The following is a 115343-nucleotide window of genomic DNA, read 5'->3' as shown; positions in this document are numbered from 1 at the left end:
AAACCTAATCTACAGCTTTTTGGTTTGAATCAAATGGATAATATATTATTGATCGAGGCATGGTCTAAAGGTAAGGAGCGGGAAACAAATGCTCGTGATGCAGGAGAAAAGATAGCCGCTAAGGTTAGATTGGCAGAACGAGAGTTGAAAAATGATTTTGCGCTCTAATGATTGCAGAAATTATTACAATTGGAGATGAGATTCTCATTGGTCAGATTGTAGATACAAATTCTGCACATATTGCCCAAGAACTTAATAAAATTGGTGTATCTGTTCATCAAATTACATCTGTGGAAGATGAACACGAACATATACTTACTACGCTTAAAGAGGCTTCTAAACGCGCAGATATCATATTGATCACTGGCGGATTGGGTCCTACTAAAGATGATATCACCAAAAAGGTATTATGTGAGTTTTTTGGAGATTCACTCGTAAGAGATGATGCTGTTTTGAGGCATATAGAATTTCTTTTTGAGAAATATGTTACTACACCTATCTCAGATCTTAATAGAGAACAGGCGCTTATGCCGTCCAAAGCAATTGCTTTACATAACGAGTACGGGACAGCTCCTGGTTTATGGATGAAAAATGCAGAAAAGGTGTTTATTGCCATGCCTGGAGTGCCGTTCGAGATGAAATCTTTGATGGAACGAGAAGTTTTGCCAAGATTAATTAAGGAGTTTAAGAGACCATTTATTTATCATAAGACAATTAGAACTTATGGTTTAGGAGAAAGTGCTATTGCTCAGAGATTAGAGGATTGGGAGAATAATCTACCTGTTCATATTAAGCTGGCTTATTTGCCAAGTTTTGGGACTGTTAGGTTAAGACTTTCTGGAAAGGGATTAAATGAGGAAGATCTTAAATTTTCTATTGAGCAAGAATTTGAAAAGATTTACCCAATCTTAGAAGATATAATTGCAGATGTTAATGGAGAGAATGAAGATATAACCATTACAATAAGGGAATTATTAAATACTAAAAATCATTTTTTATCTGTTGCAGAAAGTTGTACCGGAGGAGAGTTGGCAACTAAATTCACTAAAAATCCAGGAGCTTCTACCTACTTTAAGGGTGGAATTGTTACTTATGCAACAAAAGCTAAAGAGGATATTTTAAGTGTTCCTCATGCTATTATAGAAAAAAATACGGTGGTTAGTGCAGAGGTTGCAGAAGAAATGGCGAGGAATTCGAGGCTTATTTTTAAATCGGATTATGCTATTTCCACGACGGGAAATGCTGGCCCAGATAAAGGAGATAGTGATAAAGATGTAGGAACGGTGTTTATTGGTATTGCCACTCCAGAGAAAGTTTTTTCTGAAGAATTTAAATTTGGAAGAAATAGAGAGCAAGTAGTTAAAAAAGCGGCGAATAAAGCCTTGGAAATGTTGCTAAAAGAGCTAATTTCTAAATAAAATTTTCTTCAGAAGTATTTGACACCAAAACAACTAGAACGCATCTCAATGATAAACAGGAAATAAGCTATAAAATATTTTTATTTTTATGTTGGCAGTTACTTAAAAAAATCGTTAATTTGCAGCCTGTTTTGAAATAACAAGATAAAGATTAGAGCAATGTCAAGAGTTTGTGAACTTACTGGTAAAAAAGCAATGGTTGGGAACAATGTTTCTCACGCCATGAATAAAACTAAACGTAAATTTAATATCAATTTATTAAAAAAACGTTTTTATATTCCTGAAGAAGATAAGTGGGTAACCCTAAAAATATCTGCTTCTGCATTAAAGAACATCAATAAAAAAGGGATCTCTGCTGTCATGAAAGAAGCTAGAGAAAAAGGATTTTTAAACAAATAATCCTCAACCATAAAGACACGGAAAAATGGCAAAGAAAGGCAATAGAATACAAGTTATCTTAGAGTGTACAGAACACAAAGAATCCGGAAAAGCGGGTACTTCTAGATATATATCAACAAAAAATAAAAAGAACACGCCAGATAGATTGGAGTTAAAGAAATTTAACCCAATTCTTAAGAAAATGACGGTTCATAAAGAAATTAAATAAGTATAAGTCATGGCAAAAAAATCAGTAGCATCGTTACAAACTGGATCTAAGAGATTATCTAAAGCCGTTAAAATGGTGAAATCTCCAAAAACTGGTTCTTATACTTTTGTTGAAAGTATAATGGCACCAGAAATGGTAAATGACTTTTTAGCTAAGAAATAAGTCATCCTAAAATATTTTAAAAGCCGTCCTGAGCCATCTGGACGGCTTTTTCTTTTTATGTATATTTACGCATGAATTTATGCTGATCCTTGGTTTAATTTCAGCAAGAAAACCTTCCAATAGAAATGAGTTTATTTAAAAAAATATTTTCCAAAGAGAAAAAAGAAACCCTAGATAAAGGATTAGAGAAGTCTAAGACCACCTTTCTTTCTAAAATGAGTAAAGCTGTTGCCGGGAAGTCTACGGTAGACGAAGATGTTTTAGATGATCTGGAAGATGTATTGGTAAGTAGTGATGTTGGTGTTGCAACCACTATTAAAATAATAAAGAGAATAGAAGAGCGGGTAGAACGAGATAAATACTTAGGGACAGCCGAACTTAATGAGATTTTAAGAGAAGAAATTGCAGGCTTACTTTCTGAAACAGAAACAGGTTCTGGCAATGGATTTGATTTTAATAATTCCAGCAAGCCCTATGTAATAATGGTGGTAGGTGTAAATGGGGTTGGTAAAACCACAACTATTGGAAAACTGGCGCATCAATTTAAAAAGGACGGTAAGAAAGTGCTTTTAGGGGCAGCAGATACCTTTAGAGCTGCTGCTATAGATCAACTTCAAGTTTGGGCAGATAGAACGGGAGTGCCAATTGTAAAACAACAAATGGGGAGTGATCCCGCATCTGTTGCTTTTGATGCTGTAGAGAGTGCAGTTAAACAAAATGTTGATGTTGTGATCATAGATACCGCTGGTAGATTACACAATAAAGTGAATTTAATGAACGAGCTTACCAAAGTGAAAAGGGTAATGCAAAAAGTGATTCCTAATGCACCTCATGAAGTTTTATTAGTTCTAGATGGTTCTACAGGGCAGAACGCTTTTGAACAGGCAAAACAATTCACGGCAGCTACAGAGGTTACTTCTCTTGCGGTAACTAAATTGGATGGAACAGCAAAAGGTGGTGTGGTGATTGGAATTAGTGATCAGTTTAAGATACCTGTTAAATATATTGGAGTAGGGGAAGGATTGGAAGATCTTCAAGTATTCAATAAATTTGAATTTGTAGATTCATTCTTTAAAAAACAATAATTTCTATATATTTTCTGATTTCTGCTTAAGAATGTTGAATCCTTAATATTTTTATTTAATATGAAACAGCTTTTACTTTCCCTATCAATATTAATAGTTATTTCCTGTAAAGAGGAGACAAAACTAGCTAGCTCTTTTCAGCAACAAGTTCAGGATACTACAAAAGTTACTGACTTTAGAGAATTTAAGGTATTGGATTCAAAGTATATCAAATCAGATTCTCTTTGGGCTCCTTTCAATACTGAATTGGATGCTTTTTCTGAAGATAGATATCAGCAATTATTGCCACTCATCTTAGATCAGGATATTCCAAACTTACAAAAAGCAGTTTATTCTGGGGATTTCAGTTATGAAGAAATGGTACTGTTTTACTTAAAACGCATTCAGAAATACGATAGAAATAATGAATTGAGTTTAAATTCTGTCATTTCTTTAAATCCGAATGTTTTGAAAGAAGCTCGAATTAAAGATCAAGGGCTTAAAAATAGAATGAGAAAGCACCCGATCTTCGGAATTCCTGTTCTCCTAAAAGATAATATAAATACTGTAGACATGCCAACTACGGCGGGTGCTGCTGCTTTAATTAATAATACAACTGATGATGCTTTTATAGTGAAGCGCCTAAAAGACAATGGGGCACTTATCTTGGGGAAAGCTAATTTAAGTGAGTGGGCTTATTTCTTCTGTGGCGACTGTCCAAGTGGATATTCGGCTGTAGGAGGACAAACTTTAAATCCTTACGGAAGAAGAATTTTAGACACAGGTGGTTCTAGTTCTGGGAGTGCAGTTTCTATAGCGGCAAATTTTGCAGCGGTTGCAGTAGGATCTGAAACTGCAGGTTCTATCTTATCTCCAGCTAGTCAGAACTCATTAGTGGGTTTAAAACCAACTATAGGTGTTTTAAGTAGAGGAGGTATCGTTCCAATTTCCAGTTATTTGGATACTCCGGGACCTATCACTAAAAATGTAATAGATAATGCGATCTTATTTTCTGCTATGTCTGGTAGAGATCCTCAAGATCCTGCTTCTGTAGAAAATAAAAACAATACCTCTAGTTATTTCGAAGATTTAGCTGAAGTTTCTTTAAAAGGAAAACGTTTTGGAGCATTAAGATCCTTAATGGAAGACAGCTTATATGTAGCGGCTATCAGTGATCTTAGATCTGCTGGTGCAGAAATAATAGAATTTGAGAGTGAAGACCTGGATCTTCCAAATTTTACTCGTTTTCTAAATTTGGAAATAAAGAGAGATCTTCCAGTGTATTTCAAAAAATATGGGAATAAAGATTTGTCATTTAAGAGCGTTAAGGATGTGGTTTCCTATAATAATTCAGATTCTTTATTACGAGCACCATATGGCCAAAAGTTATTTGACGGAATAGTGGCCGATTCTGCAACTCCAAATGAATTTGCAGCTATTCAGGACACGCTAACTACGAATGGGAAACGTTTTTTTGAGGTTCCTATGAAAGCTCATAATTTAGACGGAATTCTTTCCATAAATAATTACCATGCAGGATTTGCGGCAGTTGCAAAATATCCTGCAATCACAGTTCCTATGGGATATGCAGAAAATAATGCACCCAAGGGCTTAACATTTATTGCTAGACCATATCAAGAAGCTGCTCTATATAGCTGGGCTTTAGCTTACGAAAAAGCCTCAGGGAAAAGAGTTTCTCCTTCAAACTATAAAAACTAGTATGCCTAAAACCAATTTCAAGGTAATTCTTAGTAAGATTATCGTGTTTTACAGCGTGTTTTATGTAATAATGAAACTGATCGCTATACTTTTTGAAGATGCATGGGTACTTCCTAATCTAATTTTAGCATTGCCATTTCTTCTATTTGCGGTTATTGGAGGACTATTGATGAAAAAAGAAAAATTCTATTGGATGTATGTGGTCATTGGCGTTTTGGTAATAAGCGCAATTAGGTATTATGAAGCAAGTTGGGTGGTTACTTTACACGAATATTTTACTTAATTTACAGAAAACCCTTAATCTTCTTTTAATCGATTTTTAGGTTGTATCTTTGCAGCCGTTTTCCGCTAGCACTATTTTTGTAATAGGCGGGAATTCAAAAAGGTATTAGGTTATGAGAACAAAGTCCAGAAGAAAGAACAAAATTAATGTAGTCACACTTGGTTGTAGTAAGAATGTTTACGACAGTGAGGTATTAATGGGACAATTGAAAGCAAACGACAAGGATGTTGTTCATGAAGAAGAAGGGAATATTGTTGTAATCAATACGTGTGGTTTTATAGATAATGCCAAGGAAGAGTCTGTAAATACTATTTTAGAATATGTTGCAAAAAAGCAAGAAGGAGAAGTAGATAAGGTTTTTGTAACAGGATGTTTAAGTGAAAGGTACAAACCAGATCTTCAGAAAGAAATTCCAGATGTAGACCAATATTTTGGAACTACAGAATTACCAGAATTATTAGCGGCTTTGGAGGCAGATTATAAACATGAACTTTTAGGAGAGCGTTTAACTACAACCCCTAAGAATTATGCATATTTAAAAATTGCAGAAGGTTGCGACAGACCTTGTTCTTTTTGTGCTATCCCACTAATGCGCGGAAAACATAGATCTACTCCTATAGAACAATTGGTAAAGGAAGCTAAAAGTTTAGCGGCGAATGGCGTTAAAGAATTGGTATTGATCGCACAGGATCTTACTTATTATGGTTTAGATCTTTACAAGAAAAGAAATCTGGCAGAGTTATTAGAGAATCTTGTACAGGTAGAGGGAATAGAATGGATCAGATTACATTATGCATTTCCAACAGGATTTCCAATGGATGTGTTGGATGTGATGAACAGAGAGCCAAAGATTTGTAATTATTTAGATATACCACTTCAGCATATTTCAGATTCTATTTTGAAATCTATGCGAAGAGGAACTACGGAAGCAAAAACAACTAAACTTTTACAAGAGTTTAGAAAAGCTGTTCCAAATATGACAATTAGAACTACTTTAATTGTTGGATATCCTGGTGAGACCGAAGAAGATTATCAAACTTTGAAGAATTGGGTAATAAAGATGCGTTTTGAACGCTTAGGCTGTTTTACCTATTCTCATGAAGAAAACACTCATGCATTTAATTTGGTAGATGATGTTCCGCAGGAAGTGAAGCAACAGCGAGCTAATGAGATCATGGAAATTCAATCTCAGATCTCATGGGAATTAAATCAGAATAAAATTGGAGAAACCTTTAAAGTGATCATCGATAGAAAAGATGGGAATCATTTTATTGGGAGAACAGAATTTGATTCGCCAGATGTAGATAATGAAGTTCTTATAGATGCAACAGAGATTTACTTAAAAACGGGTGAATTCTATGATGTAAAAATTCACGAGGCAGCAGATTTCGATCTTTATGGTACTCCTGTAAACGCAGATGTTTCTAAACCGGTTAGAAAAGAATTAAAAATTAGAACTTCCTAGAGAATGGCAGTTGGTTACGAAAAGGTAATCATTGCTTAATCTTAAGATCACTTTATATAGCAAAAAAACTATAATATTTGAAAAGCCTTTTAAATAAGGTTGTTTCATATAATCTTTAGTTTTTGTCGACATCGATTTGTGAAGAAGCCGTCCCAAAAGGACGGCTTTTCTTATTAAATTTTGTTTTTTGACTAAATCGTAACTTGCAAGTAACATTAACTTAACATTGGAGTCGCACATTTGCACCGACAAAAACAAACAGGTTATGAAATTAAAGTGGTCTATGTTACTTCTCTTTGGATTGGTAACTTCTTATTTTGCACATGCGCAAGATATCACAAACAACAAATTTGGTAAAGGTTTAGTGAATGTGGTGGCAAAAGATAGCTCGTATAGCTTAAAATTTGCAGCTCGTTTTCAATCTTTATATACAGGATCTTGGGATTTCCCCAATAATGATAATTTAGAAAATGGAGAAGGACAATTATTAATTAGAAGAGCAAGATTGAAATTTGAAGGTTTTGCTTACTCTCCAAAATTAACTTATAAGATAGAATTAGGCTTGTCTAATAGAGATATAAGCGGAGGTTCGGAATTTACGAGCAACTCGCCTAGGTATATCTTAGATGCCGTATTAAAATGGAATTTCTACGAAAATTTCGAATTATGGATTGGACAAACTAAACTTCCTGGTAACAGAGAAAGAGTTATTTCTTCTGCAAATCTACAAACCGTAGATCGTTCCCTAGTAAATAGTGAGTTTAATGTAGACCGTGAAATGGGTTTCCAGTTACACCATCATTTTGGATTGGGTGAAAAGGCGATCATTAAAGAAGCCTTTGCTTTTTCTCAAGGAGAAGGTAGAAATGTAACTACTGGAAATCTTGGAGGATATCAGTATACAGGTAGATTAGAGGTTCTTCCTTTTGGAGACTTCGATGATTATTCTGGCGCAGATTTAAAAAGAGAGCAAACTCCAAAATTAGCTTTGGGAGTGAGTTACGACCATAATAGCAATGCTGTAAAAACTCGTTCAAATAGTGGAAGTTATATGACCACCGATACTGGCTTTTTCGAAACAGATATAAACACGTTCTTTGTAGATGGAATTTTCAAGTATCAAGGTTTTTCGGCAATGGCAGAATATGCTAAAAGAACTGCAGATAATGCAGTTGCTGTAAATTCGGATGGCACTCCAACCGGAAGAGTAGTAGAAGTAGGAGACGGGATAAATATGCAAGCTGGATATTTGTTTAAAAACAATTTTGAAGTTGTTGGTAGATATACCCAGGTTGCTTTAGATGAAACTTTAACGGGTGAGGGTATAGAGAATCAGTATACCTTTGGTGTTTCAAAATATATAGTTGGACATAAATTAAAAGTTCAAACAGATGTAAGTTGGAACGATTACGAGAACAACTTAGACAATAGCTTAGCATATAGATTACAAATAGACATTCATTTTTAAAAATAATTAAACCATGAAAAAAGTATTATTAATTGCAATTTTATCTTTCGCTGTTATTTCTTGCGGAAATAATAAAGGTCAGGATAATGAAAACGGGGAAGCAGGATCTGGAACGATATCTATAGATGGTTCTAGTACAGTTTATCCTATTACTGAAGCTGTTGCTGAAGAATTTAGAGCAGAGCAACCAGATGTAGATGTTACTATTGGAGTATCAGGAACAGGTGGAGGTTTTAAGAAATTTGGAAGAGGAGAAATAAATATTTCAGATGCTTCTAGACCAATTAAAGAATCTGAAGCGGCAATCGCAAAAGAAAACAACATCACTTATGTAGAACTAGAAGTTGCTTATGATGGACTTGCAGTTGTTATTAATCCAGAAAATGATTGGGCTACTACTTTTACAGTAGAAGAATTAAAAAAGATCTGGGAGCCTGCAGCTCAAGGGAAGATCATGAAATGGAATCAGATAAACCCAGCTTGGCCAAATGAAGAAATTCATTTATTCGGACCTGGTGTTGCTTCTGGAACTTTCGATTATTTTACTGAGGCTATCGTTGGTGAAAGCGGTTCTAGTAGAGGAGATTTTACAGCAAGTGAAGATGATAATGTATTAGTACAAGGTGTTTCCGGAGATAAATACGGACTTGGATTCTTTGGATTGGCGTACTTTGAAGCTAATCAAGATAAATTAGCTCTAGCATCTGTAGATGGTGGAAATGGACCTGTAAAACCTTCCACAGAAACTGTAAAAAATGGAACTTACGCTCCATTATCTAGACCTTTATATATTTACGTAAACAGTTCTTCATTAAAAGATAAGCAAGTTATAGATTTCGTGAACTTTTATCTAGATGAAGCTGGAGCATTGGCAAAGGATGTGGGATATATTTCTATGACCAAAGAAGAATATGCCATTCAAAAAGAAAAATTCAATAAGTTTGTTAAAGAAAATCAATAGTCAGATATTGAAATGATTACAATATTGGAAAAAGTATAATTTTACTGAAGACTGAAATACCTGCCTAATTGTGGGCGGGTTTTCAGTTTATTAAACCTTTTACCCTAATTTAATTTTACAAATGCGAAAACTTAAGGAATTAGTAATTGAAAGGAGCCTTTTATTAAGTGCTCTTATTACTATTGCCGTAACAGTTGGAATTGTTTTAGTGCTTTCTATTGAGGCCGTAAATTTTTTCAGTGAAGTTTCGATAATAGACTTTATAACAGATCCAGAATGGACTCCGTTATTTTCTGATAAACATTTTGGGATCCTTCCTTTACTTTCTGGTACCCTTTTAACTTCGTTTATCGCAATTGCATTTGCAGTACCTGTAGGACTATCCATTAGTATTTATCTTAGTGAATATGCGCCAAAAAGTTTTAGAAGAACTATCAAGCCTCTCCTAGAGCTACTTGCTGCAGTACCAACTGTAGTTTATGGATTCTTTGCTTTAATGGTAGTAACTCCGTTCTTACAGTCTTTTATACCTGGAATGTCTAGTTTTAACTCTTTATCTGCCGGTTTGGTTATGGGGATCATGATTATTCCTTATATCTCTTCCTTGAGTGAAGATGCGCTTCATGCGGTTCCAAACTCTTTAAGGGAGGCCGCCTATGGAATGGGATCTACAAGATTGCAAAATTCATTTAGAGTGATGGTTCCAGCAGCCTCTTCTGGTATTATAGTATCTATAATATTAGCGATTTCCAGAGCCATTGGGGAAACGATGATCGTTGCTATTGCGGCAGGACAACAACCAAGATTAACTTTTGATCCAACGGTACCAGTAGAAACAATTACAGCCTATATCGTTCAAGTGAGTTTAGGAGATGTGCAACATGATTCTTTGGAGTACAAAACTATCTTTGCAGCTGGGATTACTTTGTTCGTTTTTACATTTTTGCTGAATACAATTAGTTATAGAATCAGAAAAAAATTCCAGGAGAAATATGAATAATATTAGAAAGAACAGACTGAAGGATCAGGCTTTCAAAATATGGGGAATTTTCTGTACGTTGTTGGGTCTTGTTTTGCTTGCAGTTTTTATTGGAAATATTCTCGTAGATGGAATTATGAGAATAGACTGGGAATTTGTAATGAATCTTCCATCTAGAAAACCTGAGAAAGCAGGAATATATACTGCTCTTATGGGAAGTATTTGGGTGCTATTACTTACTACCTTGATTGCATTACCGGTTGGTATTGCAGCAGCTATTTATTTAGAAGAGTATTCTAAAAAGAATAAACTCTCAACTATTTTAGAAGTAAATATTTCTAATCTTGCTGGAGTGCCCTCTATAATCTATGGATTATTAGGGTTGGAAGTTTTTGTAAGGATCTTAGAAATGGGAGCAAGCGTGTTGGCAGGGAGTTTTACTTTAGCATTGTTAATCTTACCAATAGTTATAGTTTCTACTCGTGAAGCTTTAAAAGCGGTTCCTAAATCTATTAGAGATGCATCATTTGCAATGGGTGCTTCAAAATGGCAAACAGTATATCATCAATTATTACCTGCTTCATTTGGAGGGATCTTAACGGGGATTATTTTAGCCTTATCCAGAGCAGTAGGAGAGACGGCGCCATTAATTGTAATTGGAGCCTTGGCATATGTGCCATTTGCGCCTTCTTCAGCAATGGATGAGTTCTCGGTATTGCCGATTCAGATATTCAACTGGATCACACGTCCGCAGCACGGATTTGTAGAGAATGCGGCCGCAGCTATAATTATTTTATTGTTGATTACCTTTGTAATGAACGGGATTGCGGTTTATTTCAGAAATAAATGGCAGAAAAAATTTAAATAACAGAAGTGTTATACTATGAGTAAAGATAAAAAGGAAAGCGTGATAGAAAGTAGCATCAAACGTAAGTATAAGTTACAAGCGAATGATGTAAAAGTGTGGTACGGGGATTTCATGGCTATTAAGGGTATTAGCATGGATATTAAACCCAATAAGGTTACTGCTTTTATTGGACCTTCAGGTTGTGGGAAATCTACATTTTTAAGATTGTTCAATAGAATGAACGATTATGTAGATGGTTTTAAGATGGAAGGAGAGATCAATATAGATGGTAGCAATATTAATGATAAGGATATAAACGTGGAATTGCTTAGAAAGCAAGTGGGGATGGTATTTCAAAAACCAAATCCATTTCCTAAATCTATTTTCGAAAATGTTGCCTACGGATTAAAGATCCAAGGACTTAAGGATAAAGCATTTTTGGAAGAACGTGTGGAAAGCTCCTTGAAACAAGTTGCACTTTGGAATGAGGTAAAGGACGATCTTAATAAATCGGCATTAGCGCTTTCTGGTGGGCAACAACAACGTTTATGTATAGCTAGAACCTTGGCAGTAGAACCATCTATTATACTAATGGATGAGCCAACATCCGCTTTAGACCCTATTTCTACAGCTAAGATTGAAGAACTTATCTATAAATTAAAAGATAAGTATACCATTGTAATTGTTACGCATAACATGCAACAAGCAAGTAGGATTAGTGATAATACGGCATTTTTCTATCTGGGGGAACTAATAGAATACGATAAGACCAATAAGATCTTCACTAATCCAGAAAAAGAACAAACCGAAAACTACATTACAGGTCGTTTCGGATAAACTTATAAATTATGATGAATTTAGAAGACCATAGGGAAATTTTGAATCAATCTGGAATGGAAATGTTTCAGCTGGTTAGAAAACAATTTATAAAATCTAAAGAGGCATTTCTTACTCATGATAGTGATCTTGCAGAAGAAGTTTTGCATACAGAAAACCGAGTAAATGGAATGGACCTTAAGTTAGACAGGGAATGTGAGCGTTTTATCGCCTTACATAATCCGGTAGCTGGTGATTTAAGATTTGTACTTGCATTAAGAAAGATCAATTTCGATTTAGAGCGTATTGGAGACCATGCTTATGGAATTTCCAGTTATATAGTAGAGGTAGATACTCCCGTAGATCAGGCAATACTAGATAAATTGGATTTTGAGGAAATGTATACGGCAGCATTATCTATGCTAGACGATATTAGAGATGCTTATCAATCTGGGAATGCAAAAAAAGCTAGAAAGGTGTTTAAAAAGGACAAAATCCTTAATAAGATCAATCTAAACTCTTTTGGAGTTATTTCTGAAGAAGTTCAAAAAGATCCGAAATTGATAGATCAGTATTTATTGCTGTTTTCAGTAATAAAGAAAATTGAAAGAGTAGGAGATCTAATCACCAATATTGGGGAAGAGATTATATTTTACCTTGAAGCCGAAGTATTAAAGCACAGAAAGAAGAAAGGCCCGTCTAAACCAAGTAAATAAGAGTTTAGAGGTGAGTAGTTTTATTATCTAAAATAAAATTATACTAGGCTGTCAGATTGAGCGGAGTCGAAACCTAATTTTAATTAAATGTTCTCGACTTCGCTCGAACGGACAAATCGGTCTATTTTAAATGGTTGATAATTAAATCAGAATCTTATATAACTATTTCTGAATTCAGTAAAAAATCACAAATATTGAGAATGCAGCCTTAAGTAATATTTAATGGCTGCATTTTTATTTTTAAGCAATTGCATATCGCATATCAACTGGTTTCTGGAATATTCTTCTGGCTGAAAAAGTGAAGTTTCTGAAGTTTGTAATTTTTCAAACTGATCGAGACATACATAAACACGAGAAAGTCCAAAAAGAACGATCCTTGTAAATTCCTGAAGCTGTTTTTTGGGAGAATTGCATTTTTCTATGAGCGCTACTGTAATATTTAATTCTGAAGTAAAGGAATTGCGTAATAGATGAATTGATTCACTTTTGATTGCAAGTGTTTCTATATTTTGCTGTACATCTTCATAAACATCAAAAATATCATTTCCCAGTTGCATCAAACCGCCCAATTGGTAAATCATCTCTTTCTCCTCTTTTTCTAATTTATGATCCAAACATAATCTATAGAACAAAAAGGAATGTCCTCCTTTGAGAAAAGTGAGTTCTTTGATCTTTTTTTCTGAAAGCTTTTTATTAAGCTGAAGTTCACTTTCTGCTTGTGTATTAAAAACTTCCTTAGCTTGTTGCTTAAGGGCTTCCGGATTTTCTGAAGATCGCAGGCCTCTTAAATAACAATGCTTTAATAGTGCTTCGTAGCTGTTTATTGGCAGTAATTTTTCTGGAGCAATTATAAAATCTTTCAGATGCATCACTTCTTTGTCCTGTTCATCAAAGAGATCATCGAGTAAGCCTGAAATTCCACCTAAGTATGTGATAGTGGTTCGTTCTGCAAAATTCAAAGGAGAGCCTCTTAAAACACCAAATGCATAACCCAAAATGGCTGGTACTCCTAAAGCATAATACTTGGAGAATTTATTAAAATCCTCTTTTTTAAGGCTGCCATCATTATTGGCTTTGAAAGATTGAAGCTCTGGAAGTACATGTTTATTTAGAAACTTTTTTTGCTCTCTAACATTTTGGAACAAAAAAAATGCAACTGAAGGAAGTTTCAAAACCCCGACAGTTGCATTCAAAAATGAATTTATATTATTTTTCATTCAGAAGAATTGGCTTTCCGAATTCTAATTGTTCTAATTTTTCTAATTGTGTTTCAGCATCGCCAACGATAAGATAATACATTTTAAAAGGGTTCACATATTCTCCAGCTAAGGATTTTAAATCTTCCAAGCTCATCCCATTCACAATAACTTCTTGTTGCTTGATAAAATCATCCTTATAATTATAATTTGCAATATCACTTAGCATATTTAATTTGGCTCCTAAAGTTTCAAATTTTCTCGCATTGCTTTTTATCATAAAACTTTGGGTCACATCGAGATCTTCTGGTTCCAAGCTTTCCGAATAGTTAATTAAAATATCCTTAATTAAAGCAATTGCTTCAAAAGTGATATTAGAACGAACCCCAGTAGAGATCTCGAATGGTCCTACTAAATCCCCTCCATTAAACCTAGATCTTATCCCGTAAGTATAGCCTTTTCCTTCTCTGAGTTCTTGAGTAAGCTGAGACGCAAAACTTCCACCGCCAAGTCTATAATTCATAACTTCTGCTTTGTAGAAATCTTCATCTGTAGCTTTTAAAGCTGGAGCTCCAATTTTAATAACCGACTGCTTTGCTCCGGGTACATCATAAAAATAAACCTGAGAATTTTCTGGAGTAATAGGGGTAGGGAAGCTTGGAATTTTAACAGATACAGGTTTCCAATTTGCTGAAATCGCTTTTAAGGATTCATTAGCCATTTTTTGGTCCAGATCTCCCACAGCCAAGAATTTAGCTCTCATTGGAGAAAGATTGTTTTTGTAATAGGTTTTAAGATCATCTAAAGTAATAGCTTCTACAGATTGAGGAGTTCCTAAAATATTTTTGGATAGAATATGATCTTTAGAATAGATCAGTTTTCTAAATTCAATTTCAGCAATACTGTTAGGATTCGCTTGTTGTTGCTGTAACCGACTAAGAACTTGCTGTTTTGCTAATTTAAATTCAGCTTCATCCCATCTTGGTTTTAATAGAATTTCTTCTACAAGCTTCATGGTTTCCTCAAAATTACGTGTCAAGCTACTTCCAGAAAGCACTATTTTTTCATCTTCAGCATTCACATAAATACTAGAACCTAATAACTCTATTGCTTCTTCCAGCTCTTGCGGAGTCTTCTTTGCTGTTCCTTTGGTTAATAAGGTGGCCAATAAATTAGATACTCCGGTTTTATTAGGTTTTTCCAATAATAATCCACCTTCCATCTCTAAGCTGAATTGAATTATTGGCACTTCATTAGATGTAATTCCAGAAACACTTAAGCCAGAAGGTAAATTGAATTTCCATATTTCGGGAACTATAATTTCTGGATTTCCCCAATACGGTGGTTCGCTGCTTCTGTCGAAACTACTTGGGGTTTTTTCATAGGAAACATTGGTATTAGGATCAAATTCTTCTTCGGCTCCTTCAACTATTTTTTCTTCAACAACTGTTGCCAATACTGCATTTTCTAAAGCCAGTTCTTTCTGTACTTTCGGCACAAAACTAGTAGCAACATATGGTTTTCCCTTAATGTATGTATTATACACTCGCATAACATCTTCCGCAGAAACATTTAAAATTTTCTCTACATTCTTATTGATCTCGTTTGGGTCGTTTGCGAAGATCTGATATTGTGCTAATTGAAAACCTTTCCCTAAAACGCTAGAAATGCTATTATAAAAATCGGTTTCCTGTCCAGCTTTTATTCTTTTAAGATCTTTTTCTGAAATTCCCTTTTTCTCAAACTCTTTAAAGGTTTCATTTATGGCTTTCTGAACATCGTCTAGATCTTTACCATCATAAGCTCTTACCTGAAGCATTAATTGCCCAGCTAATTCAGAAGTATAATCGAACATATTTACTCTATCTGTTAGCTCTTTTTCTACCACTAATTTTTTATAGAGCGGTGCATTTTTACCATCTGCAAGATACTTAGCTAAGATCTCTAAAGCATAGGAATCTTCATGATAGGAATATTGAGAAGGCCAGGTAAGTGTTAGTTCAGGAAGGTTTGCGAAATTATCTTCGTAATAAAGACTTTTAGTTTCTTTTAAATTAGCCGGTCTTTTATCTTGTCTTGCGATATCTGCTCCCGCTGGGATCTCATCAAAATATTTATGGACCCATTCTTTTGCTTGTTCTTTATCAAAATTACCAGCAATGGTCAAGGTTACATTATTTGGCACATACCACTTATTATAAAAATCTTTAACATCCTGTAATGTGGCATTTTGAAGGTCTTCTAAAGAACCAATCACTTGCCAGTTGTAAGGATGATCCTTAGGATAGAGATTTTGATCTATTACGGCAAAAGTATGGCCGTAAGGATTATTGTCTACACCTTGTCTTTTTTCATTTTTCACCACTTGCTTTTCCTTAGCTAATACTGGTTCTGTCACAGTATTAATAAAGTAACCTAATTTATCTGCCTCTGCCCAGATCATTTTTTCAAGAGCATCGCTAGGCACTGTTTGGAAATAGTTAGTTCTATCTCTGCTTGTAGATCCATTTGCTCCAGAGCCACCAATGCGCGCACTCATTTTATCTAAACCTCCTTTTCCTAGATTTTCAGATTCCAAAAATAATAGGTGTTCAAAAAGATGCGCAAAGCCCGTTCTTCCTTCAATTTCCCTTGCAGAACCAACATGACTGGTAAGAGCTACCGCCACTACAGGATCCGACTTGTCTTCGTGTAGAATCACCCTTAAACCATTTTGTAAAGTAAAGGTTTCAAAGTCTACATTTATCCCGGTAGCTTTCTCCTGAGCTATTACGGAAAAAGGAAGCGCCAAGAAAAGTATTAATAAGGCTGAAATAGTATTCTTCATGTTTTAAATTTCTAAGTTTTATTATATATATCCGTTTTTCGTTGAACTAGACATCTAACCATCCTAGTGCCCTGTTCCAATAGCTATCGGCATTGTTTCAAGGTCTAGATTTATTGTATTCATTCATAATTGGATGAGATTCTGAAACAAGTTCAGAATGACGTGGTTTTATCATATTATGATACTGCAAGCACAATCATTTAAATCTTCAATCTGTAATTTTCATTATTTACAAAGAACACTGCATTTACAAAAAACAACTTTCCGTTTTCCCAAAAAGCTCTAAATAATGGATTATCCACCATATAGATCACACTTCCACTTCCCATTGTTTCTTCTCCAAAGATCATGGAGTTTTTCATGTTTTTTGTAGCCTCGTTTCCTGCAAAACCAGAAATAATTTCTGGGGAATCCTTTAAATATGCAATATTATAACCTTTAGATAAATAGCTATAACTGTCGCTACTTAATTTTAAGCTGAAATAAGTGTCGCCATATCCAAATGCCATTGGGTGCGTATTGTCTAGAGTAGTTTTTACAATACTACCTGTAATAAGCTTTTTTATTCCTTCTCGTTCCCGGGTAGCATAAGGAATTAGATTGGCGGTGGCACTAGTGTCTTTTTTAACTTCAGGTTTATTCTCTTTTAGATTAAAGCCCTCTTCTCCTGCAAAACTACCAACTGCATTGCCCATGGCTATTACTTTTCCGCCTTCTTGAACCCAAGTTTTAATATTTTTTAATGCCTCCTTATTCAAAATGCTATTATATCGCCCAGAAGGGATCACTAAAACATCTATTAGAGAAAAATCTATATTCTTAAAATAATCGGTATCAATAGGAGTGATCGGGTAGTGAAGATCTTTTTCAAAGAAGTGCCATATCTCACCAAAACTTAAAGAGGAAACTCCTTCTCCTCGAAGCACACCTATTCTGGGTTGATTAATGATCTTTATTTCTGAAGACCCAAAATCTGGTCCGCTTTTAGAAAAACCAGAGTTGGCCGCTGTAAGTTGTCTCCCGTGCTCATTCGCGATCTCAATTATTTTATTGCTGAAATCATTGAAGGTTTTATTATCACTTTTAGTAATAATAAGACTTCCCGGCTTAAATTTTTGATCTCCATTTACAAACTCCAAAGTGCTGTACCTAACCTTAATTCCTTCTTTTAATAAAGCAGCTAAAAATCGAGCATCTTCCATGCTGTCCCACTTAGAAATATAAGCGCTTGCATTAGAAGTGGTATTATTAACAGCGGTTATTGATCTCGTATTGTTAAGGTTTAAAAGTTTATTACTAGCTACTGCTTCAAATCCATACGCATATGGTAAACTCCAAGCAGTAATATCATAAGTTAAAGAGTCGGTTAATTTGGTGTTAGGTTCAAAAAGAACTTTTACCATTTTTCCTTTTGGCTGATCGGTATTAATAACCAATGTAGTTTCATTGGTATTAAAATCTGCCTGCTTATTCTGAGAATAATTAAAACCTTTAATTTTTCCAGAATTTGTGGATCCATACTTTATTTCATGAAGATCTAAAAGTGATTTTAAAGCTGCAATTTTATCTGGACTGCCATTCAACGCATAACTTTTATAGGATAATTGATCGTTTTGATAAAATTTATTGAATTCAGAATTTAATTTTTCAACATTTTTTGAGGCGATCTCTACAGTAGATAATCCTGTTGTTAAATGATGTGCAACACGATCTACTAGGGTTAATTCATAACCTTCAGAAGTTTGAATTCCAAGACCTGCTTCTCCATTTCCTGCTTGCTCATAAGTCATTCCTATAGCTCCCATATAGGTTGGGTAGGTATCTCCATAGCTTGGGTATAAAAGATCAAAACGTTCCTTGGTAAAATATAACCAGCCATTTTCATCAAAATACTTAGCATGATTTTTTCCTATTTCCGTCTGAAAATCGCGTTGAAAAGGAGTGATTATTTCATGAAAAGGCTCTGCAGCTGGAGCAAAATAGTAAGGGTCGTTAATACCTTGTTCATGAAAATCTACATGGATATGTGGCATCCATGAATTATAAATTTTAAGTCGGTTTTTGGTTTCTACTTGCGTAGCCCAAGCCCAATCTCTATTTAGATCGAAAAGATAATGATTTGGTCTTCCTCCAGGCCAAGGTTCATTGTGTTCAGCTGCCAAAGGAGACGCATTATAAGGAGTTGCTTTTACTTGATTATACCAGTTCGCATATCTATCTCTCCCATCAGGGTTTATACAAGGGTCTAAAATAACGACTGTATTTTCAAGCCATTCCTTTTTATTGGTCACTAACTCATAAACGGTTTGCATAGCAGCTTCAGTACTAGAGGCCTCATTCCCGTGAACATTGTAGCTTAACCAAACTATGGCTTTATCTGCCTTGTTTCCAGAATTGTTGGTACTTACTCCTGTATTATTAAGATGATTCTTTCTTATTTCCTCAATATTTTTCAAGTTTTCTTCTGAAGAAATTATAGCATAGGTAAGGGGTCTATTCTCATTGGTTTTGCCGTAAGTAGTATATTCAACTAAATTAGAGTTTTCGGCAACCTGTTTAAAATAGTTCACAACCTCTGCGTGGCGTGTAAATTGAGTTCCAATTTCATAACCTAAAAATTGTTCTGGAGATTGTAGATTTTGAGAGAAGCTTGAAACTGTAAGGAAACCACAGATAATAAGAAGGAAAATCGATTTTTTCATTTATAAGAATTGTAGATATTTTAGCAACAGTAAATATACTATTCTTGGTTAATAATTTATAGCCTTAGATCCTTGGTGATTTAATTGACGATCGTTTTAATTAAATATTTTACCAAACATCGTTTTGCAACCAAGCTGCTGCATTTTTTAAATAAGGAACATAATCACATGGAAAATTATGAGTAAGTCCTGGAGCAACCTCTAATGTTACATCTGATCCTGCATCTTTTGTTGCCGTTACCCATTCCTGAGTTTGTTCCAGAGGGAAAAGCTCGTCGTTTTCTCCATGAATTACATATAAGGGTACATTTATTTTTCTTGGTACCCCATTGGTATTAAAAGTATTGTAAGAACTAGCCATTGGAATTCCAGCCGAAAATAGACTAGGTTGAGTTTCTGCAAAAAACCAAGCTCCATTTCCACCATTACTATAACCATTCACTACAATTTTGGAAGTGTCTACTGGCAAAAATTGAGAGGCAAGATTAATAAGAGTTAGCACCATTTGCTGATTATAAAGCTCTGGCCATTGCAAAGTTCCACCATTTGGACTAATAATTATTGCATCTAAAGCTTCAAATCCTGGTTCTGCGTAACAGGCAGTGGTTTTGTGAGCATTTGGATCTCCGCCTGCTGCCCCGTGTAGGGTAATTATTAAAGGTCTCTTATTATTGGTCATGTCTATATCTGGAAGAATAACTCTAAAGTTATAGGTGCTGTTAACTAAGCTTTCTAACGAAATATCATTATTTCCAGTGGTAAAATTAATAGCACTAAAATCTAACTCTAAATCTTCATAGGTTCTCGAGTTTGTTGGGTCTGGTGAATCATCATTAGAAGAATTACAGCTAATAAAAGTAATTGCGATAATGCTGAAAAAAAGAAAGGCTATTTTACGCATGATATGATTTTTAAATTGATGCTATGTAAGTTACTATAAATTTTGAAGTAATTTATTTACTTAAATACTTAGATTTTCTCAGAGTTTTTAAAAGGCCTTATATTTACAAAAAATAAGATTTTTCCAATGCCTACAGATTGCCTTTCCTATCGTGAAACTAACTATTATTCTGGCCTTATTTCAGATTATCTGGATCAAAAAGAGGATTTAAAACCCTTCTATCATAGATTTCCCAGTATAGAAAATTTTGAAGCTCAAATTAAGGAGAAGAAAGAGTTTTTCACAGCCGATAAGCGGGAATTACTCGTAAGAATTATGAAAAAGCAATATGCACAATTAGAACTAGGAGAGGAGGTTTCAGCTAATATAAATGCGTTGTTAAAGGAAAACACATTTACTGTAACTACTGGGCATCAGTTAAATCTTTTTACCGGCCCTCTTTACTTTTTATACAAAATAGTTTCTACCATAAATTTAGCTTCAGCATTAAAAAAGCGATATCCTGAAAATGATTTTGTGCCAATCTATTGGATGGCTACAGAAGATCATGATTTCGAGGAGATCAATTATTTTAATTTGAATGGTAAAAAATTCAAATGGAATAGTCTACAAAAAGGAGCAGGGGAGAATGCGGTTGGAGAATTACATACGGAAGGTCTGGAGGAGGTTTTTAATCTTTTTTCAGCAGAAATAGGAGGAGGGAAGAATGCTGAAGACTTGAAGCAACTATTTAAATCGGCTTATCTGGAACATTCCAATTTAACCGATGCTACTAGATATTTGGCGCATCAACTTTTTAAGGAATACGGACTCGTAATTTTAGATGCTCATAATAAAGAATTAAAGTCCAAATTTATCCCTTATATAGAAAAGGAGTTATTTGAAAACGTTTCCCATACAACAACTATTTCTACAGCAGAAAAACTGGAGCAGCTGGATTATGGTGTTCAAGTAAATCCTAGGGAGATTAACTTATTTTATTTGAATGAGGGCTTACGGGAGCGAATTATAGAGAAAGAGGGCGCTTTTTATGTAAATGAAACAGAGATCTCATGGAGCAAAGATAAAATGCAAAAGGAAATTCAAGATTTCCCAGAGCGTTTTAGTCCTAATGTGGTGCTTAGACCTTTATATCAAGAAGTGATCTTACCTAATCTTTGTTACATTGGTGGTGGTGGAGAATTGGCATATTGGTTTGAATTGAAAGAAATGTTTGAAGAGTTAAAAGTACCATTTCCTATCTTATTACTGCGGAATTCTGCCTTGATAGAAACAAACAAACAGAATGAAAAGCGTCGGAAATTAGACATTTCTCAATCAGAATTATTTCTGAAGCAGCATGAACTCATAAATAGAAAAGTTAGAAAAATATCCAATATCGATATAGATTTTTCATCTCAAAAAGAGCATCTGGTAAAGCAGTTTCAGGAATTATATGAATTGGCAGAAAAAACAGATCCCACATTTTTAGGTGCGGTAAAAGCCCAAGAAGTGAAACAATTGAAAGGCTTGGAGAATTTAGAAAATAGGTTGCTTCTGGCTCAAAAACGAAAATTAAAAGATGAGGTTGCCAGGATAGCAAGCCTTCAAAATGAACTTTTTCCGAATAAAAGTTTACAAGAGCGCCAAACTAATTTTTCTGAAATGTATGTAGAATTCGGAAAATCTTTGATCCCACAGTTAATTGAGAATTTAGACCCTTTAGAATTAAAATTTAAAATCCTGACTTTTGGAGAAAAATAAAATGCACACGATAGATATGGAATTGGTAGAGATGACATTAGATGTCATGAAATATACCATAGACCGTATTTCTAATATAACTCCAGAACTTGGAGCACCTAAAAAAGAAGAAGAATTGTTTGAGATGGTTGGAGAGACCATTACTCCGAAAGGAATTGGAGGGGAAACCGCATTCAAATTATTTAAGGATGTACTGGTAAAAGCCACAGTTCCTATAGATCACCCAAGGCATTTGGCTTTTGTTCCTGCAGCGCCTACTAGAGCAGCAATAATGTTTGATCTTGTGACTTCGGCATCCAGTATTCATGGTGCTTATTGGATGGAAGGAGCTGGTGGGATCTTTTGTGAAAACCAGGCTATGAAATGGTTGGTTTCCTTAACAGGATTACCAAAAGATTCTTTTGGTGTCTTTACTAGCGGTGGTACTGCAGCAAATTTATCGGCACTAGTTGCAGCGAGAGAAGAATGGCGAAGCAGAGATGAATCTCATAAGGCGGTAAAAGGGCTTTTATTGACCTCTAATGGCGCGCATAGTTCTATACAGGCAATGGCAAAGGTGATGGATGCAGATCTAGAAATGATCGTATGTCAAGGAGAAAATCTTACTGGCTCTGAACTTAGTTCCACTATTGCAAATTTAAATAAAGAAGATAGGGAAAGACTATTTGCAGTTGTTGCTACCGGCGGAACAACCAATGCGGGAATTATAGATGAACTGGATAGCATTGCAGCTATTTGTGGGAAAGAAAAGCTTTGGTTTCATGTAGATTGTGCTTACGGTGGCGGAGCACTTGCAGCACCCTCTGTAAGACATTTATTTAATGGTATTGAAAAAGCAGACAGTATTACTATAGATCCACATAAATGGCTATTCTCACCTTACGATTGTGGGGCGGTAATTTATAAGGATATGGAATTAGCTAAGAATGCTCATTCCCAAAAAGGCTCTTATTTGGAAATCTTTAAGGATGAAGGAGCTCACGGATTTAATCCGGCAGATTACCAAATTCAGCTTACCAGAAGATTACGCGGAATGCCATTATGGTTTTCTTTGGCGATGCATGGAACAGAAAAATACAGAGATTCTATAGAGCGAGGAATCGAGCTTGCTAAAATTGCGGCTAAGAAGATAGAGGAGAGAGATTATCTAGAATTGGTAAGACCGTCAAGCCTTTCTGTAGTTCTTTATAGAAGAAAGGGCTGGACTCCAGATCAATATCGAGATTGGACATATAAGAACCATAGAGAAGGAATTGCCTTGGTAACTCCAACGAAATGGAATACTAATGGAAAGGAAGAAACTATTTCCAGATTTTGTTTCATTAATCCTGATACTACGGAAGAAGATATAGATTTGATTTTAGATACGATGAAGTGATCACCCTTTGTCAGGCTGAGCTCTCAGGTTGACAATAAAACGAGCTGTCAGACTGAGCCTGTCGAAGTCTCTTTATCACTACAAAGTGACATTTAGGATTTCAAAGCACTCTTCGACAGGCTCAGAGTGACATTGTGAAAGTAACGTTGAAACCGTTGTGTCAGCCCTTCGACAAGCTCAGGAGAGCCTGTCGAAGTCTCTTTACCACTATAAAGTGAATAATAGAATTTTATCAGCCCTTCGACAAGCTCAGCAGAGCCTGTCGAATTCTCTTTACCACTATAAAGTGACATTTAGGATTTCAAAGCACTCTTCGACAGGCTCAGAGTGACATCGCATACTAGTTGTCAGACTGACCCTGTCCAAGTCTCTGGTTGACAATAAAACGAGCTGTCAGACTGAGCCTGTCGAAGTCCCATCTGGTTTCCCAAATTCAGTATGATTTTTAGAATGTTGAATTAATTTTTCCCAGTCTGAATTTATCAAGGCAATTTTTTTAGCTCTACTCCAACCTTTAAGTTGTTTTTCAAATTGAATAGCTTCGGTTGGATTGGTAAAGTTTTGAAACTATTTAAGGTGTATAGGTCTTTTTTTAAAAGTATATGCAGAGGTGTTTTTTCCTGTATTATGTTCCGTTATTCTTCTGTCTAAATTGGAAGTTATCCCAATATAAAAAGAGTTGTCACTACATTCTAAAATATAGACGGCATAAAATTTCATATTGAAATTTAAACAATTTAATATACCCTTCGACATGCTCAGGGTGACATCCAGGAAATGAAATTGAAAAACGTCTTTCCGCCCTTAGTCAGCTCAGGAGAGCCTGTCGAATTCTCTTTACGACTTCAAAGCACTCTTCGACATGCTCAGAGTGACATAGCGAGAGTAACATTGAAATCGGATTGTCAGCCCTTCTACAAGCTCAGGAGAGCTTGTCGAAGTCTGGGTTTTAATCACATTATCTTTTAGCAACCCTTCAAGAAGTTTCGGGAGACGTGGAAAATTATATGTCAGGCTGAGCTTGTCGAAGCCAGGTAGGAGTTCATAATCACCCTTCGACAGGCTCAGGATGACATTACAAATTTGACATTACTTAAATAATAGGAAACAAAAAAAAGCCTGAAAGATATCTTTCAGGCTTTTTTATTTGATTTCAGTAAGAATTATTTAGAAGCAGTTTTTGCTCCTTTGTCTACTGCAGGACGTTCTGCTCTATTGGCAATTTCCCATGCTGTTAAGAATACTAAACGAGCACGTTTTTCCAAAAGATCATATCTAATTTTATCTGGAGTATCGGTCATTTTATGGTAATCGGCATGAACACCATTAAAATAGAATATAATTGGAATATCGTTTTTCGCGAAGTTGTAATGATCACTTCTGTAATAAAAACGGTTTGGATCGTTTTCATCATTATAAGTATAATCTAAGTCTAATTTAGTGTACTTAGCATTTACTGCCTCACTTAATTCGTGAAGTTCTGTACTTAGTTTATCGCTTCCAATAAGGTATACATAGTTATCGTTCTTTTTATGAGCTTCATCTGTTCTACCAATCATATCTATATTTAGATTAGCAACAGTTTGAGAAAGAGCGAAAACCGGATTATCTGTATAATATTTAGAACCAATTAGTCCTTTTTCTTCTCCAGTTACGTTCAGGAATAAAATAGAACGCTTTGGAGTGAAACCGTCTTTTCTAGCTTTAGCAAAAGCTTCGGCGATCTCCAAGATAGCAACAGTTCCAGATCCGTCATCATCGGCTCCGTTAAAAATATTTCCTTCATCGTCCATACCCACATGGTCATAATGAGAAGAGATCACCAGAATTTCATTTGGTTTTTCACTTCCAGGAATATAGGCCAAAACATTTTCAGAATCTTTTACATCTCCTCTAAACATAGAAGAAGGAACTTCTTGATAATAATCGTCTCCCCCAATTGGTGATATTATTTCTAAAGATTTGTATTCTTTCTTAAGGTATTCTGCAGCTTTCTTTTGCCCTGGTTCTCCAGTTTCACGACCTTCAAAATCGTCGCCAGCAAAAATATAAAGATGTTCTTTTAAATCGTTCGAGGTGATGCTATTTGCATATTCCATAGGATTTACATCTTCGATCATTGTAGGCTGCTGCGCTCCACAACTTAGTAAGGTAAGGGCGATTGCGCCTAAAAAAACAGTTTTCATAAAGGTTTGTTGATTTAATATGAACTGCAAGATAAGGGAATTGTAAATAATTTGCAGATCCTAATTATAAATATATGCTAATATTTGAAGTATAGAAATAAAGTTAGTGTAGGTACCTTATACTACTGATTATAAGGATGATTCCTTAATCGTTTCCTGTTAGATAAAAAAATGTAGAAAAAAGGAGTAAAAAATTTCCTTATTTTAAAAAAAGCTCATTATATTTGCACCCGCAATCAAGGAATACTTGATGAGACACGCTGGAGAATTGGCAGAGTGGTCGAATGCGGCAGTCTTGAAAACTGTTGAGGGTTACACCTCCGGGGGTTCGAATCCCTCATTCTCCGCTTAAGTTAAATGCTTCACCCTTTGGGTGGAGCATTTTTGTTTTATGCAGGTTTGAGCTTGCTCGATAACCTGTAATAAAGCAAAAATGATCTAAGGCGTACAGCGCCATGAAGCATTAAAGTTAAGTGTTTATTCCCCTTCTGGGATCAACGCAGTTAATCCCTCATTCTCCGCAAAAAGCCCCGTAAACGTACGGTTTACGGGGTTTCGTTTTTTTGGGTGTCGAATTAGGTGTTGTTTGTAATTTTTAATATTTGTAGTTGCCTTTCATGATATCATTCTAATACGATATTCATCCTCCCTCAAGAACACCTTAACTTATAATTTCTGTATTAAGTAAATTGTTATTATTCCATGCCTTTTTTATATATATCTAAGATTCGTGATCCGTATTTTCTAAGGATTAGGGTGTTCCGGATTAATTTGTATAAACAAAAAGGAAAATCTGCGGCCATAAAACAGGATGCTTTTGTGGATAGTTACATATTAATGCAGCGTTTTATTGACAAAAAAATCACTTCTATTCTTTTAAGCGACACATCTTGTCCAATTCAATTTTGATCTTTGATTATCAAAACCAGAAAGATGAGAAAATTGGAGATCAGCCTCACCGAAGAGCAATACCAACACATTATAGAAGAACGGAGTTACGGCAACCGTACCAATCTTGCAGAAGAAACCTTTGGGGGTTATGAAATATGCTTGCATGTGGGCAGTCCTGACGTCTTTCCTGCTACCCTAGAAATGAAAATGATCAATACCATAGATCTGGGAGAAGTGAAATGGGAGTTTAAAAAATCGCGAGGTTAATGGGGTTAAAGGATATAGCCTTTTTTAGAGGTCTTAATAAAACAGGTGCTTTTGCCAGGCTCTCAGGATTTATCGTTAAAGAATCTGTTTTAGCCTGTGTTCTGGAAGAATTTGATCAAAGTTCTTTTATTGTTGAAAACCATCAAGATAAATGTGTGACCTATTCCAATTCAGAATACTTGGTTTTCGTGCTGGTCGAAAAAAATAGGGCTGTGCTTTTAGAAATAAACAAGGCCGTAAAAGAGATTAAACATCTTAATACTATTGTTGTCCTAATAGAGCAGGATGTAAAGGTAACTATGCCTAAAAATTATTATAATCTAAAGATGCCCGATATTATTGCCGGTGCTGTAAAAAGAGACATTCCCGCTAGAAATTTATTTTTATTGTTTTTGAAGGGGCTTTTTGATTACCCGGTTGCTTAAGGATTATGGAAAACCGCAAATACCTGTAAGAAGATTTTATTATTTTGCACTTTAAACTTTCAAACCTTTAAGAAAACATTTAGATTTACTGAATACCCTTCTATTTGCCCCTACTTGATTAGAAACAAATTTTAAAAATCACCTTAAAACCTATACTCCTAAATAAGAAATGTTTATGATTTCTTATTTTTTAAAGAATACACCTACTTATGAAAGAGATAATTTATAATAAAATTATTGAGAAGCTTAATTCTAACGAATTTGAATCAAGGCTAAAAAATATCACTAGAAATTACCCAAACTTAAAGCAGGAAATTCAAATTAGAAATTGTCTTTTAGAAATGATTAATGCGGAGTATTTTACAGGAGAATTTAATTATCGTGCTTTTGCAGAATTGAAGCATATTAATTTTCCCAGGAAAAGAGTGGATCTTACTTTTATAAATCAGGAATCTAATGAGGAGAGGTACACGGTAGAATTGAAATTCCAGTATTCAAATGATTTTTTAAGATTTCACAAATATAAACATATCATTCAAAATGATTTTGAACTTAGAAATAGTGAATTATTTATATTAATTGTCGCTCATTGGAGTAAGGAAGAAAAAAAGAAATTTGATGAAAAATGGTTTGATGAAAAATTTGAATTAGCCCCTAATTTAAATCGATACATTTCCAATGAAAAATGTTGGAAAGAGAATATCCCCAATCTTTTAGGAACTTTTAATGAGTCTAATTGTGAAGATTTTATTTCTTTAGAAATTGAAGTAGAGGATGAATTTAATCCTAAAATGAATTATGATTTTTATTTTCTTAGAAGAAACTTTATGCAAGATATAAAGGAAGTAAAATCAGCTCTTAATTAAGAAACAGTTTAATGACCGAACAAAAAGCAAAACTAGAACAACAACTCTGGAACATCGCCAACACTCTCAGAGGCAAGATGGATGCCGATGATTTTAGAGATTATATATTAGGCTTCATTTTTTACAAATATTTGAGTACCAAAATGGATTTGTATGCCAACCGCATACTAAAACCAGATGGAATCACATTTCAGCAAGTAGAAGGTCATGCACAAGAAGCAGCATTCATGGAAGCCATAATAAATGCCGCACTAGACAAACTTGGCTACTTCCTATTGCCATCAGAATTGTTTAGTGAACTCGCCAAAAGAGGAAACTCTGGCGGGAAACACAAATTTATTTTGGGAGATTTAGCCAAAGTGCTCACGCATATAGAGCAAAGTACAATGGGTACAGAAAGTGAAGACGATTTTGGAAACCTCTTTGCCGATTTAGATTTAACGAGCCATAAACTCGGAAAGTCTGAAAACGATAAAAATGAATTGATAGTAAAGGTACTCTCACATTTAGATGAGATCGATTTCGATTTAGAAAATACTGATAGCGATGTATTGGGTGACGCTTACGAATATTTGATTGGGAAATTTGCCAGTGGTGCAGGGAAAAAGGCAGGAGAGTTTTATACCCCACAGCAAGTATCTAATGTGCTCGCACAATTGGTAACCGTGGGTAAAGACAGACTAAAATCGGTGTACGATCCTACTTGTGGATCTGGTTCTTTGTTATTGCGCGTAGCCAAACAAGTAAAAGAAGTAAGTGCGTTTTACGGGCAAGAAATGAACCCAACCACCTACAACTTGTGCCGAATGAACATGATTATGCACGATGTGCATTACAAACGTTTCGACATTAAAAATGAAGACACCTTAGAGCGACCACAGCACGTAGACCAACGATTTGAAGCCATTGTAGCTAATCCACCATTTTCTGCCAAGTGGAGCGCAAGCCCCTTGTTTATGAGTGACGACCGTTTTTCTAACTACGGAAAACTAGCACCAAGCTCTAAGGCCGATTTTGCCTTCCTGCAACACATGGTGCATCAGTTAGCCGATAACGGAACCATGGCTGTAGTACTACCGCATGGCGTTTTATTTAGAGGAGGAGCCGAAGGGCACATTCGCAAGTACCTTATAAAAGACTGCAACTACCTGGATGCCGTAATAGGTCTGCCTGCCAATATCTTTTATGGCACTAGTATTCCTACCTGTATTTTGGTGCTAAAAAAGGAGCGATTTCATAAAGACAACATCCTGTTCATAGATGCCAGCCAGCATTTCGAGAAAGTTAAAACTCAAAACTACTTGCGTGAGGAGGACATCAAGAAATTAATTGATACCTACAAAAACCGTACAGCCGAAGATAAATACAGCCATGTAGCCCAATTGCAAGAAATAATAGATAACGACTATAACCTAAACATACCACGTTATGTAGACACCTTCGAAGAAGAAGAACCCGTAGACTTGGCAAGCGTTTCTAACGCCCTTAAAGCCATAGATACAGACATGGCCACGACCGATGCCACCATAGCCGATTACTGTAAGCAATTAGGAATAGACACACCTTTTTAATGGAGATATTAAAATATTTATTAATAGGGCACGCCCTGCAACCTGTGCTGAGCCCAGTCGAAACAGGTCAGGCTATCACTACTCACTTCCCGAATTCACTTCGGGAGAGCTTAGACAAATGCCTTAATCCTTCGTGCAATTTATGAATACCGCTTTAACACATATTGAAATAGAAAAACAACAAGCCCGTCCTGAGTTTGGCCGAAGGGTTCCCGCATTAAGATTCAAAGGGTATGAAGGAAAGTGGAATTTCTTTAAGTTGGAAGAAATAGTAAACAAAAAGATTTCATACGGTATAGTACAGGCAGGAGTACACATTGATGGTGGAATGCCATACATTAAAAGCAAGGATATAAATGGTCCAATTAAATTGGATACACTTGAAAGAACATCTGATGAAATTGCTAAGAAATATATCCGTTCAGAAGTAACTCCAGGAGATATAATTTTTTCTTTAAGGGGGAACATTGGTATATCTCAAATACTTCCGGATTCAATAAAAGTTGCCAATCTTACTCAGGGTACAGCAAGAATTTCTGTAAGTAAAAATTTCGCAAATTACTTTATATACCAATCACTACATACCCTTCCGGTAATTAAGAGAATACTTTGTGTCTCTAAAGGAAGTACTTTTCAGGAAATTTCTTTGGCCGATTTAAGAAATGTAAAAATTGTATCACCAAACCTTCCCGAACAACAAAAAATAGCATCCTTTTTAAGTGCGGTAGATGAAAAAATACAGCAGCTCACCAAAAAGAAGGCCTTGTTGGAGCGATACAAAAAAGGCGTAATGCAACAACTTTTCTCTGGCCAGCTCCGCTTCAAAGACGAGAACGGAAATCCCTACCCAGATTGGAAACCTAGAAAAATGAGTGAAGTATTATTTGAACATAAATTAAATAGTACAGGAAATGAAGAGGTTTTTTCAGTATCCGTGCATAAAGGTTTAGTGAATCAAGTAGAGCATTTAGGTAGAGTATTTGCAGCAAAAAACACAGATAATTATAATCTTGTTCAACCTGGAGATATTGTTTATACAAAAAGCCCTACTGGTAGTTTTCCACTTGGAATAATAAAACAAAGTAAGGTTGATGAAAATGTAATTGTATCTCCTTTATATGGAATTTTCACTCCTGAAACAGAGGGGCTAGGATATATATTTAATGTGTTTTTTGAATCTCCAATTAACGTTAAAAATTATCTAGCATCTATTATTCAGAAAGGAGCAAAGAATACTATCAATATTACAAACACTACCTTCTTATCTAAGAAAATGAAATTGCCTGTTTCCAAAAAAGAACAAAATAGAATAGGTGATTTCTTGAAAGAAATTGATGGTAAAATATCAAAGACAAATAATCAAATAACCCAAACCCAAACCTTTAAAAAAGGGCTGTTGCAGCAAATGTTTATTTAAAACTATGAAAGAGATTTACGATGTTATAAAAGAACTAGATGATATTATTTTGATTCAACCAAATGGATTAACAGACGGACTAGTTTCAGAATCTCCGCACTTTCATTTTGTTCAGAGTAAAGTGAGAACATTAAAAAGTCCGCTTTGGAATCAGGCTTTGATAAATGTATCTGCTAAACTATTTGATTTAGATATTTCTGATATAGACGTTGATTCAGACAATTTATATCATCATTTAAGAGACTTTGATTTCAATTATTTAAATGTCTTATCTAAGTATTATTTAAATATTGATTTAGACGATTATACTTATGAAGAGAATAAGTTGGGTCATTTCATAAGTAAGAAAAATGAAAAGATTAATATGGATACGATTTGTGAATTAATAAGCATAAGTATTTCTGATAATATTAAAGCCGACACCAATTTTATTCTTGCGCAATTAATTAATATCCTAAAAGAAGAATGGTTTTCATTATATGAAGTGGAACCCGAAGATTATAATGCAGAATTTTTAATAGCAGATTTAAATAATCTTATATAAAGTTACAATTAAGTCTTTAACCTGCTAATAAATTAATTAACCCAGACCTTTAAAAAAGGGCTGCTGCAGCAAATGTTTGTTTAAAAAAAATATTATGTACAGAATTAATAAATTAACTAACGATATAGAAAAACTAGACGAACGTTTGTTTAAAGACTTAGGCTTTAGAGAGCGCGATCATTTACAAGAGTGGATAGCCAAAAACCCAGAAGTCTTAGGTGAGGAATTTTTAATTATTCAAAAAGAATTTAGTGGATTTAACGATACCAACGAGCGCTTAGATTTATTGGCTCTAGACAAAGAAGGTAATGTAGTGATTATAGAAAACAAGTTAGATGATTCTGGAAGAGATGTTACTTGGCAAGCCTTAAAGTATGCATCTTATTGTTCTACATTAACTACTAAGCAAATCATTAATTTGTTTCAAGACTATTTAAATAAATGTAATCAAGAGGAGCAAGCAGAGGATTTAATTAATGCATTTTTGGAGCATACGGAAGAAGAGCTATATTTAAACCCTGGTGACCAAAGAATAATATTTGTAGCCAACCATTTTCGCAAGGAAGTAACTTCTACTGTATTATGGTTACTCTCACATAATATTCAAGTGCAATGTTTTAGAGCCACACCTTTTACACAACATGAGGATATCTTTTTACAAATAGAACAGATTATTCCGCTTCCGGAAACGGAAGAGTTTATGATCGATGCCCAAGAAAAGAAACGAGAGGATTTGGAAAAAGGCAAAGGCTTGTCTGAAACCAGGAAGACTCAGTTAGAATTCTGGAAGAAATTTAGAGACCACTTATTGGAGCATGATGATATTCAAAAATTACAAACACCACGTCCGCAATACTGGTTCGATGTAGCTTTGGGTAAATCTGGTGTTCATATTTCAAATTTATTTAATGTTAGTAAGAGCGAATTAGGTGTAAGAATTTACATTGGGAATAAAAACGTTGCTGAATGGTTGCCTTATTTTTTAGAAAATAAAGAAAAGATAGAAAGCTTTGTTGGTGAAGAATTGTTGTGGGATCCAAACCCAGAGAATAAGGATAAAATAATTGTATTAAATAAAAAGTTTTTGCTAGAGGATAGAGATAATTGGGATGAGGCCATTGAATGGATGTCTGAAATGACCATTAAATTTAGAAGGATATTTATGGATTTAATTAGAAGTAAATAAGTATGGCTAAACAGTCGGAAGCTCAACTCGAAAATGATCTGATTAAGCAATTAGTAGACTTGGGCTATGAAAATATTAGCATTTTAAATGGGGAAGATTTTGTGGCTAATTTAAAAGCTCAGCTTGAGATATTTAATGAAAACAAGTATTCAGATAAAGAGTTTGATGCTATTCTTAATCATTTGGCTAAAGGCAATGTATTTGAAAAAGCCAAAACACTTAGAGATCGCTTTAGCTTTACTCGCGATGGTTCAACAGGCTCACCAGGAGAAATAGTCTACGTTCGGTTTTTCGATTCCGAAAATTGGAACAATAACTTGTTTCAAGTTACGAACCAAGTCACACAAGAAGGGTCGTTTAAAAATAGGTATGATGTTACCTTATTGGTCAATGGCTTGCCATTGGTTCAAATTGAACTCAAGCGCAGAGGGATTGAGATTAAGGAGGCTTTTAATCAAATAAACCGCTATCAACTGCATTCGTTTTGGAGCAATCATGGGCTGTTTCAATATGTACAATTGTTTGTAATTAGCAATGGTGGTAATACCAAGTATTTAGCCAATAACAAACTGCAATCCGTTAAGCAAACCTTCTTTTGGGCAGACGACAAAAATAAAAACCTTACCGAGCTCACCCATTTTGCTTCTGAATTTCTACACCCAAACCATTTGGGTAAAATGATCGCGAATTATATCGTTATAAACGAAACGCACAAGAATATGATGGTGCTGCGGCCGTATCAATACTTTGCTACCGAAGCCATCTTAAAGCAAGTAAAATCACATACTGATAATGGGTATATCTGGCATACTACGGGTTCTGGTAAAACCTTAACCTCCTTTAAGGCAAGCCAGATTTTAATGGAAGTTCCAGAGGTTTACAAAGTAGTTTTTGTGGTAGACCGTAAAGATTTAGATTACCAAACCATGAAGGAGTTCAATGCTTTCAAGGAGGGCAGTGTAGACTCAAGCGTCAACACCAGTAGTTTGGTCAATCAATTTCTAGGGAAGTTTAAAGACAAAAAAGGAGTCCGCAAGGATTCAGACCTGATCATTACCACCATTCAGAAATTAAACAATGCCATATCTGGGCATTACCGCAACCAATTAGAGCCCTTAAAAAACGAACGTTTTGTATTCATCTTTGATGAGTGCCATCGTTCTCAGTTTGGTGAAACCCATGGCAGAATTACCGAGTTCTTTGTAAAGAGTCAGCTCTTTGGTTTTACTGGCACGCCCATTTTTGCAGACAATGCTTCAAAAAATGACTTAGGGAAACGCACCACGAAAGATTTATTTGGAAACTGTTTGCACAAATATGTGATTACTGATGCCATTCGCGACGAGAATGTACTTCGTTTTGGAATTGAATATGTGGGTAAATATAAAAATAAGAGCAATACCTTTTTCGATATCGAAGTTGAGGATATTAATAAAAAAGAAGTTTTTGATGACCCAAAACGGCTTTCCAAAATTGCAGATTACATCATCACACTTCACTCCCAAAAAACATTTAATAAAGACTACTCTGCTTTATTTGCTGTTAGCAGTATAGACAATGCTATTAAATATTACGATATCTTTCAGCAAAAGAAAGAAGCCGGAAAACACGATTTACGCATTGCTACCATATTTACCTATGGTGCTAATGAAGATAATGCCTTTGCCCAAGACTTTCTTCCAGACGATGAAATGTCAATAGCGGCAGAACCAACATCAACTTATCAGTTAAGCCATACAAGAGACAAGTTAGAAGGGTATATTGGAGATTACAATAAAATGTATAACACCAGTTTTACAACAAAAGATCAACAACAATTCGAGAATTACTTTAAAGACATTAGCAAGCGTTTAAAAGAACGTGAAAAAGCAAGCTTTAATGAAAACAAAGATCGGTTGGATATTGTTATTGTAGTGAACATGATGCTTACTGGTTTTGATGCGAAAAAGGTAAACACCTTGTATGTAGATAAAAATTTAAAGCAACACGGTTTAATACAGGCCTTCTCACGAACCAATAGAATTTTAGGCGAACAGAAGTCGCAGGGTAACATATTATGTTTCCGTAACCTTAAAAAAGCTACTGACGACGCCATTACACTGTTTTCGAACAAAGATGCGATTGAAGTGGTAACTATGCCAGATTATGAAGCAATAGCAGAGAAATTTGTTGAAGCACTTAAAAACTTACGCGACATAGCACCAACCTATCAAAGCGTTAACGAACTAGAAAGTGAAGAAGATGAGGCTGCTTTTGTGCAAGCCTTTAGAAAGTTGCTGCGAAACATGAATGTATTGCAATCTTACACCGATTTTAATTGGGATGATTTGCCAATCGATGAGCAAGAATTTGAAGATTATAAAGGCAAGTACCTCGATTTGTATGAAAAGGTAAAGCGGGATACTGCGAAAGAAAAAACATCTATTCTCGATGATATTGATTTTGAATTAGAATTGATACATAGAGATAGAATTAATGTTGCTTACATTTTAAAATTACTAGCAAAACTTAAAGGTGCTAATACTACAGAAGCTAAGGCTCAGAAAAAAGCCATCATAGATTTATTAGGCGGGGATATTAAGTTACGAAGCAAAAGAGAGCTTATCGAAAAATTTATTGAAGAAAACCTCCCTCATATTTTAGATGAAGATGCAATAGAAGAAGAGTTTGAACAATACTGGCAAGACCAAAAAGTATTAGCATTAGGTAAGCTTTGTGAAGAAGAGCATTTGGATAAAGCCCAGTTTAAAGCGCTAATTGATGCCTACATTTATAGTGGTCAGGAACCAATTCGTGATGAGGTTTTTAAATGTTTGGACAACAGGCCGAGTATTTTAAAGGCTCGAGATATAGGCGAACGCATTCTAGATAAAATGAAAGATTTTGTTGAGGTGTTTGTGAAAGGGTTTGGAACGTAATAAATGAATATTTTAAATAAAAAATTTAGATTAAATGAGTAAATTTTTAACTGGAGAAAAACTAAGTGAAGAAGTTTATAATATTATTTGGGATGCAGAGAGCACACTCTTAATTGTTTCACCCTACATAAAACTAGGTAAATATTTCAAAGAGCTTTTTGATCATCATTTACATAACCACAAATTACATTTAATACTCGTATTTGGTAAAAATGAGAAAGATGTAAAAAAAAGTATGAGTCAGGTTGATCTTGATTACTTCCAACAATTTCCAAATATCAGTATTGTATATGTGCCAAATTTGCACGCGAAATATTATGGAAATGAAAAGAAAGGAGTTATTACTTCAATTAACTTGTATGACTATTCCTTTAAAAACAACATTGAGTTTGGAGTGTTTACTGAGCAAAGTATCCTCAATAAATTTTCTTCTAGTGCAGATAATGAAGCCTGGAATACATGTATGGAAATTGTAGAAAACCATGAAGTTATTTTCATAAGAAGACCTGTGTATAAAATTAAAAAAGGAATTCTGGGAACAAGCAAGGATTATAAGAAGTCAGAAACTTTATTGAATGCTACCGACGATTTTTATGTAGTAAAACGAAGCCACTCTGATTCTGGAAAAAGGTTGGAGGATTTTGATGATGAATTGGAATTGGATTCAGATCAAATGGTAAGACCTGAAAGAGATTTAGAGGAAGAGATTATAAAAAAAACTAAGAAGACATCTAGTAAAAACACTTTTGAAAACAGTAGGACAGTTACTAAAACCCAAACTGGTTATTGTATAAGAACAGGAGAAGAAATTGATTTTAATCCTGAAAAACCATTATCGAACAAAGCGTTTAAGATGTGGAGCAAATATGGGGATCTCGATTATCAGGAGAAATATTGCCATTATTCAGGAGAGCCTTCAAGTGGAGGAACAACTTTTGCTAAGCCAATTTTGAGAAAGAATTGGAAGAAAGCAATGAGTAATTAATGGAATTACAAATCACTTTTCAACAAGGCGGAATGCGTGAATTTGAACGAACAGGTATTTATCCCGAATACCTGTTGTTCAATCTTCCGGGCACTAAACAAAGCTGGAGAATAAGGATAAAAGAGAAGCCACAGGAAGGAGTTTTAAAAAGCAATGGGAGGATAGTCTACCATTATTGTTTTGATGGAGACGTATGTAAAACCCGAATCGTTAAAGAGGACGGTTCATTATCCAATTGGAAAGAACCTGAAGTAATCATTTTTGAAATGAGAGATTAAAAAATAAAATGTTGCACACCCAAATCACGATCCCCCCAGTTAAATTCGATTTAAAAATTGATGGTAATACCAATAAGGCAATAAGAAAAAATATTTTTTGGTTATTATTCTTTATTAGTCTTTTCTCATCTCAATTCTTATTCGCACAATGTCCTACTGGAAATGTTATTTTAGAAACCCAGGAACAGGTAAATAATTTTGTCGCGACCTATCCTACTTGCACTAATATAAATGGAAGTCTTTTAGTGAGAAGTGAGGAGATTACTGATCTTTCCTTTTTAAAAAATATTATATCCATCAATGGTGATTTGAACATTGAGAATATCAAAGCAATTGAACTTTCACTAAGCAATCTTGAAAATGTGGATGGTGATTTTAATATTTTCGGCAATTATGATTTGCTTTATATACGTGTTCCCAAAATAAGTGCTATTGCAGGAGGGCTTAACTTAATAGGTATGTCCTATGCAAATACCATAACAGGATTCGATCAAATTAGATCTCTCAAATTTTTTAGATTTGAAGATAACAGCCATGTAGCAACTTTGCCAGCCTTTAGCAACTTGGAAGTTATATTAGAGGATTTAACTATAATTGCCAATCCAAGTCTAAAAGAGATTCTAGGTTTTCAATCCCTAACCTGCGTAAAAAATATATCGATTATTGACAATCCTGATCTAAAGATTATTAATTCGTTTTCATCTATAGCGAGTTTGGTTGGTGATTCTGGCGGATTAGAAATCACCGATAATCCTATTCTAGAATCTATTACAGGCTTTCAAAGCTTAGAAAATGCTCAGCATTTAATATTTGATAATAATGCAGGCTCTGTGGCTCCTAATTCATTCCCTAGCTTTCCTTCCTTACGCAGTGTAGATCATATTTACCTTACACAGTTCATTATGCCGCAAACTTACACGGCTTTTAATAATCTATTTCAGATAAATGATTTAAAGATTGAATCGCTTTGGAATTTAAAAAATATAAGAGGTTTTAATAATACACAATCCACCAATAATTTGTGGATAATTGATAACATAGATCTAGAGACTATTGAAGGCTTTGACAATCTTAAGCTAATTAATGGGTCATTTAAACTAAGTAATAATATTAAGTTGTTTAAGGTAAATGCATTTAAGGCCACAGAATATGTTAAGAATGCTTTTTGGTTATTGAACAATAGTTTAATCAATTTCGATTTTCTTGAAAATTTACATGATGTAGGTTCAAATAATTCAGATATTTTAATACAGAATATATCTACAGTTCAGGATTGTTCTGGTCTCTCCAATCTTCTGAAATATGGTAACATATCAAATAGTATTAATGTCTCCACAGGTGCCTTTGGTTGCAATACAAGAGCAAATATTGAGGCAGCAGCAGATACCGATAAGGATGGGATTTTAGATGTTGATGATCTGGATGATGATAATGATGGTCTTAGCGATCTTGAAGAAAATGCTGGGAATGAGTTCTTAGATACCGATGGTGATCACTTACCAGACCATGTAGATCTTGATAGTGATAATGATGGCTGCCCAGATAAAGAGGAAGGACTGTTATTATTTCAGCAACCTACTTTATCCCCTCAGATAACCAAAAACCCTGAGTTTTTGGAAGTGAGTGCTGGCAATTCTGCAAGCTTTTCCGTAGAAACCATTAATACTGATAGGTTTCAATGGCAGGTGAGTAAGGATAATGGAAATACGTGGGAAGATATTGATGCAAATACTATATATAGTGGAGTTAAAACTTCAGTGTTAAGCATTCAAGAAACCACTACAGAGTTTCATAATTATTTGTTTCGTGTTATTATTTCTAATAGTGGAAATTCCTGTAGTGCTCAAATCACTTCTTATTTTGCTTCACTAATAGTAAAATCAACTGTTTTAGGAAATCCAGGAGAAGACACACAATTGGAATTTTGCACATCCTTAGGGGAAATTGATCTTTTTACTTTAATTGAGGGCACTCCAGATAAAGGAGGTCAATGGAATCCACCCTTAAATAGCGGGACTTCTTTGTTTGATACCTCCAAGGATGACGAAGGTATCTATAGCTATTGGTTTAGAGATGATAACTGCCAAACAGCAAATGCAGAAATTTCTATAAGTTTTAAGGATATTACAACGGCAGGATCGGATGGAGATTTAAGTATTTGTAAAAATTCAGCTCCAGTAGATTTATTCACTATACTTAATGGCACACCTACTGTTGGAGGTACTTGGTCTCCTCCTTTAACTAGTGGAGAAAGTGTATATGACCCTAAGCTGGACAGCAGCTTAAAGTATACCTATACCGTAGGTGCTACAAATTGCAATTCAACTTCTGCGGAAGTGATTATAAATTTAATTGAAGAAGAATTTAATGCGGGAGAAGATGCAAGCCTTGAGCTTTGTGAAAATGAAGCACCTATAGATTTAAAACCTTTATTAGGACCAAATGCAGATGATAATGGCGAATGGACACCAATTTTAATAAATGGCATCTTCGACCCGAAAGTTAATGACAGTGGGATCTATGAGTATAAAATAGACAATAAAACCTGTAAAGCAAGTTCCTCCTTTGTATCAGTTACGGTAAATAAGATTCCTAATTCGGGAGTTTCAACTTCCATATCATTATGTGAAAATAGTCCTGTATTAAATCTTTATGAAATCCTAGGGCCTAATGTAGATAGAGATGGTACTTGGTATCCTCCTTTACTTAATGAGAATGGAACTTTTAATCCACAAACGGATTCTCCAGGAATCTATACCTATAAATTGAACAACAATTGCGGTAGTTCCACTACTGAAGTAATAATTCAATTAGACGCGGATGTGTCGATTAGTAACTATGAAATAAACACGTCCGACATCAGTGAAAATGCTTTTTTAGAAATAAACGTTTTGGAGATAGGGAATTTTGAATATTCTATAGACGGTGAAAATTATTATACGAGTAATAGATTTTCAAACTTATCTGGAGGTGAATATTCAGTCTTTGCAAGAGAAGTTGATGGTTGTAGGACCTTATCAGACTCTGTTATAATCCTTGATTTTCTAAAAGTTTTTACTCCCAATGGTGATGGTATCAATGAATATTGGAAACTTACCGGATTTGAAGGAGAATATGAGATTTATATATATGACCGTTATGGAAAGCTATTAAAGATATTGGACCCGAACGATAAAGGTTGGGATGGAATTTTTAATGGCAAACCAATGCCCGCAGATGATTATTGGTTCAAAGCACAAATGGCAGATGGTAAAACATATGGCGATCACTTTTCCTTGATTAGGTGATTTAGCTTTTCAGATCAAAATTGTTTATTTACACACTTCTCTAAAATATTCATAGATCATCACCATGGCCAAGGTGTCCAGTTCGCAATAACGTAACAACCCATTTCTTATAGCTTCCCGCTCTTCTTGCTTTACCTCTGGGAACTGTAATTTCCCATAGGCGAAAAGTGCTGCTCCTCCATCTTTGATTTCTGAAAGGCTGTCGGCAACTTGCTCTAGTTTTTCATTATCCCAACCTTCGAAAATAGGAGGTAGGGCTTTATATGGGCTTATTGGAATTCCATTCTCCATTTTTAGAAATACATGAGATGCTTCAAAATTCTTGCTGGTTAGATTTAAACTTGCTAATTGCTGTTGGAATTTCTCCTGAAGGTAGTCACTAGATTGCAACACCGCAGGAAGAATCGCTTTGATGGAATTTGATCCATTGGTTATTGGATCGTAATAATAATTCACAACGGTTTTTTGAAGATCTATCATGTCCCTCTCACCACACCACGTCTTTGTGTTTCTGCCGGTATTATGACTGATGGTTTCTATAAAATCTAAAAGCTCTTGTTTGTCAGATTCTTCAGAATTCCGCAACTGGTCATAGATCACATTCACAATGGTGTTCTCATGATTATGATATCTAAAAATGCTTCCTTCATTAATAGTAAGAGAATCTTTTAAAGCTCTTATAAAATCGAAATTGGGAAATACGCCAATTTCTGTATTCAAATATTCATTATAATGTTCCACGCGACCATCTTCAAAAACAATGTGATGACTGAATTGAAAAGCCAATTGTTCGTATGGATGCATTCCAGCCATAAATGGAATTGCAACTGCAGTAGTTTCAAAGTCTATAAAGTTGAGAGGAAATTGCCAAGATTCTAGTTCCTCCCGTAAGTTGTCCAAGTCGAAATGAGGAGATTGATTGTTGTTTTTTGTTTTTTCAATTTGCAACCATTGTCTTTCAGACCTGCTTATTTTTCCAGCTTCCGGGCGAATGTTGAGGTCGTTCTCTGATAATTCATGCATAAAGAATTTTCCTTTCTCTAATGCACTTCTAGCAGGATTGTACCAGACATCATATGCTTTAGGCTGATTAATTTCCGAAACAGGAAGTTGCAGTTGCGAGGTCCAACATTCATGGAAACCACTCTTTTCTTCTGCGCTTGGATTATCCACTTTGAATTCGCATTCTCTACAATGAGAACCAATTTCAATAAATATTTTGGTGTCGGTTTGATAATGCTCACGAAAATAATTCACCAATTCAGGGAACGATCAAGATTCATCTGCCGGGTTTTTGGATAGAATTAAATTTATTTCCTCATCCACATTTATAGCACATAAAATGGAGTCACCAAGATTTTCTCTAGTAAGTCCATCTTTCTTAACTATCCCAGTTCTTAAGTCGGAATTTGAAACTATTTTAAAACAGGTGTGCAACCCATCAACACTTGTGGTGGCATCTTTGTCAACAAGCTTTAAGGATGCAGAGATCTCCCATTCTGGATAACATAGCTGTATCACATGTTTTTGAAAAGCAATATCATATAAATAACTATCCCAACCTCCAAAAGAGCCGGTGGATTTTATAAAGGAGTTATGAGAGGTGCTAGAAATAGACTTTGCCTTGACTTCCAGTAGTTGTATTCGATTTCCTTTTTTAACCAAAATATCCACCCGAATGAAAAGCCCATCGATTAGAAAGGCAGGTTCAAAAATGGTGATGTTTTCTTGCTTTAGAAGCTCCTGAGTCCTGTCTGCTACTATTTGGTAGTTATAGTCGTCTCCAGTTATGGCAATCCCGTTAGGGTGCTCCATCCTCGCTAATTCCTCTACTTGGAATCCGCCTTGTGCCAATCCTTCCAAAAATGAATCTGTATCACTCTGATTCTCGTACTCACTCTTACGGGTATAGAAGAGCTTAGTTGGACAATCTAAGGCAAGTTTAAAGCGAGATTTGGTGAGGAGGCGATAGTTTTGCAAGGAGATGATTTTTAGATTAATTAATTTAATTTAGAACCTCAAGCTTGTAAAAAAACAATACTATATTAAATTTTTAAGACATTCCATCATTTTAATTTTAGGTTAGGATGAAAATTTGGTGCTATCTTGAAAGAATTTCTTTTGCTTTTTGTTGAATTCCCCTATCAGCTTTAGCTGCAACATTTCTAGATAATTCGATGTTTATACCATGTTTTACACCATTTCCAGAATTTGATATCCAATCTTCCAATCTCATTTTTCCTTTAGATTGATTAATACTTCGTAAAGTGACTGCAACATTTTCAGGACAGTTTACAACTTCTGCAATATTAAAGTTTGTAAGTCGATCGCGATAAGCCATGAATATAGATTCAGAAGAGCGTATATGTTCATAATCATAGCGATCACCACCACGTAGTATTTTTCCTGTATAGCAATCGGTATATAATGCTTTTCCATCTCCACCTCTCTCCAGGGCTTTTTGATGCAATTGTGCCTTTACCCTGGTGAATAGTAAGTCAATTTCAGTACGGTGGTAGGGGCGGTTGGGATCTTTCATTTAAGATTTTAAAAAGTGAATTCAATATCAACTATTAATGTATTTACTTCCTCAAGTTTTCTCTTATAACTACCAGTTACACTGAAAACTGGAGAATTTAATTTTGCAGAAGCTTCCAAAAGATTACTGTATTCAAATGTTATTTCAGATTTGACAGTACGTTTTGTAAGTAATGTCCCAGACTGGCTTGAGTCTCTTCCATCAATTAATGAAATTAGCCCTATTTCGTGATGTATATTATAATTATCAATCAAAAATCTTAATTCATCTATATTCTTTTCCTTATCGTAATTAACTTGTGTTTCAAATTCTTCATAAATTTCTAAAGAATTTTTGTAATTGTTCTCTTTCTCACTTTTGGCACTGCCTTCAAAACTGATTAAATTGTATTTAATTTCTCCGTTTATATCAGTGTTTATGGAACGACTTTCTTTTAATGATACTTTTGTAGAAATACTTTTTGCCCCTAATAAAGCCGCTGCTCTTTTATATAATTCTAACTTCTCATCAAGAAAATAATTCTCCCCTAGACTTTCATTAAGATATACGTTGTTTTTATAGGGATGTAGAAAATATATCGTATTATGATCTGGTCGATTACCAATTAATTTATTTGTCTTTATAAACTCATCTAAGTCATATTCTAATGATTTAACTTGAATGTTAGGACCAGCAGGATATTTTAGTTTATATCTATAATTTTGCGCTTTCTCATCCTCTTGAAAAATAACTATTTGTGGATTTATGTTCATTTTATTGTTTTAAACTATTAATAATAATATAGGCGATGCCTACAGCAAACAGAAGAATAAGTATTTTGTTAATTTTTGATTTTAATTTATTATTTTGTTTGATATTTTTAATAACATCAATTGTTCTTTCTCTGTCTATTTTTCTATTAATAACTTGAGAGTCTTTTTCTAAATTACTCAAGACAACATCAAAATTATCTTCGTTCTCAATCATATATGTGTAATAGATACTTCTATTCACATTGTCTTTATCTATATAATGGGACTTAAGAAGAAGATTATTTTTATTGCTTTTAAGCTCTAAAAAATCATCTTTATAATCTTGTTTCCAAGTGTCTGATATTCTTAATTCTCTATAGTGGTGCAAACATAAATCTTCATCTTTTACAAGCTGGCCGTTTACAATTACATAGTCAGTACCATTATTTTTCTCATTTTGGGAGATTAAAATTCTTTTCATATCAATTTTATTTAAATACTTTTTTCGTGAAATTTTTTAGCTGGTCATTATGGGTCAAATCAATTAATTCAATTTGTTTTAAAATGGAGTAGTAAGATTTGTTTTCATTCAATTTTAAAAACTCTGATCTCACTTCTTTTTGATTGTTTTTACATAAATCGAAATGTGTACCTACTATTAGTATATTTTTTTTGGAAAATTTATCTATTGAATTTATATGCTCGATTCTGCTATTGCTCGCCCTTCTATAACTGATACCTTCTTGAATAGGGTCATTTAAGTATTTAGAAATGTCGAAAAAATAGAAAATAACATTTGATTTTTTAATTATTCTGTCGTATTCATCTCTATATAAATTCCCGCCACCAATATCCTCTCCTGAATCTATTTGGATGACTTTTCCATGGCTTTTATATGTAAATGGACTGTACGTTTGAATTTCTGTTTCTTTATCAACAAAGGGAATATTTCGTAAATAGCTGAGAAATCTAGTTTTTCCCGCTCCTTGCATTCCTAAAATACCTAACTTGTTTTTTTCAGGATCTTCACTTTTGCTGAAAAACGCATAACTTCCTATTCCTAGCCCTAAAATTGTCGCAGCTCCCAGCGCTACTCCCCAAATTATTGGGATAAATAATGGTAAATTCATATTGTGTTAATTATTATTTGTGGTTAACTAAAAAATTAATTTTGATATGCTCTGACATATTTTGTTTGTTTACAATACTCCCTTGATTTCTTTTATATGCTAAAACCTTTATTCCTCTTGTATCTTGGAATGATCTTAAATTTTCCTCCTTAATAATTTTTAGTTTTTCAGGAAATAAAATCTGAACTTCATCAAAAGCTTTAAAGCCCTCACAAATTATTGTTGAAGGTTTTACTATTTCAATAATTGTCTTAGTCCATACACGGCCAAGTGCAAATAATTTGGACCTCAGGTTTTTTGGTAATAACCTCATGAGTTCATTAAAATCCGCTACATTATTAGTAGCCCAAGGATAGAAATTAAATTTTACTGTAGAGTTCCGTAATTCATCTTCTTTTCCTGCCATAGTGAAAAGGGTTTTAGTTTGTTCTCCTAAACTATGCTTATTGAGATAATATTCTAATGCAGTCATTGGGTCAAATTGTTCAACAATTTTACCATGCCATTTATGGTGGCCTCCTCCAGGGTTGAACCCGATTAATAAGAATTCTGGCCTTTCGAGCAATGGACTATATAGGATTTGACAGCCTTTGTAAATCTCATTAATACGAGGATTATTTTCGCATTCCTTTAGAATCAAGGAGTGATATTTTTTGATTTCTTCTGTGATTGCAGAGTAATCTGATATAATTTTTATCATAAGTAGGTTAGAATGCTTTAGATGCTGTTTTCTATAAGGGACTTATATTTAACCAACATCTGTAAATCTAAATTTTATGTTAAAGCGGTGGTTTGCCATTTAGTAAACGTATAGAAATTGAATGTTATCGTTTTTATTTAAATGATTCCAAAGGAAATCCGCAATTGGCTGGATTTTTTAGAAACCGCTTCATGATATTTTTAATTATTAATGCCCTACCATTAATAATCAGTTATTTACATAAAGCGGTGTTTTAGCTAGTTTGTGTGTTTTAAATTTCAAATTAATGCGTTACTAACGTCAGGAGATGACGTTTATGGATTTAATTTTAAATGACGTGACTTGTCGCTATCAAATTCTAACATTGATTTTTAATTAGTTGATCATGCATTACAATTGATATCTAGTTAATAGATGATTCAATTTAATTGTATGTCAATATTTAATCAATATAAAGTCACACCTTCATGAAATTTAAAAAAATGATTAAAATAGTTTTAATACTCATTCTATTCCTTAGCGTTACATCATGTGCTTCTGCAGGTGTAACAGAATATGAATATGGTTTCTTTTCAGGTATGTGGCATGGTTTAATCTTGCCATTCTCGTCGATAGGATGGCTGTTTAATTCTGATATAGGAATTGTTGCATTGAACAATAATGGAGTTCCATATTATTCCGGGTGGGTAGTTTCCATTTTAATTACACTTGGTTTTTATGGATCCTTATCTACTTAAGAAAACAGAGCTTAACTACTCAAGAATCATTTCGCCATTAATATTCTAACTAAATTCTAATAAGAATTTAGGGCACTTTGGAGTTGTTCTCTGATTTCTTTCTGCAAAATTTTCGGTTCAAATACCTTCACCTGATCTCCATAAGAAAGTAGCTCCATCTTAAAATCATAAGTGGGTCTAATGAAATAAGTAAACAGGTATTCTTTATCATCCTTTGAGATTAGTTTCTGACTTCGATGTAGCGGTAGGGATTCTATATATCTCCCTTCTCTCGGAGTAAATGATAAAAGTACGTTCACCGGTTTTTCATTAGTTCCATTAATAATTCCAAAAGTGTCTTTAAATTCTTGATTTACGTTGTATGAAATGGGTTTGAATTTGATTTCTGTTATCATCAGTGATACAATTCTGTCCAGAGCAAAATTCTTAATTATGTTATCTACATCTTTAGCTATCAGATACCACCTGTTTCTTGCTTCTTTTAAAGCAATAGGCATGACCTCCCTTTTGCTATCTGTATCATCATAAAATTTATGATAGTCAAATTTCACCTTTAAACTATTTTGAATAGCATGAAGTAGCCCAGCCATATTCTGAGTTCCTAAAGATCTTCGCTCTTCAAATACTAAACTATTACCTAAGCTTTTTGAAAGTCGAATTGCATTTAAGATCTCAAAATTTTCACGTAATCTCTGGGAATGAGTTTCTTCTAGATCATCCTTTATATAGTATTTGCTCTGACTCCGGTCAGATTCAATTTCAATTCCATAAATAGATGCAATGTCAAGAATGTCTCGTTGAAATGTTCTTTGAGAAGTCATTAAATTTTCTTCTCTGGAATCTGGATCCATATTCATTTCTTCTTGAACTTCTTCATAACTCATTGCTCTAAGTCTTAATAGAGAAATGATTTTATAATGACGTTTTATGGTTTGGCGTACAGACATATTTTTAATAGCAAAGTTTAGAAAAGAAGAGTTTTATTTGTGTTTCAAACAGCTCCAGAGGAATTCTGTGACCCAATTTAGGATCGATATGAATATCTATTTCCTCTTTTTGAATGTGATTCGCCAAAAATGATAAAGTCTCTCTGGGATCTACAATATCATCTATGCCTCCCAATACGATCTGTTTAAAGGTATTGCCTTTTGAATAGTGTGCACTAATCTGATTGTCGTCAACATATTTAGACAAGGGTGGATTAAAAAGCAAGCAAGGTCTTCCAATACTATCTGATATGATATAGGAATTTAGTGCGCCCATACTGCTGCCAATGACCACATTGATCTCTGTGCCCCTGATCGACTCAAGAATAAGTTCCGGTTGAATATGTTTTAAGTTGTAATCGATGTCTGGAGCAAATACGTTTCCATATTTTTCGAGCACTTCGCGTTTTTGATCATTTAATTTGCTTTTGAGTCCGTGCAGGTAAAGTATGTTCATAGTTATTTGGTTAATTGTTTATTAGAAAGATCACTTCGATAGGATTTTCCATCTTTAGACCAATTCCATTTATCGGCAACTTCCTTTAAATCGGGTAATTCATAATTCGAATCAGAGAGTTTTTCCTTTACTAATCTTCTCAGTTTACGATTCGCTTGTTGTTTTTCAGCTTTCTCAGAGACTGCAAAGCAGTTAGGAAGGATAGGATGTTTTCTTTTTGAATTGCTCATGTTTCGATTACAAAGTACAAATTAACAACAGGAAGACGACAAAATATGTCGTTCGCTAAGTTACTTCAATTTTCACTTAGCTATACCCAATTTATTGAACTATTAATTTGAGGGATAAGGTACTAACGGTTTAGATTGTAAAAGACAGATTCTATTTTTTAAATTGTTAAAATCTAAGTTGGGATTTCTCACTAAGTTTTTTGTTTCAACAATACGCTATGAATATTTAAGGTTCTGATTTTTATGATATTGCTTCGTTACTTTAGTATCCCCCAAAGGAATTAAAAATATCCTTATTTTTAATTCCTTAGAGTTCAATAAAAATCTCTGGGATTACTCAAGTATTATTTTAAATTTTGAGTTATAAAACAGGGAAGTTCAAGGCTTAGCATATTGCCTATTGGATGCCCTTAGCACTTTAAGTGAGTTAGAGATATGGTTTTCCGCAGTTTTTGTAGAACTGTTTAATTGTTCGGCAATCTCCTAATGGTTAAATGTTTATCGATTTAAACCCCAATAGATTATTTTAAGTCCATTTTTTTTGGTTTCCAAAACATCTTTGATGATGCGCTCTTCATATGGGAAGTAATAGTATTTGGAAAATTTATGAAATGAAAATTTGCGGATATTATGCGCTATTAAAAGAATAGGTTTTCAAATCATTATTCATCTGTTATGAGATTAAAAGCCCCTTTAGTTAAAAATTTAGAATCCGCATTAAATTGTTCTGCATCTTCAATAGCAACATATTCATTTCTTAGATGGTTTATTTTAACCTCAACCTGCTTAAAGGAATATCCTTCGCTGTTTTCAGCCTCTAAGATTAACACATAAAATTTATCATTAAGTTCAACGATCGCAGTTTCAGGTAAGGCTTTTGCCAAGCTGTTGCTGGTTATAATTCCTGCCTCCACAAACATCCCCGTTAAGAAATTATGCTGTTCTTCATCTTCAATATCCCCGTGGACTTTTATAGTTCTGTTTTCTTCTATTGAAGTCCCTATTAAATGGACTTTCGCTTTATATTTTTCTGAAGAGGCTTCCGGTATTTTAAATTCAATTACTTGTCCTTTTTGAATTTTCATAATATCCTTTTCAAAAACACTAAGCTCTAAATGAATATGTTCATTATCTATAATTTCCAGTATTTCTGTAGCTGCTGAAACGTACTTTCCCATAGTCACATTCATTTTCGTAATGTATCCGCTTATAGGAGCATATATGGTAGTAACCGATCTTATATCCCCTTTCTCCACATTCTTAGGAGAGATGTTTAACATAGTGAGTTGTTTTCTCAAACCGTTAAACCTGGCTTGCGCTGTTTTATAATCGCTTTCAGCTTTTAGAAAGCTTTTCTGAGAAGTGATATTTTCCTCAATCAATATTTTTTGTCGATCATATTCAGATTTCAAGTATGCCATTTGCTGACTTACCTCAAGATAGTTTTGTTGAAGGCTTACAAATTCTGGGTTTTCAATTGTTACTAATGCCTGCCCCTTTTTTACGCGATCGCCTAAAAGTAATGCGGTATTTTTAATATAGCCACCCATGGACGCACTTATAACTGCCTTATTCTGAGGTGGCACATCGATCATTCCGGTAGTTTGGATGGTTTCAGGAAAAAGTTTTTCCTCCAAACTATTTATTTGCATTCCATTTTGTTGAAATTGAGCTTTTGTGATTTGAATTCGCTCATCTACTACAACTGACTCATTTGCTGCATCATTGTCGGTATTATTTTCAGAATTACCACAACTTACCAGTGTTATTAGGAGGAATAAAGAGACAAAGTTATATAGGTGTCGTTTCATAACGAGTGCTTTTAAAGAGTTAGATAATTAATCGAAATAATAGTTTGATTGTATAAATTGAGTTGTTCCAGATAACCGATCTTAATTTCATAAGCGTTCTCTAAACTCATTATATATTGAAAGAAATCGATCTCCCCATTTTTGAATCCGGATTCAGCTGTTTTAAGAATTTCATCTGATAATGCCTTGCCTTCTTGCTCATAATAAGTTAATGCCTTTTCATATTTCATCAATTTAGCTTTAAGCTCTTTATATCTCGCAGTAAGATGAATTTCATAATTCTTTGATTCTTCAACCGCTACTTCTCTGGCAAATTTCGAGGCTTTTATGCGGGAGGATTGACCTCCAAATAACAATGGGATTTTCAAGCCCAATTGATAACCATACAGATTTTTATTAAGTTGTGCGTTCGATCCCTGAAAATATTCAAGACTGAAATCCGGTAATAGTCGTTGCCTTTCATAAAAGTTCTGAGCTTGGAGCAGCTCAACTCTATTCCGGTAGAAATCCAGTTCAGAACTAGCGCTCATTTCAACACCCTTTAAAGGAATTTTTTCAATTGGTACTGTTTCAATATATAGGCTGTCTTCCACTTGTACCACTTTTAAAAGATTGCTGTGAGCTACTTCAACCTCCAATTGCGCCTGCTCATATTGAATACCGATTTGTCTCTGCTTGGAGGTGGCCGTAATTTTCTCTAAATAATTTGTTTCTCCCAACTCAAAACGGCGTTGAGCAGAAGTTGCGAAGTGGCCATATAAACTATCAAGTCTCTTAAATATATACTCCTTTTCTTTTTCTATAAGATATTGATAGTAGGCAGTAGTGACCTGGCGCTTTATAGCATTTTTTATGATTTCCAGAGAATTTATCTCCAACTTATAATTTACCCGCTGTACTTTTCTATTGGCAAAGTAAACAGTAGGGAATTGAAAATTTTGCTGAACCCCAAAGGTTTGAAGGATCTCATTATTAACGGCAAGGTTGCTTTCATCGTAATTATAATAGATCTCAGTTTTATCAATACTAAATGCGCTGCCTATAAGGGCATCAGCTTGTTTCACTTTAAGTGTGGAGGCCTTTAGTTCTGTATTATTTTCTATGGCTAGCACAAGAAGTTCTTCCAGATTCTTAGGTTGTTGCGCGTAGCTTTGTGAAGAGAATAAAACTAATAGAATGATTAGTAGAGTTGTGATGCCTGTATTTTTATTTTTTTTAGAGTTTCTCTTTCCTTTTATATTGTGAAACATAGAATACAAAACAGGTAATACCACCAAAGTTAAAAGTGTGGAGGTAACAAGACCACCAATAACAACAGTGGCCAATGGGCGTTGAACTTCGGCCCCGGCATTTGTTGAAATTGCCATTGGTAAAAAACCTAAGGCAGCAGCAGATGCTGTTAAGAGCACTGCACGCAATCTGCTTTTAGCTGCTTTTATAATAAGCTCATCTTTATTTTCATGAGCTTTTAGATGTTTCAGTTCTTTAAAATGTTCAATTAATACAATACCATTAAGCACCGCAATTCCAAATAAAGCTATAAATCCAACTCCCGCAGAGATACTAAACGGTAAATCCCGAATCCATAATAAAAGGACACCACCCACCGCAGCTAATGGAATGGCAGTATATATTATTAGAGCTTCTTTTACGGAACTAAATGCGAAATAAAGCATAATGAAAATTAAGACCAAAGCAATTGGTACAGCTACTTTCAATCTTTCTTTAGCACTTTGCAGATTCTCAAATTGTCCCCCATAAGTAATAGTATAGCCTACAGGTAGTGTTATCTTGCTTTCAATTAAATTTTGGACATCATCTACCACAGATTGTAAATCACGATTACGCACATTAATACCAACCACAATTCGTCTTTTTGTATCGTCTCTGGATATTTTCGCAGCTCCTTTTGTATAGCTTATCCGGGCAAGTTCACGCAAGGGTATTTTATTTCCTGATGGAATATCTACGTACATATTCTCCAAATTGGAGATATCTTTCCGATTCTCTTCGTCCAGACGTAACACCAGGTCAAATCTTTTTTCCCCTTCAAAAACACTACCGAGAGAAGTGCCGGCAAATCCCATGGAAATAAGATCATTTAAATCTGCAATATTAAGACCATAGCGGGCAATTTTAGAACGGTCAAATTTTACATTCATTTGTGGTAAACCGGCAATTTTTTCAACTGTAATATCGGCAGCACCTTCCACATTTTCAATTAATCTCTTTATTTCATTGCCCTTTTTATTTAGGATATCCAGATCCTCTCCAAATATTTTTATGGCAATATCTGCGCGTACCCCTGTGATCAATTCATTAAATCGCATTTCAATAGGTTGAGTAAATTCCACTTCCATTCCTGGAATAATTGCTAATGCTTCCTTGAACTTATCTGCCAATTCATCTTTACTTTTAGCCGAAACCCATTCTTTTTTAGGTTTCAGTATAATAATAACATCACTTTCTTCCATAGACATAGGATCTGTAGGAACTTCAGCAGCACCAATCCGACTTACGATCTGGTCTACTTCCGGAAATTTATCGATGAGGATCTGCTCAATTTTAGTCGTGATCTCTATGGTATTACTCAAGGAGGTCCCAGTTTTTAGCACGGGTTGAATCACAAAATCCCCTTCATCAAGAGTGGGAACAAATTCTCCTCCCATTGTAGAAAATAGATAAATGGAAAATGCCAAAAGAGCTATTGCAATCCCTAAAACCAATTTTTTGCTAGCTAAGGCCCATTTAATGCTGGGTTCATACACGCGATTTAAAAAGTTCATCAATCGTACGGAGATGTTTTTTTCTGAAAGCTTTGCGGGTTTTAAAAATATGGAAGCTACAACGGGCACATAGGTAAAACAAAAGATCATGGCTCCAATCAAAGCAAAACTGAAAGTAAGGGCCATTGGTTTAAACATTTTTCCTTCTACACCACTCAAAGAAAGAATAGGGATAAATACTATAAGAATGATAAGCTGACCAAAAATAGCAGAGTTCATCATTTTTGAGGCTCCATTATAGGTGATCTCATCTGTAGTTATTTGTCTTTCAGAAGGGGATAAGGTGGCAAGATGTGCACTCTTTGCAGTTATTTGAAAAGCTATAAATTCAACAATAATAACTGCACCATCTATAATTATCCCAAAATCTATAGCGCCCAGGCTCATTAAATTTGCATCTACACCAAAGAGATACATAAAAGACAAAGCAAACAAAAGACATAATGGAATTACGGAAGCGACCACTAATCCAGAACGTAGATTTCCTAATAATAAAACCACTACAAAAATCACGATCAAACAACCTAGAATCAGGTTTTCTGCAACTGTAAATGTGGTTTTGCCTATCAATACACTTCGGTCCAGGAATGGATTGATGTAAACTCCTTCAGGCAGGGATTTTGAAATTGAGGCCACCCGCTCTCTAACAGCATCTATTACCTTCTTGGAATTTCCATCTTTAAGCATCATTACTTGCCCTAAAACTTTTTCTCCTTCGCCATTACCGGTAATTGCTCCAAAACGCGTGGCGCTACCAAAACCAACTTTCGCCACATCATTTATATAGACGGGGATCCCATTCTTGTTTTGTACCACTATGTTTTTAATATCGTCAAGGGAAGAAATAAGACCTTCTCCCCGTATAAAATACGCCTGATTCACTTTTTCTATATAACCACCTCCCGTAACAGAGTTGTTCTTTTCTAAGGCTGTGAATATATCCCCTGTAGAGATATCCATTGCATTAAGTTTCTCTGTATTTATGGCGATTTCATACTGTTTTAAATTCCCACCCCAGGTATTTACTTCTACAACTCCGGGGATTCCGGAAAGTTGTCGTTTTACGATCCAATCCTGGATAGTCCGCAAATCCATCACCGAATAGGTGTCCTCATAACCAGGTTTAATGTCGAGAATATATTGGTAAATTTCTCCAAGACCGGTAGTTATAGGTCCCATTTCAGGAGTTCCAAAACCCTCCGGGATTTTCTGAGATGCCGATTTTATTTTTTCGGCAATAAGTTGCCTGGGAAGATAGGTGCCTATTTTGTCGTCGAAGACAATTGTAACAACAGAAAGACCAAATTTTGAAACCGAACGTATTTCAATTACTCCGGGAAGATTGGCCATTTCCAGTTCCACAGGATAAGTGATAAACTGCTCCATATCTTGTGTAGAAAGATTTTGAGATGTTGTGATAACCTGTACTTGATTATTAGTGACATCTGGCACTGCACCAATTGGGATTTGAGTGAGTGAATAAATTCCGAAGCCTATTATAAAAGCTGTGAATAAGAGAATAATGAACTTATTATTGATACTGAATTTTATAATAGCTGATAGCATAATCTGAAATTAAAAGAAGAGGAAAGCTAAAGTGAAATAGCTTATTAAAAAATGACTAAGGTCAGTTGTGATTATGCCAACTTTGGAGGTTGAAAAACTCTTGGTTTTTCAAATAATGAGTAAGGTTCTTTGTAAAAGAAGTTAGAATTCCTATCGAGAAATACTTCTATCTTCAGTATCTGGATTGGAGCTTGATCTAAGAAGAAAACAAGGCTGGAAGAGGCACCTAATTGGTGTTTAAAAGGTAATTTTTGGTGATCTTCTTTTTCTTCCTGATGCTTTTTAGAATGTTCTTGCTTTAACTCCCCATAATGCTTTGATAGAAAAACTATAAAGTTATCTCCATATTCATCAAAATGGAAAGATCTATGTTCAATTAATTCATCAATTCGAAAAACATCAACCAGCCCAAAGTTAAAACTTTGAAAAAGAATTGTTGATGATAGCCATATGAGAGTAAAACGATACATACTCTGCTAATTTACTGAATAGGTGTTATTTATATGTAACTTAGGTTACATTGGAGATAGTTTTATATTCAGATTTAAAACCATTTTTATCATTACTAAAAAGACTATCTAAAAAATAAACGAACTACATTCTAAAACTGTTTCGGAATCATGTAGCTAAACTAGCTACTTTAATTTCAAATAGAACCAGTTTCAGAAAATCAAAAAGCTTATTAATTAGATAGCCTCATTAAGATAATTTAAAGATCAATAATTAAAATTTATACTGTAAAAAGGCAGAAATATTTCTTCCGGGTTCAGTAATTGGGACACGATTAAAATCTGATTGATTGGTAAAGGAAAAGTTTAAATGATTGTTATAATCCTTGTCGAAAACATTTAAAGCAGCAATGCCCAATGTTACATTATTCAAAGGATTTACCCCTAAACGCAGGTCCAAGGTTTGGTAGCCATCAGTCTTTGTTTCTCCAAAACTTCTTGAAATATTGTCTTGTTGAGAAACCAAGTTATATTGAGCATTAAACCAAAAACTCTCCTTTTCCAGCCCCAAAACAAATCTTGTGGTGAAGGGAGGTGTTAGGGGTAGGGCCTCATTTTGATCTTGATTTCTAGTATACACATAAGCGAATTCTGCTTTAAAGAAATACTCCCTCAAAAAGTCTAATCTTGTCATAGCTTCAAAACCAGTTTTATATGCATTGTCTAGATTTCTGAATACTTTTGGATTTTTAGGTTCCAGCATTGGCATAAATTTTCTATTTAAGCTTTCATCTACAATTCCAACTATATAATTTTCATATTTCGAATAATAAAAAGAAGTGGAAAAACTAAATTTATCCAATCCGTTTTCAAATTTTTCAAAACCCTTAAAACCTATTTCAAACTGATTATTTACTTCGGCATCCAGATTTGGATTTCCAATATATTCATAAGGATCTTGTCCAACAGAAAAGTGGTTGATATAACGTTCTATCATATTTGCAGAGCGCACACCACGACCGTATGCAGCTTCTAATACAAAGTTGCCGGCAATTTGTTTTTTAATTGAAACAGTACCGCTAACGTTATTTTCGGTACGTTTCTCTAAATTGTACATAGCAGCAAAATCCTCCTCCGGATCCTTAATGTTTGAAATCACCACGTCATTACGTAAACCAGCAGTAATATTTGTTGTTGCATTTACAGCCCATTTAGCTTCAGTAAATACCCCATAATCATTTATGTAAGAGTCTTGCCAAACTTTATCATTATATGTCATGGGCATTGGGAGGGTATTGCCATTCATAACTTTTACTATACGTGTTCGTTCTCCTTCACGCGCAATTTGCATAGCGTCGAAACCACTATATAGAATCAGCTTTTTAAGTGGCTGCCATTTTAGTTCGATTTTTCCACCAGAAGTTGTGGCGTTAACAGCAGACTCGGCTTTCGTAGACATAAAAGAAGGTCTGTTAAAATTATGCATTAAGTGGTCTACATAGCTGTAATAGGTCTTAAAGCTTAAACTTTTAGCTATTCCCCCAAGATTAGAAATTTTATAGTCCAGGGATAAAATACTGGAATTATCAAATTCTGTATCCATTGGTATTGCAGCATGTAGCACATCCCGACCAAAAGATTGTCTCCAATGTGCCTGCAAGCGTTGATCTTCTGTAAAATTATATCCTAGTTTAACACCATAATCGGTACTTCTAAAAGATGAAGGAATTTCAACATTATTACCATCTTTATAGTTTCCAAAATCACGATAACCGGCATTGGCAACTACATCATATTTTTCTTGAATATATTGAAGTTGTGCCATCGTAACAAAAGAACCACCATTACTTTCAAAGCCGGTGGAGACCTTTCCATGCAACCCATAATCCTCGTAGTCGGGTTTTTGGGTCACCAGATTAACAACTCCAGCAAAAGTAGCACCATAGCGCACAGTATAAGGACCTTTTATAATTTCAATTTTTGATATTTCCTCAGGGATTATATGTGTGGTGATGGGATCCATACGGTTTGGACAAGCATGCATAGCTTTAGTACCACCATCATATTGTATGTTTAATTGCTCGTATTGAGATGCTCTAAACGATGGATCTATGGCATAATTACCACGTTTTATAACTGAAAAACCATTTATGTCATTAAATAGATCTGCTACATTTTTTGGTTGTACTATTTTTTTATCTGTTTGATTTGAAATTTGAGTATGAATTGGATCTGTTTTTATATTTCCAATAATCAATACTTCGTCTAATTTTTCTTGTTTTGGTAATATAGAGTCTTGTGGGATTTTGTTTTTTTCTTGAGAAAAAGACATTCCCGAAATAAGTGCACATAAAAGCACACTATAAAAAGTTTTCATTTCGAAATTTTATAATTATCTATTTTTTTAATGGGAGTTACATGAATACTGTAACAGTTTGTAATGTGGATAATTAAATTCGTGGAGGATGATCTCGAAGAGAAACTTCAAGGGACTTATATAAATTAGAATATATAAAAGGTTGCTTTTTGGTATTTACAAGATCTACAAGATTCAAAATATTATTTTCTTCAATGGCGTTTGTGAAAAATAAAATTTCTTTAAGATCAATAATGCTGGCAGGTGTCCTTTTTTCATTACTCTGAGATTCAGAAACTTTTTTTAAGTGACATTTCCCATTACATTGTAAATCAGGCTTTTCCTTGTTCTCACATAATTGCTCTATAAAGCTATTTATATCTGTGAAATACCAAGTATAGACCAGAGTGGTTTTTAGGCTATTACTCAAGACCATTATTAATAAAGACATGGATACTAGGTACTTCATTTTACAAAAATAATGAGAGCTAGCTTTCTTAAATGCAACCAATGTTACATATAAAAATTATGTGAATTTTATATTTAGGTTTTTATCCAGCCTAGGGTGGATTTATATAAATGCTCCGGAATCCCCTTTATGGGATCACATTTTTTTGTAATCCTCATTCTCCGCAAAGTGCTTCGTAAACTTAATTTATACAGAATTTTGTTTTCTACATTTTAATATTATTTAGTCCATCCTATTTATTTTAAACGCATTACGGTAAACCGTAAAACTTTGTCTAATATGTTGATTAGGTTTGTTTTTTCGAAAAACGTTAATTTTTAATTTTAAGTGAAAAATTAAATTAGAAATTACAATCTCACGTTTTAAACTTTATGCCATTTTTGAGATTGAAATGGATTAATTAATTATTATTTATGAAAAAACAAATTACACTATTATTACTTGCTTGTTTTCTTTTATCAAGTTGTGCTTATCGAATTACAGACTTTACCATTATTTCAACTAAAAATGTAGACTTGTCTAAAGCCAGTACTTTTACAAGAGGTAAGGCTAGAAACGAAGGAGTAGATAAAGCCCATATAATTCTTACAATTCCTTTTGGAAGGCCTAATTTAAAAGAAGCCATAGATAGAGCTATAGAGGCCACTCCTGGGGCAGTAGCGCTCGTAGATGGTGTAGTTTACTCTAAATCTTGGTGGGCTATTGTTTATGGTCAAACAAAAATTATAGTAGAAGGTACTCCATTAATAGATCCTGCATTAGCTACTACTTTTGAGATGCCAGAGTATTCTATTGCCACCTTGGATAGAAATGGAGAAATTAAGGAGATTTCAGAAATCACGGAAGATGAATATTTAGACATGAAAGATGGGATTATTAAAGATACGAGTCCAGAAACATTTAAAAGTACTTTAAATCTTTAAAAACATTTTTTGGAAATATTAAAAGGCCTCGGGATTTCTGAGGCCATTTTTTTAGTATTGACAGGTTTTGGCATTTGCAACAGTTACACTTGCTTTTTTAATTACACTGCAAGACCTTAAATACCAGGAAACGATTAAACTTTCTTTACCTCTTATTTATTATTTGCGGTTGCAACAGAAATTCAACTGTAACAACTTTAGAAAAATCTAAGCTTTTAATTAAATACCTTGTGGGATGGGATATTGTTAATGAAGAAGAATTAGGAGATATTGGATATTTTATAGAATTAGAGAAAGAAAATGTTACGGGGACCAAATTGATGGTTGGTTGGATTAAAGAAGTTGAACTAAATATTTTATTAAGTTCAGTTAGAGAAAGTTTGGAATCCAAAATGAGTTATGTCAATTCAAATTGGGTATTCAAAATAGCTAAAAATTGAAACTCAGGTGAAGAACAGAATATATTACATTCTTACTTTTTCGATCTGTTACGGGAATCTTACCATGGTCTGATCTATTGTTATATAGCGAATGGGAATTCTGTAGTGATCATTAAACAGGAAGCCATTGTAGATAGATATATAAATGCTCCTGAGTTTAATATAATGGAGAAATCACTTTTAATATTCTAAGGGAACATTTTATTAATATTTTCTTTAAAAATGTTTATATATATCAATGTATTTCAAGCCCTTATCATAAATAATTAAAATTTATGTTATATATTGATCATCATAATTTATTTTTCTGCCCTACCGGAAGAGCTTTTTTTTAATTAGGTCTTCTATATGTATTCATACTTCAAAAATTATTTAATTAAAGGCTTTAAGCCTATTTTAATTTGGTCCCAAACTTATATTGCTTATAAGAGAATCCCTATTCTTTTTTATTTTCATTCCATATTTTTTAACATTAAAGAGCCGCCACAGATAGCATAATTTATGTTGGAAAATTCTTCTTAACGAAACTTAACTCCCTATATATTTTAAAAATTATGTAACCAAATTTAAAAACGAACAATGGAAAAAACAGAGATTACTGCACAGTTAAAAAGCCACTTTCTTAGACTTTATCAAATTGCTCTTTCAGATGAAAACTTTAGTCATTTAGAGATGCAGCTTCTTTATAAATTTGCTGAAGAACGGAATGTTTCAAGTGAAGAATTGGATAAGATTTTAAGTGGATCCATTGGAGAAATAACCATCCCGGATACCCTTGAAGAAAGAATGGAATATTTATATGATTTTGCTGTAATGATTTGGGCAGATCAAAAAATCACCGAAGATGAGTTAATTACACTTAAAAAGTATTGTAGAAAGTTTGAGTTTTTAGATGAAAATGTAGATGCCTTAGCAGAATACTTATTAGAAAGTGCAAAAGAAAATAAATCTAAAACTGAATTTTTAAATGAACTTAATAATTAATCTATATGAGTATATTAAGAAATTTATCTGCTTTAAAGACTCCTAAAATTGAAGAGTCTAAAAATGAAATCCTATACGATCAAAGGTTAACTTATCATAATCAAGGACATGGTGGTTCAAAGTCATGCCTAGGAAACTTTCATAATTTAAAAACTTCTTTGCAAGCCTTGTTCCATAGATTTGAGAAGGATTGTAGAGAAGAAGAAGAGGAACAGCGTAGGCTTAAGCAACCTTATATTGCAGAACAGAAAGGCATTAATACCTCATTATTGAATAAGTCTGAAACTCTGGGTGGCCTATTAGATCATAAATCTACATTGGAGAGTCAAATTGAAAAACTTCAACAAGATAAGATCAATGTTAGAAAGAATCCTATAGATTACGGAATTGAAGTTGATGCCAAGTCCTCAGTAAAATTTTGGATAGGATTGTTTTTATTGCTTCCTATTAGCGCTTATATTTTTATTTTTTATATCTCAACCTCCTATTCTGGATTTTTTAGAAATTTTGATCCTTCCATAGATCTTTTTGGAGGTATATTTTATCCTCAGGCATTAACCGAAGCCTATAGAGATGGAATGTTGGAATTAGGATTTATAGTTTTTATACCTTTTGTCTTCTTTGGCTTAGGCTATTTAATACACATGTTTCAGCACAAAAAAGGAATACTTAACATCTTTAAGATTACGATGTTATTTATCATAACATTTGTTTTCGATGCCATATTGGCCTATTTAATAGAAGGTAAGTTGTATGATCTAGATAAGGTATATGGGGATCCTCCTTTCTCTGTTTCTTATGCTTTAACAAGTCCAGGCTTTTGGGTGATAATATTTGCAGGATTTGTATCCTATTTAATTTGGGGTTTAGTATTCGATTTTATAATGAAAGAGCATGCAGACCGTGATAAAATACAGGTATTTCTTTCCAGTTTAAATGCTGAAATATTTAATAAAAAGAAATTGTTAGAGACCCATTCCTTAAAAATTGAGAATATTAAAGAAGAGATGGATAAACTAAAAGTAAGAGGTACGGAACTGGACAATATTATTGATGGCTTTATATTTCCAATTAAAAATTATAAAAACAATTCCTCACAATATCTGCAAGGCTGGCAACATTTTATTGCTTCAGAATTATCCATGGGCCAAAAGCATAAAGATGAATTATTACAAAAGTGCAGAGAAGAATATGATCTACATATAGTTGATCTTGGCTTGAACGATTCTCATATACCAAATAAAATTTACCTAAAATCCGTTTAAAAATGAATTTTAAATCTTCAATATACTACGTAGCAATTTTCTCTTTCGCATTTATCTCCTGTGGCCAAGACCCTAAAGAGGAAAAAAATTTAGTGGAATCAACAGCTATTTTACAAGCGGAAGGCAGCATAGATTGTCCCGCATATATTAATAAAAACAAACCGAATAATTTAAATATCAGTATTCTTCTTGACCTTTCAGACAGGATTGAACAGCCAAAATCTATTGAAAAGGACGTGGCATATTTGGGCAGTTTGTCCAAGGCTTTCACTAATCATATCAAGACCAAAAAATTGGTTTTATTGGAAGATCGCATTCAGCTATTCTTTAACCCTGAACCCTCAAGTAGTAAAATAAATGAAATAGCAGAAAAACTTAAAATTTCCTTTACTAAAAACACTCCAAAGGAATTAATTGAGCAAACCCAAAAGCTTTACAAAACTGAGCCAATCAAACTTTATGAATTTGCTAAAAATGATGCTAAAGGAATTAAAGAGAATTATCCAGGTTCTGATATTTGGCGATTTTTTAAGGACAATGTTAGGGATTATAGTATGGATAACTGTCATAGAAATATTCTAGTAATCCTAACTGATGGTTATATGTATTTTGATAAAACTGAAATGAAAGAGGGCGGAAGAACATCTTATTTAACTCCTAAATATCTATCTAAACTGAATTTAAAAAAGAGTAATTGGAGAGAAGAAATGCAAAAGCAAGATCTAGGTTTCATACCGGCAGCTAAAGATCTGGAAGATCTGGAAGTATTAGTGATAGGGATAAATAGTTTGAATGATGACAATCCTTATACTTTAGATATCATTCAGGAATACTGGAGCCAATGGTTTAGAGAAATGGGAATTCCAGAGGGTAATTATAAAATTAAAAATGCAGTAATTCCTTCTAATATGGAAGGTGTAATTCTAGATTTTATAAATAAATAATAGAAGCAGAAGAGTATATTTTTTAGAGAGGAAGAACAATTTATTTGTTGTGCTTTGTAATATATTACCTTTGCATTTCACAGTCAAAGTAGATAAATAAACTGAAAAATTTCTAATATTACCAACAGACTCAGGTGTTAGAACCTGAGTCTTTTTATTCTATAACCTGAATTATAACTGTCAATAAAAATAAATCTTTACTATTTTATTCCTAAGGACAATTACATCATTCTATAACCGCGAGCAGTTCCACGTCATAATTTAAATTCCCATGTTAAAACCCTACATCCTATTATTTTTATTTCTTTTCCTCTTTAGTGAACTCGTTGTCGCGCAGGTAAAGATCTCCTCTTGGAATCTGCAAAACTTCGGAAAAACGAAATCAGAATCTGAAATTAATTTTGTTGCAGATGTGCTAAATGAATTTGATGTGGTGGCACTACAGGAAATAGTGGCAGGGTATGGTGGAGTTCAGGCTGTGGCGAAACTGGCAGACGCTTTAAATAGGAAAGGCAGCAAATGGGGATATGTAATAAGTGAGCCTACCCAGAGCACTCCTTATGCTACAGAGCGTTATGCTTATTTATGGAAAACGAGTAAGGTGAAACAGAAGGGCAAGGGTTGGTTAGAGCCGCATTATAGAGACGAAATTGACAGAGAACCTTATATGCTAGACTTTATCTATAATGGTCAGCCATTTACTTTGGTAAACTTTCACGCGATCCCTAAAAAGAAACAGCCCGAAACCGAGATCAAATATTTCAAGTTCCTTCCCGGAAAATACCCTGATAAAAATTTGATCTTCTTGGGCGATTTCAATGTTCCACAAAGCCACACGGTGTTTAATCCGCTGAAAAAGATTGGGTATCTCCCACTTTTGGAGAATCAAAAGACCACAATGAAAATGGAATGTGTGGGGGAGGAATGCCTAGCTTCAGAATATGATAATATTTTTTTCAATTCCAAAAAAATTAACTTATTGAATTTTGGGGTGGTATTAATCTATAAAAGCTTTCCCAATATGCAAGCAGTACGACGAATATCAGATCATATTCCCGTGTGGGCAGAGTTTGAATTTTCTTCGAAAAGAAGATAATGTAAACTGATATTAGGGTAGTTGGAAGTATTTTTCCTTATTACAAATTGTAATCATGTTCAACTCCCAACATATTCTCCAAACCGTGTTTTTATAATTGCTTTAAAAAACAGTCCTAGCATTTATTTTTTATTAAAGGCCTTACATGCATCAATGTCAGGCAATTTGGTTACCAGGTTTATGTTTCTTTCATCTGTAAACGCTTCCTTCATCTTTGCGTTAACATTAGAAATCTAAAACTCTATTTATTAACTCAATATTTATATACATAGATTTTCCTCAAATTCGATCACTTCTTGATCCAAAATTATGATCTCAGCAGATGGGGTAATACTTAAATGAAATCTGTCTATCTGTAAAGGCGTGCAATAACTTACTATTTTATTCACAATTAATTCGTAACCAGTGCAGGCCTCTTTTATGGCTCCGTTTTCCATATTGTTTGTACTCCAATAGTAATCGTTAGACAATGCTAATAACAAAGCATCGCCTTTAGAATCTATGCTTCCTAAAAAATCCAGCAGTTCTTCATCGGTAGAAACTAACTGATTTACACCATCTGTTTGGTGCCTAATGAACGTATAGCAACCTGCAGGAAGACAACTAATATAAAAACCCTCTTCAGCAATGAGATTATTAAATTCGTTGATGCATGCGACCATATCTACAGCATCTGCACATAACTCTCCTTGGGAAAAACTAAATAAAATCTCATCCAAATAATTCACTATTTCGAAATAATCTACTGGATCTTTCGGGATGATTTCATTATAAAAGGATGATTCGGGGATGGCTACAAACTCCCCACAGTCGGATGGAGTGTCACAATTAATAAATATATGTATGTATTCCATGGTGTTATTATCATTGAACAAGACATTTATATCATTCCAACTTAATCCTTCTTCTGCTAGTGCAGTGTTATCTATATCTCCATAAGCGTCTGAATTTTCAGGGGTAATAGTATAGAACAGATAATCTTGATCATTTTCTACCTTTTCTGGTGGGCCGGGAATTACCAAACAGAGTAATTGGGAAAAATATTCACCATTCTCATATTGACCGGTTATTGGCTTGGCATTGGTATCTTCATTGTTGTATAATTGAACACGAATACCATTAGCATCCTGTACAAAAAGATCTAAACTATAATTACCTGGATAGTGCCTGCCATCGGAATGACAATAGTTTGCGAAGAAGCAAAGCTTATAAAGTTTTTGTGGCATTAGCTCTAAAAACGAATATCCATATTCATTAACTATTTGCTGGTCAAAACAAAAAACCTCTATTACCTCATTTTTTTTGGTGCCGGGTCGAACAATGATATCCAAAGGTAGCGGCTTGTCTACATATCCTAGAAAGTCACCATCTCCAGTGGGAGCTACCCAAATTAAATTTCCTGCACCATCGGGATCACCATCATAGATCAGAAATTTGGAAAGGGTCACTGTAGTGTAATCATTCTCATTATTACCATCATCACTAACTACTACCGGAATTTTCAATTCGTCAGAATAATCAGTATAATAATTAGTTCCATTAGTGAGGATGTCTATATCCATGGTTTTAGTCTCCCCGTTAAAGCTAATGCTAAGCCTTGCCACTGCTGGTGCTGCATCATTAACACAATCGGGAATCTGACTAAAATTTTCTTTACTGATCATCTTATTGGATAGATCATTGAGTACTGCGCCAAATTCCAGGGAAATGCTTTGTGTGAAAGATTCGATATTTACAGCGACTTCTTCCTCCTCTTTACTACAACTTGAAAATAGTGGTGATAATAGAACCATAAAAGCTAGATAACGTGTAATTGTTTTCATAAACTTATTTATTAGTTAATAAATAAAATAGTACTTCCAAGGAGTAATTTGTTCAGCTAGGTGAAGGGTGAAATAAACAAGTAGGTTATCAAAACAATGTTCTTGTTAAGAATAGAAATTACTAATTTCTACATGATGCGCATATGGGTCAATTCCCTTAAAATATAATAGGTAGTATTACAAAAAGTGGGTACGTTTAAAAATATCAAGAAGAAGGAAAAATTTCGTGTTTAACACCAGATTGTAGAGGCATAATCAAGTGAAGAAATTAAGTAATTAATTGCGTCTAATATTTATTCGACCTTCTTTGTCTGTTCAATTGTGATCTTTAATTATCAAATTAGAAAGATGAGAAAAATTAGAGATTAAACTTACCGAAGAATAATACCAACATATACAAGAAGAGATAAATATAACAATCGAATTCATCTAGAAGGAGAAAGTTTTGGCGGATTTGAGCTGTCTTTACGAGTTTGTGTGACAAATGTTTATCATAAATTAGATTCAAAAATACCTTTATCTCATCGTGATCAAACCAAAAGAAGATGCAAAGCTTGTAAGATTACTTTTTTAAAATTATATATGTCTCCACGTCTACTAATCAAATCTCGATTTAAATTATCAATTAAATGCCCTAATAAACTTTAATTCAACAAAAAGAAGGAGTATGCTAAGCTGCAAATGGAGGATCCTTTTAGAGGCATAGGCTCAGAGAGGCTTTCAAGTAGAGGAACGGGCATGGCTGGTATATCCGGAGGTAATTTTAATTGAAGAAACGTGTAGAATACTGATTTGCTTGCAGAGCCAACCATTTATTCGGGACGCTTGCGGAGCTCAATGTCGTAAGACTTTGCACAACATGGGGGCTAGTTTTCGGTAATAAAAATTCCAATAACCACAAGCACAATTATACCAAACTCACCGGAAGTCGATCTAGGATTCTGAAGCGCTTTATTAATGATGTTTAGAGCATTAAATATTATCGAGGAAACAGTTTAAAATGCTTTCTTTACCACTCCTTCTTTATAAGGTTCAGAAGTATTTTTAATCACAAAATCTACGACCCCAAGCACGAGTCCCTCTTCTGTGATTACATCAACTTTCCATTGGCCTTCTTTAAGGTTGTTTTTATAAGTATATCCACGGAAACCTTGATCACGCCCACCGGCAACTTCAAATCCTAGGTCATCAGTTACTTCCCATTTACCGGTTTCAGGATTGTAGCGTTTCCACCTATGAAAAATGGATTTTTTTAAATCTGTAGGTGCAAAAACAGAAGTGAACACATACACTCTTTGATCTGCTTGACGATGAAAATTGATATTATGTTTACGCCAAAATACATACCATTGATCTTTCTCGTAAGTAACGATGTATTCATTATTTATTTTCCGCACATCATGAGCCACTAACCCGGTATCCAAAGCTAGTGGCACTGGTGGAATAAGATTGAAATAGTAAAAAACATTAATTGTTATATAAATAGAAAGGATAATACTAATCAGTTTTTTTAAACTTATCTCAGCTCTTGTGCCTGGGCTTGACCTGTAAATAAACCTGATTAGTACCAGCGTAGACCATAAACTTACAAGGCCCGAAATGATAAAAATAAAGGTATTCATTTTCCTGATGAGCGTAGGAATCATAAAGGCGAAAAAGGTAAAACTTATAAAAAAATAAACACTAAACTGAAGGTATTTATTGGAGATTTTCTTTTTAAGAAACTCGTTTGCAAATAAGAGCAGAACCAGCAATATGAAAAAAACCATGGTTTTTGACATGGACACACTTCTGAAAAAATAGATGACAAAAGCGCTTGAAAGTGCACCAAAGAAGAACTGTATAGCAAGCGGCAAATATTCGGAATGACGACTGATAAAAGTACCTTCCCACTTATCATCATTCACTGTATTATATAAATAAAGCGTTATAGAAAGTAAGCACATATGCGAGCAAAGTACCACCGTATCATAAACACGATCTATTCGCCCTAAAGTCAACGTGTCAAAAATAAAACCACCAATAAAAAAAAGAATGGGAGCGTACTTTTGATTGCGAATAAGATACCTTCCAAAAGCACTTTTTCTATATTTTACTAAAGCTCTTTTCATATTGCATTGAGTAGCGCCAAATGTAGCATAAAAACTTCATCTGGATATTTGCTTTGACGTTAATGCTAGAGAGTTTATGAAAAAACCGGAATTAGGACACTCACGAGAGGTATCGGGACTTAGACTTACTTGTGACAGTAATCGAGTATACAAATAAATTTCAGAATTGGAACTCGAAAACTAAATAGTATCGATCTATTTATTCTTGTTTAGCGCTATAGTATCACAAAAAAACAACCAGCATACCTCGGAGAAATTACAGTTATTATAGCCCTTAAAGAATATTAAATCCCTACCTAAAATATATTTTTACGGAACTATATTATTGAAGTAGATGTATAACTGGGTAATATTTCAATGGATAGATTGTCCTCATTTTTTCAGTTTTTTTTAAAAGTTGGAATTTATATCGAATTCATTCTAACCCTCAACTAGCCTCTAAGATGTTAAATAAATGTCATAGCCTCCAATTAATTACTCCAAATAACTTTATTTTGAAAAGTGAAGATTTCACCTGTTACTTTAATTTGTTAAGAATAGAAAAGCCTATTCACTTATAATTTATGATGAATTAAAAATATCGCTACAAGGCTAAAGAATTAGTTCATTATACCAGCAAATAGGAGAGGAGTGAAATCCTATTCTACATAGTGTAAGCAATTAAAGGAAAATTTAGTACAAATGAATATTGCCTTATTTATACTTGGATTAGTGATCACCTTAGTCACCATCTTTGATATGATCTCTACGATCCTCTCCCCAAGAGGTGCCGGATTTATCGCAGATAGGATTTCAAGAGGAATTTGGAGAGCCTGCCTAATGGCATGTAATAGAGACGGGCGAAAGAAATTCCTTAATATCGTTGGCCCTGCGTTATTGCTCATTATTGTTCTTACATGGATCTTATTATTATGGTTCGGAAATACATTTATTGTATATTCAGATGCCGAAGCTTTATGGTCTTCCAGTAAGAACGCTTATGTTACTGGTTTTGTAGAAAAGATGTATTTCACAGCTTATGTTCTATCTTCTATGGGGAATGGGGATTACACCCCGGGAAACGGTTGGTGGATGATCTACACAGGTTTTATATCCTACACAGGAGTTGTTTTTATAAGTTTAGGCATCTCTTTCCTAATTCCTGTAGTAGATGCAATTACCTTAAAACGTCAAATTAGCCTGCGCATTCATCAATTGGGAAAAACACCTAGTGAAATAATTAAGCGTTATGAAGAAAACAATTTCAAAGAACTTCTTCAAGTTCTCAACGAACTGGAACCTTCCTTATTAAAATTGGCTCAACAGCATCTTGCATATCCAGTAATTCACTATTTCCATTCAGAAAATTTACACGAGTCACTTTCCGTAAAATTGGTAACTTTAGATGAAACTATGTCTATACTTCTCTATAGTGTAGATAAAGAAAACCTATCAGATATTCACGCATTAGAAAGGGCTTATGGAGCCACAACCTACTATCTATCTACCTTGGCGAGTGCATTTATAAAACCCGGAGATGATGAGCCCAAACGCCCAAATACTTCGAATCTTAAAAATGTATCTAAAGAAACTTCACAACGTGGAACAGGGCATGAGGAAGACCTCTCTAAACGAAGAAAGCTGCTACTGGCTTATATTCAAAATGATGGCTGGGAGTGGGAAGACGTAGAAGAAAATACAGATAGCATATCACTTGGATTTTAAAAGTAATCTTTCAAATCAAGAAAATTAAACATTCACACAAAATAGCTTTATTAAATAGATATGGAAAAAATAAAACCCTTTGATTGGTATAGAATTTTTTTAGGAAGGGAGAACGATGCCTTATTTCTATTAGAAATTGGTTTTAGAGTAGCTTTTATCTACCTATTCGCGGTGCTTATATTGCGCTTTATGGGTAAGCGAGGGAATAGAAGTTTATCTATGTTTGAGAATGTCTTGATAATTGCTTTAGGTTCTGCTATTGGAGATTCCATGTTTTATCCCAAAGTACCATTAATGTATGCATGTTTGGTGATCCTTATAATTGTAGGGATCTCTAGGTTAATTCAATATTTACAAGTAAAAATAAAACGTTTAAACACCTTTTTAGACGGAAAGCCTATTATACTTATTAAAAACGGAGAATTACAAAGTGCAGGTTTAAAGGATTCTAGAGTGCGAGAAGAAGAACTTTATGGTATGCTTAGAGTTCAAGGAATACGGGATCTTGGAGCTGTGGAATGTGCTTTTCTAGAACGCTCCGGAGAGCTAAGTGTTTTTAAGTTTGAAGCTGATAAAAAAGGCTCCAAATTAAATTTGATCCAAGAAGTTTTAGGAGATAATTCTTAACAACTTCCCTAATCCGAAATGTTGCTAATTCTGGTTCTATATTAGATAAGCATGATTTTGACTTATTATTTAAAGAATGCCTGAAGAAATAAAACGGAATCTCTTGAAATTTGCCCAAGAACGAGGTGAAGATAAAACCTATTGTCCTTCGGAAGTTGCACGACTGCTATATCCAGATTGCTGGAGAGACAAAATGGATCTTGTGCGAAAACAAGCAGATATACTGGTTGAAGCTGGAGAACTAGTGGTACTTCAAAAAGGTTTAATTCAGCAAAAATTGCCATCAGATTTAAAAGGTCCTATACGACTTAGAAATAAGGAAGGTTAAACAACTTAACTCCCTTAAATACTATAAATAAGATTTAACTTACAAATTCTATCTCTTACTTCTAGGAGATCTGTTTTAATTCAGAATTGGGATTCTACAATTGAAAGCAGATCGCATTAAAAATTATAATTTCTATAACTCTATTGGATTTTGGGAATGGATATCTTTATTATCTAATGCCTAATATTTCTCATGGATAAAAAGAAGATTGCAATAATTGGCTCCGGAGCTACAGCCATTTATTTACTGAAACACATAAATGATCACTTAGAACTGCTAACAAGTATGTTCAATGAGATAAGCATTTTTGAAAAAGGCGTGAATATGGGAATGGGGATGCCTTATAATCCAGAAACAACAGATAAATATAACCTTGCCAATATTTCTTCTGAAGAGCTCCCAGAATTACCTGAAACCTTTGGGGACTGGCTAAGGAAACAAGATGCTGAAACCTTGGAATCTTTAAATGTGAAAGATCTTCCTATAGATGATTCTGCAGTTTATAGTAGAATTTCTTTGGGTTCTTATTTCCAGGATCAGTACCACAGCCTTATCCACCAGCTTACCAAAAAAGGTATTACTGTGCATCAAATAAATTCAGAAGAAGTTAGAGATATAATATATAATGAGAAGACCGGCAATGTGCTTTTAAAAACTTCTAAGGCAAGCGAGAAGAAATTTGATAAGGTGATCATCGCAACAGGACATCATTGGTTTGAAGATGATAATGAGAAAAATGGATATTATGCATCTCCCTGGCCCATCCATAAATTATTGCCAGCTCCAGGGGAATATTACAATCATGCTATAGGAACTTTAGGTGCATCTTTAAGCGCTTTTGATGTGGTGAGCTCTCTTGCTCATAGGCATGGTTCTTTTATGCAAAAAGGAGAGGAACTCAATTTTGAATTACACGCGAAGGCGAAAGGATTTAAAATCGTGATGCATTCTTTTGAAGGTTGGCTTCCTCATTTACAATACGAACAAAAATATGCCATCCGTGAAATATACCGTCATACTAGCCGCGAAGAAATGCTGGACCTTATTGATGCCGATGGATTTTTAAGAATTCACAGCTTCTTTGATAAAATAGGGAGACCGGCACTAATCCAAGCTTTTCGAAAAGATAGAATGGAGCATATGGTAGAGAAATTGGAACAGGAGAAGATCAATTTCAAAGAATTTATTAAGCTGATGTCTGAAGATCATGAATATTCAGATTCCTTTGAAGGGATGCGCAAAGAGCGAATCGAAGCGCGTAATTCTGTAAATCAAAACAAACCAATACATTGGAAAGAGACCTTAGATGATTTGATGTATTGTCTTAATTTTCATGCCGAGCTTTTGCCGGCAGAAGATCATTTATTTCTGCGGAAAGAAGTAATGTCTTTTCTTATGAATGTAATTGCTGCGCTACCATTATCTTCTGCCAATATCCTATTAGCACTTTACGATGCGGACTGTATAGAATTAATTGCTGGTAAAGTTGAAATCTTGGAAGATCAAGATAAACCAGAACAAACCGCTATTCAGGTGGAAAAGGAGGATGGAACTTTGGAATCATTTAATTATAAAATGTTTGTAAACTGCGCAGGGCAGAAAAATCTAGAATTAGAGCAGTTTCCGTTTCCTTCTCTAATTAAAGACGGGAATGTACGGAAGGCCAGGGCCAAGTTTGAAACCATAAGTGAACTCAAGAAATTGCCGAAAAATGTTGATAAGGACTCGATCTTAGAGGAGAAAAATGAGCTGCTTCTTTTTACCGGTGGTGTAGATATAGATGCCGCATATAGGTTAATTGATAGTTCAGGAAATCCTAATGATAATATTTATGACATTAGTTTTACGCATACTTCTGGATGCCGTCCTTATTCCTATGGTTTGCAAGCTTGCAGTGCTACCAGCAAGATCTTGGCAGAAGTTTGGCTCGCTGCACTTTCAAAAAACGAAATTGATGTAGCGGTAGAAAAAATGACAGAATTATACGAGGACAATGAAATTTAGAATGATAATCTATTATATAAGTTCTGGAACTAGTTCACATTAACTAGATAAAATGAGAATGTATAGCATGGGATAATTGAATTATTTCGAAGCTATTAGAAATGTTTTATTATTTATAAAAATTTCAGAAAACGAAATAAAGTAGATTTTAATGATCCCTACCTTTTACTAAATACAGATATTAAAACGGGATTATGGATTCATGAATTTACATATACTTACTACAAGTTTATAGGTGAAGTGCATCAGATGGTTCTTGCCAATCTTAAGGGAGGAAAGCCACCAATTGAATTTATGTGTGAGTTAACCGAAAATATCACCAATTCTATTTGGTGGTTTCAAGATGAAGACATCTCATAAAAAAACCACCAGCAAACCTAAGTTCGAAAGTGGTCTTGTATTTTAACAAGTAACCGATTTATAAAAACGGTTAATGTTTCCAACTTTGGAGAAATTACAGTTGTTATAGCCCTTAAAAAATATTAAAGCCCTACCTAAAATATGTTTTTCCGGAACTATATACTATTAAAATAGCAGTAACTTCTCCTAATTTGATGTGAAACTAAACCTTATGTTAAAGCAATGAGTAGTCGTTTAGTAATCGTATGGAATTGCTTAGTTATCGTTAAACCTTTAGAGAAATGGTGACAACAGTACCTTTATTTTTGGTAGATTCTATTTGTACTGCATGATCTATATTGTGCCCAAGTAATAATAATCGTTCCTTTACTAAATTAACTCCTTTAGAATTGTGTAATGAATTGGTTGAATTAGGTGAAAACCCAATCCCATTGTCTGCAATTTTGCATTGCAAGACATTTTCCGACATTAATTTAAAAGTCACTGTTAACGAAGGTTTAGTGATACTTGGAGGGAAAGCATGTACGAATACGTTCTCTACAAAAGTCTGTAGTATCATAGTGGGGATCTCCAACTCATAAACATCTATTGAAGGATCTATTTCTATTATCACCTTGATCCTATTGCTAAAACGTGTATTTTCAACCCGAATATAAGAGCTTAAATATTCAATTTCCTCCACTAATAAAATTGTTGGCTTTGTGCAGTGATCAAGGTTTAGCCGAATTAATTTAGCGAAATCGCCTAGAAAAATGCTGGCATTATCTACATCACTGTCCATGATATAGTTTTGAATAGAATTCATGGCATTAAAAATAAAATGCGGGTTCATTTGTGCCAATAAAGCTTCCATTTTGGTTTCTTCAAAACGCTTCTGGATCAAACTTTTTTGTTCTTGAAATTTTCTGGTTTGCCTTATTTCATAATTATAAGCGCTATAAACTACCAAACCTACTAATCCTATTATCAATAATATAAACCACCAAGTTTTCCAGAAAGGAGGAAGTATAGTAAATTTCAGCAATGTTTGAGTATAATTTAAACCGGTGCTGGCATCAATCACTCTTACGGTTACATTATATTTATCTGCTGGCAAAAAAGGCAGGAAGATCTCGGGTTTAGAAGTGGGGAGATTCCAGCTATCGTTCGCATTTAATCGGTATTGATAACTTAATTTATGCGGATTAGGATGTGCGTTCGTACTAAATTTAAGCAGTACGGTATTTTCATTGTACGATAATTTTACTTTCCCTTTGTCGGCTAAATGTTCAAAAGGAAATTTATTATTATTTATAAAGATCTCTTCGAGTTTTAATCGACTTACCAAAAGCTTAGGGTCGCTAATTGCTTCCAGATCGATACTGTAATAACCATTTTTACTTCCAATCTTCAAATTGTTTTCATCTACCTCTGCACTTAATAAAACTTGTTTTAGTCCTTGTTCTTCATCTAAGAATATATAACGCTCGTTCTTATACAGGGTTAAGCCTTTTTCTGTTCCTATTAGTAAGTAGCCCTTATATTCCTTTAAAAAGGAAATAGTATTCCCTTGAATCTTAGCCCGGGGTATTTTATTTAAAAGCTTAAAGGAACCTTCATCATTTAAAATGAATACATCCCCAAACTCACTGGAAATCGCAATATTTTTACCTAAGGTGGTGATATGTCTTAACTTCTTTTCTTTCCATATCCCATTATGTAAATAGGATTTAAACTCCTTATTCTCCAAAACATATAAGCCCGAAAACACAGATAAAAAATAGGTTTTAAGATCCTTTTGTAAGCTATTTACCACCATGGTGGGAGTTTCGGGGTCTTCTTGTTTAAAATGAGTGTATTTAAAAGTATCCAGATCACTATAAATTCTAAGTCCTCCATAAGGATTTGTTTCTATTAGATCTCCGGCTTCCGTAAAATTTATTTCTTCTGAATGTAGGGGTAAATACCTATCCAATGCTCCTGAAGGTTTTATAGCAAATACGCCTATATTGGTATTTACCCAATATCTGTTCTGTGATACTTTAATATCATAAAAACTGATGTCTATTGCCTTTGTGCTATAGTCCAGTTCATAAAAAGAATCCTGATGTTTTGGCAATGCTAATTTGGTATTTAAAACATATTCTTCTTGCCATTTTTTAAGTTGAGCTAAGTTGATTGTGCGTTGCTTTCCAGCGTCTTTTAAAAGAATACCATCGTCTAATAATACAGCTGAAGAATTATTTGTTCTTGCAAATCCAAGGACGTTTTTACCTTGAATTTCATTGAATTTTATTTGTGGATTTAGCTTGACCTCAAACAGTCCGGCATCCTTGGTTCCAACATATAATTTCTCGAAGCGGGCATCATAGGCTAAGGAAATTACTTTTTTACTGCTAATATTAAAATCCGATGCTCTGGATATAAGGGTATTATTTACAATTTCATAGATCCCTCCATTCGTATCGTAAATTCCCCAAGCTGCAGCAAAAATTTTATAGTCCTTACTTTTAACATGATCCCAAATAATGGAAACTCCAAGTTTCTTTGATTGAATGGTATCTCTTCCATTTGCAAAATCCCCAATACTATTTTTTGTAAAAAAACCTTTATTGCTATTGTAAATACTATCATTATCTACAAAAACGGAATAATTGTATTTAATGTCATTCACTTTTAGCAAAGCAGGTTGGTCATCCTCTGATACAATTTTGAAGATTCCAGTATTGTAGGTAACCACGTAAATTTCATCCCTGTATTTAAAAAAGTCTTGAACTCTAAATAGGTCATCATCTGAATGATTATTTAAAGAAAGTACTTCAAAGCTATTAATGTTTATAATGGAGACCCCATCACTGGTACCCACATACATATAATTTCCATGAGTAAAGAGTTTGGTTATTTCGCCGTGAACTAATCCCTGTTCTTCGGAAATTACTTTGAAATCGTTACCGTTGTATATGCTAACTCCTTCGCCATAGCTTCCAAACCATAAATTTTTATTTTTATCCTCTGCAATGGCCCAGCAGCTGTTTAATGCCAGTCCGTCCTCTTCAAAAAAGTTTGTAAATACATCATTTTCCTTTTTTACAACTCCATTTTCAGTACCTATCCATAGAATATTATTACTATCTACAAGTAAAGATCTAACGGTATTGTTTGGCAAATCCTTGGATGCAGAAAAATTTTTGCTCGGATAATTCTGGGTGAAGGCGATAGTAGCCCACAAAAAAAAGAGGAGGAAAAGTTTAATTGTTTTGCAAGATGGCATTTATAAATTCTTCTTCTTTTCGAAAAGAAACTGGAAGCTTCTCTCCATTAGTTAATTCAACTTCCTTGTTGATCTTGTTGTACCTAACCACATAATTTAGATTAATGACGTAGGTTTTATGAATCCTTATAAAGGAAGTGGCGGGAAGTATTTCTTCCACATATTTTAATGTTTTGGTAACCGTTTTAGTAATGCCGTCAATTTTTTTAATGCAACAATAATTGCTTTCTGCTTTGCAGTATAAAATTTGGTTTGAATGAATGAGTTCAAAACCATCAATGGTTGGAAAAGCTATTTTACTAACGTTTTGGTCGTTTACATTCAGATTTTCGAGTAATAGGGATAATTTTTTATGAGCAAAATTCCCTTTATTTCGGTTTTCAAACCTTTTAATAGACTCAGCTAGATCCAGATGATTTATTGGTTTCAGAAGATAATCCAGTGCACTGCGCTTAATTGCTTTAATAGCAAATTGATTATAAGCAGTGGTAAAGATGACTTCAAATTTTATATACTCAAAATACTTGAACAACTCAAATCCGTTCTTTTCAGGCATTTGAATATCTAGAAACACCAATTCAGCTTCATATTTCTTAATGGCAAGCACACCCGAATCTACAGAATTGCATTTTTCAACAATATTAAATTTATTTGGAAAATACCTATTTAGGGTTTTCTCCAATAAATCTTGTGCATTGATTTCGTCATCAATAATTACTGCTTTTATCATAAAGTAAAAGTACAAATATATGCTAAGTTGTTAAGTTCATTACATTGCAATGGAAAACTCTCAACGAAGTTATATTTTTTTGTTTTTAGAGGGTTTTTTAATAAAATCGGAAATTTTAATAATTGTTTGATACCTCTTCTAGTATTAATTATAAAAGGCTCTTAGCTAAATAATTAATCCCTAAAAGCTTATATGTTATTTCTTCCGATTTAAACTAATATAGCTGCTTTTTTATTATTTGCTTTCTAAAAGCTTGGTTTCTTAAACAATTAAAAATATGCTTTGGTAAATAGCACAATTACTTAATTATAGTTAATTGTTCCTACAAGAATTATCAAAATCACTTTTTTCAGGAATACCTACTATTTGCGTTTAACCGATTTTAGGCTAAGTTTTTTAGGTAATTCTCTAACTTTGAAATGTTCTCCAAATTTTGTCCGAAATCTATAATAGTCAATGGGAAAATTGGTTTACTTATAATCTCATAATTATATCCGTCCTTATTTTTTTGAGATGTTATTGTAAGCTTATCTCCCCACGATTTCCCGGTAAATTCAGTTTTAATATTGATCGTTTCATCCTTTTTATCGTAAACTACTTTTGAATAATTATTATTTTTATCAACTGAATTAAATATACTCTCTGGGTTTAAATTAGAATAAAAATCTCTTTTTTGACTTACATCATAATCAGGGTTTTCAACTCCATACTTTTTTGCAATACTCTTAACTTGATTAATATGAAATGTAACTAGCATTATTGTTATACCAAATCCAAAAATCAAGATTCTAATAACCAGATTATTTATTGTCATCTCTCTCGATGTTACCAAATCTAATATTATCATTGAAATCATATAGATAAATGATACTACTATTAAATATTTTAAATAAATTTTGAATATTTTCATAATAAAAATTTTGCCTAACTAATTATATTATTCTTTCATCCCAATTTCATTCGAGATTAAAACCATAGATTACATAAATAATAAGTAGAATTCCAAAAGGGTAGGGCTCTCGGCATTTTCAATATCAAACTTAGCTTATTTCTTTACTAAATTGAAAGTTTTATTTCTGAATTTAAGGCAATTATTAATAACATTTCAGGAGTACTCAGTTTTTCTTTTAGACATATCAAAGTCTTGTGTAAGTAAGATTTATTAAATGATGCGTTTGGATGGAAATTTCATTTTTCAATTCCTTTAAGCCTTATAGCTATAAAAACCAAAAGAGTAGGATTTAATTTCTTTACACGTAAATCAAATTTCCACTTTCCAAGTTGCTTTCCCCATCAAGCCGGTAGGCTACTAATTTCCCCTCTTTTGCAATGCTATAGTCTATACAGCATATATTATCCTTATACAGGGAGGGTTCTCCTTGCAGCCAATAATGCCCGAAAAACACCATTTTATCGGCAGCGCTATAAAAGTCAAGTGGTTTATATTCTTCAAGTGGAATTGGATGCTCGGGTAGAATTTCCAATGGTAATACACTTATGGATTTGTAGGTCATTTTAGATGGATCTTCCCACCATTTTATTCGAAATTCAGTTCTATTATTATTGTCTTTGTCTTTAAAGCAAAGTCCCTTTGGCATTTGCATTTCTTTCCCTTTTAATGTCTGCTCAATGGCCTCATTTAGTGCTGTTCCTTTCTTTACCGATTCGTAAATAAGCTCATCAGTCAATTTGTCTTTAACTAATGTCTTTCTCAAAAATTCAATGTTATTATTATCCCAACAGGCGTGAACAGCTTTAAAATTGTCGGTTTCGTAGTAAAGAGGCAAAGTTTTAAACCAATCTATATAGTCTAAATATTCATCTTTAAATCCCTCAAAAGCCTTGAGAGTTTTGCAATGTTGAAGGATATTTTGAACAGTATGTTTTCTAAGATGACCACCTTTGGGATCCTCGAAATTGAAGCATAATGCATTGTATTCGTGATTGCCCATTAAAGCAATGGCGTTTCCACTTTTTACCATTGCTCTAACTATTTGCAGGGTTTCCCTAATTTTAGGGCCTCGATCTATATAATCTCCAACAAATAGCACTTTTCTTGTGGGATGTACATAAACCCCAGCGATTTTTTTATACCCTAATTTTAATAGTAACTCTTCCAGTTCATCTGCATGCCCGTGTATATCTCCAATGAAGTCTATCATAACATTTGTTATTTACAACTAATATTAATTAACTAATGTAGCGGTTTCTATTAGTTATTGAGTTGTTAAAAGTTTAATATCCAAACTATTATAACAAGAGAATTAGATTAAGAGAATTCGGATTAAATAATTAATTATCTATTAAGGTTTGCTAACCGTTAGCTCTATTGAATTAATCTACACGAGTGTAAACATCACTTTTCTTATCTATTTCAATTTCATTAATATTATCATAAGAATTTTGATATATCATCATTTCCATAGTATCCTGGTCAGGGAAAAATATGGAATCACGTACTCGGATTCCAATCTTATATTTTCCTTCAGATAAATTTTCCCAAGGGATATTTTCACTATTTTCATTTGCAGTTTCGTTTATAAGGCATTCCTGCATTCCGCCCACCATGTAAGTCATAGAGGACATAGTTTCATTTCGTCGAAATGTAATAGTGCTTTGTCCTGTACAAGAATTTGCTTCTCTTTCAAAGGTTGAACCATCTGTAGCATAATATTTAGATCCATAGAATTGCCATGTTCCTATAATTTTATCGTCAGGTTCAGTTTTTGGTTCAGAATCTGTAGAACATGATAGTATTAATAAAGACATACTAATTAGTAAAAATGGTTTTTTCATAAGTAGGTTTTTGTGTATTTTAAATATTGGTTGAATATAATATATTATCTGTTTTTTTAACTTAAGAAAGCTACAACAATTCTATTCTAAGACCTTTTGTGTGAAGGAAGGGTAGTAAGTTAATTAAGATCGGCGCTCTTTTGTTAATCTTTGATACATCTCTAAAGTTATCGGTACGCAGAATTAATATCGGCACGAGGAATTAAGAAAAACATGACGTAAATTGTATGTACAAGAATTTAGTACAGTCAATTCGTTAACTCTTTTCAGAAACACAACTTATGAAATTTGTAGGTAGTCAATTAGTATATTATTTGAGAGATAGAGAATTTAAAAGAAACTCAAGTATATTGCTTAGATATCTGGCCCTTCTGGGAATTGTCATCATTATTTATTCTGTTCTTTTCCATATTATTATGGCACAGGTTGAAGGCCAAGATCATTCTTGGATCACCGGATTTTACTGGACGCTTACGGTGATGAGTACGCTTGGTTTTGGAGATATTACATTCCAATCAGATTTAGGTAGGCTATTTAGCATACTAGTTTTAGTGTCTGGAATTATAATGCTATTAATTGTTTTGCCTTTTGCATTTATTAGACATTTTTATGTTCCGCTTTTAGAGTCCCAAGACAAAAACAGGGTTCCTCGTCAAGTTCCTCAAGGAACAAAAGATCATATTTTAATATGTTCTTATGATGTTATTGCAAGAGAACTAACGGAACGATTGAAACAAGAGAAGACTCCTTTTTATGTTATAGAAAACGAACTGCCAAAAGCCCTTGAATATTTTGATGAGCGTGTTCCCATACTTTTTGGAGAATTGGATAACCAGGAGACCTTTATCCTTGCCAATATTAAGAATGCGAAAATGATTGTTGTTAATAGGGATGATATTCTTAACACTAAGATCATACTTACTATACGCAACATAACTTCTACAGTACCTATTGTTGCTATCGCTACAGATATTGAATCTGTTCATGTACAGGAATTAAGTGGAGCAGATCATGTGCTTCCTGTAAAAAGATGGCTTGGAGAACAATTGGCGAACAGAGTAAATGCGCAACATGCAAGATCACAACCAATTGGACAATATGAAGATCTATTTATCGCTGAATTGCCTGTACTATATACACATTTGGCTTCTAAAACTATTAGAGAGGCCGGATTGAGACAAAAATTTGGGGTTAGTATTGTTGCAATTTGGGAGAGAGGTAGATTGAAACCAGTGCATGGTAAGGAAAAACTAACATTTGAAAGTGTTTTGGTTATAATTGGTAATAAAGAACAACTCCAAAGTATTGATGAGATCTTTTACGATCATAAAATAAACCCAAATCCAGTTTTGGTAATTGGCGGGGGTAAAGTAGGGCTGGCAGCTATAGAATTATTAAATAAGAACAATGTAGTAGTGAATCTAATTGATAAAGACCCGGAGATATGCGAAAAAGCAAGACATGTTTGTAATAAAGTATTCGCTGGGCGAGCGTCAGATTACGAACTGCTAAAGAAAGCTGGCATATTGGAAGCTCCTTCGGTGTTGCTATCTACCAATGATGATACTATGAATATTCATATCGCATCCTATTGCCGCCAACTAAACAAGGAGTTGAGAATCGTGAGCCGGATATCGGAAGCTCGAAATATTGATATTATCCATAGGGCAGGAGCCAACTTTGTATTGAGCTATGCTACTTTGGGATCTGAAGCAGTTTTGGCTATTTCCAAAGGTCATGAACTTACTGTATTAGGTGAAGGTATAAGCTTATTTATTACCCCAACGCCATCTTCTTTAGAAGGTAAATCCCTAGCAGAATCTGGTATTGGTGCTAATACAGGGCTTTCAGTGATTGCTATAAAAGAGAATTCAAAAGTGCTTACATTATTAACATCAGATACCCTTCTTCCCCCAGGAGCTGAAATAGTTATGCTTGGGAATACTGAAATGAGAAATAAATTCAATGAAATTTATAGGGAACATGTCTAAAAATGAATAATACCAGTACCATCGTGTTGATTTGGTCTGGGTTTCCAAATTGTTCAGGATTTAAAGATTTAATGCATATTTATACTTAAGCAGTAATTGGTTATAAGTCAAATTGGAGTACTACTCACTAGTTGGTTGCGGCAAAAAATCGTATCATTAAGAATGAAAATTATTTATTTTTTTATAGTGTTATTCCTTTGTGTGAATTCAGCACAATCTCAAGATCTTTCTAAGCATCATTGGGAAAACAGGTTAATTTTATTGCTCACCGATGATCTTAAAAATGATAATTTCACTAGCCAACTTCTAGAACTTGAAACAGGTTTAAAAGATCTGGAAGAACGAAAAGTACTCGTTTATCGAGTATTCCAGTATAAAATGAAATTGGGTCTGGATAAAGACGCCGAATGGACAGTGGCTACCAATTTATATAAGAAATTCGATACAAATGGAACTCCGTTTGAGATATATATAATAGGCCTAGATGGTAAAATTAAATTACAGGATCATACTTGTATTTCTTTAGACAAGATAGTAGACCTAATAGATTCCATGCCCATGAGAAAAAATGATATACGTTCTAACAACTAAGATTTTATAATATACTTCTGGTTTAACATTAGCTGTATTTTTCTTTTCACTTATCACGATAGAACTGGTTATATCGAAACTAAAGTTTTATAAAAATTTAATGACCTTAAACAGTTACACACTCTCTAAATTTAATAATTCAGAATACCGAGTAATAGAAATTAATTCTCAGACAAAAGTGAGCTCGGTAGATAACCATAGTATTTTTTAAATGCCACAGTAAAATGTTGCGGATTTTTATAACCAACCTCATAAGCAGCTTCAGAAACACTGCGCTTTTCAACACTTATAATTTCTTTTGCCATTTCCATTCTTAAGCGGGTAATGAATTTAAAAATGGTGGTGGAATGCACCTTCTTAAAACTTTGTTTTAGTTTGGATGTATTTAAACCGGCAATAGGGGCAAGTTCCGCAATACTTATACTTTCTTTAAAATGTGCTCTTATATATGTCTCCACCTTTTGTATTCCTAATAAGTCATTTTTTGAAACTTCCTTGTCTTCGGAAAATGACTTTTGCTCACTGTCTACTAGAAAATTAAGGAGAAGGGCAGTGATCTTTGCTTCTAGATAGATTTTCTTAATATGTGTGCAATAGTGGCAATTGGTAATCTCTCGAATAGTTTGCTGCACATCGGGAGGAATTGGTCTACTTTCTTCCCAGAGCAAGAAACTTTGGTTCTTATTTATTCTCTCTCGTAAATCCTTGAAGGTTTCGTCTAGATCTTTTCCTGCTACTTTTTCAAGAAAATCTTCGGTAAAGAGTATTTCTACAGTTTTCCTCGAAGTGTTATTATACTGTAGCTTTCCTTTTATTTCAGAAAAATAAAAAATATTAAAGTGTCCGCCTGAAACCGTCATTTTTGGCTCGGTGATATTTTCTGGAGCATAGCTATAATCTCCTTCCAATTCAAAATGCAGCTTAAAAAGGGAGGCTTTACTAGAAATATTAATGGTATGGTCTACGCTACTCTGTATGTTTTTTATAATTAAACAAAAGCCATCCAAGTGAATGTGATTAATAGTCCCGCTGATATCAGATTTATTTAAAACTAAAGTTTCTTCGGAAAGCGTTTCTACTCGGAAGTCCTTGCTAAAGCTTTTTACCAGTGGTTTTTCTTCTAAAATGTTGCTTTCCAACTTAAATTCCATGAAGGCTTATCCTGAGTTAAATTTTATTATATAGCTAATTATTCTTTTTGCGTAGGATTAAATTCCTTTCGCGTTATCCAAATCGCTACTTGCTCTGTTACTTTTGCCAAAGGTAATTATTTTTATTCAATCTAAATAAGCTTTAATTTTTCCAGGTTAAAATGTATAAACTCCAAATAATCTTTTTGTTTTTAATTTCTGTTTCGGCATTTCCACAGGCTACTAAAAATGTAATCTTTGAGGGCAAGGTGGTGAATTCTGAAAATAAGTCTTTAGCATGGGCAACTATAACTATTCCTAAGTTAAAAATTGGTACTACCACAGATATTGATGGGAATTTCACCTTCCAAAATATTCCTTCTGGCACTTATGAGGTCACAGCATCCTTTCTAGGTTATAAAAGCTTAACTAAATCTATTGAAATAAGTATTCCTGTTACAGAGGTGAATATGCAGTTTGTACTTAAAGAAGATTCTGAAAGTCTGGACGAAGTATTGCTTAAAGTCACATCTATTAAATCTGAAATTGAGAAAAAAGGCTTTGCTGTAAATGTAATTGAAACAGAAGAGTCCTCTTTTAGAAATTTACAAACAAATGAACTTTTAAATAGATCTGTAGGAGTGAAGGTGCGCCGAAACGGAGGTTTAGGATCTTCAGTAGATTATAACCTCAATGGGATGTCTGGAAATTCTATTAAGATCTTTATAGATGGAATTCCAATTTCTACTTATGGTTCCTCTTTCGATTTAAATAGTATTTCCCCTGCTATGATTGAGAGAATTGAAGTTTATAAGGGAGTTGTGCCTGGAGAACTTTCAGATGATGCTCTTGGAGGCGCAATAAATATTATTCTAAAAAAAGATATCGGAAACGCGATAAATGCCTCTCTTTCTTATGGTTCTTTTAATACGTTTCAAACCAACTTTAATGCCCATTACCAGAATGACAAATCCGGACTTTTTGTAAAGGCTTCAGGTTTTTATAATTATTCTGATAATGATTATGAGGTTTGGGGAAAATTTGTCCGGAATATTCTTCCTAATGGTCGGTACGATTATGTGCGTGCTAAGAGGTTTAACGATGCATATAGATCTTTCGGAGCTATTACAGAAGTTGGATTTAAACAGGTTAAATGGGCAGATAAGATCTCTGTGGGTTATACTGGTTCCAATTCTTATAATGAAATACAGCATGGCGCTTATATGTCTATTCCTTATAAAGGAAGATTTGTCGAGGCTAAAGCGAATGTATTTAATCTTATTTACAACAAAACGAATATTGCTAAAGGACTGGATATAGATTTTCACGGGTTGTACAGCAATAGAAATACTGTGGTAAATGATACCGTGAAATATAATTACAACTGGTTTGGCGAGAAAAGCTTAGATCTAAACGGGAATCCAATTTTGCGTCCTCAAGGTGCTCAACAGGGAGCGCCAACTTTAGCTAACATAGATAGAGATATCTTTTCTTTTAGAGCTGGTTTACATTATGCAATTAACAACAAGCATAAATTTATTGTTAATCATTTATTCTATGATATTGCACGCCGCGAAGACGACGAAATACTTTCTGGATTACAAAGAAACTTTATAGGAACCAGGGATCTACAAAAAAATGTGACTTCGCTTACTTATGAAATGAGATTGTTTGAAGAAAAGTTTAAAGCGACAGCCTTTGGGAAATATTACAAGCAGGACATCCAAAAAATGGATCCTGTGGTAGAAGATATAAATGGGGAAAGAGTGCGAGTAGAGAAAGATTTCAGCAAACAAATTTCTGCATCAGGTTTTGGTGGTGCCGTTTCCTATCTCATAAAACCTGCATTTGTTGTGCTGGTTTCAGCAGAGCAAGCTGTGAGATTGCCTTCAGAAAATGAAGTTTTTGGAGATGTGGGAGAAAATATTGTTGAAAATGCTGGAATCTCCGCAGAGACAAGCAATAATCTTAACATAGGATTCAAAGCTGGCTTGTATCAAGTTAAAAACCACAAATTCTCTTTTGCAATGTCTGGTTTTTTAAGAGATACCAAAGATAAAATAGTTCGTAGAACCCAGTCTAATCTTAACGATGCTGTGCAAACTGCACCATTTGAAAATTTAGGGAAAACAAAATCTATAGGTTTCGATGCCGAGTTAAATTACATCTTCAATAATAAATTAGATGTCTTATTTAATGTTTCCAAATTCGATACTCGCTTTAATAGCAAATACGATAACAATGGAAATGTGCTTAGCCTTTATAACGTACAAATTCCAAATGAACCGTTTTTCACCTCTAATTTAAATGTAAAATATGCTCTAGATAGTTTCTTGCAAAAAGAATCTACGCTAAATCTTTTTTACAATATACAATATGTGGATTCTTTTTATAATATCTGGGTGCCACGGGAAGTACGAGGAATAGAGCAATTTCAAGTTCCTGAACAATTTATTCAGGATGCAGGATTAAGTTATGTCTTTCCTGAAAAAAATCTTGTGTTGAGTTTTGATGTAAAAAATATTTTCAACAAACAATCTTATGACAATTTTGCTGTCCAAAGGCCGGGACGAGCATTTTATTTAAAAATGAATTATTCACTTAGTAAACTTTAAAATACTCAAAAAATGAAAAATAGATTAACAAAACTAGCTTCTTACATATTTTTAATAGGGCTTACCGGCGCAACAATAAGTTGCAGTAGCGATGATAGTCCTTCTGAAACACCAACGCAACCTGAAACAGAAAGTAGATGGTTCACAATTGCAGGTGCCATTATGGATAAAACCCCAGGAAATGGAAACGGGGGAACTGTCCTATATTCAGTTTCTGAAGAAAATGCACAAGACCCAGAATTTGAAATTAATGTTTTCGAAAATGGTTACCAGGTAAAATCTCAGCGAACTGCAAGGCTTCAGTCTTCGGCAGATGGTTCTACCATGTTTAATATAGCATATGGTGGAGATATAGGTGGAGAATTTTCTAAATATACTGTAGAAGGAGAAAATAATTTTACGCAAACCGGGGGTGTAGTTAATATTTCTCAATATGCAGGAACTTCACCAAGATGGGTAAAGCTTTTTGATGGAGACCAAACAGGAGTGGCAGTAAGTGTAACTTCTCCGCAAGTAAATGAAGGAGATGAGTACCAATATACAAGAGGCACAGCTTCTGTAGTTTCCATAGATATGGAAGATGTTTTAATCTCAAGAAATAGTTCTTTTGAAATTCCTTTGACTTCAGAAGAAGAAAAAGAAGGATACCATATTTTTAGATTAGATGTTCCAACGCTTAATGCAAGTAAAGACAAGCTAATTATAGGAACTTGGATGCGTAAAACAGATCCAGAAACAGGTTTAACAGATGATACAGATTACGAAAGATTAGGATCTAAATCGGTAATTGTAGATTATCCATCATTGGAAAATCCAAAAATAATTACCTCTACAGTGGGAGAAGGTGATACTAGTGGTTATAGAAGTTTTAACAGCTTTCTTGCTGAGGATGGAAACATCTATCAAGCAACACAAAGAGATCCAAATGGTTCACATTTCTTAAAGATCGATGCTTCTAATGAATATGACAATTCGTACGCTCTTAGCTTAGATGATGCTTTGGGAATTACAAATTCTTATGTAGAAAGCTGGAGATATGTAGGAAACGGAATTGCATATGTTATGTACACACATGATGGAGCGTCAGTTTCAAATTTTAATAGCGGGCAACAGCAAAGTTTCCTTGCCAGAGTAGATCTCTTTTCGAACACGGCAGAAAGAGTGGATTTACCGTACGATGCAGATATGTATTTTTTCCAATACCAAGGATTTGCGGTAGATGGGGATAATGTGTTTGTAGCAGTTTCGCCTGTTGGAAAAGATGGGAATATCTATGTAATTAATAAAGTTACCGGTGCAGTTACCAAAGGAGCGAAATTATTAAATGAGCCAGGAAATCACTTTATTGGTATCTTTTAATCTCATAGGTTTAGGTTAAGTATTCTAATAAAGGTTTAATTTTTAAATGACTGATTAACGGGCTTCTTAGGACGAATCATATATTTGCAATCTTTATAATTACATGCATTTATTTAAAAAAGGAAAAATCATTTCACAGTTCCGGATACATCTCGCGATGTTGTCCGGAACTTTATACTAGCTTTAAATGAAAAATAAAAAGAAGACTTATAGCTTTAGAAAATTTTTAAATGATATCCACCTTTGGTTAGGATTGGGGAGCGGAATAATCCTTTTTCTGGTTTGTCTAAGCGGAACTGTATTAACTTTTGAAAAGGAGATTAAAAGCTTTTTTGCTGAAGATTTTGAAGTGTCGGGAACTAATCCCATGACAATAGAAACCTTAACCGAAGCATTGCAGAAAGAAGGAGATGTTTCATCTGTGAGTATTCCTTCTGAAGCTGGGAAAGCCTATGAGTTTAGAGTGAAAACCTCTCCTGAAGATAGGCGTGGAACGGTATTTTATACCAATCCTTACTCCGGTGAATACATGAAAACCCAAAAATCTCAACTCGATGGATTTTTTATGTGGAATTTCAGAATGCATCGTTGGTTGCTTTTAGACACAGAAATTGGGAGACCAATTGTGGGAACAGCCACAATTATTTTCTTTTTTCTAGCCTTGAGCGGTGTAGTGCTGTGGTTTCCAAAAAAGGTGAAATGGAATACTATTAAAAAAGGTTTTAAAGTAAAAACGTCTGCAAATTGGAAACGTATTAATCACGATCTGCACAATACGCTTGGATTTTACGCATGTATCTTTTTAGTAATAATGACGCTTACCGGACTCTTTTGGAGTTTTGAATGGTATAGAGAAGCAGGAAGCAAAGTAATGGGTACTCAAATTTTTGGGAATAGAGGAGGAGGTCCTGCTTTCGTTTCTAACGAAGAAATCACACCAGACCAAGAGTTTTCTATAGCATCTATTTACGATGTTTCCAATAAGGAGTTAAATTATAGTGGTACAACTACCATCTCTTTTCCAAATGAGGAAAATCCATTATACAGCATTAGAAAAACCAATGAAAATAGTTGGACTCCTAGTATTGCCGATGCACTTATAATAGATCGTGATGGAACTGTTTTAAATAAAGAGATTTTTAGGGATAAGCCAATGAATGTTCAAATTGCCTCCTTAATAAAGCCCATCCATACAGGAGAAATTTACGGGACATTTTCTAAAATAATATATTTTCTTGCCTGTCTTATAGCCACAACTTTGCCAATAACAGGAACTTTAATTTGGCTAAACAAAATGAAGAAAAGTCCAAAAAAGAAAAAGATAATAAAGAAAGACATGGTATAAATTTTTCAGTAAAGAATGTAGACAGGTAGATTATCAAATTCATTCAGAAATACAGCTAATAAATCTGAAAGTACCAAAATAGTTTACCACTTAAGATCTAGATAGACTTTAAATTTCTATTCATTTTAATGTTGTAGAAATAGAATGAAATCTCCTGCCTAATCCATTGTTAGTAAGATTTTACCTATATGATCGCTGCTTTCCATAAGTTTATGCGCTTCTGCAGCTTGCTCTAAAGGAAAGGTTTTATAAATAATTGGATGTATCTTTTTAGATTGAAATAGTGGCCAGATATTTTTTTCTACATCTTTCGCGATCTGGGTTTTTACTGCAGCAGACTGGGGCTTCAGAAAACTTCCCGTTAAGGTGAGATTTTTACTCATGATGGTGCGCAAATTAATATTTACGTCCATACTCTTCATTCCATTGATATAAACAAGCCGACCTTTTTTATTCAGAATTTCGAGATTCTTCTGGGTATAATCTCCTCCTACCATATCTAAGATCACATCTATTTTTTCATCTTTATAGACTTCTTCAAAAGCTTCTTTTTTATAGTTTATGGCTGTACCAAGATTCATTTTTTTTAGAAAATCGATCTTTTTATCACTGCCAGCAGTAGTATATGTTTTAGATCCTAAAGCTTTCGCCATTTGTAAGCCCATAGTGCCAATTCCGCTAGTACCTCCATGGATAAGTAATTTTTCATTAGGCTGAAGTTTTCCTAGATGAAACACATTAAACCACACCGTGAATACGGTTTCGGGAATTGCTGCAGCCTCTGTTAAACTTATTCCTTCTGGAACGGGAAGACAATGAGAGCTTTCTACCGCAACATATTCTGCGTAACCGCCACTTGCAATAAGGGCACATACCTTATCCCCAATTTTTTTATCGGTTACCTTATCTCCAATTTCTATTATTTCACCAGAAACTTCTAAGCCAGGGATCATAATTTCAGTAGATCCTTTGCCATAAGTGTTCATGTTTTTACGTGTTATAACATCGCTACGATTTACGCCGGCTGCTTTTACTTTTATTAAAACTTGATTTTGATCCAGTTTTGGCTTTTCGGTTTCTTGTAATTTTAATACTTCCGGCCCACCAGATTTTGTTATATGAATTGCTTTCATTTCTAGTATTTTTCAGTTGGCATTAATAAACAAAATAATTTATAGCTCTATTATAAAAAAAGCATAAGGTTTTAAAAATTATTGAATTCTAAGCTTCTTCATTGGAGGCTTTAGTTGAGCTATGTATAAAAGTTCAAAATTTTCTTTAGCACCCATTTTGGGTTTTTTTCGAAAGTTGAAAAAAGTGAGTCTTCTGAAATATATAGACATTATTTGTGAAGAGGAGAGGAGATAATTTTATCTGAAATAAAAAAATAGGGTGTAGATTTTGAAGCATATATTTTAGCAGTGGGCGAATTATAAACTCAGTTGTTCTTTAAAAAGATAAGATTGCCTTCTGGAGATCTCAATTTCGTCTCCCGAATTCATTTCTATTTTTAGCTTTCCATTAAACCAGGACACCACTTTTTTAACATGAGTGATGTTGATTAACTGCTGCCTGTTGGCTCTAAAAAACACATCGCCTGGTAATTTTTCTTCAATCTGACCTAAAGATTTGTAGATCATGGGTTTGTTGTCTTCAAAAAACACTCTGGTGTAGTTGCCAACGATTTCAAACATGAAAATATCCTGAATTTTAACCAACCAGCATTTCTCCCCATCTTTAATAAATATCTGCTTATCTACACTAAACGAATCTTCACTTTTAGACTCTGATGGTTTATTGGAATTATATGTTTCAAATACTTTTTCTATACTGCTGGTAAATCGTTTTTGGTTGATAGGCTTCAGTAAATAATCGAAAGCATTATATTCAAAAGATTTAATGGCATATTCATCAAAGGCAGTGGTAAAGATGGTTATGGGAACATCGTCTAGTAGTTCCAGCAGATCAAATCCATTTTTTTCTGGCATATTTATATCTAGAAATAATAGATCTGGTTTTGTGTCATTAATCAACTTTAAACCTTCATCTACATTAGCTGCTTCGCCTAAAAGTTCAATTTCCTTATGCGCCTTCAGAAGTTCTTTAAGCTCATTACGGGCCAATCTAGAATCTTCAACGATAACTGCGGTTAATGATATCATGCTATTGGGATTTTAATAGTGGCAATTACTTGATTTTTTATTTCCTTTAAACTGAAGGTTGCGGCTTCGCCATAAAGCAATTCAAGACGTTTTTTGATGTTTTTTAATCCGAGTTGCGTACTATCTTCGCTTTGACTTAAAACGCCTGTATTTACTACTTCAATTAATAAATGGTTCGGATTTAATGAGGTAGATAGACTTATTTTGCCTCCTTCTTTTAAATTTGAAATTCCATGCTTAATAGCATTTTCTACCAACATCTGAATGATCATTGGGGGAATTTGTATGTTTAAGGTGGACTTATCTATGTTCGTATAAAACTGAAGCCGATCCTCGAATTGAATCTTTGAGATCTCAATATAATTTTCCACCATTTCCAGTTCATCTTCTAAAGCAATGGCATTCGAATCACTTTTTGTAAGGGAATACCTTAAAGTTTCAGATAAGCTGGTAAGCATATTTCTCGCTCTATCTACGTCTTCTAACATCAAACCTCGAATGTTGTTTAAACTGTTAAACATAAAATGCGGATTAATTTGGCCCTTTAATGTATTTAACTGAGATTCTTTAAGGTTAGACTCAAGCTGCAATCTGGTTTCTCTCCCATTATTTAATTCCATCAGACCTTTAACTGCCACATAAAATCCTGCCCAAACAAGGAAATAAATACTATAATTAATAATGAACAGCAGGTTTCCTTTTAAGCCTTGAGATTCGTGATTAAAAACATCTGCTCTGTCATAAATATAATGATAAACGAACTGAATATATAAGGTATAGGTGATATAAAACAGTAATATTGAAGCTAGTAATAATCCCATAATTTTGAAAGTATCTATTCCTTTTAAATTATCAAATTGAATAAATTTATTAATCGCTCCTTTAAGTTGATGGGTAAAAAAAATGGATAGCAAAAATACACTGATAAAATCCATTACAAATTGCCAAATTTCTAAATTTAACCCATTGTCATTAATCCAATATGCAAAAGCCATCAGGCCGGTTATCAAAGACCAGAAAGCTATAGTTAGAATCCAGTAAGAGGTTTTTTTTGTAAACACAATATTTTTTATTAGCTGAAAATCAAACTTAGCATTTTAATACTTAGTAAAATTTGTCTCAGGATTATTTTTCAATGCTTAATTTAGAGTTTCGAATACTCACAATTCTATTCTCGTTTGGAGCTAGTTCAAAGCTTAATTTCACTAGATCTGCTTCTTTAAAATTAGGAATGGAGTATTCCAAGCTCTTATTTAAGTCCGCTACATATTTTTCAAAATTAGTGATTTTGCAATTGCTCAGATAAAAGTTATGGTAATCGCCGTAAATCCCATCTGTAAGGGAAACCCCATTTCCATTTAGCCCTTTTTCTATAACCGAGCATTCACATTGGTCTTCTAGCACCAGTGCGATCTGTGAGTTATCTACATTTTTGCCTAGAACGGCATCTACAATTAGAGTATCCACTATAATAAAAGCAACGATTGCAAGTAGTAATAAGAATATTTTCTTTTTCATGAATTCTAATTTTTAAAATAAATTTTATAAAACTTATTAATTCTGAATTTGGGTTTCCAGAGTTTGTAGCTCTTTTTCTACTCTTCCAAATGTTAAAAGGCCTAAAACTGCAGTAATAGCGATGACTAATATGGTTACAATTAATGCTTTGTAGTTAGATCCTAAATAAGAAGATAGAACAGGTATTAAGGTGATAAGCCAAACTGAAATAAAAAGGATCTCGAACTTTTTTCGCTGTTTTATATAGATTTTAAACTTAGAGATGCCAGAAGTCAAGGAAGCCTTTGTAGTAGGTTTTTGTTCAATATTGCTAAGCGGTAAAAACTTAAAATTATAAACTCCCAAAACTGCAATTCCAGTTAACAAGCTGGATATAATTAGTGTGCTTTTTTCTGAATAGAACATGATGATTAAGGAAATACATATTAGAATAATGGATGATAATTTTGCCATTTTAGAACCTATTATAAGCATATGAAATTTCTCAAATTGCTTCTGAAAGGTCTCTGGAGTATTAAGTTTTGAATTTTTCATAAGTACTGATTTTGAATTATTTAACCTGTTACTAATTTGAATAGAAAGTCGACGATTAAAATTATAAGAGCGATCATAATGTTTAGGTTTATTTAATTAGTGATGTAAACTTAAATGACTTTTAACTGCAATAAAACGAATATATGATGAGCGGTAAATGAAGTAGGAGGAATGGGAAATCAGATTCTAAGGAATCAAAATTACTCATCTAATCTTCGCAAATACTAAGACTATTAACACTACTTAAATCATGGTTTCCACAGAAATCGAAAATGCTAGGGATTCAATTTAGATTTATTTTGTTTAACCTTAACATTAAATAGTTAAACATTCTGTATTTTTACAATATGCTTTTAGAAGCTTAATTCTAGAAGTTTTCAATTACAAAATGATGTTCGGACTATTCAAAAAGAAATCAGAGAAAGAAAAATTGCAAGCGCAATACGCAAAGCTTTCCAAAGAAGCCCATAGCCTATCTACCACAAACAGGAAGATGAGCGACCAGAAAACATTTGAAGCCGATGAAGTAATGAAACAGCTTGAAAAGCTGAACTAATACCCTTGATTAATATGCCAGAAGATAAAAAGCCCGATAATGTAGTATTTAATCCAGAAACTCAAAAATACGATGCGGCTCTTAAACCTTATGCTACCTCAGTTGGAGCGCCGGTTATAACTACTCCAGATACTATTACATGGAAAAATAGAAGCATTAATAAAGTAAACCATAAGGTAGCGGCAAAATATCAAGAACTTAAAAGAGAGTATGATAAGATGATGCAGGAATTTGAGTATAACAAACTTATTTTCAATGCAAAATTCACTTTCGAGCCTATTATAGGCGAAGTATATCATCTATATAAAAGAAATAATGATGAAAACTTCCTTTCTATTATAGCCCCAGAGCAGTGCCGCTTTAATTCCATTGGAAGCTTTTACCTGAATGCAGAACAAGTCTGGGAAAAAATCTAGCTTATATGAACGATACAAAAGAATTTACAGAGAGAGAATTAGACCGCATTATAGAAATGGCCTGGGAAGATAGAACTCCTTTTGAAGCGATTGAGTTTCAATTTGAATTGCCCGAGAAAGAAGTGATCAAGGTAATGCGTGGTAATTTGAAAGAATCTAGCTTTAAGCGTTGGCGGAAACGTGTGAATAGCGGTGTAAGTCAGAAACATTTGAAAAAACGTGTGTCAGGTATCAATAGATTTAAATGTTCACGCCAAAAGGCGATCTCAGGTAACAAAATAAGCAAGGGATAAATGGAATTATTTGAACAACAAGTCTCTATTTTCCCAACTTCTTATTCGGAAATTCTTCAGCGTGTTCGAAATATAGATCCTGTTAAATATGGCTCTTCAAGAAATTATATAAACGGCTCTGTCACTTATTTATCTCCCTACATTTCCAGAGGAATAATTTCAACAAAATTTGTATTTGACGAAATTTTAAACCAAGGTTATCAACCAGCTCAAATAGGGAAATTCATTCAGGAATTAGCTTGGAGAGATTATTGGCAGCAAGTATGGATTGCAAAAGGGAATGCAATTAACCGAGATCTAAAACACCCGCAAGTAGCTGTTTCCAATTCTGGTTTCTCTAAAGCAATTGTAGAAGCAAAGACTGGAATTGAAGCTATAGATTCTGCCATTCAGGAATTTTATAGAACAGGATATCTTCACAATCATTTAAGAATGTACATTGCTTCTATAGCTTGCAATAGTGCGCAAAGTCATTGGAATTTGCCAGCAAAATGGATGTATTATCATTTATTAGATGCAGATTGGGCGAGTAATGCTCTTAGCTGGCAATGGGTAGCTGGATCTAATGCAAATAAGAAATATGTTGCCAATCAAGAAAACATCAATAATTACTGTTTTACAAATCAGCAGAATACTTTTTTAGATGTCCCATATGAGAGTTTACCTTTATCTGAGATCCCAGAAATTTTAAAAGAGGTAGAATATTTAGAACTAAAAACCCCTTTACCAGATAGGCAGCCCATTGTAATTGATGAAAAGCTTCCGACCTGTATCTACAATTTCTATAATCTGGATCCTCTATGGAAAAAAGAGATTTCAGCAAACAGAATTCTATTATTAGAGTCTTCACATTTTAAAGAATATCCTGTATCTCAAAAAACGATGGATTTTATAATTGAACTAGCCGAAGAGAATATTACTAATATTCAGGTCTATGTAGGTGAGTTTAACGAGCTTATTAAGGATCATAATTTTGCAGATATATACTATAAAGAACATCCTCTAAACAATCATTATAAAGGTATAGAAAAACCCAGAGATTGGATGTTTGATGTGAAGGGCTATTATCCATCATTCTTCGCTTTTTGGAAGAAATGTAAAAAGCGGTTGGACTTTTAGAAAGGCAAGACGCAAAGTATTTTGGTTAAGGCTTGATATTCACTAACAAGATTGCCAAGGCTCAATAAGGATTTTCTGGCGGAATTTTAAGTTGTAATACTTATAAAATAAATTATGATTTACACAAAAGAAGAAATAAAACAGCTTGATAGAATAACCAGGCTAAAGATCATTAATTCTGTTTCTGGGATAAAGCCTGCGAATCTTATTGGGAGTGCAAATAATAACGGGAAAACCAATCTAGCTATATTTAGTTCTGTGGTTCATTTAGGAAGCGATCCAGCGCTTCTAGGTTTTATATGTAGGCCACGAACTTCGGAAGTAGGCCATACTTATACTAATATTCAAGAGAATGGACAGTATACAATTAATCATATTCATCCTGAATTCATAAAAAATGCGCATTACACCTCAGGCAAGTTTGATGAGGATATTTCAGAATTTAAACGATGTAATCTTTCCGAAGAATATATGAAAGATTTTAAAGCGCCTTTTGTAAAAGAAAGTAGCTTTAAAATGGGAATGCGATTTAAAGAAGCGATAGATATTAAACTAAACGGGACTATTTTGGTTATAGGAGAAATTGATCATCTTATCCTACCAGATGCATCTTTGGTAGATAATGATATCGATCTAGAGGCCACAAATAGTGTTGGGATCTCAGGCTTGAATAGTTATTACTCATTGAATAAAATTGAAAAATACCCTTATGTAAAAGTGAACGAAGTCCCAGAATTTTAATATGAAAAAACAACATCTTCCTCAAAAAACTTGTCCCGTTTGTCAGCTTACATTTTCGTGGCGTAAAAAATGGGAGAAGAATTGGGATGAGGTAAAATATTGTAGTGAACGTTGTAGAAGAAATAAATGAAAAGTATCAATTTAATATTTCCGCATCAGCTATTTCAAAAATCTCCACTTTTTGAAAACGATTGCCCTGTTTATTTAGTTGAGGAATATTTGTTCTTTAAGCAGTACAAATTTCACAAGCAAAAAATAGCTTTTCATAGAGCTAGTATGAAGCGCTATGCAGATTTTCTTCAGAAGGAAAAGAACTTAGAAGTACATTATGTTGAAGCTATCGAAGAAATTTCGGATATCAGATTACTTATTTCTAAATTAAAAGATCAGGCTGTGGAGCATATTAATTATATAGATCCCACAGATAATTGGCTTGAAAAGCGACTGGATAACAAGCTCCTTGAAAACGGAATTAAATCGACTAAATTTCCTTCCCCTTTATTTTTAAATACTCAAGCAGATCTTGCTCCATTTTTTAAAAGCGGTAAAAAGAAATTTTTTCAGAAAACCTTTTATACAGAGCAACGACAATTACGAAATATCTTGATTAATCCCGATGGAACCCCAGTTGGTGGGAAATGGAGTTTTGATGCTGAAAATAGAAAGAAGTACGAAGCCAAAAAAATACCGCCAGCAATTCAATTTCCAGATGTAAATGCCTATTATGAGGAGGCAAAAACATATGTGGAAACTCATTTTTCAGATAACTTAGGGAAACTCACTGCGTATCAATTATATCCAACGAATTTTGATACTACGAGAGCCTGGCTGGATCAATTCTTTGAGCATCGCTTTATGGAATTCGGGAAGTATGAGGATGCCATAGTTGCAGAACATGGTATATTAAATCACAGTGTTTTAACCCCAATGCTGAATGTGGGTTTAATAACGCCAAGGGAAGTTATAGATGCTTGTTTGCTGTATGCTGAAGAAAACAAGGTGCCTATTAATTCTACCGAAGGTTTTGTAAGGCAGATCATTGGTTGGAGAGAATTTATTAGAGGGGTTTATGAAGCTAGTGGTAGTAAAGCACGCACCACCAATTTCTGGAACTTCAAAAAGAAAATTCCAGCTTCATTTTATGATGGTACAACAGGAATTCCGCCTATAGATCTCACCATTAAGAAAGTGTTGGAAACAGGGTACTGCCATCATATAGAGCGCTTAATGGTTTTGGGGAATTTTATGATGCTGTGTGAGTTTGACCCAGATGAGGTATACAAGTGGTTTATGGAGCTTTTTATAGATTCTTACGATTGGGTCATGGTGACTAATGTTTATGGGATGAGTCAGTTTGCAGATGGAGGCTTAATGGCTACTAAGCCTTATATAAGCGGGAGTAATTACTTAATGAAAATGAGTAATTACAAAAAAGGAGAATGGCAAGCTACTTGGGATGGTCTGTTTTGGCGATTCATGCATACCCATCGTGAATTTTTTCTATCCAATCCAAGATTAGGGATGCTGGTGAGAATGTATGATAAAATGCCTGTGGAAAAGCAAGAAAGACATCTTCAGAGTGCTGAAGACTATCTATTGAACTTAACAGATTAAGACATTCAATTCATACAAAATTTAATATTCGAGGTCACTTTTTAAAGTGTGAGTTTATTTTATCCGTGATTATAATTCAGTATTTTAAATGATAAATAAAAACAAGCCTAAACGTTTAAACCCTTAGTATATTCGGAAACCACTTGTTGGTTTGCATTATTAACTTTTCAAAATTTTATAATAGAAATAGGTAACTGCAATTTGAGGATGTAAACAGATAAAAATAATATTTATGATGCTATTTAACACAACCGATACTAACAAAAGCTATTTAGAAGAGACTAGCAATACTGTAGGTAAAGCATTCTCTTTTGTAGATAAAATAAAAATGGGTGGGGTTAGCTCTGGTAAATTAGAGGTAGCGGAATTCAGTGCTAAACTGGAACCTAAAGATCTGCTTGCATCAGCTGTTAATTATGCAACTATTGTATTAAGACCTAAGGGGGTCATTGTGCATTTTAGGAATGACTCAAAACGATATTCTTGGATAATTCCTTATTATCGGTTGGTTATTTATAACACGCGAACCTTTACTATTCACGCTAACGGGCATTTTATAAAGTTAAAACGGAACAAGAACTATCAAGACAACAAAAAATTTCTCGATAAGATGATAGATCTTAAAAATGAGTCATTAAACCTGGAGTACTACGATGGGTAAAAGAAAGCATTAATAAAAATCACGGTCATGGGTCAAAATATAATTATATTCATTTTATTAATAACTACGATGCAAACGGCTACTATTTTTGAATTTAATAAAAACGTAAAAATTTCTAATTGGTCTGTAGTAGATGATGTGGTTATGGGAGGCAGGTCATCTAGCAAATTCTATTTGAATTATGAAGGTCACGGAGTTTTTGAAGGTAAAGTTTCCTTAGAAAATAACGGTGGATTCTCTTCTGTGAGATACGATTTTGATAAGATGAGCACCAAAGATTTTTCCAAAGTAGTTATAAAAGTTAAGGGAGATGGGAAGAGTTATCAGTTTAGAGTGAAAAGTAAGTCTACGGATTATTACTCATATATAAGCTTATTTAAGACTTCACAGGATTGGCAAACTATCGAATTAAAACTTTCAGAAATGTATCCTGTATTTAGAGGACGTGACCTTGATATGCCAAATTATGATAAGGAGAGTATAGAGGAAATAGCTTTTCTAATCGGGAATAAAAAAGCAGAATCCTTTAAACTAGAAATTGAATCTATTGTTTTGAAGTAATTTTCAGATCCTCTATTGATAATATGCTGAATAATTCAAAATAGATATCGGAACAACATGAGGCTCGTTAAACCATTGTCGTCACCCTGAACTGGTTTCAGGGTCTTTTTGGATTAATTTAGAAATCCATTACTTCTAGAAAACTATAAATAAAAAGCAGCGTCCATAAGATCGTTCGTAGCCAATTCTTATTCACTAATGAAACCAAATCACTTTTGCTCGAATTCTCATTTGAAATAATAGAATGAATTGGAACAAAGATCGCGAACGTAGAGATCCATATAAGGATAAGAATTACCAGGCTACTCACTGTATAAAAATTGGGGTTTGCGATTACTTGATAAATAGAAATCCCAAGTTGTCCGAACATTAGCGGGATAACTATAGCGCTAAAACGGGAAGTATATATTCTGTGCCATCTAACGAGGTTTTCTTTGTTAAAATGAAGAAAACTTGGATATACAATGCGTTGAATGATCCAAATTAAAACCACTAATCCAAAATCTAATAAAAGCCGAATAATATCTATTAGCATTATAAGTGCTTAGTGATTCTTGAACTCATGGGGTTAGTGATTGAAAAATAATAATTGATCAAATCTCCCTGATCGTTAACTAGATATTTCTGAAAATTCCATTTAACACTAGAACTTTTATTGCCGTTGAGGTCTTTAGAGGTAAGCCATTTATATAGAGGATGTTGTTTACTTCCTTTTACATTTATCTTCTCTGTAAGTAAAAATTTCACACTAAAATTTAGCTCGCAAAATTCTTGTATTTGGGACGCATCTCCTGGTTCTTGTTTGCCAAATTGATTACAAGGAGAACCAATAACAACAAGCTCGTCAGGATAGCGATCACTAAGCTTCTGTAATTCTTTATATTGTTTGGTAAAGCCACATTCTGAAGCCACATTGACAAAAAGTATTTTCTTGCCTTTAAATTCTGAAAGCGAAATCGGTTTGCCATTTATTGAGTTAATAGCAATATCATAGATGGATTGTCTTTTTGATTCTGATGAGGTAGTAGGAGACAATTTTGCTTTATCTATGGTTTTCATGACTATTTATTTTTCTTTACAAAATTCAATTTAAAAACTCGAAGTCGAAGTTAATCAATTATTAAGCTATTGCTATATAAACAAATTGGATAGGTTTGTTAAATAAAATCTATTATTGAATTGCTCTTCTTTACTGTCAATTCCAATACTATGTTCATTTCAAAGTTTTCAAAACAACTTAGTAAACTTTGTAAACTTGGGAATAGTGGTCTCCATATTTTAGAATAATTAAAGGAAGTTTTTTCCTTGACTTTCAAGTTCCTTAGAAATTATAATTTAGAATAAGATCAATATGAAACATATCGGTTTTGTTCAAGTAAAAGTTTGGATTATTAGGAAAGTCACCATTAGCTATTTTAGAGGTAAGAAGTACTTCCGGCTTAAAATTACTCCACTTTTTAAAGTTTAGAAATAGGTCGACATTTATATGGGTATAATCTGGCATGGCATATTTGTTCTGAACAGGATCTAAAACAGATGGTTTCCAATGCCTTCCAGCACTCAGAATGCTGGTTAAATTAATGTCTTCACTTAGTGCTACAGCGGATTTATAATTTAGGACAAGAGCATGATTATTTGCAGTTCCTTCACTTCGCTCTCGCTTTTGAAAGCTGAAAAGATCTTCTCTTCCCCATTCCCGAGGTGAAAGAAATTTTCCTTGAGAAAAAATTCTATCGTAAGCAATTGAAAATTCAGATCTATTCCATCCGTAAGTCATTTTGAATCCTAATATATCAGATGAATTTTGATTGAAATAACGTAAAGAATCTTGTTTGTTTCCTCCTTCATCTATCTTATTTTGGTGCAACCATTCTCCTTCTAGTGTGAAATTGCTATTTATCTTCAAGCGAGGTTTTATATAAAGCGAATTAGAGATATTATCTGTGTAATAATTCCAAAGGTCGATCTGTAGATCTTTAGTGACTTTTATATCTGAGTTGAAGAGTATCACAAAATCAGAATTTGTGTTGCCAGCATATAAATTACTTTCCCCAGAATTGTTTCTGCCCACAGGATAAGTTCCTATGCTCTCGCCAATTTTAAAAAACTTCCCAGTAGATCTGGGTGCTATCCTGTTTAGTACTCCTAGCTGGAATTCATTTGTTTTGCTACTCTTAAATTTATACCAGAATCCTTGAACTAATGTTGGGATCATTCTGCCATCTTGGGGATTGATCAATGGCGTGTTGATCTTTATTCTACCTAATTTAAATTGATGTTTTTGCAGCGTATATGTTGCATAGAGTTCACCTAAAAGAACTAGAATAGGATCCTCAAGGTCTAACCTATTAAAAAGCCCTTCTTCATACCTACTTAACTTATTTGTAGTAGCATCTGGAATTGTGAGATCTTGTAACCCAAGATTGTTGGAATTGTAGATGGCAGCTGCAACTTCAAAATTTTTATTAAACTTATATTGGTACTTTAAATTACCTCCTGTAGCAAGAGCTTGAAAATCCTTAAGTTTTTCTTTATTTACCGTTGCCATATAATATGTTCTCCACTGGCCGGAAAGGCTTCCTCTTTTTTCAAACTCCGTAGTGTCTTGAGAATAACCTAACATAGAGACCAAAATTAAAAATAACAGAAGCTGGTTTCGCATTTAAATTATTTGGTTTTATTAATGTTATATGTTTCCTTATAAAAGGCAATTATTGGTTTAAAAGGGCCGTATTTATGTTGATCTGCTGAAAAATCATCTGCGTATGGTCCGTACGGTGTAGATACTGGCTTTAATTTTTTGTCTGGATAATCTTTCTCTGTATTTGCTTTATGGGGTCTGCTGAAGCTGTTAATATATCCTGCAACATCAAATGCCTCCTGATCTGTTAAAACAGGATTGTCCCAAGTTGCTTGCCCAAATGGCATATTGCTTTTAATAAATTCTGCAGAGGTTATTACCCGATGCATTCCTGCTCCATCATTGTAGCTATCTTCTCCCCATAAAGGTGGATATTGATAGCCTGCCTTATTATCTGCAAGGCGTACCCCTTGTCCATTTTCTCCATGGCACACGGTGCATTGTTTTGTATATACTGCTTTTCCATGATTAAGATCTACTGCCGCCTCTGGTAAATCTATAGGTACATATCCTGCAAATTCTTTCTTTTTTTCCTCTGGTAATCCTTCTCCCAACCAATTCATATAGCTCACAATAGCTTTCATCTGCTGGGAATCTTTAGGAAGCTTTTTGCCATTCATGCTTCGTTCCATACATCCGTTTATCCTATCTTCCAGAGTCCCCATTTTATTAGAACGACCACCAAATTGTGGAAAGCGTTCTGCTACCCCGACCCAGGAAGCAGAACCTGCTTGAGTCCCAGCTTGTAAATGGCAGTTCGCACATGCTAAGTTATTACCTATATAGTGCATAGATGTATCGGCAACTTTAGTTCCTAAGTATTGTGGGGTTTCAGCAATTAATAAATAGCCTTCTTTAACCTCTTTGGGCATAGAGGCTAATTCTAATAGCACATCTTTAGGTTGCCATTCCAATTGAGCTTCTACAGCTATATTCTCATAGGAAGTCAAAGTTCCTGTTTGATAAGTGTATAAACCGATTAGTAATATAACTATAAAGGCAGCAAAGGCCATAAATAGTTTTACCAGACTAAGCACAAGTTTTTTGAACTCTTCCATACTGACTGAATTCGGTTAATAATAATCTCGATTGTATTTTAAATAATATTTCAAACGAAAGTATAACTACCACTTAAGTCTAACAGTAACAAATGTTACAGATTAAGCTAGAAACGAGTTTGTTTCGTTTTATATAACTTAGTCAAGAAGCTTATTGAGACATAGTTGAAGGCTTTAATATTTTTAAAAGCTTAAATAATGAAATTAGAATTAAAGGATTATGCATTTGTTGGAGTTCAAATAATATTATTCATGATCTATTTTTTAGATCTCCAATTTTTAAATTTTAGTATTCCTTATTGGCTTGAAGTAGTAACAGGGATGTTTACGATTCTTGGGGTTTTAATTATTTTAATCTCGATCCTTCAGCTCAACACAAATATATCTCCCTTTCCTTCACCCAGATCTAAAACAATATTAATCACAGGTGGAATGTTCAAATATATGCGTCATCCTATTTACAGTGGTATTATAATCTCCAGCATTAATTATTCTATATATTCTGGCTCGATCTATAAACTTATAGTTGCTGTAGTTTTGTGTGTTTTGTTTTATTTCAAATCTATGTATGAGGAAAGAAAATTGAGTCAGCAATTTTTAAATTATGAGCATTATAAGAAGGTTACAGGAAGATTCTTTCCGATATTTAAAAGATAAAATTAGTTCGAGATTATTTTACTAGCTAAATCCATCAAAATTTTTTCCCCAATTATTCTTTTTGATCTAGATGCAGCATAGAAAACCGTATTCTGATTTCATATAAATAGGGCTAGAAATGATAATTATCAGTTCAACTACGTTATAACTGGCTTAAATTGAGTACCTCAAAGGAATATCTCTAAGAATATTTTTATGGCTATAAATACTTTCGGAATAGTTGGTTTAAATAAAGAGGAGGTTTTGAGTTCCCGTCTCAAACATGGATCTAACACCATAGCCTTCAAGAAAAAAAATCAAATTATTGAGGCTTTAAAAAGTTTGATCAAAGAGCCAATGGTACTCTTATTACTAGCTGCATCTTCCATTTATTTTATCGTAGGAGAAATTGGAGATGGAATTTTTTTAGCTGTTGCAATTGTTTTGGTTGCAACAATTTCTCTATATCAGAATTCAAAAAGTAAAACTGCATTAGATAAATTAAAGAAAATCACCCAACCTAATTGTAATGTTATAAGGGAAGCAGAGGTTTCAACTATAGCCATAGAGGAGCTTGTAGTGGGAGATAGCATAATGGTAGAAGAAGGCACCACTATTCCCGCAGATGCTAGTATTGTTCATTCCAATGATTTTTTAGTAAATGAATCTCTACTTACAGGAGAATCCTTTTCTATTTATAAAGACCAGAATAAAGACAATAATTTAATCTTCATGGGATCTTATGTAACAGGGGGATTGGCTATTGCCACTGTTACGGCTATTGGAGCTAATACTAAATTGGGTGAAATAGGTAAAAGTGTAGAAGAAATAGATCAGGAAAAAACTCCTTTAGAAAATCAGATCAACAATTTTGTAAAAAAAATGATATTGGGTGGAACCCTGTTTTTTATCATTGTTTGGATATTAAATTATAGAGTTTCTTTAAGCCTATTAGATAGTTTCTTAAAAGCGCTAACTCTGGCAATGAGTATTTTACCTGAAGAGATCCCAGTAGCATTTACCACTTTTATGGCATTAGGTGCTTGGCGACTTATGAAGCAGGGAGTAATAGTTAAACAAATGAAAACTGTTGAGTCTCTAGGCAGCGCTACCGTGATTTGTGTGGATAAAACAGGAACTATAACCCAAAATAGAATGAGCTTGGTCTCTATTTATTCGATTGGAACTAAGGAATATCAAGATCCAAAAAAGCCTTTAAATGAAGCTGGAAAAGAACTTATTCGATTTTCTATGTGGGCCAGTGAACCTATTCCTTTTGATCCTATGGAAGTTGCTTTACATGAGGCATATTCTAATACATATTCTGTAGATGAGAGAAAGGATTATAAAATGATCCATGAATATCCGCTTGGTGGAAAACCACCAATGATGACTCATATATTTCAGAATAGCAAAGGAGAAAAAATTATAGCTGCTAAAGGAGCTCCTGAAGCATTTTTAGATATATCTAACCTAGATTCTGGGGAGAAGGAGGAAATACTTGAGGTAATTAAGAATTTAGCAAAAAAAGGATATAGGGTTTTAGGGGTAGGAGTTGCAGATTTTAGCGGTGAAAATTGGCCGAAACTCCAGCAAGAATTTAAGTTTGAGTATAAAGGTTTGGTAGCTTTTTATGATCCTCCAAAGAAAAATATAGAACACGTTTTTCAAGGATTTTATAAAGCTGGAATTAATGTAAAAATAATTACAGGTGATATTGCAGAAACGTCTATGGCAATTGCCAAAGAAACAGGTTTCAAAGGTTTTGAAAAACATATGACGGGAGATCAGCTAATGAAATTATCAGATTCCGAAATTCAAGAAGAGGTCTTAACTACACAGCTTTTTACTAGAATGTTTCCAGAAGCTAAACTGAGAATTATAAACGCACTAAAAGTTAAGGGAGAAATCGTAGCAATGACTGGAGATGGGATAAATGATGCACCAGCTCTTAAAGCAGCTCATATTGGTATCGCAATGGGTAAAAAAGGGACAGAGATCGCCAAACAAGCAGCTTCTTTGATCTTATTGGAAGATGATCTTGAAAAAATGGTGGATGCGATCGCTATGGGGCGTCGTATATATACTAATTTAAAAAAGGCAATACAATACATTATCTCTATCCATATTCCCATTATACTTATTGTTTCAATCCCATTAATTTTGGGTTGGATCTACCCAAACATTTTCTCTCCAATCCATATTATTCTATTAGAATTAATCATGGGGCCCACCTGTTCTATAGTTTATGAAAATGAACCAATAGAAAAGGATATAATGACAAAAAAACCAAGACCAATTTCTGCAACATTTTTTAATTGGAAGGAGCTAACAACAAGTGTATTACAAGGATTGGTGATCACCTTAGGTACTCTTGGAATATATCAGTTCTCCATAAGCTCTGGATATGATGAGGCTACAACAAGAACGATGGTTTTTACAACTCTTATTTCAGCAAATATATTTTTAACCTTTGTTAATCGGTCTTTCTATTATTCTTCATTAACCACCTTTAAATATGAAAATAAGTTGATCCCACTAATAATAGGGATAACGCTTGGAATTACAGCGATGCTTCTATTTATACCAGCTTTTACGAGGTTTTTTGAATTTGAGTTGCTAAATCTTTATCAAATTATACTGAGTGTAAGCATCGGGTTGATTTCTGTTATTTGGTATGAACTGGTGAAATGGCGAAAACGAAGTCAACATAGAATTCAATCGAATCAAGTTAGTTTTAACTAAAAATTTGATTTAGAGAAATTTTCAAATCAATGATATCTGTCATTTGGAAAAGCTGTATAACTGTCTAGTTTTAAACACTAATAATTCTTAATTATTTTAAAATGAAACTATCTAAACAATGCCTTTTCTTAAGCTTATTACTTTTTAGCTTCACATTACTGGGACAAGAAAAATGGTCTTTAGAATTTAAGCCTGGACTAAATTTTCCTAGTACAGAGATTGGAGAGACTAATTTGGAAACCGGTTTCGGTTTCGAATTGATAGGAGGATATTCCCTTTCACCTCAATTCGATGTGTATGCAGCATCTGGATGGAATCAATTTACAACTAAGGAAACATCTATAAATGGAGAGAGAGATGTGAAAGAAACTGGCTTTAGCTTGGGATTAAAATTTAAAGATCCGTTTCTGAATTTTGTAAAAACATCCTACGTACTAAATGTAGGTGGAATCTATAATAATTTGGAAGTAGAGGATAGATTAAATGAAACATCTGAAGATACGGGATACGGCTTAGGTTGGCAGGCTTCCGTAGGATTGGAATATTTGATTGCAGAAAACTGGTCTTTACGTCCAGAACTTAAATATCGCTCCCTTTCTAAAGACTTCAAATATCTCAATATTACAGAAAGTATAGATCATAGGTATATTTCATTTGGGATAGGACTTGCTGTAAGTTTTTAAGGCCTACACCAAACTTTATTTTGTAATATGATGAAAATCATATGTTTAAGGCTAATAATTAATTTATTTTACTTGAAAACAAAAGATGTTTACTTATGCTCTTTCCATAATCTGCTTACTTCTAATAATTTATATGTTATGGATACCGGTTATTTTATTTGTAGATACAAACTCTAATATTTACTCCATTCAATTAAAAGGTTTACTAAAAGCTAATATTGAAAAACATAAAGAAGAAATAATTAGGATAAAATTGAACATATTTTTTGCCAACTTCTATTTCTACCCTTTAAAAGATAGAAGTACAAGATCGATAAAAGAGAACATCGATAGAAAGAAGATTAGCACCCAGCAAAAATCTAAAGGATTTAGATTAAAAACAGGTTTGAAAATTTTGAGATCTTTTAGAATAAAGAAATTTAAGATAGATGTAGATACTGGAGATTATATTATTAATGCCAAAATGTTTGCAATAGCTCATTTAATTAATTCTGATGCTGGAGAATTTAATATCAATTTTGAAGGCAGAAATCGAATATTACTATCTATTTATAATAGACCCATCTATATTATTAAAGCATTTATTAATATTTAAAAATTAAGATTATGGACTTACATTTTGAAGAATTATTGGGAAGAGTGACAGATTTTATCAAGTCTGAAGCTAAAACAGAAACGATAGTAGGTGAACAATTTGAATTGGGAAATTTTAAGTGTGTTCCAGTTATTAAAGTAGGAATGGGATTTGGATCTGGTGGAGGTGAAGGTGGAATGACAAAGGGAAGTAGAGGTGAAGGCATGGGTGCTGGAGCAGGGGTAGGTATAGAACCAATAGGTTTTTTAGTGAGTAGGGAAGATGAAATTTCTTTCTTAGCTGCTGGAAAAGCCAATAACCTTTCGGCTATATTTGAAAAGGTTCCAGATCTTATTGAAAGGCTCTCTAAAAATAAGGCAAAGAAAGAATCGGAAGTTTCCTAACATCTCACACTACTGCTTCAAAAATAGGTGTTTAGTTTATTGGTGGAATTAGCTTTCCACTAATAAGTAAAGGTAAGTAACCTCTAAATTACATTCAAAACTGGAGTGTAAATCTTTTTATATAATTAAACGCATATACACATGAAAGCAATGATTCTTAATAAGATATCTTGCATTAAAGAGCACAGCTCTCCACTAGATTTGGTTGAAATTCCTATTCCCAGTCCAAAAGAGAATCAAGTTCTTATCCAGGTTTCATATTGCGGGGTGTGCCATACAGAATTAGATGAAATTGAAGGAAGGATAACTCTCATAAAATTCCCTATAATTCTAGGCCATCAAATTATTGGAACTATTACGAAAGTGGGATCGAAGATCACCAAATTTAAATTAGGAGAACGTGTGGGTGTTGCATGGATATTTTCTGCATGTGGGAAATGCAATTTCTGTAAGCAAGGAAACGAGAATCTTTGTGATAAGTTTGTTGCTACGGGAAAGGATGTTAATGGAGGATATGCTGAATATATGGTAGCTTTTGAAAATTACGTTTATTCCATTCCAGAGTTTTTTTCCGATCCCGAAGCAGCTCCTTTATTGTGCGCTGGAGCTATTGGGTATCGCTCGATAAAACTAGCTCAAATAATGAATGATAGCCAGATTGGCCTAATGGGTTTTGGAGCTTCCGCACATCTTGTTCTTAAAATGCTTAACTACCTTTATCCAAATTCAAAAGTATTTGTCTTTGCCAGAAATGAAAAAGAAAGGCTATTTTCTATAGATTGTGGAGCTGTTTGGTCTGGTAATATTACTCATCAACCTCCTAACAAATTAGATGTAATTATTGATACTACTCCCGTTTGGACGCCAATAATTAAATCCTTGGGCAATCTAAAAAAGGGAGGGAAGCTAGTAATAAATGCCATTAGGAAAGAAGATAAAGACAAAGATTATCTTCAAAAGATTTCTTACAAGGATCATTTATGGATGGAGAAGGAAATTAAAAGTGTAGCCAATGTCACCAGTATGGATGTATTAGAATTTCTAGAACTGGCAGTAAAAGCTTCAATAAAGCCTGAGGTTCAATTGTACTCTTTGGAAGAGGCAAATAAAGCACTATTCGATCTTAAAAATAAAAATATAAGAGGAGCTAAAGTTTTAAAAATTAACTGAGACAGCTTTAAATCATTCTAAGGAATTATCACGAACAACTATTTGGAGCAAGCATTTGGAAAGCAAAAGAATTAAATATGCTTAAAGATTATTCCAATAAACGAGAAGGAGAAAAGTTATTCATTATTAAAATTATTCATACCCTTATTTGGGCATTTTACAATGTGGTACTATTCTATTTATTATACGCTGTGATAGTTAATAGTATAGATAAATGGGTTTGGATATGTATTGGATTGGTATTGTTGGAAGGCATCATTCTGGTGTTATTCAAGATGTTTTGTCCATTAACAATTATGGCACGAAAATATTCAAACTCAACCAAAGACAACTTCGATATCTTTTTACCTAATTGGATAGCTCGTCATAACAAATTAATTTACACGGGCATTTTTACCATTTCCATTATTATTTTAATATATAGGCTAGTTACCAGTTAAACATGAATGAAAATAGGATATTGTTCTATTTAATTTGAAAGGGTTTTTTCGTTTTATAGAACCCCTTCAAAAAAAAATGAGCAGCCTTAAAAGTTTTGAAGCACTAAAAAGGGAATTTGAATTTGCAAACCTAATTTTTGAACTGTAGAAGGATATAATAAACTTTCCAAATAAGATTTTCTAGAATTTACCATAATGAGCATGTCAATTTTTTCTTTTTCGATTTCATCGTGGATCATCTTAATAAGATCTTCACCTTCACCTTCTATAAACTGAGTATTATTACCCGCCATCATATGTTTTATAGATTCCTTATTATCTTGTTGTCTGAAAGATAATTTTTTGGATTTCGAAATGTAAAGAAACTTAACTTGAGCTTTAAAGATTTTTGAAAGATTACTAACTAATTTTAATTCCTTTCGTTTCAGAGGAACAAGATAATTAGTAGGAAAAAGCATTTTCTGTAAATTTAATTTAGTGTAAGCTTTTGGGATGGCCAACACGGGGCATTTAATGTATTTTATAACCTGCAATGTGTTACTTCCAAAATCTATAGACCTGTTGTCGGTCCTACCTCTGGTTCCCATTACCACTACATCTATCTTTTCATTATCTACGAAATGGTTTACTTCATCTACTAAATTTCCAAACTTAGAAATAGCTTCAAAATGATGTTTAGGATTTGGATAGGTTTCTTTTAATATCATTAAAAGTTCACCCAACTGCTTTTCTGATTTCTTTTTTATAATATCCCTAAATTCTTCAAATAATGCCCTGGTTAAAACGGTGTGATTATCATAAACTTCATCTGCAAAAGTATGTATTATATAAAAGTTACTTTGTTCGTTTTTAAAAAGTTGCAAAGCATATTTTATAGCATTCATTGCATTTGCGGAAAAATCAGTAGGAATAAGAATTTTATTCATGATTGAAGATTTAATACTAGTTACTAATCTAGCTTTCCAGATATTCTTAAAAAATGATAATTCTCATGAAATCAAGGCTAGGTGTTCTTAATTTAAATCAATAAGAATTAAAATTAGATCCATGGCTATCAAGGAATTTCCCCACTTTCAAAGGTGCGTTTCCGTACTCTCATGTATGAATTACTATGATGGCATGAGTTTTAATAATTCTGGAGTAATTATAGAAATATATTAGTGATAAATAAGTGAAATTTAAATACCAACCAGGAAATTTAATTGCATAAAATAAGAACAGGTGAGCTAAAGCCCACCTGTTCCTGTTCTAGATATTGATCTATTTTTTTGTCTCATGATCTATATTTGCAATTTATATTCTAAACTACATTCAAGATAACTTCCAAAAAAACAATTTCAACCTCTAGATTTACATATGTTTAAGTAACCTCCTATAGTTACTGAGAATAGATAAAAACAGGGATGCCAAAAACATCCCTGTTCTCCTAGAAATAGTGATATTATATTAGAAGATAAATCTCGGTTACTCAGCTTTTTTTACAAAGCATCGTGCGAAACTATTCCAACAATCTTAAAACTACCTCTAAGTAGCTCTCATTGCTTTTACAATGAAAACTAATGATTAAGAGATTACTATTCCAATGAACTTATTAATTATACACTAAGCTAGTAGTTATTTTATTTAAATTATATGATAAATATCATACAGGAAGTAGGTTTACTTTAATTTTTAGAAAAGCATTTCTTTTGATAAAAAAAGTTCATTAGGGAGTTTACAATCATATTATGATCCTAAACTCCCCATTACCTTCCAGTAAAATGAAATATCACCCTACAAACACCTCAAATTAAAAGTTAGTAATCAAATAGTACTATATTTTCAATGAACTTTCCTTTTATAAGGCTAATGTATTGCGCTTTAAATGAGTTAAATATGATATATGTCATAAAGAAAATATTATTATCTAATAAAGAGCAAAATTCATATTCTTGGGTAAAATGAAGGATTTTAATCTGGTTTAGGTAAAGAATAGTTTAGTGAAATTAACTGATATCGATCATTTTAATCGAGATTTTTAACTCTTACTTTTAAAATGCAATTATATATATACTTTGAAAGAGAAAAACCTGTAAAGAGTACATTTCTTTGTTTTTTTAACAACTTTCTATTAACTAAAATCCTCAACTATGGATCATATATATAGTTTTAAAGAAATTGAAATTCCAATAGCTGAGGTTACTTTAAAAGGTAGATTAAGAGAGACGATAAATACTAAAGGCTTAATTGTTTTCTCTCATGGAAGTGGGAGTAGCAGGTTAAGTAGTAGAAATAATTATGTAGCAGAATTGCTTCAAGGTGCAGGGTTTTCATCTTTATTGTTCGATTTATTAACAGAGAAAGAGGACCTTTTTTATGGGAATAGGTTCAATATAGATCTTTTATGCGAACGATTGGTAAATGTAACGAATTGGATTGCTAATAATGAGAAGTTTAATGATTTGCACATTGGATATTTTGGCGCGAGTACTGGTGCAGCTTCAGCCTTGAAAGCAGCTGTCCAGCTAAAAGATAAAATATTTGCTGTAGTATCTAGGGGAGGAAGACCAGATCTTGCTTTAGCTGTTTTAGATAAAGTTACATGCCCTACACTATTAATTATTGGGAGTAAAGATCAGGATGTTATAGAATTAAATAAAAAAGCCTACGCTAAACTTGGAGGTATAAAAGAAATAGAAATAATAGAAGGCGCAACGCACTTATTTTCTGAACTCGGCAAATTAGAAGAAGTAGCAAAATATACCATTCATTGGTTTAATGAGTATTTAAAATAAGCTGAAATGAGATTTAAAGACAGAAAAGAAGCTGGCCAAATATTAGCAATTAAATTGCAAAAATATAAAGACGACGATGCCATAGTTTTAGCGATCCCAAGAGGGGGAGTTCCATTGGGGTATGCCATAGCAAAATCCTTAAAATTACCCTTGGAGGTGGTGCTTTCAAAAAAAATTGGACATCCTTTACATAAAGAATATGCGATTGGGGCTGTAACTTTAAAAAATAGAGTATTAAGTGATGTTACTTCTCATATATCTTCAGAATATATTGAAATGGAAACAAAGCGTATTAGAGAGAAGCTTAAAAAAAGATTTCATGAATATTATGGGAATAGAAAACCTTTACCGTTAAAAGGTCACACTTTAATTGTAGTGGACGATGGTATTGCTACCGGAAATACAATTCTATCTACAATTGAAATGCTGTTTGAAGAAAAGCCTCATAAGATGATAGTTGCAATTCCGGTTGCTTCCAACAATGCTTTACAAAAATTGCAACATTCACAATATATAGATGAGGTAGTTTGTCTTTTAGTTCCGGAAAACTTTAGGGCAGTAGGGCAGTTCTATCAAGATTTTGAACAAGTTGACGATGCAACTGTAGCACGATTATTAAATGAAGCTAATTCTTCGTACACTCAATAATTTTATTTATCTACTAAGCTAAAAGGATGTAGCTCTATAAGTTTTGGTGTTGTTTTTCCTGTTGTTATTGGGGAGATCGCCTTGGTTTTATTTATCCAAATATACTCATCGAACTGTGAGGGTAAAACTGCTTGAAAATAATGACTTAAGAGTTCGGTTTGTGGTTTATAGATTACACCAATAGCTCGTTCCAATTTTGGTATACTTAATAAAGCTTTTAGTTTCTCGTCAGAATGTTTTTCTCGTAAAGGAAGCGTGAAGTTAGCGATGTTAGTTTTATTGCAAAGATTTTCATAACTGCCAGCCGTAGATTTATTTACTGGCATCATTTTCATTTTATCTCCCCAATTATTAGCGGCAGCAACTGTTCCTGTATGTGTGCCAAATCCAATGTGGTATGATTTTGAACCAAAATGCTCTTTGCACAAATGACCTATGTTAATTTCGCCTCTGGAATACATTTCTGTAGCCATAGCATTACCAATGTGAGAATTATGTGCCCAAACTACCGCTTTAGTTTCTGGACCAAAATAGGACAACAACGATTTTAGTGTATAGAACATGTGAAAATCCCTTAAGTTCCAAGATTCTGCACTTCCATAATACATGGCCTTGTAGTAGCGCTCTGCATCTACCACAACAGTAGCATTTTGATAGGTGTAAAAATATTCGGGAGAATGATTTAATCTGTTTTTATTTTTTAAGAGATCGAACAAGATTTTAATAATCTCCTTTTCACAGCTTTCCAACTTGTTACTAAGCACTAATTTTCCATATATGGTAGGATCTGCCATATATGGTGTGATACATCCATATCTTTCTTTTACTATTTTTGCCAATTGCGCATCTACTCCTTCAAGATATTTTATCACTAAATCTATCGAATTTTCAAGTCCGTAAAGGTCCAATCCAAAAAAACCAATACTATTTTGGTGTAATGCATTGTGCTTTTTAAGCCACTCTACAAAGTCCAAAACTTCCATATTTCTCCACATCCATTGAGGGAACCTAGCAAAAGGCATCCAGTCCTGCTGTTTGTAGTTGTTTCTAACATAATTGTTTATTTGTTCTGCATCGGACCAATCGGCTTCGGCACAAACAAATTGGAACCCCTTTTTTTCTATAAGAGCTTTTGTAATCTCTTGCCGAGTGAGGTAAAATTCAGACGTACCGTGAGAAGCTTCCCCCAACAGCACAACTTTGGCATTTCCAATTCGTTCTAAAAGACCATCTAATGGATACTCTTTAACTGAATTAAACGAAATAGAATTAATTCCAATCTCATCAATAATTTCATTTTCATCTACTATAGCTTTATTAATTATTGGCAATGCTTTGGGAGTAGGGATGTAATAATTCTCTCTTATTGTTTTAAATTTAAATTGAGTTTCGGATGTCCTCTGGGTGAATTCCATCATTACATGAGCCCAATCTGGACCTATAGGAGCTAATAACGTCCCATTAATCTTCAATTGTTCTCGAATGCTTTGTGGCATTTCTTTGAATTCCGAAGCTATTAAAATTGCATCAAATGGTGCTTTTTCTTCCCAACCTAGTTCCGGATTGCCAATTTTAATAGATACATTGGTAATATTAACGGTTTTTAAAACTTCCTTACTCCATTTAGCATATGTTTCATTAGTTTCTATAGTATAAACGTTCTTGTAAATTCTTGAGAGGACCACTAAAATAAAAATAGAATCTACTCCCGCTATAAGGATCTTTTCACCCTCTTTAATTTTTAGATGCTCTAACATTTTTGCTACAACAAGCACCCTCGGCTCTATAGTATCCAAAGATTTTTCGATTCTAACATCATCATAAAAATAGGGATGTAGAATTTCCGATAAATAGAATTCTTCCGGAATATTCTGAAATGCCTTTAACAAGAGTGTATTCTGAATTCCTTTATCTCTTAAATGGGCTTCAATACTATTTTTTTTCATCTTGTATTTATTTATGCTATATAAATGTAATTAGGTAGGTTGATATTAAGAATGATTTCGATCATGTTAATATTGAAGAATGTTGTTTAATTTCAGTCAGCATAATAATAAGGCGCTTTTTTAGAATCGTGAATTGAAAAGCAAATAAGAATGAAAAAGCTTGAAGAAAAATCAACAATCTGGAATATAGATGGTTTTGAGTTAGCTATTTCCAATCCCCACAAGATCTACTGGCCAAAAGAGAACTATACTAAGTTGGATTTACTAAATTATTATAAACAAATTGCTCCAATCCTCTTACCCTATTTAAAGAATAGACCTGCAACTATGCATTTTTTCCCGAGAGGGATTGAAGATTTTTCATTTTATAAACGAAATTTTGAGGATAAAGTCCAAGAGACACGCTTGTTTGTCACCGTTCCATATAATGAAATAAGTAAAGATAAGATCATCCAAGTTCTCTTGATTCAAAATGCAGCGGGAATATTATGGCTAGCAGCGAGAGGCGGTATAGAATTCCATTTATGGTCTGCAGAAGCCCCTAATTTTGATCATCCGGATATTGCTATTTTTGATCTGGATGTTGCAGATGTTTTATATTTTAAAAATGTTTTAAAGGCAGCTGGGTATCTAAATGAGTTACTACTTTCTTATAATTTAAAAGGATATCCAAAAACTACAGGAGGTACCGGCCTGCATATATATGTTCCTATTGTACCAAAATATTCTTTTGAGACTGTTAGGGGGTGGGTAAAATCCATAAGTGATTTGTTAGTTGAACAATACCCGAAATTGGTCACTACCCAAAGGAAAAAAGGTAAAACACACCAAAAAGATAAAGTGACATTAGATTATATGCAAAATGTTATTAGTAGAAATACAGCCGCACCGTATACTATTCGTGGCTATGATATGGCACCCATATCTACACCATTAAACTGGGATGAAGTTAAAAAAGGTGGATTTATCCCCACAGATTTTACCATTAAAAATGTTCCTGAAAGAATTAAAAAATTAGGAGACATTTTTACTGAAGTTATAAAGTTAAAACAGATCTTACCTGTTGGCATAGGATCATAGGTTTATTGTAAGTTTAATGGGGCAATGATCTGATCCATAAATATCTGAGAGGATCTCTGCAGCACTAATTTTTGGAAGTAAAGTATCACTTACCAGAAAATAGTCTATTCTCCAACCAATATTATTTTCTCTCGCCTTAAAGCGATAGGTCCAGTAGGTATAAGCAATCTCATTTGGATGAAAATGCCTAAAGGTGTCCACCAAACCTGTAGCTAATAAATTATCCATTCCATCAATTTCAACTTGAGTATATCCTGCCGTTTTATTGTAGTTGGCCTTATCATTTTTGAGATCGATAGGTTGATGAGCTACATTAAAATCGCCTATAACGAGTATTGGTTTTTTCTTTTTTAGATCATTTAAATATTCTAGAAAATCTTGATCCCACTTTTTTCTGTACTCCAGCCTGTTTAATTGCTGACCCGAATTAGGTACATAAACATTAACTAAATAAAAATCCTCATAAGTGGCACAAATAATCCTACCTTCTGTGTCATGCTCTTCTATACCCATAGCTTTTTCTATTTTAGATGGAGCTATTTTACAAAGCAACACAGTTCCTGAATACCCCTTTCTCAAAGCTGGATTCATATGGATCCCATATATTCTTAAGGGCGTCAATGCTTTTAATACCTCACTTTTAGAAGCTTTGACTTCCTGTAAGCATAGTATATCTGGGTTAAGACTAGTTATGGTATCTATAAACCCTTTTTTAATGATGGCTCGAAGGCCATTTACATTCCAAGAAATTATAATCATGGCCGGTATGCTTTAGTAAGAATTATAAAAACTCCTTTAAATATTGTTAGTAATTCTTCTTTTTAATTAGCAAGACACTTTAATAAAATTAATATTTCTCCTCCTTTACAGATATTTATAGATTCTAAATAACAGTAACCTTTTCTTTTATCAAATGATATATGTCAAGAAGAT

Annotated in this window: 105 protein-coding genes and 1 tRNA gene (1 of these 106 running past the window's edge); 64 read left to right on the top strand and 42 right to left on the bottom strand. The window is 33.7% G+C overall.

The window, feature by feature from the left end; genetic code table 11:
- From BC962_RS10225 to phoU, 15 genes are all read left to right on the top strand, one after another.
- Positions 1-168, top strand: the 3' portion of a protein-coding gene (locus tag BC962_RS10225) for an Hpt domain-containing protein (RefSeq protein WP_121345898.1). The gene continues 171 nt to the left of window position 1, outside the view; the window shows 168 of its 339 coding nt (coding positions 172-339); its start codon lies off the left edge, out of view; its stop codon occupies positions 166-168.
- A complete protein-coding gene (locus BC962_RS10220) occupies positions 168-1418 on the top strand; it encodes a competence/damage-inducible protein A (RefSeq protein WP_121345897.1) in 1251 nt (416 codons plus the stop codon). The genes BC962_RS10225 and BC962_RS10220 overlap by 1 nt, the downstream gene beginning before the upstream one ends.
- Positions 1419-1577: 159 nt before the next feature.
- Positions 1578-1817 (top strand): 50S ribosomal protein L28, encoded by a 240-nt coding sequence (gene rpmB, locus BC962_RS10215; RefSeq protein WP_010229300.1) that lies wholly within the window; start codon positions 1578-1580, stop codon positions 1815-1817.
- Positions 1818-1842: 25 nt separating this feature from the next.
- Positions 1843-2025: a 50S ribosomal protein L33 gene (rpmG, locus tag BC962_RS10210; RefSeq protein WP_121345896.1), complete on the top strand. Its 183-nt coding sequence runs from the start codon at positions 1843-1845 to the stop codon at positions 2023-2025.
- A 9-nt stretch (positions 2026-2034) separates the two neighbouring features.
- Complete coding sequence (locus BC962_RS10205; protein ID WP_121345895.1) at positions 2035-2187, top strand: DUF4295 domain-containing protein; 153 nt, start codon at positions 2035-2037, stop codon at positions 2185-2187.
- Between the two features lie 125 nt (positions 2188-2312).
- Complete coding sequence (gene ftsY / locus BC962_RS10200) at positions 2313-3272, top strand: signal recognition particle-docking protein FtsY (RefSeq protein ID WP_121345894.1); 960 nt, start codon at positions 2313-2315, stop codon at positions 3270-3272.
- Between the two features lie 60 nt (positions 3273-3332).
- A complete protein-coding gene (locus tag BC962_RS10195; RefSeq protein WP_121345893.1) occupies positions 3333-4970 on the top strand; it encodes an amidase family protein in 1638 nt (545 codons plus the stop codon).
- 1 nt (position 4971) lies between these two features.
- Positions 4972-5253 (top strand): hypothetical protein, encoded by a 282-nt coding sequence (locus tag BC962_RS10190; protein ID WP_121345892.1) that lies wholly within the window; start codon positions 4972-4974, stop codon positions 5251-5253.
- 112 nt (positions 5254-5365) lie between these two features.
- Positions 5366-6718, top strand: coding sequence for a 30S ribosomal protein S12 methylthiotransferase RimO (gene rimO, locus BC962_RS10185; RefSeq protein WP_121345891.1), 1353 nt, complete (start codon positions 5366-5368; stop codon positions 6716-6718).
- 265 nt (positions 6719-6983) lie between these two features.
- Entirely contained in the window at positions 6984-8186 is a 1203-nt protein-coding gene (locus BC962_RS10175; RefSeq protein ID WP_183075489.1) for a porin, read from the top strand.
- A gap of 13 nt (positions 8187-8199) precedes the next feature.
- Positions 8200-9147 carry a PstS family phosphate ABC transporter substrate-binding protein gene (locus tag BC962_RS10170; RefSeq protein ID WP_121345889.1) on the top strand — a complete coding sequence of 316 codons (948 nt, stop codon included), beginning with the start codon at positions 8200-8202 and terminating at the stop codon, positions 9145-9147.
- A gap of 121 nt (positions 9148-9268) precedes the next feature.
- On the top strand, positions 9269-10147 hold the full coding sequence (pstC, locus tag BC962_RS10165; RefSeq protein ID WP_121345888.1) for a phosphate ABC transporter permease subunit PstC: 879 nt from the start codon (positions 9269-9271) through the stop codon (positions 10145-10147).
- Entirely contained in the window at positions 10140-10994 is an 855-nt protein-coding gene (gene pstA, locus BC962_RS10160) for a phosphate ABC transporter permease PstA (protein ID WP_121345887.1), read from the top strand. The genes pstC and pstA overlap by 8 nt, the downstream gene beginning before the upstream one ends.
- A gap of 15 nt (positions 10995-11009) precedes the next feature.
- On the top strand, positions 11010-11810 hold the full coding sequence (gene pstB / locus BC962_RS10155) for a phosphate ABC transporter ATP-binding protein PstB (protein ID WP_121345886.1): 801 nt from the start codon (positions 11010-11012) through the stop codon (positions 11808-11810).
- Between the two features lie 11 nt (positions 11811-11821).
- Positions 11822-12505, top strand: a complete 684-nt coding sequence (gene phoU, locus BC962_RS10150; RefSeq protein WP_121345885.1) for a phosphate signaling complex protein PhoU — start codon at positions 11822-11824, stop codon at positions 12503-12505.
- Between the two features lie 185 nt (positions 12506-12690).
- On the opposite strand, the gene BC962_RS10145 is transcribed toward phoU, so the two are convergent.
- From BC962_RS10145 to BC962_RS10130, 4 genes are all read right to left on the bottom strand, one after another.
- Positions 12691-13722: a hypothetical protein gene (locus tag BC962_RS10145; protein ID WP_121345884.1), complete on the bottom strand. Its 1032-nt coding sequence runs from the start codon at positions 13720-13722 to the stop codon at positions 12691-12693.
- Complete coding sequence (locus tag BC962_RS10140; RefSeq protein WP_121345883.1) at positions 13712-16528, bottom strand: M16 family metallopeptidase; 2817 nt, start codon at positions 16526-16528, stop codon at positions 13712-13714. Before BC962_RS10140 ends, BC962_RS10145 begins: the two co-directional genes overlap by 11 nt.
- A 200-nt stretch (positions 16529-16728) precedes the next feature.
- The gene (locus tag BC962_RS10135; RefSeq protein ID WP_121345882.1) at positions 16729-19230 is read right to left on the bottom strand and encodes a M14 family zinc carboxypeptidase; all 2502 of its coding nucleotides are present in this window, start codon (positions 19228-19230) and stop codon (positions 16729-16731) included.
- Between the two features lie 109 nt (positions 19231-19339).
- On the bottom strand, positions 19340-20131 hold the full coding sequence (locus tag BC962_RS10130) for a dienelactone hydrolase family protein (protein WP_121345881.1): 792 nt from the start codon (positions 20129-20131) through the stop codon (positions 19340-19342).
- Between the two features lie 126 nt (positions 20132-20257).
- Between BC962_RS10130 and bshC the strand changes: the two genes are divergently transcribed.
- A complete protein-coding gene (bshC, locus tag BC962_RS10125; protein ID WP_121345880.1) occupies positions 20258-21874 on the top strand; it encodes a bacillithiol biosynthesis cysteine-adding enzyme BshC in 1617 nt (538 codons plus the stop codon).
- A gap of 1 nt (position 21875) precedes the next feature.
- Positions 21876-23252, top strand: coding sequence for a pyridoxal phosphate-dependent decarboxylase family protein (locus tag BC962_RS10120; RefSeq protein WP_121346061.1), 1377 nt, complete (start codon positions 21876-21878; stop codon positions 23250-23252).
- A 567-nt stretch (positions 23253-23819) separates the two neighbouring features.
- Here the strand turns inward: BC962_RS10120 and BC962_RS16595 are convergent.
- Both BC962_RS16595 and BC962_RS10110 read right to left on the bottom strand, forming a co-directional pair.
- Entirely contained in the window at positions 23820-23972 is a 153-nt protein-coding gene (locus tag BC962_RS16595) for a GIY-YIG nuclease family protein (protein ID WP_317127954.1), read from the bottom strand.
- Positions 23973-24415: 443 nt separating this feature from the next.
- Positions 24416-25438 (bottom strand): M28 family metallopeptidase, encoded by a 1023-nt coding sequence (locus BC962_RS10110; RefSeq protein ID WP_121346060.1) that lies wholly within the window; start codon positions 25436-25438, stop codon positions 24416-24418.
- Between the two features lie 262 nt (positions 25439-25700).
- Here BC962_RS10110 and BC962_RS10105 point away from each other — a divergent pair.
- The 12 genes from BC962_RS10105 (at position 25701) to BC962_RS10045 (ending at position 40073) form a co-directional block, all read left to right on the top strand.
- A tRNA-Ser gene (locus tag BC962_RS10105) sits at positions 25701-25785 on the top strand.
- Between the two features lie 565 nt (positions 25786-26350).
- Positions 26351-26596 (top strand): hypothetical protein, encoded by a 246-nt coding sequence (locus tag BC962_RS10095; protein ID WP_183075488.1) that lies wholly within the window; start codon positions 26351-26353, stop codon positions 26594-26596.
- Positions 26596-27021 carry a hypothetical protein gene (locus BC962_RS10090; RefSeq protein ID WP_121345877.1) on the top strand — a complete coding sequence of 142 codons (426 nt, stop codon included), beginning with the start codon at positions 26596-26598 and terminating at the stop codon, positions 27019-27021. Before BC962_RS10095 ends, BC962_RS10090 begins: the two co-directional genes overlap by 1 nt.
- Before the next feature lie 209 nt (positions 27022-27230).
- A complete protein-coding gene (locus tag BC962_RS10085; protein WP_121345876.1) occupies positions 27231-27887 on the top strand; it encodes a hypothetical protein in 657 nt (218 codons plus the stop codon).
- A gap of 11 nt (positions 27888-27898) precedes the next feature.
- Positions 27899-29458, top strand: coding sequence for a type I restriction-modification system subunit M (locus BC962_RS10080; RefSeq protein WP_121345875.1), 1560 nt, complete (start codon positions 27899-27901; stop codon positions 29456-29458).
- A 142-nt stretch (positions 29459-29600) separates the two neighbouring features.
- Positions 29601-30875 carry a restriction endonuclease subunit S gene (locus BC962_RS10075; RefSeq protein ID WP_121345874.1) on the top strand — a complete coding sequence of 425 codons (1275 nt, stop codon included), beginning with the start codon at positions 29601-29603 and terminating at the stop codon, positions 30873-30875.
- Between the two features lie 4 nt (positions 30876-30879).
- Positions 30880-31419, top strand: coding sequence for a hypothetical protein (locus BC962_RS10070; protein WP_121345873.1), 540 nt, complete (start codon positions 30880-30882; stop codon positions 31417-31419).
- A gap of 94 nt (positions 31420-31513) precedes the next feature.
- Positions 31514-32605, top strand: coding sequence for a DUF4268 domain-containing protein (locus tag BC962_RS10065; RefSeq protein WP_147405649.1), 1092 nt, complete (start codon positions 31514-31516; stop codon positions 32603-32605).
- A gap of 2 nt (positions 32606-32607) precedes the next feature.
- On the top strand, positions 32608-35523 hold the full coding sequence (locus BC962_RS10060) for a type I restriction endonuclease subunit R (RefSeq protein ID WP_121345871.1): 2916 nt from the start codon (positions 32608-32610) through the stop codon (positions 35521-35523).
- A 34-nt stretch (positions 35524-35557) separates the two neighbouring features.
- Positions 35558-36508, top strand: a complete 951-nt coding sequence (locus BC962_RS10055) for a phospholipase D-like domain-containing protein (protein WP_121345870.1) — start codon at positions 35558-35560, stop codon at positions 36506-36508.
- Complete coding sequence (locus BC962_RS10050) at positions 36508-36786, top strand: hypothetical protein (RefSeq protein WP_121345869.1); 279 nt, start codon at positions 36508-36510, stop codon at positions 36784-36786. Before BC962_RS10055 ends, BC962_RS10050 begins: the two co-directional genes overlap by 1 nt.
- Before the next feature lie 8 nt (positions 36787-36794).
- Positions 36795-40073: a T9SS type B sorting domain-containing protein gene (locus BC962_RS10045; protein WP_121345868.1), complete on the top strand. Its 3279-nt coding sequence runs from the start codon at positions 36795-36797 to the stop codon at positions 40071-40073.
- Positions 40074-40097: 24 nt separating this feature from the next.
- On the opposite strand, the gene BC962_RS16495 is transcribed toward BC962_RS10045, so the two are convergent.
- From BC962_RS16495 to BC962_RS10015, 7 genes are all read right to left on the bottom strand, one after another.
- Positions 40098-41330 carry a DUF2779 domain-containing protein gene (locus BC962_RS16495; protein WP_245984145.1) on the bottom strand — a complete coding sequence of 411 codons (1233 nt, stop codon included), beginning with the start codon at positions 41328-41330 and terminating at the stop codon, positions 40098-40100.
- A 15-nt stretch (positions 41331-41345) separates the two neighbouring features.
- Complete coding sequence (locus BC962_RS16490) at positions 41346-42053, bottom strand: hypothetical protein (protein WP_245984137.1); 708 nt, start codon at positions 42051-42053, stop codon at positions 41346-41348.
- A gap of 121 nt (positions 42054-42174) precedes the next feature.
- The gene (locus BC962_RS10035) at positions 42175-42612 is read right to left on the bottom strand and encodes a hypothetical protein (protein WP_121345867.1); all 438 of its coding nucleotides are present in this window, start codon (positions 42610-42612) and stop codon (positions 42175-42177) included.
- Between the two features lie 8 nt (positions 42613-42620).
- Complete coding sequence (locus BC962_RS10030) at positions 42621-43364, bottom strand: hypothetical protein (protein WP_121345866.1); 744 nt, start codon at positions 43362-43364, stop codon at positions 42621-42623.
- Between the two features lies 1 nt (position 43365).
- Complete coding sequence (locus tag BC962_RS10025) at positions 43366-43824, bottom strand: hypothetical protein (RefSeq protein ID WP_121345865.1); 459 nt, start codon at positions 43822-43824, stop codon at positions 43366-43368.
- Between the two features lie 7 nt (positions 43825-43831).
- Positions 43832-44473, bottom strand: coding sequence for a GTPase domain-containing protein (locus tag BC962_RS10020; RefSeq protein ID WP_121345864.1), 642 nt, complete (start codon positions 44471-44473; stop codon positions 43832-43834).
- A 13-nt stretch (positions 44474-44486) separates the two neighbouring features.
- The gene (locus BC962_RS10015; protein WP_121345863.1) at positions 44487-45173 is read right to left on the bottom strand and encodes a hypothetical protein; all 687 of its coding nucleotides are present in this window, start codon (positions 45171-45173) and stop codon (positions 44487-44489) included.
- A gap of 482 nt (positions 45174-45655) precedes the next feature.
- Here BC962_RS10015 and BC962_RS10010 point away from each other — a divergent pair, with 482 nt between their 5' ends.
- Positions 45656-45910 carry a hypothetical protein gene (locus BC962_RS10010; protein WP_147405648.1) on the top strand — a complete coding sequence of 85 codons (255 nt, stop codon included), beginning with the start codon at positions 45656-45658 and terminating at the stop codon, positions 45908-45910.
- A gap of 56 nt (positions 45911-45966) precedes the next feature.
- Here the strand turns inward: BC962_RS10010 and BC962_RS10005 are convergent, their stop codons facing one another.
- From BC962_RS10005 to BC962_RS09970, 9 genes are all read right to left on the bottom strand, one after another.
- Positions 45967-46857: a helix-turn-helix transcriptional regulator gene (locus BC962_RS10005; RefSeq protein WP_121345861.1), complete on the bottom strand. Its 891-nt coding sequence runs from the start codon at positions 46855-46857 to the stop codon at positions 45967-45969.
- 4 nt (positions 46858-46861) lie between these two features.
- Positions 46862-47353, bottom strand: a complete 492-nt coding sequence (locus tag BC962_RS10000) for an alpha/beta hydrolase (protein WP_121345860.1) — start codon at positions 47351-47353, stop codon at positions 46862-46864.
- Positions 47354-47355: 2 nt separating this feature from the next.
- Positions 47356-47583 (bottom strand): hypothetical protein, encoded by a 228-nt coding sequence (locus tag BC962_RS09995; protein WP_121345859.1) that lies wholly within the window; start codon positions 47581-47583, stop codon positions 47356-47358.
- A gap of 378 nt (positions 47584-47961) precedes the next feature.
- Positions 47962-48063: a helix-turn-helix domain-containing protein gene (locus BC962_RS16640; RefSeq protein WP_394337512.1), complete on the bottom strand. Its 102-nt coding sequence runs from the start codon at positions 48061-48063 to the stop codon at positions 47962-47964.
- Positions 48064-48245: 182 nt separating this feature from the next.
- On the bottom strand, positions 48246-49394 hold the full coding sequence (locus BC962_RS09990) for an efflux RND transporter periplasmic adaptor subunit (RefSeq protein ID WP_121345858.1): 1149 nt from the start codon (positions 49392-49394) through the stop codon (positions 48246-48248).
- Positions 49395-49405: 11 nt separating this feature from the next.
- Positions 49406-53746, bottom strand: a complete 4341-nt coding sequence (locus tag BC962_RS09985) for a CusA/CzcA family heavy metal efflux RND transporter (protein ID WP_121345857.1) — start codon at positions 53744-53746, stop codon at positions 49406-49408.
- A gap of 71 nt (positions 53747-53817) precedes the next feature.
- Positions 53818-54216, bottom strand: a complete 399-nt coding sequence (locus BC962_RS09980; RefSeq protein WP_121345856.1) for a hypothetical protein — start codon at positions 54214-54216, stop codon at positions 53818-53820.
- A 253-nt stretch (positions 54217-54469) separates the two neighbouring features.
- Positions 54470-56572: a TonB-dependent receptor domain-containing protein gene (locus BC962_RS09975; protein WP_121345855.1), complete on the bottom strand. Its 2103-nt coding sequence runs from the start codon at positions 56570-56572 to the stop codon at positions 54470-54472.
- 73 nt (positions 56573-56645) lie between these two features.
- On the bottom strand, positions 56646-57020 hold the full coding sequence (locus BC962_RS09970; protein WP_147405647.1) for a hypothetical protein: 375 nt from the start codon (positions 57018-57020) through the stop codon (positions 56646-56648).
- 413 nt (positions 57021-57433) lie between these two features.
- On the opposite strand from BC962_RS09970, the gene BC962_RS09965 reads away from it, so the two are divergent.
- The 6 genes from BC962_RS09965 (at position 57434) to BC962_RS09940 (ending at position 62672) form a co-directional block, all read left to right on the top strand.
- Positions 57434-57943: a hypothetical protein gene (locus BC962_RS09965; RefSeq protein WP_121345853.1), complete on the top strand. Its 510-nt coding sequence runs from the start codon at positions 57434-57436 to the stop codon at positions 57941-57943.
- 230 nt (positions 57944-58173) lie between these two features.
- Entirely contained in the window at positions 58174-58383 is a 210-nt protein-coding gene (locus BC962_RS09960) for a hypothetical protein (protein WP_121345852.1), read from the top strand.
- A 579-nt stretch (positions 58384-58962) separates the two neighbouring features.
- On the top strand, positions 58963-59367 hold the full coding sequence (locus BC962_RS09955) for a hypothetical protein (protein WP_121345851.1): 405 nt from the start codon (positions 58963-58965) through the stop codon (positions 59365-59367).
- Positions 59368-59372: 5 nt separating this feature from the next.
- Complete coding sequence (locus BC962_RS09950) at positions 59373-60632, top strand: ABC transporter permease (RefSeq protein ID WP_121345850.1); 1260 nt, start codon at positions 59373-59375, stop codon at positions 60630-60632.
- Positions 60633-60634: 2 nt separating this feature from the next.
- The gene (locus BC962_RS09945; protein WP_121345849.1) at positions 60635-61576 is read left to right on the top strand and encodes a hypothetical protein; all 942 of its coding nucleotides are present in this window, start codon (positions 60635-60637) and stop codon (positions 61574-61576) included.
- 271 nt (positions 61577-61847) lie between these two features.
- On the top strand, positions 61848-62672 hold the full coding sequence (locus BC962_RS09940; protein ID WP_121345848.1) for an endonuclease/exonuclease/phosphatase family protein: 825 nt from the start codon (positions 61848-61850) through the stop codon (positions 62670-62672).
- Between the two features lie 260 nt (positions 62673-62932).
- Here BC962_RS09940 and BC962_RS09935 read toward each other — a convergent pair whose 3' ends face one another.
- Both BC962_RS09935 and BC962_RS09930 read right to left on the bottom strand, forming a co-directional pair.
- Complete coding sequence (locus BC962_RS09935; RefSeq protein ID WP_121345847.1) at positions 62933-64495, bottom strand: hypothetical protein; 1563 nt, start codon at positions 64493-64495, stop codon at positions 62933-62935.
- 995 nt (positions 64496-65490) lie between these two features.
- On the bottom strand, positions 65491-66606 hold the full coding sequence (locus BC962_RS09930) for a DUF2914 domain-containing protein (RefSeq protein WP_121345846.1): 1116 nt from the start codon (positions 66604-66606) through the stop codon (positions 65491-65493).
- Between the two features lie 681 nt (positions 66607-67287).
- Between BC962_RS09930 and BC962_RS09925 the strand changes: the two genes are divergently transcribed.
- From BC962_RS09925 to BC962_RS09910, 4 genes are all read left to right on the top strand, one after another.
- A complete protein-coding gene (locus BC962_RS09925; RefSeq protein ID WP_121345845.1) occupies positions 67288-68310 on the top strand; it encodes a potassium channel family protein in 1023 nt (340 codons plus the stop codon).
- Positions 68311-68370: 60 nt separating this feature from the next.
- Positions 68371-68937 carry a DUF421 domain-containing protein gene (locus BC962_RS09920; RefSeq protein WP_121345844.1) on the top strand — a complete coding sequence of 189 codons (567 nt, stop codon included), beginning with the start codon at positions 68371-68373 and terminating at the stop codon, positions 68935-68937.
- Positions 68938-69013: 76 nt separating this feature from the next.
- The gene (locus tag BC962_RS09915; protein WP_121345843.1) at positions 69014-69265 is read left to right on the top strand and encodes a DUF3253 domain-containing protein; all 252 of its coding nucleotides are present in this window, start codon (positions 69014-69016) and stop codon (positions 69263-69265) included.
- A 192-nt stretch (positions 69266-69457) separates the two neighbouring features.
- A complete protein-coding gene (locus BC962_RS09910) occupies positions 69458-71269 on the top strand; it encodes an FAD/NAD(P)-binding protein (RefSeq protein ID WP_121345842.1) in 1812 nt (603 codons plus the stop codon).
- Positions 71270-71894: 625 nt separating this feature from the next.
- Here BC962_RS09910 and BC962_RS09905 read toward each other — a convergent pair.
- From BC962_RS09905 to BC962_RS09885, 5 genes are all read right to left on the bottom strand, one after another.
- Positions 71895-74774 (bottom strand): sensor histidine kinase, encoded by a 2880-nt coding sequence (locus tag BC962_RS09905; protein WP_121346059.1) that lies wholly within the window; start codon positions 74772-74774, stop codon positions 71895-71897.
- Positions 74775-74856: 82 nt separating this feature from the next.
- Entirely contained in the window at positions 74857-75609 is a 753-nt protein-coding gene (locus BC962_RS09900; RefSeq protein ID WP_121345841.1) for a LytR/AlgR family response regulator transcription factor, read from the bottom strand.
- Positions 75610-75991: 382 nt separating this feature from the next.
- Entirely contained in the window at positions 75992-76519 is a 528-nt protein-coding gene (locus BC962_RS09895; protein ID WP_147405646.1) for a hypothetical protein, read from the bottom strand.
- Between the two features lie 340 nt (positions 76520-76859).
- Positions 76860-77771: a metallophosphoesterase gene (locus BC962_RS09890; protein ID WP_121345839.1), complete on the bottom strand. Its 912-nt coding sequence runs from the start codon at positions 77769-77771 to the stop codon at positions 76860-76862.
- Between the two features lie 172 nt (positions 77772-77943).
- Positions 77944-78405, bottom strand: a complete 462-nt coding sequence (locus BC962_RS09885) for a hypothetical protein (protein WP_121345838.1) — start codon at positions 78403-78405, stop codon at positions 77944-77946.
- A gap of 281 nt (positions 78406-78686) precedes the next feature.
- Here BC962_RS09885 and BC962_RS09880 point away from each other — a divergent pair, with 281 nt between their 5' ends.
- Positions 78687-80396, top strand: coding sequence for a potassium channel family protein (locus BC962_RS09880; RefSeq protein ID WP_121345837.1), 1710 nt, complete (start codon positions 78687-78689; stop codon positions 80394-80396).
- Positions 80397-80558: 162 nt separating this feature from the next.
- Positions 80559-80987, top strand: coding sequence for a DUF4174 domain-containing protein (locus tag BC962_RS09875; RefSeq protein WP_147405645.1), 429 nt, complete (start codon positions 80559-80561; stop codon positions 80985-80987).
- A 161-nt stretch (positions 80988-81148) separates the two neighbouring features.
- Here the strand turns inward: BC962_RS09875 and BC962_RS09870 are convergent, their stop codons facing one another.
- A complete protein-coding gene (locus BC962_RS09870; RefSeq protein ID WP_121345835.1) occupies positions 81149-82138 on the bottom strand; it encodes a helix-turn-helix domain-containing protein in 990 nt (329 codons plus the stop codon).
- A gap of 185 nt (positions 82139-82323) precedes the next feature.
- On the opposite strand from BC962_RS09870, the gene BC962_RS09865 reads away from it, so the two are divergent.
- The 3 genes from BC962_RS09865 (at position 82324) to BC962_RS09855 (ending at position 87436) form a co-directional block, all read left to right on the top strand.
- A complete protein-coding gene (locus BC962_RS09865) occupies positions 82324-84732 on the top strand; it encodes a TonB-dependent receptor (protein ID WP_245984135.1) in 2409 nt (802 codons plus the stop codon).
- 12 nt (positions 84733-84744) lie between these two features.
- Positions 84745-86091: a hypothetical protein gene (locus tag BC962_RS09860; protein ID WP_121345833.1), complete on the top strand. Its 1347-nt coding sequence runs from the start codon at positions 84745-84747 to the stop codon at positions 86089-86091.
- A gap of 187 nt (positions 86092-86278) precedes the next feature.
- Positions 86279-87436 carry a PepSY-associated TM helix domain-containing protein gene (locus BC962_RS09855; RefSeq protein ID WP_121345832.1) on the top strand — a complete coding sequence of 386 codons (1158 nt, stop codon included), beginning with the start codon at positions 86279-86281 and terminating at the stop codon, positions 87434-87436.
- Positions 87437-87594: 158 nt separating this feature from the next.
- Here BC962_RS09855 and BC962_RS09850 read toward each other — a convergent pair whose 3' ends face one another.
- From BC962_RS09850 to BC962_RS09830, 5 genes are all read right to left on the bottom strand, one after another.
- Positions 87595-88569: an NAD(P)H-quinone oxidoreductase gene (locus tag BC962_RS09850; protein ID WP_121345831.1), complete on the bottom strand. Its 975-nt coding sequence runs from the start codon at positions 88567-88569 to the stop codon at positions 87595-87597.
- A 297-nt stretch (positions 88570-88866) separates the two neighbouring features.
- Entirely contained in the window at positions 88867-89598 is a 732-nt protein-coding gene (locus tag BC962_RS09845) for a LytR/AlgR family response regulator transcription factor (RefSeq protein WP_121345830.1), read from the bottom strand.
- Positions 89595-90419, bottom strand: coding sequence for a sensor histidine kinase (locus BC962_RS09840; RefSeq protein ID WP_245984134.1), 825 nt, complete (start codon positions 90417-90419; stop codon positions 89595-89597). The genes BC962_RS09845 and BC962_RS09840 overlap by 4 nt, the downstream gene beginning before the upstream one ends.
- Positions 90420-90723: 304 nt before the next feature.
- Complete coding sequence (locus BC962_RS09835) at positions 90724-91116, bottom strand: hypothetical protein (protein ID WP_121345828.1); 393 nt, start codon at positions 91114-91116, stop codon at positions 90724-90726.
- Positions 91117-91152: 36 nt separating this feature from the next.
- Positions 91153-91650 carry a hypothetical protein gene (locus tag BC962_RS09830; protein WP_121345827.1) on the bottom strand — a complete coding sequence of 166 codons (498 nt, stop codon included), beginning with the start codon at positions 91648-91650 and terminating at the stop codon, positions 91153-91155.
- A gap of 391 nt (positions 91651-92041) precedes the next feature.
- Between BC962_RS09830 and BC962_RS09825 the strand changes: the two genes are divergently transcribed.
- The 9 genes from BC962_RS09825 to BC962_RS09785 all read left to right on the top strand — a co-directional run bounded on the left by BC962_RS09825 (position 92042) and on the right by BC962_RS09785 (position 97611).
- Positions 92042-92206 (top strand): Lacal_2735 family protein, encoded by a 165-nt coding sequence (locus tag BC962_RS09825; RefSeq protein ID WP_121346058.1) that lies wholly within the window; start codon positions 92042-92044, stop codon positions 92204-92206.
- A 14-nt stretch (positions 92207-92220) separates the two neighbouring features.
- Positions 92221-92622 (top strand): DUF2452 domain-containing protein, encoded by a 402-nt coding sequence (locus BC962_RS09820; protein ID WP_121345826.1) that lies wholly within the window; start codon positions 92221-92223, stop codon positions 92620-92622.
- 5 nt (positions 92623-92627) lie between these two features.
- The gene (locus BC962_RS09815; RefSeq protein ID WP_121345825.1) at positions 92628-92915 is read left to right on the top strand and encodes a TIGR03643 family protein; all 288 of its coding nucleotides are present in this window, start codon (positions 92628-92630) and stop codon (positions 92913-92915) included.
- Complete coding sequence (locus BC962_RS09810) at positions 92916-94034, top strand: FAD-binding domain-containing protein (protein ID WP_121345824.1); 1119 nt, start codon at positions 92916-92918, stop codon at positions 94032-94034. It begins immediately after the preceding gene.
- A gap of 114 nt (positions 94035-94148) precedes the next feature.
- Complete coding sequence (locus tag BC962_RS09805) at positions 94149-94775, top strand: flavin reductase family protein (protein WP_121345823.1); 627 nt, start codon at positions 94149-94151, stop codon at positions 94773-94775.
- A gap of 1 nt (position 94776) precedes the next feature.
- Complete coding sequence (locus BC962_RS09800; protein WP_121345822.1) at positions 94777-94905, top strand: DUF2256 domain-containing protein; 129 nt, start codon at positions 94777-94779, stop codon at positions 94903-94905.
- The gene (locus tag BC962_RS09795; protein WP_121345821.1) at positions 94902-96389 is read left to right on the top strand and encodes a cryptochrome/photolyase family protein; all 1488 of its coding nucleotides are present in this window, start codon (positions 94902-94904) and stop codon (positions 96387-96389) included. Before BC962_RS09800 ends, BC962_RS09795 begins: the two co-directional genes overlap by 4 nt.
- Before the next feature lie 232 nt (positions 96390-96621).
- Entirely contained in the window at positions 96622-97050 is a 429-nt protein-coding gene (locus tag BC962_RS09790; protein ID WP_121345820.1) for a hypothetical protein, read from the top strand.
- A 27-nt stretch (positions 97051-97077) separates the two neighbouring features.
- The gene (locus BC962_RS09785; protein ID WP_245984133.1) at positions 97078-97611 is read left to right on the top strand and encodes a CIA30 family protein; all 534 of its coding nucleotides are present in this window, start codon (positions 97078-97080) and stop codon (positions 97609-97611) included.
- A gap of 118 nt (positions 97612-97729) precedes the next feature.
- On the opposite strand, the gene BC962_RS09780 is transcribed toward BC962_RS09785, so the two are convergent.
- From BC962_RS09780 to BC962_RS09765, 4 genes are all read right to left on the bottom strand, one after another.
- A complete protein-coding gene (locus BC962_RS09780) occupies positions 97730-98146 on the bottom strand; it encodes a hypothetical protein (RefSeq protein ID WP_121345818.1) in 417 nt (138 codons plus the stop codon).
- Positions 98146-98670 (bottom strand): glutathione peroxidase, encoded by a 525-nt coding sequence (locus tag BC962_RS09775; protein ID WP_121345817.1) that lies wholly within the window; start codon positions 98668-98670, stop codon positions 98146-98148. Before BC962_RS09775 ends, BC962_RS09780 begins: the two co-directional genes overlap by 1 nt.
- 262 nt (positions 98671-98932) lie before the next feature.
- Entirely contained in the window at positions 98933-100273 is a 1341-nt protein-coding gene (locus BC962_RS09770) for an OprD family outer membrane porin (protein WP_121345816.1), read from the bottom strand.
- 5 nt (positions 100274-100278) lie between these two features.
- Positions 100279-101310 carry a c-type cytochrome gene (locus BC962_RS09765; RefSeq protein WP_121345815.1) on the bottom strand — a complete coding sequence of 344 codons (1032 nt, stop codon included), beginning with the start codon at positions 101308-101310 and terminating at the stop codon, positions 100279-100281.
- 198 nt (positions 101311-101508) lie between these two features.
- Here BC962_RS09765 and BC962_RS09760 point away from each other — a divergent pair, with 198 nt between their 5' ends.
- The 7 genes from BC962_RS09760 (at position 101509) to BC962_RS09730 (ending at position 107962) form a co-directional block, all read left to right on the top strand.
- Positions 101509-101967, top strand: a complete 459-nt coding sequence (locus BC962_RS09760; protein WP_121345814.1) for a methyltransferase family protein — start codon at positions 101509-101511, stop codon at positions 101965-101967.
- Between the two features lie 195 nt (positions 101968-102162).
- Complete coding sequence (locus BC962_RS09755) at positions 102163-104691, top strand: cation-translocating P-type ATPase (protein WP_121345813.1); 2529 nt, start codon at positions 102163-102165, stop codon at positions 104689-104691.
- A 101-nt stretch (positions 104692-104792) separates the two neighbouring features.
- Positions 104793-105374, top strand: coding sequence for an outer membrane beta-barrel protein (locus tag BC962_RS09750; RefSeq protein ID WP_121345812.1), 582 nt, complete (start codon positions 104793-104795; stop codon positions 105372-105374).
- 133 nt (positions 105375-105507) lie between these two features.
- A complete protein-coding gene (locus tag BC962_RS09745; RefSeq protein WP_147405644.1) occupies positions 105508-105969 on the top strand; it encodes a hypothetical protein in 462 nt (153 codons plus the stop codon).
- A gap of 11 nt (positions 105970-105980) precedes the next feature.
- Entirely contained in the window at positions 105981-106352 is a 372-nt protein-coding gene (locus tag BC962_RS09740; protein ID WP_121345810.1) for a GerW family sporulation protein, read from the top strand.
- A gap of 141 nt (positions 106353-106493) precedes the next feature.
- Positions 106494-107522 (top strand): zinc-dependent alcohol dehydrogenase family protein, encoded by a 1029-nt coding sequence (locus BC962_RS09735; protein WP_121345809.1) that lies wholly within the window; start codon positions 106494-106496, stop codon positions 107520-107522.
- A gap of 77 nt (positions 107523-107599) precedes the next feature.
- Positions 107600-107962, top strand: a complete 363-nt coding sequence (locus BC962_RS09730) for a hypothetical protein (RefSeq protein ID WP_121345808.1) — start codon at positions 107600-107602, stop codon at positions 107960-107962.
- An 86-nt stretch (positions 107963-108048) separates the two neighbouring features.
- Here the strand turns inward: BC962_RS09730 and BC962_RS09725 are convergent, their stop codons facing one another.
- On the bottom strand, positions 108049-108888 hold the full coding sequence (locus tag BC962_RS09725; protein ID WP_121345807.1) for a universal stress protein: 840 nt from the start codon (positions 108886-108888) through the stop codon (positions 108049-108051).
- A 1203-nt stretch (positions 108889-110091) separates the two neighbouring features.
- Here BC962_RS09725 and BC962_RS09720 point away from each other — a divergent pair.
- Together BC962_RS09720 and BC962_RS09715 are read left to right on the top strand one after the other, a co-directional pair.
- Positions 110092-110736, top strand: coding sequence for a dienelactone hydrolase family protein (locus BC962_RS09720; RefSeq protein ID WP_121345806.1), 645 nt, complete (start codon positions 110092-110094; stop codon positions 110734-110736).
- A 6-nt stretch (positions 110737-110742) separates the two neighbouring features.
- Complete coding sequence (locus BC962_RS09715; protein ID WP_121345805.1) at positions 110743-111384, top strand: phosphoribosyltransferase; 642 nt, start codon at positions 110743-110745, stop codon at positions 111382-111384.
- Positions 111385-111386: 2 nt separating this feature from the next.
- On the opposite strand, the gene BC962_RS09710 is transcribed toward BC962_RS09715, so the two are convergent.
- Positions 111387-113330 (bottom strand): erythromycin esterase family protein, encoded by a 1944-nt coding sequence (locus tag BC962_RS09710; RefSeq protein ID WP_121345804.1) that lies wholly within the window; start codon positions 113328-113330, stop codon positions 111387-111389.
- A 150-nt stretch (positions 113331-113480) separates the two neighbouring features.
- Between BC962_RS09710 and ligD the strand changes: the two genes are divergently transcribed.
- Complete coding sequence (gene ligD / locus BC962_RS09705) at positions 113481-114410, top strand: non-homologous end-joining DNA ligase (protein ID WP_121345803.1); 930 nt, start codon at positions 113481-113483, stop codon at positions 114408-114410.
- On the opposite strand, the gene BC962_RS09700 is transcribed toward ligD, so the two are convergent.
- Complete coding sequence (locus BC962_RS09700) at positions 114405-115169, bottom strand: exodeoxyribonuclease III (protein ID WP_121345802.1); 765 nt, start codon at positions 115167-115169, stop codon at positions 114405-114407. The genes ligD and BC962_RS09700 overlap by 6 nt on opposite strands.
- Positions 115170-115343: the final 174 nt, after the last annotated feature.

The sequence above is a fragment of the Gillisia mitskevichiae genome (assembly GCF_003634585.1).
Lineage (GTDB): Bacteria > Bacteroidota > Bacteroidia > Flavobacteriales > Flavobacteriaceae > Gillisia > Gillisia mitskevichiae.
The sequence above is the reverse complement of the archived record's forward strand: the minus strand, read 5'-3'. Positions and strand labels throughout refer to the sequence as shown.

Excerpts from the sequence above, each read along its gene's own strand:
- BC962_RS10220 (WP_121345897.1), top strand. The coding sequence starts at position 168 with ATGATTGCAGAAATTATTACAATTGGAGATGAGATTCTCATTGGTCAG.
- rpmB (WP_010229300.1), top strand. The coding sequence starts at position 1,578 with ATGTCAAGAGTTTGTGAACTTACTGGTAAAAAAGCAATGGTTGGGAAC.
- rpmG (WP_121345896.1), top strand. The coding sequence starts at position 1,843 with ATGGCAAAGAAAGGCAATAGAATACAAGTTATCTTAGAGTGTACAGAA.
- BC962_RS10205 (WP_121345895.1), top strand. The coding sequence starts at position 2,035 with ATGGCAAAAAAATCAGTAGCATCGTTACAAACTGGATCTAAGAGATTA.
- ftsY (WP_121345894.1), top strand. The coding sequence starts at position 2,313 with ATGAGTTTATTTAAAAAAATATTTTCCAAAGAGAAAAAAGAAACCCTA.
- BC962_RS10195 (WP_121345893.1), top strand. The coding sequence starts at position 3,333 with ATGAAACAGCTTTTACTTTCCCTATCAATATTAATAGTTATTTCCTGT.
- BC962_RS10190 (WP_121345892.1), top strand. The coding sequence starts at position 4,972 with ATGCCTAAAACCAATTTCAAGGTAATTCTTAGTAAGATTATCGTGTTT.
- rimO (WP_121345891.1), top strand. The coding sequence starts at position 5,366 with ATGAGAACAAAGTCCAGAAGAAAGAACAAAATTAATGTAGTCACACTT.
- BC962_RS10175 (WP_183075489.1), top strand. The coding sequence starts at position 6,984 with ATGAAATTAAAGTGGTCTATGTTACTTCTCTTTGGATTGGTAACTTCT.
- BC962_RS10170 (WP_121345889.1), top strand. The coding sequence starts at position 8,200 with ATGAAAAAAGTATTATTAATTGCAATTTTATCTTTCGCTGTTATTTCT.
- pstC (WP_121345888.1), top strand. The coding sequence starts at position 9,269 with ATGCGAAAACTTAAGGAATTAGTAATTGAAAGGAGCCTTTTATTAAGT.
- pstA (WP_121345887.1), top strand. The coding sequence starts at position 10,140 with ATGAATAATATTAGAAAGAACAGACTGAAGGATCAGGCTTTCAAAATA.
- pstB (WP_121345886.1), top strand. The coding sequence starts at position 11,010 with ATGAGTAAAGATAAAAAGGAAAGCGTGATAGAAAGTAGCATCAAACGT.
- phoU (WP_121345885.1), top strand. The coding sequence starts at position 11,822 with ATGATGAATTTAGAAGACCATAGGGAAATTTTGAATCAATCTGGAATG.
- BC962_RS10145 (WP_121345884.1), bottom strand. The coding sequence starts at position 13,722 with ATGAAAAATAATATAAATTCATTTTTGAATGCAACTGTCGGGGTTTTG.
- BC962_RS10140 (WP_121345883.1), bottom strand. The coding sequence starts at position 16,528 with ATGAAGAATACTATTTCAGCCTTATTAATACTTTTCTTGGCGCTTCCT.
- BC962_RS10135 (WP_121345882.1), bottom strand. The coding sequence starts at position 19,230 with ATGAAAAAATCGATTTTCCTTCTTATTATCTGTGGTTTCCTTACAGTT.
- BC962_RS10130 (WP_121345881.1), bottom strand. The coding sequence starts at position 20,131 with ATGCGTAAAATAGCCTTTCTTTTTTTCAGCATTATCGCAATTACTTTT.
- bshC (WP_121345880.1), top strand. The coding sequence starts at position 20,258 with ATGCCTACAGATTGCCTTTCCTATCGTGAAACTAACTATTATTCTGGC.
- BC962_RS10120 (WP_121346061.1), top strand. The coding sequence starts at position 21,876 with ATGCACACGATAGATATGGAATTGGTAGAGATGACATTAGATGTCATG.
- BC962_RS16595 (WP_317127954.1), bottom strand. The coding sequence starts at position 23,972 with ATGAAATTTTATGCCGTCTATATTTTAGAATGTAGTGACAACTCTTTT.
- BC962_RS10110 (WP_121346060.1), bottom strand. The coding sequence starts at position 25,438 with ATGAAAACTGTTTTTTTAGGCGCAATCGCCCTTACCTTACTAAGTTGT.
- BC962_RS10090 (WP_121345877.1), top strand. The coding sequence starts at position 26,596 with ATGGGGTTAAAGGATATAGCCTTTTTTAGAGGTCTTAATAAAACAGGT.
- BC962_RS10085 (WP_121345876.1), top strand. The coding sequence starts at position 27,231 with ATGAAAGAGATAATTTATAATAAAATTATTGAGAAGCTTAATTCTAAC.
- BC962_RS10080 (WP_121345875.1), top strand. The coding sequence starts at position 27,899 with ATGACCGAACAAAAAGCAAAACTAGAACAACAACTCTGGAACATCGCC.
- BC962_RS10075 (WP_121345874.1), top strand. The coding sequence starts at position 29,601 with ATGAATACCGCTTTAACACATATTGAAATAGAAAAACAACAAGCCCGT.
- BC962_RS10070 (WP_121345873.1), top strand. The coding sequence starts at position 30,880 with ATGAAAGAGATTTACGATGTTATAAAAGAACTAGATGATATTATTTTG.
- BC962_RS10065 (WP_147405649.1), top strand. The coding sequence starts at position 31,514 with ATGTACAGAATTAATAAATTAACTAACGATATAGAAAAACTAGACGAA.
- BC962_RS10060 (WP_121345871.1), top strand. The coding sequence starts at position 32,608 with ATGGCTAAACAGTCGGAAGCTCAACTCGAAAATGATCTGATTAAGCAA.
- BC962_RS10055 (WP_121345870.1), top strand. The coding sequence starts at position 35,558 with ATGAGTAAATTTTTAACTGGAGAAAAACTAAGTGAAGAAGTTTATAAT.
- BC962_RS10050 (WP_121345869.1), top strand. The coding sequence starts at position 36,508 with ATGGAATTACAAATCACTTTTCAACAAGGCGGAATGCGTGAATTTGAA.
- BC962_RS10045 (WP_121345868.1), top strand. The coding sequence starts at position 36,795 with ATGTTGCACACCCAAATCACGATCCCCCCAGTTAAATTCGATTTAAAA.
- BC962_RS10035 (WP_121345867.1), bottom strand. The coding sequence starts at position 42,612 with ATGAAAGATCCCAACCGCCCCTACCACCGTACTGAAATTGACTTACTA.
- BC962_RS10030 (WP_121345866.1), bottom strand. The coding sequence starts at position 43,364 with ATGAACATAAATCCACAAATAGTTATTTTTCAAGAGGATGAGAAAGCG.
- BC962_RS10025 (WP_121345865.1), bottom strand. The coding sequence starts at position 43,824 with ATGAAAAGAATTTTAATCTCCCAAAATGAGAAAAATAATGGTACTGAC.
- BC962_RS10020 (WP_121345864.1), bottom strand. The coding sequence starts at position 44,473 with ATGAATTTACCATTATTTATCCCAATAATTTGGGGAGTAGCGCTGGGA.
- BC962_RS10015 (WP_121345863.1), bottom strand. The coding sequence starts at position 45,173 with ATGATAAAAATTATATCAGATTACTCTGCAATCACAGAAGAAATCAAA.
- BC962_RS10010 (WP_147405648.1), top strand. The coding sequence starts at position 45,656 with ATGATTAAAATAGTTTTAATACTCATTCTATTCCTTAGCGTTACATCA.
- BC962_RS10005 (WP_121345861.1), bottom strand. The coding sequence starts at position 46,857 with ATGTCTGTACGCCAAACCATAAAACGTCATTATAAAATCATTTCTCTA.
- BC962_RS10000 (WP_121345860.1), bottom strand. The coding sequence starts at position 47,353 with ATGAACATACTTTACCTGCACGGACTCAAAAGCAAATTAAATGATCAA.
- BC962_RS09995 (WP_121345859.1), bottom strand. The coding sequence starts at position 47,583 with ATGAGCAATTCAAAAAGAAAACATCCTATCCTTCCTAACTGCTTTGCA.
- BC962_RS09990 (WP_121345858.1), bottom strand. The coding sequence starts at position 49,394 with ATGAAACGACACCTATATAACTTTGTCTCTTTATTCCTCCTAATAACA.
- BC962_RS09985 (WP_121345857.1), bottom strand. The coding sequence starts at position 53,746 with ATGCTATCAGCTATTATAAAATTCAGTATCAATAATAAGTTCATTATT.
- BC962_RS09980 (WP_121345856.1), bottom strand. The coding sequence starts at position 54,216 with ATGTATCGTTTTACTCTCATATGGCTATCATCAACAATTCTTTTTCAA.
- BC962_RS09975 (WP_121345855.1), bottom strand. The coding sequence starts at position 56,572 with ATGAAAACTTTTTATAGTGTGCTTTTATGTGCACTTATTTCGGGAATG.
- BC962_RS09970 (WP_147405647.1), bottom strand. The coding sequence starts at position 57,020 with ATGAAGTACCTAGTATCCATGTCTTTATTAATAATGGTCTTGAGTAAT.
- BC962_RS09965 (WP_121345853.1), top strand. The coding sequence starts at position 57,434 with ATGAAAAAACAAATTACACTATTATTACTTGCTTGTTTTCTTTTATCA.
- BC962_RS09955 (WP_121345851.1), top strand. The coding sequence starts at position 58,963 with ATGGAAAAAACAGAGATTACTGCACAGTTAAAAAGCCACTTTCTTAGA.
- BC962_RS09950 (WP_121345850.1), top strand. The coding sequence starts at position 59,373 with ATGAGTATATTAAGAAATTTATCTGCTTTAAAGACTCCTAAAATTGAA.
- BC962_RS09945 (WP_121345849.1), top strand. The coding sequence starts at position 60,635 with ATGAATTTTAAATCTTCAATATACTACGTAGCAATTTTCTCTTTCGCA.
- BC962_RS09940 (WP_121345848.1), top strand. The coding sequence starts at position 61,848 with ATGTTAAAACCCTACATCCTATTATTTTTATTTCTTTTCCTCTTTAGT.
- BC962_RS09935 (WP_121345847.1), bottom strand. The coding sequence starts at position 64,495 with ATGAAAACAATTACACGTTATCTAGCTTTTATGGTTCTATTATCACCA.
- BC962_RS09930 (WP_121345846.1), bottom strand. The coding sequence starts at position 66,606 with ATGAAAAGAGCTTTAGTAAAATATAGAAAAAGTGCTTTTGGAAGGTAT.
- BC962_RS09925 (WP_121345845.1), top strand. The coding sequence starts at position 67,288 with ATGAATATTGCCTTATTTATACTTGGATTAGTGATCACCTTAGTCACC.
- BC962_RS09920 (WP_121345844.1), top strand. The coding sequence starts at position 68,371 with ATGGAAAAAATAAAACCCTTTGATTGGTATAGAATTTTTTTAGGAAGG.
- BC962_RS09915 (WP_121345843.1), top strand. The coding sequence starts at position 69,014 with ATGCCTGAAGAAATAAAACGGAATCTCTTGAAATTTGCCCAAGAACGA.
- BC962_RS09910 (WP_121345842.1), top strand. The coding sequence starts at position 69,458 with ATGGATAAAAAGAAGATTGCAATAATTGGCTCCGGAGCTACAGCCATT.
- BC962_RS09900 (WP_121345841.1), bottom strand. The coding sequence starts at position 75,609 with ATGATAAAAGCAGTAATTATTGATGACGAAATCAATGCACAAGATTTA.
- BC962_RS09895 (WP_147405646.1), bottom strand. The coding sequence starts at position 76,519 with ATGAAAATATTCAAAATTTATTTAAAATATTTAATAGTAGTATCATTT.
- BC962_RS09890 (WP_121345839.1), bottom strand. The coding sequence starts at position 77,771 with ATGATAGACTTCATTGGAGATATACACGGGCATGCAGATGAACTGGAA.
- BC962_RS09885 (WP_121345838.1), bottom strand. The coding sequence starts at position 78,405 with ATGAAAAAACCATTTTTACTAATTAGTATGTCTTTATTAATACTATCA.
- BC962_RS09880 (WP_121345837.1), top strand. The coding sequence starts at position 78,687 with ATGAAATTTGTAGGTAGTCAATTAGTATATTATTTGAGAGATAGAGAA.
- BC962_RS09875 (WP_147405645.1), top strand. The coding sequence starts at position 80,559 with ATGAAAATTATTTATTTTTTTATAGTGTTATTCCTTTGTGTGAATTCA.
- BC962_RS09870 (WP_121345835.1), bottom strand. The coding sequence starts at position 82,138 with ATGGAATTTAAGTTGGAAAGCAACATTTTAGAAGAAAAACCACTGGTA.
- BC962_RS09860 (WP_121345833.1), top strand. The coding sequence starts at position 84,745 with ATGAAAAATAGATTAACAAAACTAGCTTCTTACATATTTTTAATAGGG.
- BC962_RS09855 (WP_121345832.1), top strand. The coding sequence starts at position 86,279 with ATGAAAAATAAAAAGAAGACTTATAGCTTTAGAAAATTTTTAAATGAT.
- BC962_RS09850 (WP_121345831.1), bottom strand. The coding sequence starts at position 88,569 with ATGAAAGCAATTCATATAACAAAATCTGGTGGGCCGGAAGTATTAAAA.
- BC962_RS09845 (WP_121345830.1), bottom strand. The coding sequence starts at position 89,598 with ATGATATCATTAACCGCAGTTATCGTTGAAGATTCTAGATTGGCCCGT.
- BC962_RS09840 (WP_245984134.1), bottom strand. The coding sequence starts at position 90,419 with ATGGGATTATTACTAGCTTCAATATTACTGTTTTATATCACCTATACC.
- BC962_RS09835 (WP_121345828.1), bottom strand. The coding sequence starts at position 91,116 with ATGAAAAAGAAAATATTCTTATTACTACTTGCAATCGTTGCTTTTATT.
- BC962_RS09830 (WP_121345827.1), bottom strand. The coding sequence starts at position 91,650 with ATGAAAAATTCAAAACTTAATACTCCAGAGACCTTTCAGAAGCAATTT.
- BC962_RS09825 (WP_121346058.1), top strand. The coding sequence starts at position 92,042 with ATGTTCGGACTATTCAAAAAGAAATCAGAGAAAGAAAAATTGCAAGCG.
- BC962_RS09820 (WP_121345826.1), top strand. The coding sequence starts at position 92,221 with ATGCCAGAAGATAAAAAGCCCGATAATGTAGTATTTAATCCAGAAACT.
- BC962_RS09815 (WP_121345825.1), top strand. The coding sequence starts at position 92,628 with ATGAACGATACAAAAGAATTTACAGAGAGAGAATTAGACCGCATTATA.
- BC962_RS09810 (WP_121345824.1), top strand. The coding sequence starts at position 92,916 with ATGGAATTATTTGAACAACAAGTCTCTATTTTCCCAACTTCTTATTCG.
- BC962_RS09805 (WP_121345823.1), top strand. The coding sequence starts at position 94,149 with ATGATTTACACAAAAGAAGAAATAAAACAGCTTGATAGAATAACCAGG.
- BC962_RS09800 (WP_121345822.1), top strand. The coding sequence starts at position 94,777 with ATGAAAAAACAACATCTTCCTCAAAAAACTTGTCCCGTTTGTCAGCTT.
- BC962_RS09795 (WP_121345821.1), top strand. The coding sequence starts at position 94,902 with ATGAAAAGTATCAATTTAATATTTCCGCATCAGCTATTTCAAAAATCT.
- BC962_RS09790 (WP_121345820.1), top strand. The coding sequence starts at position 96,622 with ATGATGCTATTTAACACAACCGATACTAACAAAAGCTATTTAGAAGAG.
- BC962_RS09785 (WP_245984133.1), top strand. The coding sequence starts at position 97,078 with ATGGGTCAAAATATAATTATATTCATTTTATTAATAACTACGATGCAA.
- BC962_RS09780 (WP_121345818.1), bottom strand. The coding sequence starts at position 98,146 with ATGCTAATAGATATTATTCGGCTTTTATTAGATTTTGGATTAGTGGTT.
- BC962_RS09775 (WP_121345817.1), bottom strand. The coding sequence starts at position 98,670 with ATGAAAACCATAGATAAAGCAAAATTGTCTCCTACTACCTCATCAGAA.
- BC962_RS09770 (WP_121345816.1), bottom strand. The coding sequence starts at position 100,273 with ATGCGAAACCAGCTTCTGTTATTTTTAATTTTGGTCTCTATGTTAGGT.
- BC962_RS09765 (WP_121345815.1), bottom strand. The coding sequence starts at position 101,310 with ATGGAAGAGTTCAAAAAACTTGTGCTTAGTCTGGTAAAACTATTTATG.
- BC962_RS09760 (WP_121345814.1), top strand. The coding sequence starts at position 101,509 with ATGAAATTAGAATTAAAGGATTATGCATTTGTTGGAGTTCAAATAATA.
- BC962_RS09755 (WP_121345813.1), top strand. The coding sequence starts at position 102,163 with ATGGCTATAAATACTTTCGGAATAGTTGGTTTAAATAAAGAGGAGGTT.
- BC962_RS09750 (WP_121345812.1), top strand. The coding sequence starts at position 104,793 with ATGAAACTATCTAAACAATGCCTTTTCTTAAGCTTATTACTTTTTAGC.
- BC962_RS09745 (WP_147405644.1), top strand. The coding sequence starts at position 105,508 with ATGTTATGGATACCGGTTATTTTATTTGTAGATACAAACTCTAATATT.
- BC962_RS09740 (WP_121345810.1), top strand. The coding sequence starts at position 105,981 with ATGGACTTACATTTTGAAGAATTATTGGGAAGAGTGACAGATTTTATC.
- BC962_RS09735 (WP_121345809.1), top strand. The coding sequence starts at position 106,494 with ATGAAAGCAATGATTCTTAATAAGATATCTTGCATTAAAGAGCACAGC.
- BC962_RS09730 (WP_121345808.1), top strand. The coding sequence starts at position 107,600 with ATGCTTAAAGATTATTCCAATAAACGAGAAGGAGAAAAGTTATTCATT.
- BC962_RS09725 (WP_121345807.1), bottom strand. The coding sequence starts at position 108,888 with ATGAATAAAATTCTTATTCCTACTGATTTTTCCGCAAATGCAATGAAT.
- BC962_RS09720 (WP_121345806.1), top strand. The coding sequence starts at position 110,092 with ATGGATCATATATATAGTTTTAAAGAAATTGAAATTCCAATAGCTGAG.
- BC962_RS09715 (WP_121345805.1), top strand. The coding sequence starts at position 110,743 with ATGAGATTTAAAGACAGAAAAGAAGCTGGCCAAATATTAGCAATTAAA.
- BC962_RS09710 (WP_121345804.1), bottom strand. The coding sequence starts at position 113,330 with ATGAAAAAAAATAGTATTGAAGCCCATTTAAGAGATAAAGGAATTCAG.
- ligD (WP_121345803.1), top strand. The coding sequence starts at position 113,481 with ATGAAAAAGCTTGAAGAAAAATCAACAATCTGGAATATAGATGGTTTT.
- BC962_RS09700 (WP_121345802.1), bottom strand. The coding sequence starts at position 115,169 with ATGATTATAATTTCTTGGAATGTAAATGGCCTTCGAGCCATCATTAAA.